The sequence below is a fragment of the Streptococcus macedonicus ACA-DC 198 genome, from assembly GCA_000283635.1.
Taxonomy (GTDB): domain Bacteria; phylum Bacillota; class Bacilli; order Lactobacillales; family Streptococcaceae; genus Streptococcus; species Streptococcus macedonicus.
The window spans coordinates 375,858-491,200 of record HE613569.1; the positions used below are offsets into that span (position 1 = coordinate 375,858).

Here is a 115,343-nt window from a genome sequence, read left to right on the forward strand (position 1 = left end):
ATTGAGGATATTGAACTGCTTTCATATATAAAGTATTATTTGTTTAAATTTAAGCTGGTGCAGGGGAGTAAGCCGCTTTAGTATTACGCTATTAGTAAAGAATCTTAAAAAAAAGAAGAATATAGCAGGTTATGCTCATCGTCAAAAATAAAACTCTGAGGCCTTATTGCCTCAGAGTTTCGTGTGTAGAATTAATTTTGTTCTTCTGTGAAGAAAGCATTATATAAAGCGCGTACAGCTTGTTTTTCTTGTTCTGTTTGGGTTACAAACATGACTGAAACTTCACTTGAACCTTGAGAAATCATTTCAAGGTTGATGTGTTTATCTGAAAGAGCTTTGGTTGCTGTAGCAGTTACCCCGATATGGTTTTTCATGTCTTCACCAACAATCATGATGATTGAAAGATTGTGCTCGATATCAACTTCATCAACACCTAACTCTCGTGTGAGGTAAGAGATAATCTCTTGTTCTTTGATTGGTGTTAATTCGCGTTCGCGGACGATAACTGACATATCGTCGATACCTGTTGGCATATGTTCCCAACGGATATTGAGGTCCTCTAAAATTTGGAGGACTTTTCGACCAAATCCGACTTCGCGGTTCATGAGGTATTTAGACATGTTGATACTTGCGAAGTTATCATCCGCAGCGATACCAATGACAGGAATTGTAGGTCCGCTGTGTTTTAAAGTAATACGTGTTCCTGGATGATCAGGATTATTTGTATTTTTAATGACAAGTGGAATTTTACCACGGTAGGCAGGAATCAATGCTTCGTCATGTAGGATAGAGAACCCTGCATAGGCAAGCTCACGCATTTCTCTATATGTTAATTCTTTAATAGTGTGGGGGTTATGGACAACGCCTGGGTGGGCTGCAAAAATACCATTAACATCAGTAAAGTTTTCATATAAATTAGCTTTGACACCAGCGGCAACGATAGAACCTGAAATATCTGACCCACCACGTGAGAAGGTACAAATTTGCCCATCAGTTGTTACACCAAAGAAGCCAGGGATAACAAGGACTTCTTCAGAATCACGTAATTCTTCAAGCTTGTCATAACTTGACGGAAGAATACGAGCGTTTCCTGGTTCACTAGATACGATGATTCCAGCCTCTTTAGGGTGAACATAACGAGCAGCAATACCGTTTTTACGGAAGTATTCCGCAACGAGTTTTGCGTTATTGTCCTCACCAGCTGCTAGGAAGGTATCATAAAGAAAATCATTTCCGTCGATAGGAAGAGTTGCAAGATTTGTAATGGCACCAGCAATTTTGCTCACGATAGAAGAGTTTAAACCGAGTTCTTCTGCCATGGCTTGATAACGATTGATGATCCATTTTTGCGCAGCAGTAACGTCATCGCCAGCTGTATATGTTTTATAGTATTTAATAAGGGCGTCTGTTACCTTGGTATCTTCAGCGTTACGCTTACCTGGGGCAGATACAACGACAAAGCGTCGTTCTGAGTCTGATTTAATAATGTTCAATACTTTTTTGAGTTGCTCAGCAGAAGCGAGCGAGCTACCACCAAATTTGATTACTTTCATGACTTCTCCAAAATTTAAATTTATAAACAATTATAGCAAAATTCTGAAAATTTGTCAGTAGTTTTTAAAAGAAAAAGATAGTATAATAAAGGAATGGAAAATTTTAATGCTATTATTTTTGATATGGACGGTGTATTATTTGATACAGAGACTTTTTATTATCATAGACGTGAAAAATTTTTAGCTAAAAAAGGAATTAGTATCAAGCATTTACCACCTAGTTTTTTTATCGGTGGAAATATGAAACAAATTTGGCGAGATATTTTACGTGATGATTATGAGAATTGGGATATTCACAAATTGCAAGAAGAATATACAATCTATAAGCATAATCGCCCACTTCCTTATAAGGATTTAATTTTTCCAGATACTTTTGAAGTGATTAAGAAGTTTTATGATAATGGTTATCGTTTGGGCTTAACATCAAGTTCAACAAAACATGATATTTTAAAGGCTTTAGACGATACAAAGATGAGAGAGTATTTCTCAGTTATTTTATCGGGGGAAGAATTCCCAAAAGGAAAACCTCATCCAGCTATTTATCAGGAAGCTACTCGGCAATTAGGAACGAATCATGATAATATTTTGGTTGTTGAGGACAGTGAAAAAGGTATTCAAGCAGGTGTTTCTGCTGACTTACAAGTTTGGGCAATTGAGGATAAGTTATTTGGAATGAACCAAAGTAAGGCAAATCGCTTGGTTGACAATTTGACGCAGATTTTTGAAGAACTTGTTGGTTAAAGTAAGAAAAGGTGTGGAAAGGTAGCAATTATCGCTAGTTTTCCATTTTTTAATAGAATTATTTGATTATTAAATTATTTATACACCAAATAATTTTTGTGAAATAAGCAGTTTTTACTTGATAAAAAAAGAAATAATATGCTAAAATAGCACTTGCTAAATAGTTAGATTATCAAACTATTTTTGTCCCATTTATTGGAGGTAAATAGATGTCTTTTAATAATGTTATTTATGAAAAGGGCGAAGTGGCAACTTTAACCTTGAATCGTCCTGATATTTCAAACGGTTTTAATATCCCGACATGTCAAGAGATTCTTGAGGTTTTAGATAACGTTAAATCAGATGATTCTGTCAAGATTTTGGTTATTAAGGCAGTTGGAAAAGTTTTTTCAATTGGCGGTGATTTGGCAGAAATGCAACGTGCCGTAGAATCTGACAATGTTGAATCATTGGTTGAAATTGCTAGTTTGGTTAATAAAATTTCATTTGCAATGAAAAAATTGCCAAAGCCAGTTATTATGAGTGTAGATGGTGCGGTTGCGGGAGCAGCTGCAAATATGGCTGCCGCTGCAGATTTTGTTGTTGCTAGTGAAAAAGCTAAATTTATTCAAGCTTTTGTTGGTGTAGCTCTTGCGCCAGATGCTGGAGGCCTTTTCTTAATGAGCCGTGCAATTGGTACAACTCGTGCCATTCAATTGGCAATGACTGGGGAAAGTTTAAATGCCCAAAAAGCGCTTGAATATGGCATTGTTTACCGACTATGCGAGTCTGAAAAGCTTGAACGAACAACCAATCAACTCACAAAGCGTTTGCTACGAGGCTCAGCAAATTCTTACCGTGCGATTAAAGAAATGTCATGGAAGGCATCTTTTGAAGGTTGGGAAGATTATACGTCACTTGAATTGCAACTTCAAGAAGAACTAGCATTTAAGGAAGATTTTAAAGAGGGCGTCCGTGCTTTTGCTGAAAAACGTCGTCCAAAATTTTCAGGAAAATAATGTAAGAAGATGATTCGATTTTCAAATTATTGAATGGAAGAATCTTAAATATCTTGCAAAATGTTTTGATGTTTGATATACTTTGACTGTCAAAGTTTATTTAGGGGGTGAAATCTTGGATTATAATAGAATCAATGAATACCTTGTTAATATTTTTAACCGTGTTCAAGTCATTGAAGAGACAAGTCTAAGAACAAGTCAGTTCAATGATGTTTCATTAAAAGAAATGCATACCATTGAGATTATTGGTAAAAATTCTAATGTTACTCCAAGTGATATTGCTCGTGAGTTGATGTTAACGCTCGGAACAATAACCACTAGCCTGAATAAACTTGAGGCAAAAGGTTATATTGAAAGACGACGTTCAAAATTGGACCGCCGTGTTGTTCACTTAACTTTGACAAAAAAAGGAAGATTACTAGACAGACTTCATCATAAATTCCACAAAAATATGGTTATCCATATTGCGGAAGATATGAATGAAGAGGAATTTGAAGCCTTGGCTCAAGGGTTGAAGAATCTTCATAAGTTTCTTGAGGAGTTAATGTAATAATGGTATTTGCAAGAATTGCTCAGGCAGCAGCCTATGCCCCTGAACAAGTGATTACAAACGATGATTTGTCGAAAATTATGGATACTAGTGATGAGTGGATTTCATCACGTACTGGTATCAAAAGACGACACATCACTCGAATTGAAACAACTAGTGATTTAGGGACACAAGTTGCCAAGCAACTGATTTCTAAAGCTGGTTTATCGGCTGAAGATATTGACTTCATCATTGTTGCAACGATAACCCCTGATAGTTTAATGCCTTCTACGGCAGCACGTATTCAAGCGAATGTTGGTGCGGTTAATGCCTTTGCAATGGATTTGACGGCAGCATGTAGTGGTTTTGTATTTGCTTTAGCAACTGCGGATAAATTCATCCAGTCAGGTATGTACAAAAAAGGAATTGTGATTGGCGCTGAGACTTTGTCAAAAACGTTAGACTGGTCTGAACGTAGCAGTTCGGTTTTGTTTGGCGATGGTGCTGGTGGTGTCTTGATTGAGGCTTCTGAAACAAAACATTTCTTAGCTGAATCACTCCATACAGACGGCAGTCGTGGGCTTAGTTTGACTTCAGGGAAAGTTGGCTTATCTTCGCCATTTTCAGAAGAAGAAACTGATGATAAATTCTTAAAAATGGAGGGTAGAGCAATTTTTGATTTTGCAATCCGTGACGTTTCTAAGAGTATCAATGCTTTAATTGAAGCTTCTGATGTGGCAGCTGAAGATTTGGATTATTTGTTTTTACACCAAGCTAATATCCGTATTTTAGATAAAATTGCTAAAAAAATTGGTGTTGATGTAGATAAACTTCCAGCTAACATGATGGAATATGGAAATACCAGTGCAGCAAGTATTCCAATTCTTTTATCTGAGTATGTTGATAAAGGATACATTAAATTAGACGGTTCACAAACGGTTCTTTTCTCAGCTTTTGGCGGAGGTTTGACATGGGGCAGTCTAATTGTTAAAATCTAGTTACAAACTTGTGTATAAGCACAAGATAAAATTTTTATTTATATTTATAAGGAGAAATAATCATGGCAGTATTTGAAAAAGTACAAGAAATTATCGTTGAAGAACTTGGTAAAGAGACAGATGAAGTGAAATTGGAAACTACTTTCGATGAACTTGATGCTGATTCGCTTGATGTTTTCCAAGTTATTTCAGAAATCGAAGATGAATTCGACATCCAAATTGAAACTGAAGAAGGTCTTAATACTGTAGGTGACTTAGTTGCTTACGTTGAAGAAAAAACAAAATAATAGCATGGCTGGAGTTGGTGCTAAAAACTAACTCCACTATATTTAGTAGGAAGGGTTGTGGGATATGTAACTAAGACATTAGTACTTATCCTACTCCCTCTCTTCTTATTATGATAGTTTGACTATCAAATTATTGTTTTATAAAGACTAAGAAGGTTTAATGTGAAAACACGTATAACAGAATTATTAAATATAAAATATCCAATTTTTCAAGGAGGAATGGCATGGGTTGCTGATGGTGATCTAGCTGGTGCTGTTTCTAATGCTGGTGGTTTAGGTATTATCGGTGGTGGTAATGCCCCCAAAGAAGTTGTTAAAGCTAATATCGATAAAGTTAAAGAAATTACAGACAAACCTTTTGGTGTCAATATTATGCTTTTATCACCATTTGTTGATGATATTGTAGATTTAGTCATTGAAGAAGGTGTAAAAGTGGTCACAACAGGTGCTGGTAACCCTGGTAAATACATGGAACGTTTCCACGAAGCAGGTATTACAGTTATCCCAGTTGTTCCAAGTGTTGCTCTTGCAAAACGTATGGAAAAATTGGGTGCTGATGCGGTTATCGCAGAAGGTATGGAAGCTGGTGGACACATCGGTAAATTGACAACAATGACACTTGTTCGTCAAGTTGTGGATGCGGTAAATATTCCTGTTATCGGTGCTGGTGGTGTTGGTGATGGGCGTGGTGCTGCAGCGATCTTTATGCTTGGTGCGGAAGCTATTCAAGTTGGAACACGCTTTGCAGTTTCTAAAGAATCTAATGCACATCAAAACTTTAAAGATAAAATCTTGAAAGCAAAAGATATTGATACCGTTATTTCAGCGTCAGTTGTTGGACACCCAGTTCGTGCTGTCAAAAATAAATTAACAACATCATATGCACATGCTGAAAAAGATTTTTTGGCTGGACGTAAAACAGCAGAAGATATTGAAGAGCTTGGTGCAGGTGCTTTACGTAATGCAGTTGTTGATGGTGATGTTGTTACCGGTTCAGTTATGGCTGGTCAAATTGCAGGGCTTATTCGTAAAGAAGAAACTTGTGAAGAAATCTTGAAAGACCTTTACTATAGCGCTCAAGAAGTCATCTTGGAAGAAGCTAGACGTTGGTCTGATATTGATAAGGACTAAAAACTTTAATATAAAATAAACCAATTTTCCCGCTTAGGAGGATTTAATGACAAAAACAGCCTTTTTATTTGCCGGTCAAGGAGCTCAAAAACTTGGAATGGCAAGTGACTTATATGAGAAATATCCTATTGTTAGAGAAACTTTTGAACAAGCTAGCAGCATTCTCGAATATGATATTCGTGAATTAATTGACAATGAGGAAGATAAACTCAACCAAACTCGTTATACTCAACCAGCGATTTTGACAACTTCGGTTGCGATTTTCCGCTTGTTGCAAGAAAAAGGATATAGTCCTGATATGGTGGCTGGTCTTTCTCTTGGTGAATATTCTGCTTTGGTAGCTTCAGGTGCTTTAAGTTTTGAAGATGCTGTTGCTCTTGTTGCTAAGCGTGGTGAATTTATGGAAACAGCATCGCCAGCTGGTACTGGGAAAATGGTTGCTGTCATGAATACAGAGGCTTCATTGATTGAAGAAATTTGTCAAAAGGCTTCTAGCAAGGGAATTGTGACACCTGCTAACTACAATACGCCTGCACAAATCGTTATCGGTGGAGAAACAGAAGCCGTTAATTATGCCGTTGAGTTGCTAAAAGAAGCAGGCGTAAAACGTTTAATTCCTTTGAAAGTTTCAGGACCTTTCCATACTGCTTTACTACAATCTGCTAGTGAACGTTTGGCAGAGGTTCTTGATAAGGTGACATTTTCTGAGTTTCAAGTTCCTTTAATTGGCAATACAGAAGCAAAAGTTATGGATCATGCTGATATTAAAGCTTTACTTGCTAGACAAGTTAAGGAGCCTGTTCGTTTTTATGATTCTATCGAAACAATGCGTGAACTTGGAATGACAGAAGTTATCGAAATTGGTCCTGGTAAAGTTTTGAGCGGATTTCTTCGTAAAATCGATAAGGCTATTTCAGTCTCAACGGTTGAAGATGAAGCTAGCTTAAAATCTTTGCTAGAAAAATAGGAGAAAATCATGGAAATCAAAGATAAAAATGTTTTCGTAACAGGTTCAACTCGTGGAATTGGTTTAGCTATCGCACGTCAATTTGCTAGTCTTGGCGCTAATATTGTCCTTAATGGGCGTTCTGAAATTTCGCAAGATTTGATTGATAGTTTTAAAGACTATCACGTTAAAGTGATTGCTATTTCGGGTGATGTGTCAAATTTTGACGATGCTAAGCGTATGGTTGATGAAGCTATCAACGAGCTTGGTTCTGTTGATATTTTAGTTAATAACGCAGGTATTACCAACGATAAATTAATGCTAAAAATGTCAGAAGCTGATTTTGAGTCTGTGCTTAAAGTTAATTTGACTGGTGCGTTTAACATGACACAATCAGTCTTAAAACCGATGACACGTGCTCGTCAAGGTGCTATCATTAACCTATCAAGCGTTGTTGGTTTGACTGGTAATGTTGGACAAGCTAACTACGCTGCTTCAAAAGCTGGTTTGATTGGTTTTACGAAATCAGTTGCTCGTGAAATAGCTGCGCGCGGTGTTCGTGTCAATGCTATTGCCCCTGGTTTTATTGAATCAGATATGACTGATGCGATTCCTGAAAAAATGCAAGAAGCGATTTTGGCAGGAATTCCAATGAAACGCATTGGTAAAGCTGAAGAAGTGGCTTCTGTTGCTAGTTTCTTAGCACAGCAAGATTACTTGACAGGACAAGTGATTGCTATTGACGGTGGTATGACAATGCAATAATCGTTGCTTTGTCTTGATGATTTTAATTAGAGTTGAGAATTTCTCTTAAAAGGAGACAAAAATGACATTAAATAGAGTTGTAGTTACAGGCTACGGTTTAACATCCCCTATTGGAAATACACCAGAAGAATTTTGGAATAATCTTCACGACGGTAAAATTGGTATTGGACCAATCACTAAATTTGATAATTCTGAAATTCCTGTTCACAATGCTGGTGAAATTCACGATTTTCCATTTGATAAATACTTTGTTCGCAAAGATAAAAATCGTATGGACCAATATTCACTCTATGCGATTTATGCGACTTTAGAAGCTCTTGAAAATGCAAAACTGGATATGAACACTGTTGACCGTGACCGTACAGGTGTTATCGTGTCATCTGGAACTGGTGGTTTGCAAGAAATGCAAGAGCAAATTATTCGTATGCACGAAAAAGGAATCAAACGTATTCAACCAATGTTCATTCCGAAAGCTTTGTCAAATATGGCTGCAGGAAACATTGCTTTACGTATTGGTGCTCGTGGTGTATGTAAATCAATCACAACAGCTTGTGCCTCATCTAATGATGCAATCGGTGAAGCTTTCCGTGAAATTAAATTCGGTTATCATGATGTGATCTTAGCTGGTGGTGCTGAATCAACAATTAATGAAATCGGTATTGGAGGTTTCAACGCCTTGACTGCCCTTTCAACTACAGAAGACCCAGCTCGCTCCGCTATTCCATTTGATAAAGACCGTAACGGTTTTGTGATGGGTGAAGGTTCAGGTGTCCTTGTTCTTGAAAGCCTTGAACACGCTCAAAAACGTGGTGCAACAATCCTTGCTGAAGTTGTTGGTTATGGTAGCAACTGTGACGCTTATCACCAAACAACACCAACACCAGACGGTTCTGGTGCGGCTAAAGCGATTAAATTGGCTATTAAAGAAGCAGGTATTTCTCCAGAAGATGTGGACTATGTCAATGCACATGGTACTTCCACTCAAGCCAATGAAAAAGGCGAAAGTAAAGCTATCGTAACAGTTCTTGGTAAAGATGTTCCAGTTTCTTCTACAAAATCATTTACTGGTCACCTTCTTGGTGCTGCTGGTGCTGTTGAAGCTGTTGCTACTATCGAAGCACTTCGTCACAACTACATTCCAATGACAGCTGGTACACGTGAGTTGTCAGAAGATATTGAAGCCAATGTCGTTTATGGACAAGGTCAAGAAGCAGAGCTAGAATATGCTATTTCAAATACATTTGGCTTTGGTGGACACAATGCTGTTTTAGCATTTAAACGTTGGGAGGCGTAATGGTGAATATTTCAGAAGTAAAAGATTTGATGGCACAATTTGACCAATCAAGTTTACGTGAATTTTCATTTAAAACAGGTGAAGCTGAATTGATATTTAGCAAAAATGAATATACTTCGCCAGTAGTACCACAACAAGCTAGTCAAGATCCTGCTACGGCACCAGTTGGAGTAGCAGCAACTGCTCCTGTAGCCCCTGCGCAAGCAGCAAGCGATTCTGAAGAAACAGTTGTTGATACTGATATTTTTGCTGAAGGTGATGAAGTAACAAGTCCGCTTGTTGGGGTGGCTTATCTTGCTCCAACTCCTGATAAACCAGCCTTTGTTTCAGTTGGAGATTCTGTTAAAAAAGGTCAAACATTGTTGATTATTGAGGCAATGAAAGTGATGAATGAAATTCCAGCTCCAAACGATGGTATTGTCACAGAAATTATGGTAAACAACGAAGATGTTGTTGAATTTGGACAAGGATTGGTACGTATTAAATGATTGATATTAAACAAATTCGTGAAGCTTTGCCACACCGTTACCCAATGCTTTTGGTTGACCGTGTGCTTGAAGTGAGTGACGATGAAATTGTTGCAATTAAAAATGTGACAATCAATGAGCCGTTTTTCAATGGTCATTTTCCAGAATATCCAGTAATGCCAGGCGTTCTTATTATGGAGGCTCTTGCGCAAACTGCTGGTGTTTTGGAACTTTCAAAAGAAGAAAATAAAGGGAAACTAGTTTTCTACGCTGGAATGGATAAAGTTCGCTTCAAGAAACAAGTTGTTCCAGGTGACCAATTGGTGATGACAGCAAAATTTGTCAAACGTCGTGGTACAATTGCTGTTGTTGAAGCAAAAGCAGAAGTTGATGGGAAATTAGCAGCTTCTGGCACATTGACATTTGCTATTGGCAGTTAAAGAAGAATAGTAGTTTAACGTAAACTGTGACAACATAAAGAATTTTGACAAGGGTTGCAAAGATGCAATTCCTGATAGGAGGATAAAAGCAGACGTATGTTTAAAAAATTATTAATTGCCAATCGTGGTGAGATTGCGGTGCGTATTATTCGTGCAGCGCGTGAATTGGGAATCAATACGGTAGCTGTCTATTCTGAAGCGGATAAAAATTCTTTGCATACAATTTTGGCTGATGAAGCAATCTGTATCGGTCCAGCTCGTTCAACCGATTCTTATCTTAATATGAATGCTGTCTTGTCAGCTGCTATCGTGACAGGAGCGCAAGCCATTCACCCAGGTTTTGGTTTTTTAAGTGAAAATTCAAAATTTGCTACCATGTGTGAAGAAATGCACATCAAATTTATCGGTCCTAGTGCTGAAATCATGGATAAAATGGGTGATAAAATCAATGCTCGTGCTGAAATGATTGCTGCGAACGTACCTGTTATTCCTGGTTCTGACGGTGAGGTATTTACTGCAGAGGAAGCACTTGAAGTGGCTGATAGACTTGGTTATCCTGTTATGCTAAAAGCTTCTGCTGGTGGCGGTGGTAAAGGAATTCGAAAAGTCGAATCTGCAGAAGAACTTGTACCTGCCTTTGAATCAGCTTCACAAGAAGCTTTGGCGGCTTTTGGTAACGGTGCTATGTACATCGAAAAAGTCATCTATCCAGCTCGACACATCGAAGTTCAAATTTTAGGTGATTCTCATGGCAATGTCGTTCATCTTGGTGAACGTGACTGTTCTCTTCAGCGTAATAACCAAAAAGTTTTAGAAGAAAGTCCATCAGTTGCCATTGGTAAAACCTTGCGTGGTAAAATTGGTGATGCCGCTATTCGTGCTGCAAAGGCAGTTCACTATGAAAATGCAGGTACGATTGAATTCTTGCTTGACGAGAAAACATCCGAATTTTACTTTATGGAAATGAACACACGTGTTCAGGTAGAACATCCTGTCACTGAGTTTGTTACTGGTATTGATATTGTTAAGGAACAAATTCGTATTGCAGCAGGTCAACCATTGTCTGTGACACAGGATGATATTACAATCACAGGTCATGCGATTGAATGTCGTATTAACGCTGAAAATCCGAAATTCAATTTTGCACCAAGCCCTGGTAAAATTACAGATTTGTATTTGCCAAGTGGTGGTGTTGGATTGCGTGTTGATTCAGCTGTTTACAATGGTTATAGTATTCCGCCTTATTATGACAGTATGATTGCTAAAATTATTGTTCATGGTGAAAATCGATTTGATGCTCTGATGAAAATGCAGCGTGCCCTTTATGAGTTAGAAATTGAAGGTGTTACCACAAATGCAGAATTCCAAATGGATTTAATTTCAGATGAGCATGTTATCGCTGGAGACTATGATACGTCATTCTTGATGGAGACATTCTTGCCAAATTATAATAAAGAAAATGATTAGGAGATTTCATGGCTTTATTTAGTAAAAAAGATAAATACATTCGAATTACTCCCAATAACTCCCTGAAGCAATCAGCACCTCGCGAGGTACCAGAGGTACCTGATGAATTGTTTGCAAAATGTCCAGCTTGTAAGCATATGATTTATCAAAAGGATTTAGGAGTGGCAAAAATTTGCCCAGCTTGTTCTTACAATTTCCGAATTTGTGCCAAAGAGCGCTTAGCTATTACCGTAGATGAAGGAAGTTTTGAGGAACTCTTTACTGGGCTACAAACGCAAGACCCTCTTAAATTCCCAGGTTACCAAGAAAAATTAGCTAAAATGCGTGAAAAAACTGGACTTGATGAAGCTGTTTTGACTGGTAAGGCTTTGATAAAGGGTCAAAAAGTAGCGCTTGCCATTATGGATTCAAACTTTATCATGGCATCAATGGGGACAGTTGTTGGTGAAAAAATAACACGCTTATTCGAATTAGCAATCGAAGAGGAATTACCTGTTGTCATTTTTACAGCTTCAGGTGGTGCTCGTATGCAAGAAGGTATTATGAGCTTGATGCAAATGGCAAAAATTTCAGCTGCTGTTAAGCGTCATTCTGAAGCTGGTCTGTTTTATTTAACGATTTTGACCGACCCTACAACGGGTGGTGTGACAGCAAGTTTTGCTATGGAAGGTGATATTATTATTGCTGAACCACAAGCTTTAGTCGGCTTTGCTGGACGACGTGTTATTGAAACGACTGTTCGAGAAAAATTGCCTGAAGATTTTCAAAAGGCAGAATTTCTTTTGGAACATGGTTTTGTTGATGCGATTGTTAAACGCACGGAAATGCCAGATGTTATTGCCAAATTAGTTGCGTTTCATGGAGGTGCTAAATGAGTAGCGATGTATCAATAATATTGAAAGAAGCGCGTGAACAAGGACGTTTGACAACCTTGGAATACGCTGAACTCATTTTTGATGATTTCATGGAACTTCATGGCGATCGCCATTTTGCCGATGATGGTGCCGTTGTTGGCGGTATCGCACGCCTAGATGGTCGTCCTGTGACGGTTATTGGTATTCAAAAAGGAAAAAATTTACAAGAAAATCTTAAACGAAACTTTGGTCAACCAAATCCAGAAGGATACCGTAAAGCACTGCGTTTGATGAAACAAGCTGAAAAATTCGGTCGTCCTGTCGTTACGTTTATCAATACAGCGGGAGCCTATCCTGGTGTTGGTGCTGAAGAACGTGGGCAAGGGGAAGCCATTGCACGTAATCTGCTTGAAATGAGCGACCTAAAAGTGCCGATTATTGCCATTATTATTGGTGAAGGTGGTTCAGGAGGTGCTCTTGCACTCGCTGTAGCTGATAAGGTCTGGATGCTCGAACACAGCATGTATGCGATTTTGAGTCCAGAAGGTTTTGCCTCTATTCTTTGGAAAGATGGCTCACGTGCAACCGAAGCAGCTGAGTTAATGAAAATTACAGCTGGCGAACTCTTTAACATGGGAGTAGTGGATAAGGTTATTCCCGAACACGGTTATTTTTCAAGTGAAATTGTTGAAATGATTAAATCTAATCTGATTTCAGAATTAGATGAACTTAGTCAACTACCATTAGAACAACTCCTTGAAAACCGTTATCAACGTTTTAGAAAATATTAAAAAATCCTGCTTGTGCTAGCCTCAAACCCTGAAAAAATTTTTTGGTTTGAGAATGGTTCAAGGGGATTTTTATTGTATTCTGGTTTCTTTAGTAAAAAACACCTGCTAGTCAGTTGGCTAGCAGGATATTTTATTATTTAGGTGAGATGACTTCAGCTCCACCCATGTATGGACGAAGAACTTCTGGAATTGTTACAGAACCGTCTTCGTTTTGGTAGTTTTCAAGGATTGCAGCGACTGTACGTCCAACGGCAAGACCTGAACCGTTAAGTGTGTGAAGAAGTTTAACTTTGCCGTCTGCTTCGTCACGGTAACGGATTTGGGCACGACGGGCTTGGAAATCTTCAGTATTTGAACAGCTTGAGATTTCACGGTAAGTATTTTGTGCTGGAATCCAAACTTCTAAATCATAAGTTTTAGCAGCTGAGAATCCCATATCGCCAGTACAAAGTGTGATAACACGGTATGGCAAACCAAGTTTTTGAAGAATGTTTTCAGCGTTAGCCACCATTTTTTCCAATTCGTCGTATGATGTTTCAGGTTTAGAGAATTTCACCATTTCAACTTTGTGGAATTGGTGAAGACGAATCAAACCACGTGTGTCACGACCAGCTGAACCAGCCTCTGAACGGAATGATGGGCTCATTGCTGTGAAGTAAACTGGAAGTTCTTTACCGTCAAGGATTTCACCACGGTAGTAGTTTGTAAGTGGCACTTCCGCAGTTGGGATAAGAACGTAGTCAGAGTCAGCTAATTCAAATGTGTCCTCTTTAAATTTTGGATATTGACCAGTACCGAACATTGAGTCATGGTTGACCATGTAAGGTGGGATAACTTCTGTGTAACCTTCTTTAGCGTGTTCATCCAACATAAAGTTGTAGATAGCACGTTCTAGGCGAGCACCAAGTCCTTTGTAGAAAAGGAAGCGAGAGCCAGTAACTTTGGCACCACGTTCCCAGTCAAGAATACCAAGGTCTTCACCAAGATCCCAGTGAGCTTTGATCTCAAAGTCAAAGTCACGAGGTGTTCCCCAACGGCGAACTTCTACGTTTTCATCTTCGTCAGCACCGACAGGAACATCAGCGGCTGGGATATTTGGAAGTGTAGTTGTGAATTCAGCTAATTTGTTATCGATTTCAGCTAATTGAGCGTCAGTAGCTTTGATATCTGCTGACAATTTTTGCATTGCTGCAATTTGTTCAGAAGCGTCTTCTTTGTTGCGTTTTGCTTGAGCGATAGCGGCAGATGCTGTGTTGCGTTCAGCCTTAGCTGATTCAGATTTGACAAGCAATTCACGGCGTTTGTCGTCAAGTTCTTTTAATTCAGCTAATTTTTCAGCAGCAACGCCACGTGTTGCTAATTTTTTAGCGACTTCGTCAAAATCGTTACGAATACGTTTGATGTCTAACATAGTTTTCCTCCAGTGGTTTCAGCGTTCATATGGCTAAATAAAGCTCAGATGAACAAAAAGCACAACATGTAAACTTGCTGGAGCGCAATCGCGCGGTTCCATCCAGCTTCACATCCTGTGCACTTAATTTTCTATTTTTAAATGATATAACGGTAGAATTTCGGAATTATCACTCTATCTGCTCACAGCAACCGCAGACTTTCTGAAAGAGCTCCACTCTTACTTATCCGTACACTTTATTATACTAGATTTATTTCCTTTTGACAAATCTTGATAGTCTTTTAATAATGATTTGAACCAAGGTTAGCATACGGACAACTTTGTCGTTTCCGATATGTTGGCGAGCTACTTTTAGAATCTTTCCTGAATCTTTTGAGGCAAAAAGAAATTTACCTTTGTCAGTAAAGACTTCAAAGTGACGGCTGACTTTATTGCGAGAAACATTTGCTCCGATTTTTTCAATATTTTCCCAAGGAATTTGAATGTAATCTTCAACATTAGCATCGCTGTAAAATTCTAAGCCTTTATTTCCTAAGAGAAATTTGCCAACTTTTCCCCCCATACTGAGGTAAGAAACACCAGTAGTCGTTAATTCTACCGTAGAATTAATTGATTGTGCCATGTCATCTCCTCTGATAAGCTTTTAGTCTATTATAACATAATAAAAAAGAAGGATCGAAATCCTTCCTTTCTTTTATTACATGATTCCGAAGAAGCGAGCGATGATACCAACGATGAACAATCCAATGATGATTGTGATTGGTGAAACTTTTTTCTTAAGTAACCACATACAGAAGAATGTGAGAAGAAGTCCCATCAAACCAGGAATCAATGAGTCTAATTGACCTTGAAGGGTATTAGTTTGTGTAGAAGTCAAGCTAAGTCCGTTAGCAACATCAACAAGAATACCTTGAAGTTCAGTACCAGTTACGCTTCCTTTAGGGAATACGATGTAAGCTCCTTCTGACAATTGAGTTGAAGGAAGATTTACAGTAAATGTAATTGATACCCAACGTTCAACCAAGACAGCAAGGATGAACATACCAAGGATTGAAGCACCTTTAGTGATTTTTTGGATAATACCACTTGAAAGGTCTTTAGTAATTTCAGAACCAGCTCTGTAACCAAGCTCTTGAGTGTGCCATAAGAATGCCATACGAATGATGTTCCATCCAAAGAAGAATAGGAGTGGACCAACAATGTTACCTGCCATAGCAAGTGAAGCACCAAGGGCACCAAGGATAGGACGAATAGTAAACCAGAAGACTGGGTCACCAACACCAGCAAGAGGTCCCATCATACCGATTTTAACCCCTTGAATAGCTGTATCATCAATTTCAGCACCATTTGCGCGTTCTTCTTCAAGGGCGAGTGTTACACCGATGATTGGAGCGGCAACGTATGGGTGAGTATTGAAGAATTCCAAGTGGCGTTGAAGAGCAGCAGCTTGGTCTTCTTTAGATGTATAAAGTTTTTTGATGGCAGGGATTAAAGCATATGCCCAACCTAAGTTTTGCATACGTTCGTAGTTCCAAGAACCTTGAAGGAAAGTTGAACGCCACCAAACTTTTTTACGGTCAGATTTTGATAATTGAAGTTTTTCAGTCATGTTTGTGCCCCTTTCTAATAGTCTTCTAGGATATCACCAATTGGGTCACCAGAACCTGAAGCAGTTCCGCCACCGTTTCCACCTTTTTCTGAAAGGTTAAGGTAGATGAAAGCAAGGGCAACACCGATTGTACCAAGTGCGATAAGAGTAAGATCAGAGACAGCTGCTAATGCAAAACCGATAGCAAAGAACGGCCATACTTCACTTGTAGCCATCATGTTGATAACCATAGCGTAACCTACGGCAACAACCATACCACCACCAACAGCCATACCACCTGACAACCAGTCTGGCATAGCGTTAAGAACAGATTGTACTGCTGATGTTGGTACTGCAAGAAGAAGTGCAGCAGGAACAGCAATACGAAGTCCTTGAAGGAAAAGAGCAACTAAGTGAGTGCGTTCAACAGCAGCGATGTTTCCTTCTTTAGCGGCAGCGTCAGCACCATGAACAAGGGCAACAGAAGCTGTACGAACAAGCATTGTAAGGAAAAGACCAGCAACAGCAAGAGGGATAGCAGTCGCAGTTGCAACAGCGACACCTTTAGTTGTGAAATCTCCACCTTTGACCATGATAATGGCAGCAGCTACTGAGGCAAGGGCAGCATCAGGCGCAACAGCGGCACCAATGTTAGCCCAACCAAGAGCGATCATTTGAAGTGAACCACCAAGGATGATACCTGCTTCAAGGTTACCAGTAACAAGACCGATAAGCGTGCAGGCAACTAGTGGTTGGTGGAATTGGAATTCGTCAAGGACACCTTCAAGACCAGCGAAGAAGGCAACCACAACGACTAAAATCATAGAAATAACTGACATTATTCTAGTTCCTTTCGTTTATAAAAGTTTTCAATGTGCAATAGGTAAGCCAGAAACCACGGCTTACTTAACTTGGATAAAAACAGGATGTTGAGGTTGTGTTTATGATAATCGGTAATGTATAGAAACGCTTACTTTTTATGTTAAACACAGCTCATATTATTGAATGTTTGCTTTTTTGATAAGATCAAACAAGTCTTTCTTAGAATCATTAGGAACCTTACGTACATCAAATGTTACGCCAAGATCACGTAATTTTTCAAATGTGGCAACATCATCTTTATCCATAGATAAAACGTTGTTAACCATTGTTTTACCTGTTGAGTGAGCCATTGAACCAACGTTAAGTTCTTTAATTGGCACACCGCCTTCGATAGCTTTAAGAGCATCTTGAGGTGTTTCAAACAAGATAAGTGCATGTGTGTTACCAAAACGAGGGTCTTTAGAAGCTTCAATCAATTTCTTAATTGGAACAACGTTTGCTTTAACACCGTTTGGAGCAGCTTGTTTAATCAAACTTTTACGCAATTCATCTTTAGAGACTGTATCAGAAGCAACGATGATACGATCTGCTTTAGACGCTGGTACCCAGTTTGTTGCAACTTGTCCATGAAGAAGACGTGTGTCGATACGAGCGAGGTTAATTTTAAGTTTACCATCACCGATGACAGTTCCTTCTGGGATAGCACCTTGAGGTGCAGCTTGTGCAGCAGGCGCAGCAGTAGCTTCTTCAGCTGGGTTGAGTTTTTCAGGAAGTGCTTTAACACCGTCTTTAGACTCTTTAATGATATTTGCAACAACTTGTTCAACACCTGCATTAGCGTCCATCATACGCTCTGTGTAGGCTTGGATAAGCATTGGCAAATTGAGACCTGTAATGATAGCCATCTTGCGGTCTGGATTTTCACCCATCACGCGACTAGCTTGGTTAAATGGAGAACCACTCCAAAGGTCAGCTAGTACGAGGATTTCATCATCAGCATCAAATTGTGCGATAGCATCGTTGAAGTGTGCATACAAATCATCTGGTCCTTCGCTTGGCATGAAAGTTACGACTTGAACTTTCTCTTGTTCGCCAAAAATCATAGAACCTGATTGATGAATACCTTCAGCAAATTTACCATGGCTGGCAATAATAATACCGATACCCATTCTTGTTCTTCCTCCTTTTAAATATTTTTCGTTGAAACAAAAAAGAATAATCTCCTTCCAAGCGAATTTGGCAATTCTTTTCTGTTTCAAGGAAATTTAAGAACAATGTTATTCTAAAACGTTTTCAATAAAAAAGCAATAGCTTTTGAGAAAAAATAGCACAAATCATGAAAAATTTTTAGAAACGCGCAGGCTAAGACAACTGAATTTGACAGAAAAATAGCATTTGTTCGAATACTGCCGATCAAAAAAATGAAAATGCCGTGAAAACGTTTTGAAAAGAATGAAAAAAGAAAAAACTTCCAAAAAGAAGTTTTTTCATAAATTTATAGAAAAATTTTTTCAAGTTCTTTGGCAACACCGTCTTCTTCATTAGAAAATTCAGTTTGTTTATCGGCAAATGGCAGAAGAATGTCACTTGCATTTTTCATAGCGTAGCCTGTTCCAGCAAATGATAACATCTCGGTGTCGTTATGTTCGTCGCCAAAAGCAATCAAATTATCTTGAGAGATATTGAGTGCTTTTAGGAGATATTTCAAAGCGTAAGCTTTGTTGATGCCTTTTGGTGAAAATTCGAGAATATTAAGCGGACCACCCCAAGAATCAATTTCGATTTCGTAGTTGAAGTGTTTACGCATTTCGTCAGCAAGAGCGTATTTATCTTGGTGACGTGTTTGCATGAGAATGCCGTTTGGATTTTCAGTGATTTTTTTGATGTCCATTGACATTTTTTCAGTAATTTCTGGGACACCGAAAAGTTGAGGATTTACGTAATTGTGGTCTTGGGCGCTAATATAGAATTTTTTTCGGTATTCGCTGGCAATAAAATCCGCTTCAATGCTTTGTTGCATATCAAGAACATCAAGCAGGTATTGCTTGTCAATCGTAACGCTATGTTCCCATTCCCATTTTTTCTCGGGTAAATGTGTGAGCGAGCCATTGAAAGAAATCATCGGAGTTGATAATTCAAGGCGGCGATAGTGTTCAAGTGCCATACGATAAGGACGTCCAGTTGCAATAACGACCTTATGCCTTTTGTTTTGAATTTTTTTAATCGTTTCAACGGTATAATCTGAAATGGTATTGTCGCTGCGCAACAATGTACCATCTAAATCAAGTGCAATCATTTTCTTTGTCATAGCTGTTATTATAACAAAAAAGACTATTAAATTAAAAGAAAATATTTCTATGCTATAATAGTAGTAATAAAAAATGAGGTTTTGGATTCATGTATAAAATTGTTTGGAGTCATTTATTTGCCTTAGGCATTATTTTGGGAGTTGTTTATTATCAGTCTAACATTGATGGCTTGATGAATGACGTCTTGTTTTCGTTGCTAACTTTGGAGATGGGATTTTTATTCTATTATTTTAAACACGTTTTGTTACGTGGCTTGGTTTTAATATTTTGGTGCTTTTTCTATCCTTATAATTTGAACGTTTTGTTTAGTGTGGCTGACACGTCTTGGGATACTGCCGCTTTATGGACATCAAATGGGATGAAATCTTTCATGCTTTATTTGGCAGTTCTTGTATTTGCCTTGATTGCTGGGACATTGAGCATACGGTTGATTTTAAATGCATTTAAATTAAATCATTACATTCAAGTATTCTTTGTAATGGGAATTGCATTTTTTGCTAGTCTGATGTTTCAGATTTTACGAACATTGGGAATTACTTGGAAAGTGATTTTATCACAACACCTCAGTATTTTTGAGCAGGTCTCAAAAGCTCTGACAACAATTAATATGCCATTTATTCTAGGGTTAATGGTTGTGCAGGTGATGATGTTTGTTTTGTTGGATAATGATTAATTAAGCTAAGGAATTGTCCTTGACTTTTATTTTTCAGTATTTTATCGCTTTGTTCTTGTGGTTATACTTACTTTGTTTGTTAGTTTTAAAGGGCTTTTTAAGCTCTTTTTTGCTATAATGTCTGTTTAAAGAAAGGAGAAAAATATGGCTAAGAAAATTGTTTTTATTCATCTTTTTTTCGGAGTTATTGCTTTTGGCATTTACCATTATCATCTTGAAGGACCAGACCTTGTTTGGAATATGTTTTTAGCTTTGGTGGCTCTTGATTTTTCACTTGTTTCCTATTATATAAGTAAAAAAGTTGTAAGGGGATTAGGAGCTATTCTGTGGTTATTTTTTTATCCTAATACCTTCTACATGTTAACGGATATTGTTCATATGCAATTTACAAGTACAGTATTGTGGAACAAAACGAGTTTGATTTTGTATATGCTATATGTGTCTAGTATTTTGTTTGGTGTTCTTTGTGGGATTGAAAGTGTTAAAAATATTGTTCTTACTTTTAAACTAAAAAATTATTATTTACGGTTGCTTTTTATTGGTGTTTTGTCATTTATTTCAAGTTTTGCTATCCATATCGGACGTTATGCCCGCTTGAATTCTTGGGATATTTTCACACGTCCAAAAACCGTTATTAGTGAAATTCTAGACGTTGTTAGCTGGGATGCTGTTCATTTTGTGTTAGGGTTTACACTTATTCAGATTTTATGTCTGGTATTTCTTGACCGAGAAAATTTCAAATAAAGTTATTGAAAAGTGAACAATCTTTTGGTAAAATATGTAAGTCGTTCGGAAATAGAACAAAAAACGACTATTATTAACCTTATCAAAGGAGAAACCATTTTAAAATGGAAAAGTTTTTTAAACTTAAAGAACATGGTACAGATGTTCGTACAGAAGTAACTGCTGGTTTGACAACTTTCTTTGCAATGTCTTATATTTTGTTTGTCAATCCGTCAATCCTCTCACAAACAGGAATGCCTACACAAGGTGTGTTCCTTGCTACTATTATTGGTGCTGTTGTTGGTACATTGATGATGGCTTTCTATGCTAATCTTCCATATGCACAAGCACCAGGTATGGGACTTAACGCATTCTTTACTTATACAGTTGTCTTTTCATTAGGATACACTTGGCAAGAAGCGTTAGCAATGGTATTCATTTGTGGACTTATTTCACTTGTTATTACAGTAACGAAAGTTCGTAAATTGATTATTGAGTCAATTCCTACAACATTGAAATCAGCAATTTCAGCAGGTATTGGTATTTTCCTTGCTTACGTTGGTATTAAAAATGCTGGTTTCTTGAAATTCTCTGTTGATGCAGGAACATACACAGTGTCTGGAACAGGTGCTGACAAAGGTCTTGCTTCAATCACAGCTAATGCTTCAGCTACACCAGGTTTGGTTGCTTTCAACACACCAACCGTTATCCTTGCATTGATTGGTCTTGTTATCACTATCTTCTTTATCGTTAAAGGTATCCGTGGTGGTGTTATTCTTTCAATCGCTGTAACAACTATTGTTGGTATTTTCATGGGTGTTGTTGACCTTGGTTCAATCAACTGGTCAGCAACTAACTTATCTGCTTCAATCAATGATTTGAAACAAGTCTTTGGTGTTGCTCTTGGAAGTCAAGGTTTGGGGTCATTGTTCTCAGATGCTTCACGTATCCCAGGTGTTTTAATGGCAATTCTTGCTTTCTCATTGACAGATATCTTTGATACAATTGGTACACTTGTTGGTACTGGTGAAAAAGTTGGTATTGTTGCCACAACTGGTGAAAATAAAGAATCTAAATCATTTGACCGTGCCCTTTATTCTGATTTGGTTGGTACAACATTAGGTGCGATTGCAGGTACTTCAAACGTAACAACTTACGTTGAATCAGCAGCAGGTATCGGGGCTGGTGGTCGTACTGGTTTGACTGCTCTTGTTGTAGCTGTTCTCTTTGCTATTTCAAGTTTCTTTAGTTCACTTGTTTCAATCGTTCCTACACAAGCAACAGCACCTATCCTTATCATCGTTGGTGTAATGATGCTTTCAAATCTTAAAAATGTTAAGTGGGATGATTTGAGCGAAGCTCTTCCAGCCTTCTTTACATCAATCTTTATGGGATTCAGCTATAGCATCACTTACGGTATCGCAGCTGGATTTATCACTTACACACTAGTTAAAATTGTGAAAGGTCAAGCTAAAGATGTTCACTTTGTTATGTGGATTTTGGATTTCTTGTTCATTCTTAACTTTGTTTGCTTGGCAATTTTGTAAGAGATATAGTTTTAGACGAAAGTTGGAGGAGAAATTCCTCCAGCTTTTTTAAATCCTTTTTAGGCGGTATTGAGTAGCTGTTTTAAGGTGTTTGGAGGATTAGAATTTTGAAATTTTATAATAAAAATAGGAGAAAAGTCGGACGAGACTTGGAAGAGTTTCAGTTTTTTGATATAATAGTTCCATGTTTTATAGTCACAATGAAGATGAGTTGATTGCTTATGGAAATCGGATCGGTCAAGAATTACAGGCAGGAGATATTCTTGTTTTAACAGGAAATCTTGGTGCTGGTAAGACGACCTTAACCAAGGGAATCGCTAAGGGACTTGATATTCACCAGATGATTAAGAGTCCAACATACACAATTGTTCGGGAATACGAAGGACGTTTACCACTTTATCATTTAGATGTTTATCGTATCGGAAATGACCCTGATTCTATCGATTTAGATGATTTTTTGTATGGTGATGGCGTAACTGTGATTGAGTGGGGTGAGCTTCTTGAGGCTGACTTGCTTGGTGATTATCTAGAGCTTGTTATTACGCCGTCAGGAGATGGGCGTGAAATAGCACTACATGCTAACGGTTCACGGAGTCAAACGCTTTTGGAGGCGATTGAACGTGGCTGAGCAGGAAGTTATCATTGAGGAAGCGCAGCCTTCAGATGCCAAAGCTTTGATTGATTTACTCAATCAAGTAAATGCAGAAACAGATTTTATCATTTTAGAGAAGAACTTATCTCTTGATGATATGCAGACTTTTTTACGAACACGTGCAGAAGTCTTAAATGAAATTTGTTTGGTTGTTAGAGTTGGTTCTGAGCTTGCGGGAGTGCTTAATATTGTTAGTACGAACTCACCACAAACTAATCATATCGGCGATATTTTCATTGCATTGCAAGAAAAATATTGGGGATACGGGCTTGGTTCGCTTTTAATGGAAGTTGCTCTTGATTGGGCAGAGCAAATGCCAATGATTCGCCGTTTGGAGTTAACAGTTCAAGCTAGAAATAGCAGAGCTGTTCACCTTTATGAAAAGTTCGGTTTTAAGATTGAAGCTATGAAAGAACGTGGCGCAAAAACTAAAGATGGAGAATTTCTTGACGTCTACTTGATGAGTAGGTTGATAGACTAAAAGTAAACAAATGAAACTCGGAAAAAAAATTCTGCTAATGATAGCAGCAATCTTTGTAACAACAATTGTTGCCTTAGGTGTTTATATTACAACAGCTTACAATTTCTCAACAAGTGAGCTTTCAAAAACGTTTAAAGACTACAAGACGTCTGGTTCTAGTAGTAATGCTATTGAGCAAACAAAGCCTATCTCAATCCTTTTAATGGGGGTTGATACGGGAGATTCAGAACGTACGTCAACGTGGGAAGGTAACAGTGACTCTATGATTTTGGTGACTGTTAATCCTGAAACGAAAAAAACAACGATGACTAGTTTGGAACGTGACATTTTGGTGACACTTACTGGACCAGAAGATAATGATATGAATGGCGTTGAAGCTAAATTGAATGCCGCATATGCTTCTGGTGGTGCGCAAATGGCTATCATGACAGTACAAAGTTTGTTGGATATTACTATTGATTACTATGTCCAAATCAACATGCAAGGTTTGGTAGATTTGGTTGATGCTGTTGGTGGTATTACCGTAACCAATAATTTCGATTTTGCCATTTCGATTGCTGAAAATGAACCTGAATATACAGCAACCGTTGAACCTGGTACACACAAGATTAATGGTGAACAAGCTTTGGTTTACGCACGTATGCGTTATGATGACCCAGAAGGTGACTATGGACGTCAAAAACGCCAACGTGAAGTCATTCAAAAAGTCTTGAAGAAAATTTTAGCGCTTGATAGTGTAAGTTCATATAAAAAAATCCTTTCTGCTGTAAGTAGCAATATGCAAACAAATATTGAAATTTCATCTAGCACGATTCCAAGTCTACTTGGTTATACAGATGCTCTGAGTGATATTGAAACCTACCAACTACAAGGTGAGGATGCGACGATTAATGGTACATCATATCAGATTATCACATCAGATCATCTGCTTGAAATTCAAAATAATATCAAGAAACAACTTGGTTTGGATGAAAGTACAACCTTACAAACAACAGCTGTTCTCTATGAAAATCTCTACGGTAGTGGGACATCAAGTTCTTATGATAGTGGCTATGACAGTGGCTATGACAGTGGTTACAGTGATTACAATAGTGGTGGTTATAGCGACTATAGCACAGATACTTATTCTGATTACAGTGCTTATTCATATTAAGATAATAGAAGCTGAGATGAAATCTCAGCTTCTTTAATTTGAAAAATTTGGTCTGATTAATTGCCTTATCAGTGGTTATTGCTTAGTTTTCTTCTTGATATTTTGCTAGCGTTGCTTTGATTTGCTCTAAGCGGCTATTAGTTTCTTGTTCAAAAAGGCGACGTTTGTAATCCAAATCTTGTCTGATTGTTTGAAGTGTTGGAAGCTGGTTGTTAATGTCGTCAATGCTGCGACGAATTTTTGCGATATCAGTTGAAATTCTTTCGCTAATGTCATCAGCTTCTGCGATTTCTGCTTTAAATTGGTCGCGGTTTTTATAGACGTGATAAGCTGCATATCCTGTGCAACCAGCCACGCCGAGTGCGATAAGATGTCTTAATTTCATGCTTTTACCTCTTGAGAGATTTGCTCTGCTAATTTACCAAGCGCTTCAAAGTCAGGTTCGTGTTCTGTGAAGGCAAATGTGACTTCGTCGTTAGTATCATAACGTGGAATGAGGTGGACGTGTGCATGGAAAACAGTTTGTCCAGCGACTTCTTCGTTGTTATTAAGAATGTTCATGCCGACAGCACTAGTAGCTTTTTGGACGGCACGTGCGACTTTTGGTAAACGACCAAAGAGTATTTCTGATGCTTCTTGAGACATGGCAAGAACATTGCGGACGTGCTCTTTTGGAATTAATAGAGTATGTCCTTTAGTTGTTTGTGAAATGTCTAAAAAAGCAAGTACTTGGTCATCTTCATAGACTTTTGATGACGGAATGTCACCAGCGATAATTTTACAAAAGATACAATTTTCCATTTGAATCACCTATAATCCTTTGATTTTGTTATAATTATTATATCAAAAATTTGTGGGTATCTTATGTTAAAAATTGAAAATGTAACTGGGGGATATATTAACATCCCTGTCTTAAAAAATATTTCTTTTGAAGTTGGTGACGGTGAGCTTATTGGCTTAATTGGTTTGAATGGGGCTGGTAAGTCAACGACAATCAATGAAATTATCGGACTTTTAACGCCATATCAAGGGCAAATTTCGATTGATGGTTTGACTTTGGCGCAGGATCAGGCGGAATATCGTAAGAAAATCGGATTTATCCCAGAAATGCCAAGTTTATATGAAGAACTGACTTTACGTGAACATTTAGAAACGGTTGCAATGGCTTATGACCTTAATTATGATGAGGCGATGGCGCGTGCGACAGAATTGTTGGAACTTTTCCGTTTATCTGATAAATTAGAGTGGTTTCCGATTAATTTCTCTAAAGGGATGAAGCAGAAGGTCATGATTATTTGTGCCTTTATGGTTAATCCAAGTTTGTTTATCGTTGATGAACCCTTTTTGGGATTGGACCCATTAGCGATTTCTGATTTGACAGAATTATTGGCGCAAGAAAAGGCAAAAGGAAAAGCGATTTTGATGTCAACACACGTTTTGGATGCTGCTGAAAAGATGTGTGACCGTTTTGTGATTTTGCATCAAGGGCAAATTCGTGCGACTGGTACATTGGCAGAGCTACGTGAAGCTTTTGGTGATGAGACAGCAACGCTTAATGCTATTTATATGTCATTGACTAAAGAGGTGTGATATGAAAGAAGTTTTTCAAAAGCGCCGTAGTGCTTTTTTAGGGCAAAGCTTAAAGTATCTTCGTTATGTCTTTAATGACCATTTTGTGCTAGTCTTGGTTTTCTTAACAGGTTTTCTGATGGTTCAATACAGCCAGCTGTTACGTCAGTTTCCAAGCCAGACAGTCGTTGTTGACGTGATTTTGGTCTTGGTTATCCTTGTTTTGCTTAGCCTTGGGAAGATTGCGACTTATTTGGAAGCACCTGATAAATTGTTCTATTTGCCAAAAGAAGTTGAGATTTTGCAATGGCTATCACAGGCAAGACGTCGTGCTTTTGTGATTTGGACGATTGTGCAAACAGTAATTCTTGTCTTATTAGCTCCTATCTTCTTTAAACTAGGTTTTTCAATGGTTACCTTTGGCATTTTATTGCTTGCTTTAGCGGCTGTGAAATGGCTTGTAATGAAAGAAAAAAGCAAGGTCTTCTTTTCTCAAGGAAAATTTTCATGGGATGCTGCCATTTCTTATGAAGCAAAACGTCGTCAAGGAGTGCTTAAATTCTTTTCACTTTTCACAACGGTTAAGGGAATTTCAGCTAGTGTGAAACGTCGTTCGTATTTGGATGGTCTGCTTGGTTTGGTCAAAAAAACACATGCCAAAACATGGTCAAATTTATACCTACGTGCGTTTTTACGGAGTTCAGATTATTTTGCTTTAACCTTGCGATTACTCGCATTGAGTTTGCTTGCGCTTATCTTTATTTCCAATCGCTTGGTAGCAGTTAGCTTGGCTTTGGTCTTTAATTATTTATTGCTTTTTCAATTATTAACCCTATCTCAACATTTTGATTATCAATATTTGACCAATCTTTATCCAATTTCTGAAAAGCAAAAGGCGGCTAATTTAAAGACATTTTTGAAAAAATTATCGTATTTACTGGGCTTTTTGGAGTTATTATTAACGTTTTCTTGGCAAGCAGCGAGCTTGTTGGTTTTGGTAACGGTTATTATTACAGAATGGTATCTTCCTTACAAAATCAATAAGATGATTGACTAGGCGCTGTAAAACAAGTAAAATAGGAGTAAACAAACGATTTACGAAAGAAAAGGAGGGCGGACAGGTGACAGTATCGGATCAAGAATTGACAATGATTCCCTTGCGAGGTAAGAGTGGCAAAGCCTTTATTGGTCAATATCCAAACGGTGAAAAAATCTTTATTAAATTGAATACGACACCGATTTTGCCTGCACTTGCTAAAGAACAGATTGCACCACAATTATTGTGGGTACGTCGAACTGGCAATGGTGATACAATGAGTGCTCAAGAGTGGCTTGATGGTAGAATTTTGACAAAAGAGGATATGGGGAGTAAACAAATTGTCCATATTCTTTTACGTTTACATAAATCACGCCCTCTAGTTAATCAGCTGTTACAGTTGAACTATAAGATTGAAAATCCTTATGATTTGTTAGTGGATTGGGAAAAAAATGCCCCACTTCAAATCCAAGAAAATACTTATCTGCAAAGCATCGTTAAAGAATTAAAACGTAGTTTGCCAGAATTTCGTTCAGAAGTCGCAACAATTGTGCATGGTGACATTAAGCATAGCAACTGGGTCATTACGACTAGTGGTATGATTTACCTTGTTGATTGGGATTCTGTGCGATTGACAGATAGAATGTATGATGTAGCCTTTCTTTTGAGCCATTACATTCCATATTCTCGTTGGCAAGAGTGGTTACATTATTATGGTTATAAAGATAGCGAAAAGGTTCGTCAGAAGATTATTTGGTATGGACAATTTTCATATCTTTCACAAATTTTAAATTGTTTTGATAAACGTGACATGGAACACGTTAATCAAGAAATTTATGGTTTACGAAAATTTAGGGAGTTAGTTAGTAAAAAGAAATAATGCGAGTTAGAAAACGTAAGGGTGCTGAGGAGCACTTGAAAAATAACCCACACTATGTTATTTTAAATCCAGAAGTGGTCAAAGGACATTGGCACGAAGTATTTGGTAATGATAATCCGATTCACATTGAAGTAGGTTCAGGAAAAGGTGCCTTTATTACTGGAATGGCTTTGCAAAATCCAGATATTAACTATATCGGAATTGACATTCAAGTATCTGTGCTTAGCTATGCTTTAGATAAAGTGTTAGATAGTCAAGCACCGAATGTTCGTTTGTTGTTAGTTGATGGCTCTGATTTGACAAATTATTTTGCAGATCGTGAGATTGATTTAATGTATTTAAATTTCTCTGACCCATGGCCTAAGAAACGTCATGAAAAACGACGTTTAACGCATAAGACGTTCTTGGATACTTACCGTCAAATTTTGCCAGAACAAGGTGAAATTCATTTCAAAACAGATAACCGTGGCTTGTTTGAATATAGTTTAGCAAGTTTCTCACAATATGGCATGATTTTAAAACAAGTTTGGTTAGATTTACATGCTAGTGATTTTGAGGGAAATGTTATGACTGAATATGAGGAAAAATTCTCTCAAAAAGGACAGGTCATCTACCGTGTCGAAGCACAATTTCAGTAATTAATGGATTGGTAAAAGAGGTTGTTACCTAAACTTCTTTTGGAGAGGTCGCATAGTGGTCGAGTGCGCACGCTTGGAAAGCGTGTAGTCCAATTGGGCTCGGGGGTTCGAATCCCCTCCTCTCCTTACAAAATTGAATGATAAAAGATGCCCTTTATTTTATAGATAATGATGTAAAAAATCAGGGCATTTTTTTGTACTCAATTATCGTAATGTTATTGAGGTTTATGAATGGGAAAGACTCTCACCGGAGTTAAAAAATAACAACTATAGTTTGTATGTTTGGGAGCAAGCTGCTGGTAGTAAAACTACTTAGAATGGTGAGATTTTAATGGTATTAGGAAAAGTAAGTGATTTTTTAATCAAGCATCAAAGATTGTTAACGTACTTAAGTATTTTTGCTGTGTTAATGTTATTAATGCGCGTAGTGTATTATTATGTTTTGATTGGCCATGATAAACCCATCATTTTAGCAATCTTGATAGGAATACTAGTCCTTTGGACCTTAGCATCTTACCCTAATCGAAGACAGCATGTGCTATCCCACTTTATCTTACAGAGTTCGAAACTTATTAACGTCTATGATGTAAGACTTAGATTATCGTTTTATTGCGGTTAATAAGAATGGTATTCGGCTCATGGAAGAAATTTTTTATTTCACTCCCAAAATTGGTGACTTTCCAATGAATTATCTTGATAGTGAAGATGCTGCGCGTTTAAAAGCAAATGTTGATCGTGCGAAAAAGGGTGAAATATTTACATTTATGGATACTATTAAGACAGGCGACAAAATGCTTTACTGGCAAAATATGTATTCTCCCATTTATAACAATCATCAAAAAGTGATTGGTGTTTTTTGTTTTGTTCTTGATATTACAGAGCAGAGACTTCATAAACTTGAAATACAGAGGATGGCATACGAAGATGTTTTAACACGGGTTCATAATCGACAATATATTGAGCTTGCTTTTGAGGAATGTCTGACACATAAAGAAGAACAAATTACGGTTATTATATCTGATTTGGATAAATTCAAGGAAGCAAACGATACCTTTGGACATGCTACGGGAGATAAGATTCTAATTAAATTTGGTGATATTTTAACGAAGATAATGCCTGAAACTGCTGTAATAACAAGGTTAGGTGGAGATGAATTTGCGGTTTTATTACCGGAAGTTTCTGAAAATCAAGCTGAATTTTTAATAAAACTTGTTCAAGCAGAAATGACTGTCACAGATATTGGTGTCACAGCATCTCTAGGTGCCTATACAGATTCTTATCAATCACATAAAACCTTCGTTGATTTTTGTGCAATGGCGGATAAGAAAATGTACGAAAATAAAAGTCAGAAGGATAAAGCGGATGATGTATCAAGATGTTGTTATTGTTATTCCTGCCTATGAACCTGATGAACGTTTGTTGGAACTTTTGAAAAATATTCGTGACAAGGAAAATCACGCATTTGACATTGTTCTTGTTGATGACGGTAGTGGGTTGAAGTTTGCGTCGTTATTTGCAACAGCACAGAGTAACTATGCTTGTCATTTGCAAAGACACGCTGAAAATAAAGGAAAGGGTCGTACTTTAAAAACGGCTATTTCATATATTTTGGACAATTTTCCTAATTCCAAAGGAATTGTGACGATTGATTCTGATGGTCAACATACCTACGAAGACATGATGAAATGTTTGGCTTAATTTTTGCAACATCCTGATAGTTTGGTGCTGGGTGTTAGAACATTTGAAAAATCTGTTCCTTTACGTAGTAAATTTGGAAATTTATTGACAAGAGACGTCTTGGGGGCTATGACAGGTATGAACGTTTCTGATACGCAAACAGGGCTTCGTGTGATTCCTATGTCATGGCTACCAAAACTCTTAACCGTGGAGGGTGAACGGTATTAATTTGAGATGAATATGGTACTTGAGGTAAAAGAGGACAATATTTCGATTTGTGAAGTTGGCATTGCAACGATTTATTTGGATGAAAATCAGTCGTCGCATTTTGATGTGATTCGTGACTCGATTAGAATTTACAAGGTTTTCTTCAAGTACATTTTTTCATCATTGTTTTCCTTCTTGGTTGATATTGTTGCTTTTACGATTTTAATTTCTTTGTTTAATGGATTGAGTTTTAGTGCGGTAACGCTAGCCTCGGTTTTAGCGCGTGCGATATCATCTGTTGTTAATTTCACCTTGAATCATAAATTGGTTTTTAAAAAAGGTAAATCTAATAGTGTTATTAGATATTTTTTGTTGGTTGTAGTACAAATTATTTTGTCTAGTTCTTTAGTAACGATTCTAAAAAATGCCTTGACGACGCTGCCAATTTCATTGGTAAAGATTTTAGTTGACGGTACACTTTTCTTTGTCAGTTATTTTGTGCAAAAACATTTGATTTTTAGTGGAGGCGAGAATGAAAACCAGTAAGAGGATACTCTACTTTGTTGCTTTTGTAACAACTGCCTTTTATTTAACTTGGCGATTGGTGGCGACTATTCCGTGGCATGATTCATGACTTGCGCTGATTTTTGGAATTTTATTGTGGGGAAGTGAGGTAGTTTTAGCCATCACAGGCTACATTCTCATTTGGAATAAGCAAAAGGACTTTGAGCTTGAAAAGCCTGAGATTGCTAAGGAGCGTTACCCAGATGTGGATGTTTTGATTGCAACGCATAATGAGGATCCAGAGCTGCTTTATAAGACGATTAATGCCTGTATTTGTATGGAGTATCCTGATAAGTCTAAGGTACATATCTACGTCTGTGATGATACCAATCGTCTAGAAGTTGCCAAATTGGCTGATGAGCTCAGTGTTGGTTATTTCGGTCTAGCAGATAATAAAGATGCTAAATCAGGAAACTACAATAATGCTTTACGTCAGACGTCATCACCTTTGGTGGCGACATTTGATGCGGATATGATTCCTTATCGTGAATTCCTGTTGGAGACTGTGCCTTATTTTGTTGCACAAGTTGAGGCTTATGAAAATGGTGACGATTATGATAAGTCAAAAGTTGGTTTGATTCAAACGCCACAAAGTTTTTACAATGCTGATATTTTCCAATTTAACTTGTTCTCAGAATCAACCTTACCAAACGAACAAGATTTCTTTTCCAAAGAAATTAATGTTTTCAATAATTCGCACAGTGCAGCGGTTTATACGGGTTCTAATACAGTTATTTTCCGCAAGGCGATTGAAGATGTTGGTGGTTTTCCGACAGATACCATTACGGAGGATTTCGAACTAGGTGTTCGGATGAATGCGGCTGGTTATGTCAATTATTCGACGAAAAGTCCAATGGCTAGCGGGTTAATGCCAACAGATTTGAAGAGTGTCATCAAGCAGCGCGTGCGTTGGGGGCGTGGCGTTATTCGCAGTAGCTACAATATGAATATCTTCTTTAATCCCAAATTGACAAAGAGGCAAAGAATTGTTTATGTTAATGGCATCACACAGCGACAGCGTAACAAGTTATTACCTCTGGAATAAAAATATCGATACTAGAGATGATTTCAATTTAACAGACGATGACTTTATTGCACTCTTAAAAACATATGACGAAGTCTTGATTTTAGATGACCATTATACGTTTAATGCCTTGACGAAAAAACTATTTGGTCGGACATATTCCCCAGGATTGTATAAAGTATCAGATATTCTTGCTGTAAAAGGGTAAGTTTTCTAGCTTTATCAAGCATAAGTCTTGATATTTCAAATAAAATGTGCTATTATAATAAAAAATATGTAGAAGGAGGCGGAGTTTGTGACTTCGCCTCTTGTGGTGCTTAAATCTCATTTTAGCCCAAAAGGCTAGTGATTACACGAGATTAAGAGCAAAGTTCTACGATGAGACGCTACAAGTCCACTTCGTAGAAGTGAATGAGCGTAGTGAACTTTCTATTTTTGATTTTGAAGATAAAGGAGGGGATTCTTATCGCAAACGCAAATACAATCATTGATGTTGTTACAGAAGTGGTTGCACCAGCTATTAAAGAGCCGTTTGAATTGGTTGATGTCGAGTATGAGAAAATGGGTAGCGATTATGTGCTTAGCATTTTAATTGACAAGCCAGAAGGGATTACGGTAGATGATACAGCAGAGTTGACTGAAATTATCAGCCCTTTGCTTGATGCGATTAAACCAGACCCATTTCCAGAGCAGTATATGTTGGAAGTGTCTAGCCCTGGTTTAGAGCGTCCGTTAAAAACGAAAGAAGCTCTTGAAAAAGCTGTAGGTTCTTATGTCAATGTTAGTCTCTACAAAGCGATTGATAAAGTTAAGGTATTCCAAGGGGACCTTGTTGCTTTTGACGGTGACACATTGACCATTGATTATTTGGATAAAACGCGGAAAAAAACAGTTGAAATTCCGCATTCGACAGTTGCAAAAGCACGTTTGGCAGTGAAATTGTAGTTAAGATTTATAAACTACAATCTGATTTTATTTAGATATAGACGAAAGGATACGCTCTACTGACCATGTAGAGCAATGAAAACAATGAGCAAAGAAATGCTAGAAGCCTTCCGTATTTTGGAAGAAGAAAAACACATTAACAAAGAAGACATCATTGACGCTGTGAAAGAGTCTTTGAAATCAGCTTACAAACGTCGTTATGGTCAATCTGAATCATGTGTTATTGAATTCGATGATAAAAAAGGTGATTTTAAAGTTTACACTGTTCGTGAAGTTGTTGAAGAAGTTTTTGATAGCCGTTTAGAAATCAGTTTGTCAGATGCGTTGAAAATCAGTTCAGCTTATGAACTCGGTGATAAAATTCGTTTTGAAGAATCTGTTGCTGAATTTGGTCGAGTTGCTGCTCAATCAGCTAAACAAACAATCATGGAAAAAATGCGCCGTCAAATTCGTGAAGTAACTTACAATGAGTACAAACAACACGAAGGCGAAATCATGACTGGTACTGTTGAACGTTTTGACCAACGTTTCATCTATGTTAATCTTGGGTCGCTTGAAGCACAATTATCACACCAAGATCAAATTCCTGGTGAAACCTTCAAATCACATGACCGTATTGAAGTTTATATTTACAAAGTTGAAAACAATCCAAAAGGTGTCAACGTTTTTGTAAGCCGTAGCCACCCACAATTCATCAAACGCATTATGGAACAAGAAATTCCTGAAGTATTTGACGGAACAGTTGAAATCATGAGCGTTTCACGTGAGGCCGGCGACCGTACAAAAGTTGCTGTTCGTAGCCACAATCCAAACGTTGATGCTATCGGTACTATCGTCGGTCGTGGTGGAAGCAACATCAAGAAAGTGATTAGCAAATTCCATCCAAAACGTTATGATGCCAAAGCTGGTGTTGAAGTGCCAATCGAAGAAAATATCGATGTTATCCAATGGGTTGAAGATCCAGCGGAATTCATCTACAACGCCATTGCGCCAGCAGAAGTTGATATGGTTCTTTTTGACGAAGAAGACAGCAAACGTGCGACTGTTGTTGTTCCTGACAACAAATTGTCACTTGCTATCGGTCGCCGTGGACAAAACGTTCGTTTGGCAGCTCATTTAACTGGCTACCGTATCGACATCAAATCTACATCAGAATACGAAGCACTTGAAGCTGAACGTGAAGCAAACGCAGCTGTAGCACAAGAAGAAGTTGCACCTGTTGAAGAAGCAGCTGAATCTGTTGAAACTGAAGTTGTAGCAAACGACGCAGAATAAAGAAAGATAGAGGTGTTTGATGGCTAAAACACGTAAAATACCTTTAAGAAAATCAGTTGTTTCAGGCGAAGTAATTGATAAGCGCGATTTGCTTCGCATTGTTAAGAACAAAGAAGGCGAGATTTTTATCGATCCGACTGGTAAGAAAAACGGTCGCGGTGCCTACATTAAGCTTGACAATGAAGAAGCAATCCAAGCTAAAAATAAAAAAGTGTTTAATCGTAGTTTTTCAATGGAAGTTCCTGACGAATTTTATGACGAATTAATTGCTTACGTCGATCACAAAGTTAAAAGAAGAGAGTTGGGTCTTGAATAACCGTGAAAGATTGTCAAATTTGATTGGTCTAGCACAGCGAGCAGGAAAAGTTATCTCTGGTGAAGAATTAGTTATCAAAGCGATTCAATCTGGAAAAGCACAGCTTATTTTCCTAGCCAATGATGCTGGCGCTAATTTGACAAAGAAAACAACTGATAAATGTCAATATTATAAAGTAGAAGTCTCTACAGTGTTTAACACACTGGAATTAAGTTCTGCTCTTGGAAAACCGCGTAAAGTGGTAGCCATAGCAGATACTGGATTTTCAAAGAAAATGAGGACTCTTATGAACTAAAAGAATAGGAGGACATCAATTGTCAAAGAAAAGATTATATGAAATCGCTAAAGAATTGGGTAAATCAAGCAAGGAAGTTGTTGAATGTGCTCAAGAATTAGGACTTGCTGTTAAGAGCCATTCTTCTAGCGTTGAAGAATCTGATGTCAAACGCATTGTGGCACAATTTTCAGATAAGCCTCAATCTACTCCAGCTAAACCTAAAGTAGAAAAATCATCTGAAGAAACAGTTGTACAAGCTTCAAAAGCTACTCCTGCAACACCAGCAAAACCACAAAGCCGTAATTTTAAGGCTGAGCGTGAAGCGCGTGCCAAAGCCGAAGCTGAAAGACGCGCTAATGGTGGCGATAAAAAACCTCGTAACGACCAACGTCGCGATGACCGTTCAAATCGTAATGATCGACAAGGGAACTCCCAAAATAATCGTAAACAAAATAAACGCGATCGTAATTCTCAAAATCATAATCGAAGAGATCAACGTGATAATCGCCACGATAACCGTCAGCAACCAGTAAAACCACGTGTTGACTTTAAAGCACGTGCCGCTGCCATAAAAGCTGAACAAAATGCTGAGTATTTACGTCAAAGTGAAAACCGAATTTACGAGCAAGAAAATGCTAAGCGTAAAGCAACCGCTGCGAAAGAGCAAGAACAAAAGGCTCGTGTTGAGGCAAAAGCTAAGGCTGAAGAAAAGAAAGCAGTAGTTAAAAAGACTGCGCCTGCTCCACAAACTGTGGTGGCAGAACGTCCTGCACCAACTGCTGATAAACGTCGTAAGAAAGAAGTTCGTTCTGAAAAATCACATGATTACAATCATGAGCATAAAGACGGACCGCGCAAGAATAAAAATAGAAAAAACTGGAATAATCAAAACCAAGTGAGAAATCAAAGAAATAGTAACTGGAATAATAATAAGAAAAACAAAAAAGGTAAAAATAATCGTAATAATGCTCCAAAACCTGTAACAGAGCGTAAGTTCCGTGAATTGCCTAAAGAATTTGAATATACTGAAGGTATGACAGTCGCTGAAATCGCAAAACGTATTAAACGCGAGCCAGCTGAAATTGTTAAGAAATTGTTCATGATGGGTGTTATGGCAACACAAAACCAATCCCTCGACAGCGATACAATCGAATTGTTGATGGCTGATTATGGTATTGAAGCTCATAAAAAAGTTGAGGTTGACGAAGCTGATATCGAACGCTTCTTCGTAGATGAAGATTACCTCAATCCTGAAAATATGGTTGAACGTGCACCTGTTGTTACAATCATGGGTCACGTTGACCATGGTAAAACAACCCTTCTTGATACCCTTCGTAATTCACGTGTCGCTACAGGCGAAGCTGGTGGTATCACTCAACATATCGGCGCTTACCAAATTGTTGAAAATGGTAAGAAAATTACTTTCCTTGATACACCAGGACACGCGGCATTTACATCAATGCGTGCGCGTGGTGCATCAATCACAGATATTACAATCTTGATTGTTGCTGCTGATGACGGTGTTATGCCTCAAACAGTCGAAGCCATTAACCACTCTAAAGCTGCTGGCGTCCCAATCATCGTTGCGATCAACAAAATTGATAAACCAGGTGCCAACCCAGAACGTGTTATCGGTGAATTGGCAGAACACGGTGTTATTTCAACTGCCTGGGGCGGCGAGTCTGAGTTCGTTGAAATCTCAGCTAAGTTCGGCCAAAATATCGAAGAATTACTGGAAACAGTTCTCTTGGTTGCTGAAATGGAAGAACTTAAAGCTGACCCAACAGTTCGTGCTATCGGTACCGTTATCGAAGCTCGTCTTGATAAAGGTAAAGGTGCGGTTGCCACTCTTCTTGTTCAACAAGGGACTTTGAACGTTCAAGACCCAATCGTTGTTGGTAATACATTTGGACGTGTCCGTGCTATGACAAACGACCTTGGTCGCCGTGTCAAAACTGCTGGACCATCTACACCGGTTTCAATCACTGGTTTGAACGAAGTGCCTATGGCGGGGGACCACTTCGCGGTTTATGAAGATGAAAAAGCTGCGCGTGCAGCTGGTGAAGAACGTGCTAAACGCGCTTTGATGAAACAACGTCAAAATACACAACGCGTCTCACTTGAAAACCTCTTTGATACTCTTAAAGCTGGTGAAGTTAAATCTGTTAACGTTATCATCAAGGCAGACGTCCAAGGTTCTGTCGAAGCCCTTGCTGCATCACTCCTTAAGATTGATGTTGAAGGCGTTAAAATCAACGTTGTTCACTCAGCTGTTGGTGCTATCAACGAATCTGACGTGACTCTTGCGGAAGCGTCAAACGCTGTTATCATCGGTTTCAACGTTCGCCCTACACCGCAAGCTCGTCAACAAGCGGAAGCTGATGATGTTGAAATTCGTTTGCACTCAATCATCTACAAAGTGATTGAAGAAGTTGAGGACGCCATGAAAGGTATGCTTGACCCAGAATTCGAAGAAAAAATCATTGGTGAAGCTGTTATCCGTGAAACATTCAAAGTTTCTAAAGTGGGAACTATCGGTGGATTCATGGTGCTTAGCGGTAAAGTCACTCGCGATTCAAGCGTTCGTGTTATCCGTGACGGTGTCGTTGTCTTCGACGGCAAACTTGCCAGCCTTAAACATTACAAAGATGATGTCAAAGAAGTTGGTAATGCCCAAGAAGGTGGTTTGATGATTGAAAACTACAACGACCTTAAAGTGGACGATACCATCGAAGCTTATGTTATGGAAGAAATTAAACGTTAATAAGTATTGTTGCTGAAGCAACTAATACTTGTACGGCAATCTCTATGGAGCATTGCCTAAACGTTATACTAGTCTAAAACTTCCAGTATTATCGACTGAAATTTTTAGCTGTCGAAACGCTTGGGAGTAAGACAGAACCCCAAAAAGTAGGTTCGTCGTCTTACACCCGTACAGTTGACTAGGTTGGTCGCAATTTTTGCGAAGCAAAATAAGCTCTGCCAGTCAACCACTGCGCAACCATTGAGAATAAAGTCTCTAATGGTGTATGATAAGCTCTAGCAGACTTTCAGTTGATGACTAGCTTTCAAGAATTCTCTAGTAAAAACAGAGCTATATACTGCAGTCTTGTTTTACCACGGTGGTAGCTATCTTTAGAGTATCAACAAATTTAGTTTTTATGAAATAATTTCTAAAATTTGCCAGTCTTGTCTATTGATTGATTATTTGCAAGCGAAGCGAGCAACAAGACGATACTTACCGCTGTGGTAAAAGTGGCTGAATTTACTACAATTCGGCCACTCGAAAGTTTTGAGACTTTAGGCTCAAAACTTAGGTATGGAATTTCTTGGATTCCTTCAATAGTCCACTGGACTATTGAACCTGCCGTCCGCACAACTTAAGGAAAGTATCAAAAAGACTTCTTTAGAAAAATAAAAAATATCAAAATAACTAGAAAGGATATTTTATGGCTAATCATCGTGTTGACCGTGTTGGTATGGAAATCAAACGTGAAGTAAACGAAATTTTGCAAAAAAAAGTTCGCGACCCACGTGTTCAAGATGTGACAATTACTGATGTTCAAATGCTTGGAGATCTTTCAATGGCTAAAGTGTATTACACTATTCACTCTGAACTTGCGTCAGATAATCAAAAAGCCCAAACTGGTCTTGAAAAAGCAAAAGGAACTATCAAACGTGAACTTGGTCGCAACTTGACTATGTACAAAATTCCAGATTTGACATTCATCAAAGATGAATCAATCGAATACGGCAATAAAATTGACCAAATGCTTCGTGATTTGGAAGCTAAAAAATAACATAGCTTTCCATTTCAGTTTAAAATAGAAAAACAATTAAGAACTCGCTAATTGGCGGGTTCTTTTGTGTTATAATAAAAGTGTTTTTTTTGAAATGGGGAAATAAAAAAGATGAATATTACGGTTTATTTGGCTTCAAGTATGGGAAATACGCCAGATTATCACGAACAAGTTGTCGCATTTGCGAATTGGTTAGCTCAACATGACCATTGTTTGGTTTATGGTGGAAGCAAAACTGGACTTATGGGAGTTTTGGCGGACAAGGCATTGGCACAGGGTGGTAAAGTCTATGGTATCATGCCTGATTTTATGCAAAAACGTGAAAAGGCACATCAAGGCTTAACACACTTGCAAATTGTTGCTGATATGGATGAGCGTAAGCGTCTCTTAATGGAAGAGGGCGACATTTTAGTCGCATTTCCAGGCGGTCCAGGGACACTTGAAGAGATTATTCAGGCTATTTCATGGGCGCGTGTTGGGCAACTCGACAAGCCCTGCTTGCTTTTTAACATGAACGGTTACTATGATAGCCTCAAAGAACAATTTAATCAGATGGTGCAGGCAGGATTTTTAACGACAGCTGACCGCAAAAAGGTTATCTTTGTCGATAGTCTGCAAGTGTTAGAAGAGGTTATCAGTAGTTATCAGAAATGAGGGATGGGATTCATGGATTTACAAGCGTTATTTGTGCAAGATGAAGAGTTAATGGGGATTCTTAGAGTAATAGCAGAGCTGGATTTGCAAGATTCTTGGCTAGCATCTGGGACATTACGCAACTATGTTTGGAATGTCTTGTCAGGAAAAGCTGGCTTGGCACAAGCAAGTGATTTAGATGTCGTTTTTTATGATGCCAATGTGTCTTATGATGAAACGCTGGCGCTTCAGCAAGGCCTTCAACAGCGCTACCCAGCCTATCAATGGGAAATCAAGAATCAGGTTTATATGCACAGCCATAGTCCAAATACGCTCCCTTACCAAAATGCGAGAGATGCTGTTAGCAAATATCCAGAGCGTTGCACAGCCATTGCAGCAAGATTGAACAATGATGAGTTGGAACTTTTTTTGCCTTATGGTGATGACGATATTGTTAATTTTGTCGTGCAACCGACACCGCATTTTTCAGAAGATAAGAAACGGATGCAGGTCTATCGTGAACGCCTTGCTAAGAAAGATTGGCAGGAAAAATGGCCAAACTTACAACTGCTTGATAAATAAGAATAATACGCTAGGTGAAACAGATTGCTTTGAGTTTTGCAATGTGTTTCATTTTTTTATCTTTTATTGTTGACAAGTGTAAACTATAATCGTATAATAAACCTACAAACGTAAACCAAAACTGTTTTAAAGGAGGTAACAATGTCAATTTCAAATGCAGAATGGGAAATCATGCGTGTTGTTTGGACGAAAGAGGAAACAACTAGCAGCCAGATTTTGGAAATTCTCGAGCAAAAGACAGACTGGACAGCCTCAACCGTTAAAACATTGTTGAAACGACTAGTGGATAAAGGCTATTTAGCAACACAGAAATCGGGCAAATCATTTCTTTATTCAGCACTTGTTTCTGAAGAAGAAGCTATTAATCGACAAGCCGATGAGCTTTTTGATAAATTTTGTCAGCGCAAGCATACTGCAATTATCAAACATCTCGTGGAAACAACGCTGATGACAATGGCAGATATTAACGACTTGCAAGCTCTGCTATTGTCCAAAAAAGAAGAGGCACTTGAAGAAGTGCCGTGCAATTGCATCCCTGGGCAATGTCGCTGTAAAGATCATTTGAGTGCTTAGGGTTAGATTGGAAAGGAAAATAAATGGCAAAAGAAGAAGTTTTTGTCATTGATGGAATGACCTGCGCAACTTGTGCTTTAACGATTGAAAATGCTGTTAAAAAATTAGACCATGTTGACTCCGCTGTTGTCAATCTAACAACGGAGAAATTGACGGTGAATTATAATCCTGACTTAGTCAGTGAAAAAGAAATTGAAAAAGAAATTGAAAAAGCAGTAGCAGATGCAGGTTATAGCGCCAGCATTTTTGACCCGACAATGGCAAAGAGTCAATCAAAGCGTCAAAGTGAAGCCACACAGAATATGTGGCATAAGTTTCTTTTATCAGCTTTGTTTGCGATACCGCTCCTCTATATTTCTATGGGAAGTATGGTGGGGCTTTGGGTGCCAGAAATCATCAGCATGTCAGCTCACCCATTGAACTTTGCTTTGATTCAGCTGATTTTGACGCTTCCTGTCATGTATTTTGGACGTGGTTTTTATGTCAATGGCTTCCGCTCATTGTTTAAAGGGCATCCTAATATGGACTCGTTGGTTGCTTTGGCAACAACGGCTGCCTTCGTTTACAGCCTTTACGGTGTTTATCATATTATACTGGGGCATAGCCACCACGCGCATATGCTGTATTTTGAATCAGTTGCGGTAATTTTGACCTTAATCATTCTCGGGAAATACTTTGAAACGCTGTCAAAAGGTCGCACGTCAGATGCCATTCAAAAATTGGTGAAATTATCAGCAAAAGAAGCAACGGTTATCCGTGACGGTGTGGAACAAGCTGTTGCGATTGAGGATGTGCGCGTTGGAGACCTTATTTTAGTAAAACCTGGGGGAAAAATCCCTGTTGACGGTAGTGTGGTTTCAGGGCACTCGGCGATTGATGAGTCAATGTTGACAGGGGAAAGTATCCCAGTTGAGAAAGCCACAGAGGATAAGGTTTATGGTGCTTCAATCAATGGACAAGGGGCGCTAACCATTCGTGCTGAAAAAGTCGGTGATGAAACCTTGCTCGCCCAAATTATTAAATTGGTTGAGGATGCGCAGCAGACCAAAGCACCGATTGCGAAAATTGCGGATAAGGTAGCAGGTGTTTTTGTTCCAACTGTTATCGTGATTGCGCTTGTCACCTTCATTTTCTGGTACTTGATTATGGGACAAACCTTTGTCTTTGCTCTCCAAGTTACCATTGCGGTTCTTGTCATTGCTTGTCCTTGTGCGCTTGGTCTTGCCACACCGACAGCGATTATGGTCGGAACTGGTCGCGGTGCTGAAAATGGTATCCTCTATAAACGCGGTGATACCCTTGAAAATGCTCACCACCTCGATACCATTGTCTTTGATAAAACAGGGACTATCACCCAAGGCAAACCACAAGTTGTTAATATTTTTGCTTACCAAGGCGATAAAGATAAGCTTCTTGCACAAGTTGCCTCAATCGAGAAATTGTCAGAACACCCTCTTAGTCAAGCCATTGTGGAAAAAGCATCCGCAGATAAGTTAGCTTTGACAGAGGTCACAAACTTTAAGTCCTTAACAGGATTTGGCTTGCAGGCTGATATTGACGGACAAACAGTTTACGTCGGAAACCGCAAGTTAATGGAAAAATATCAGGTTGACTTGACCGCTAGTCAAGAAGCGGTGCTGGCTGTGACTCAAAAAGGACAAACACCGATTTACATCTCGGCAAATGCACAACTACTAGGACTTATCACCGTAGCTGATTTGCTAAAAGCAGACAGTAAAGAAACCGTCGCTAAATTGCAAGAAAAAGGCATTGAGGTTGTCATGCTGACAGGCGACAATAGCAAGACAGCACAAGCTATTGCTAAACAAGCTGGTATCAAAAATGTTATTAGCGAGGTCCTACCAGACCAGAAATCGCAAGCCATTCAGGATTTGCAAAGTCAAGGAAAAATGGTTGCCATGGTTGGTGACGGGATAAATGACGCACCCGCTTTAGCGGTAGCGGATATTGGTATCGCTGTCGGTTCTGGGACAGACATTGCTATTGAATCAGCAGATATTATTCTCATGAAAGCAGAAATCTCAGATGTTCTGAAAGCCTTGAGCATTAGTCGTTTAACGATTAAAATTATCAAGGAAAATCTTTTCTGGGCATTTATCTACAATATCTTAGCAATTCCTGTCGCTATGGGTGTATTATACCTATTTGGTGGACCTCTGTTAAATCCAATGATTGCAGGACTTGCCATGGGATTTAGCTCAGTTTCAGTCGTCCTCAATGCCCTTCGCCTAAAATATATTAAACTGAATTAATGATAAACAAAGGAGTTTCACATGGAAAAAACGTATGAAGTTACTGGCATGAAATGCCAAGGTTGTGTCAAAACAGTGACAGAAAAATTGTCAGCTGTTCGTGGCGTTGAAAAAGTGGTTGTTGATTTGGATAAAAAACAAGCAACCGTCACAGGAAATCCTTTCAAGCTCTCCCTAAAACGAGCACTCAAGGGAACAAAATTCACACTTGGAAAAGAAATTTAAAAGAATTTCAAAAATCAAAAAAACAGACTCAGTGCTGTTTTTTTTTGCGTTAAAAATGATAAACTAGTCTAGTAAGAAAAAAATGAATTTGGAACGAAAATGACAATAGATGTTTGGGATATTTTAAGTATTATCGGAACGATTGCTTTTGCACTTTCAGGAGCTATTGTTGCCATGGAAGAAGATTTTGACATTCTAGGATTGTTTATCTTAGGATTTGTAACAGCTTTTGGTGGTGGTGCCATTCGTAATCTTTTGATAGGATTGCCCATTAGTGCGCTTTGGTCACAAGGTCAAGCATTTTATTTTGCCTTGGTTGCTATGCTATTTATCATGGTATTTCCAAATCTCATTACTCATAAAGGTTGGAGAAAGGCAGAAGTGTTGACGGATGCTATCGGGTTAGCGGCGTTTAGCGTGCAAGGAGCTATGTATGCGGTGAAATTGCATCAACCCTTGAGTGCAGTCATTGTTGCGGCAGTTTTGACTGGTGCAGGTGGCGGTATTGTTCGTGATGTTTTAGCAGGGCGAAAACCTGGGGTGTTACGAAGCGAAGTTTATGCAGGTTGGTCAATTTTAGCAGCGCTAGCGATTTACTTTAAAATCGTCCATAACGATTCGGGTTATTATTTGCTTGTTTTGATTCTGACCATCTTACGTATGATAGATTACTGGCGTCAATGGCATTTGCCAAAAATTAAACGGAAGGTCACTTAGAAATGATTAAATTAATTGCAATTGATTTAGACGGAACTTTACTGAATTCAGATAAAAAAATTCCTGATGAAAATGTCAAAGCTATTCAAGAAGCTGCTAAAGCAGGTGTGAAAATTGTTCTTTGTACAGGACGACCAAAATCAGGAATTCTGCCTTATTTTGAACGACTTGGCTTGACTGATGAAGAATACATTATTATGAATAATGGCTGCAGCATTTACAATACTAAGAATTGGGAGCTTGTCAGTTATGCCCAAGTTAATAATGATGAATTGGACAAATTAGACCAAGTGTTAGCAGACTATCCAGAGGTTTGCTTGACATTGACAGGCGAAAAACATTATTATGCCGTTGGAAGCGAAGTGCCAGAATTGGTTCAATACGATGCAGGGCTTGTTTTCGATACAGCTAAAGCTGTTAGCATTGATGAACTGAAAGCTAGTTCAGAAATTATCTTCCAAGCCATGTATATGGCAAGAGCGCCTTATTTGGACCCATTCCAAGAAGCCAAAGAAAGTGCCTTGGCAGCTGAATTTAGCGTGGTGCGCAGTCAAGAATACATCTTTGAAGCTATGCCGAAAGGTTATACAAAAGCTACGGCTCTTAAAGCTTTGTCAGAAAAACTTGGCTTTACTCCAGCAGAAGTAATGGCAATCGGTGACGCTGCTAATGACATTGAAATGCTAGAATTTGCTGATAACAGTGTTGCCATGGGAAATGCGACTGACGAAGTCAAAGCGCTTTGCCGCTACGAAACAACAACCAACGACCAAGCAGGCGTAGCCCAAGCCATTTACGATTATGTGTTGAAATAATTATCAGATAACAAACAAAACTCCGACCAAATTTGATCGGATTTTTTTCTTCTTATAAGAAAAGTGGTAAACCAATAGCGGCTACTTCTTCGGCAGGAATTCGCATATCGTCGGCTACCCAGTTTGAGAGTACCGAGATAATGGCATTGCTCCAGAAAGAATTAGTGTAGCGAGAATCATGCTTTTTCTTGAAACGTTGATAAGCTTTTAAGCGTTTAGAAACGATACTTGTCAATAGCTTTTCAAGGTGTTGTTCAAAAATCATTCGTAAAACGTTGGCTTCCTTTTTCGCCTCCGTCAATATGAAAAGCCACGCTTGGGAGAGTTGTGTCTTTAAATTAAAATTTTTGATGCCTCGAAAAATACGGCGAACAATTTGCGTTAAAATAGATTCAAGAATGGCTTCTTTAGATTTGTAATTTCGATAGAAAGCATTACGTGAAACGCCAGCTTTAGCGACAAGTTCAGAAATCGTAATTTGATTTAGTGGTTTCTTTTCAAGAAGAAGAAGTAAAAGCGCAGTTTCAAGTGATTCACGCGTTAATTTTCGTGACTCCTTGTTGGACACCTGCAAATTTTGCAAGGATTTTTGTGAAATTGTTTTTTCCGTCATGACAAAATCCTCTCACTTGTGACGTCTGATTGTTTTTGATAGCTAAGATAAAGGCTCTAATGATATAATTTTAGGAGAAAATAGTTTGTTTGTCAAATAATATCAAAATCAAAAGAAATGGAGGAAAAGAGATTTGACTTGGAAAATTGTGACAGATTCTGGCTGTGATATTAAACATATCGAAGTTATCGCAGACCACACAGAATTTCAAAATGTCCCTCTAACAATACAGATTGGCTCAGAAATCTTTGTGGATGATGAAGGGTTAGATGTCGATAATATGGTGGCAAGTATGTATGCAAGTCCTACATCATCAAAATCAAGTTGCCCAAGCCCAGATGCCTTCTTACAAGCCTACCAAGGCGCTGAAAATGTCATTGCTATTACGATTACAGGAAATTTATCAGGAAGTCAAAACAGCGCTCAAGTGGCTAAAAATATGCTTCTTGAAGAACACCCAAATGTTAATATTCATGTGATTGACTCACTATCTGCAGGCGGTGAAATTGACTTGATTGTTTTAGAGTTAAACCGTCTAATTGCTAAAGGTCTCAGCTTTGATGAGGTGGTCGAAGCGATTACTGCTTACCAAGCTAAGAGTAAATTACTCTTTATTCTTGCTCGTGTGGATAACTTGGTGAAAAATGGTCGCTTGAGCAAATTGATTGGTAAAGTTATCGGACTTCTTAACATTCGTATGGTCGGAAAAGCTAGTGACGAAGGGACTTTAGAGCTTCTTCACAAGGCAAGAGGTCAGAAAAAAGCTGTTCAAGCAACAATCGATGAAATGTTCAAAGAAGGTTATCAAGGTGGCAAAGTCATGATTACTCACGCCAACAATGAAAAAGCTTGCCAACAGCTAAGTGATAAAATCAAAGAGAAGTACCCTCAAGCCGATATCACATTTATCAAAGCTTCAGGACTTTGTAGCTTCTATGGTGAAGATGGTGGTATCTTATTAGGATACGAAACAAAATAAACGTCAAAACACCCAAGATGAATATCAGTCTTGGGTGTTTTGTGTATGATGATTTAAGCCACTGTATTTTTTAATAGCAATAAGTGTTGTAATTGTGATGACCACGTCCATAACTAAAGCAGGATAGGATTTAATGGTGAAGTCGTATAAAGACCAAAGTAGCATATTCTCAACCGTTACCCAGCGAAGCCATTGTACCCTATCAGTCAAAAAAGAAACGATAGTATAAGATACTGATGAAATCAAAGGTAAACAGCCGATTAATCCTAAATTATTGACATGAATGCCTAATGTTACTTGAATGATAACGAGGAGAACAGTTGTATAAATTGAATCCCATTTCTTAATCATGAGCGTATTTCGAATGATAGAAATACTGATAGAAACAGCTCCCGTATAGCCACCCAACAAAAAATTGGCAACCATGGTAAAGAAATAATCAGACAGTTGCCAACTCAACATGCTTTTCTTAGTTTTGGCAAAAGATGAGATTGCTAAACAAGTTGCGCCAATGGCTGAAAAGACAAGGCCGATTGACATAATGATTAATATCCGTAAGAATCGCTATTAGTGACAGTCGAATCAGAATAAGTATTATCGTAAGTGCTGTATATTGAATCACCTGAAGTAGTATTGCTTTGTGTAGTTGCTACTGCGATAGCATTAGAAACAGCATCCAGACGAGCCTGAAGTTGGTCTTTAACGGTTTCATTTGTTAGAACATCAATTGCTGCTTGTGCCGCAGTGACATTTGCGCTTGTTTGTTCAGATTCTGCCGTTGCAACAGCTGTTTCCGCATTGCTTTCATTGGTTACTTCAGCAGAGACAGCATCCAATTGTGATTGTAATTCTGTTTTTTTACTTTCATTAGAAAGTTTATTAATGGCTGCTTGGGCATTGGTAATAGCTTCTGCCGTAGGATTGGCTTGTGCTTTTGCGAGCAATGCTTCTGCGTTAGCTTCTAGATCTTCTTCGCTAGTAGATGATGAAGATGAGACAGCAGTAGTTGTTTGTGAACTTGATGTGCTGGCATAATTGTTACCAAAGATTAGGTAAATACCCGCTCCAAAAGCAATTAAAATAATGATAAGTATGAGATAAGTAACTTCACTTCTTGAGGTTTTCATGAAAGCTCCTTTTCCTTTTTATAAAATTAGATACTACTTCAATAACGTAGCGTTATTCGATAAGTCAAATAATGTTAAACTTCTGTGATTAACAGAGCATCTCTCTATATTATAACATAGAAATGACAGCACATTAATTTTTTTCGACATTCTCCTAAAAATTTACGCTAATTTAACCTAAAACGATTATACTGACAAAAAGGAAATTTCAAAAAATAATCGATTATTAAGAAATCAGTTTTTATCATTTTATAAAAAGAACAAAAAATACTGTTTGCTTACTTTTAATACATTAAAATGGAATTATCGACTTTTTACGATAAAAATTATAATATTTGAGGATAAAACCGTGTCAGTAAGTTGGCAAGAAAGTGTTTTTAATTTTTTGGAGATCTAGGGCTCTTTCTCTTCAGTATTAAATACATGGGAGACGGTTTACAACAGGCTGCTGGAGATAGACTTCGTTATTATATTGATAAATATACGAGTAATCCTTTTCTAGGAATACTTGTTGGTTTAGCCATGTCAGCTTTAATCCAATCAAGTTCAGGAGTGACGGTTATTACTGTTGGGCTTGTGTCAGCGGGACTTTTGAACCTTCGACAAGCAATTGGAATCGTCATGGGTGCCAATATTGGAACAACGGTAACATCATTTTTAATTGGGTTTAATCTAGGAGATTATGCATTGCCGATGATTTTTGTTGGTGCTACCTTGTTGTTCTTTACATCACGTCGAAGCTTGGAAGCTTGAATAACATTGGACGTATTATTTTTAGTGTTGGGGGAATTTTCTTTGCACTCAATATAATGAGTGATGCAATGGAGCCTTTAAAATCTGTTTCAGCTTTTCAAGATTACCTAGCAACCTTGGGGGATAAGCCAATTATGGGAGTTCTGACAGAGACAGGATGAACCATGCTTATTCAATCATCAGCTGCCATTATTGGGATTTTACAGGGCTTGTATGCTGGTAATTTGCTTGACCTTCAAGGAGCGATTCCGATTCTTCTAGGAAGTAACATTGGGACGTGTATCATAGCTGTTTTGGCATCAATTGGTTCGAATATAGCAGCTAAATGTGTGGCAGCTGCCCATGTCCTTTTGAATGTGATTGAAACTGTGCTGTTTATGGTTCTTCTTTTACCATTTACAAGCTTAATGGAATGGATGCAATCAAGCCTTGATTTAACACCAGCGATGACTTTAGCCTTTGCCCACGGCACATTTAATATCGCTAAGACCATTCTCTTGTTCCCATTCATTGGAACACTGGCTTATAGAACACTGGCTTATAATTGTGACTAAACTAATTCCTGGACAAGACGAAGCAGCGAAATACGAAGCAATCTATCTCGACAAAATTTTGTTGAAACAAGCACCAGCTATCGCACTCGGAAATGCTAAAAAAGAACTTATTCATTTGGGGGCTTATGCAACACAAGCCTTTGAAGCGGCATTTTTATTTGTAGAAACGAGTAATGAAAAATACGCTGATAAGACGCAAAAATTTGAAGATACGTTTAATAATCTCGATGAAGAATTGACCAAATACCTCATTGAGTTATCAAGTGACGACCAATTGAATCAGCATGAAAGTGAGATTCTCTCAAGTCTTTTAGATCCATCACGTGATTTGGAACGTATTGGTGACCATAGTATTGGTTTTGTTCGTTTGATGGAACACAATATTTCAAAAGACATTACGTTTTCACCAGCGGCAGTTAAGGAAATCGACCAACTTTACCATGAAACGCATCGTATGATTTTGGATGCTTTAAAGGTTGTTATTGATAATGATCGTGAATTGGCTGACGAATTGGTGGAACGTCATAAAGATATTGTGCATTTGGAACGTCGTATTCGTAAGAATCACATCAAACGCATGAATAATGGTGAATGTACACCGTTGGCAGGTATTAACTTTATTGACCTCATCACACCATGCACACGCATTACTGACCACGCTTTAAACTTAGTTAAAAAAGTCATTGAAGACTAAATTTAGATTATATAGTAAATAGAAACTGGAATTCTTCCAAGTTTCTATTTTTTGCCAAAAAAGTCAAATAAATTTGGTATATACCATTTACAAAAATAATCATTTGGCATATAATATAAATGAATGGAGGCGGTTAAAAATGACAAAGTATATTAAAGCAGACGAATTTTATTATCCTTACCAAGTAAAAAAAACTGGTTATCTTGCTGTCGAGGGAGATACTTTTGGAGACTGGCAAGCAGAAGTACCAAGCGATGCTGACATCATTGATTATACGGGTTACAGCATTGCTCCTGGTTTAGTTGACACTCATATTCACGGTTTTGCTGGTGCTGATGTTATGGATAACAGCAAAGAAGCTCTGGAAACCATGAGTCATGCCCTTTTAGGAGCAGGAGTGACTAGCTTTTTACCAACTGGTTTGACAGCGTCATTTGAAACTTTAGATGATATTTGTCGTACGGCAGCTGATTTTGCAGGTCAAGAAAGCGGTGCACGTATTCAAGGGCTTTTCTTTGAAGGACCATATTTTACGGAAAAATACAAAGGGGCTCAAAATCCTTCGTATATGCGTAATCCGTCAATTGTTGAACTAGACCAATGGTTGGAAAGTTCAAAAGGTTTGTTAAGAAAAATTGCTTTGGCACCAGAACGTGATGATGTGGCTGATTTTATTAATCATGCTAAGGAAAAAAATGTGATTGTTGCTTTAGGGCATTCTGATGCGACTTATGAACAAGCAGCAAATGCTGTGGAAGCTGGTGCTTCAGTTTGGGTTCATGCCTATAATGGTATGCGTGGACTTAACCACCGTGAACCGGGTATGGTTGGTGCGGTTTATGAACTCCCAAATACCTATGCTGAATTAATCTGTGACGGACATCACGTTCATCCGTCAGCGTGTGATATTTTAATGCACCAAAAAAATTATGACCACGTTGCCTTGATTACGGACTGCATGAGCGCAGGCGGTCTCAAAGATGGTGATTATATGCTTGGCGAATACCCTGTTACTGTCGAAAAAGGAACAGCACGTTTGAAATCAAATGGTGCTCTTGCGGGTTCAATTCTCCAACTAAAAGATGCCGTGAAAAATGTTGTTAATTGGGGAATCGCTTCAAAAGCACAAGCTATTAGTATGGCAAGCCTTATTCCTGCTATCTCTGTTGGTATTGATAATAAATGCGGACAAATCAAAAAAGGACATCAAGCTGATTTTATCGTCCTTGATAAAGAACTTGATTTACAAGCAACTTACTTAGGTGGCGAAAAAGTTTGGAACGCCTAAACGTGAAAGTTTGAGATGAACAATATTGGGATTTTAGTTTTGGGTAAATGAAAAAATTTTTGAGCTTATCTCGCTTTTAAATTTTGAATGATGAAATGAGTGAAAACAAGATTTCAGTTATTAGTTTTTTGTTTGAACCTAGACACTCCAAGTCATTTGTGCTAAAATACTCTTTAAAGAGAGAAAGTCTCATGGTGTTTCTTAGCGAGTCCGAGGTGGTGGAAGTCGGATGAAACTGAAGTGAGTCGCTGGCGCTTTCGCTTAGCAAGGCTAAGTTAAAATCAGATAAACGAAGTAATAAAATAGGGTGGAACCGCGTTTTAACGCCCCTTATGAGATATCATATGGGTGTGTTGGTGGTTTTTTATTATGAAAAAACGTTAGCCTCCAAGATACGTCGCAAAAATTAGTTATTAAAATAAGGAGTAGATACATGTCTAAAAAATTGACGTTTTACCTAGGCAATGTCAGTAATCTCCTCATTTTAATTGGCAGTCGTCGAACTGACAAATGGCCATCGCTATGGCGACTTGCCTAGCCTATGTGCTAGTCAGATTGTTCAAAAATAATCGTTTTGCCCAATCTGACGTCGCAAATCAAGTTACTAAAATAAGGAGTAAATACATGTCTAAAAAATTGACGTTTCAAGAAATTATTTTGATTTTGCAACAATTTTGGAATGACCAAGGTTGTATGTTGATGCAAGCTTATGACAATGAAAAAGGTGCTGGTACAATGAGTCCTTACACTTTCCTTCGTGCCATTGGTCCAGAACCATGGAATGCGGCTTATGTTGAACCATCACGTCGTCCAGCTGACGGTCGTTACGGTGAAAATCCTAACCGTCTTTACCAACATCACCAATTCCAAGTGGTTATGAAACCATCACCATCAAACATTCAAGAACTTTACCTTGAATCATTGGAAAAATTAGGAATTAATCCCCTAAAACACGACATTCGTTTCGTTGAAGATAACTGGGAGAACCCATCAACTGGTTCAGCTGGTCTTGGTTGGGAAGTTTGGCTTGATGGTATGGAAATCACTCAATTTACTTACTTCCAACAAGTTGGTGGTTTGCAAACAGGTCCTGTAACATCAGAAGTTACTTACGGTCTTGAACGTTTGGCATCTTACATTCAAGAAGTGGATTCTGTCTATGATATTGAATGGGCACCAGGTGTTAAATATGGTGAAATCTTCCTTCAACCAGAATTTGAACACTCAAAATATTCATTTGAAATTTCTAATCAAGATATGCTTCTTGAAAACTTTGAAAAATTTGAAGCAGAAGCAAAACGTTGCTTGGATGAACACCTCGTACACCCAGCTTATGACTACGTTTTGAAATGTTCACACACTTTCAACTTGCTTGATGCGTGTGGTGCGGTTTCTGTAACAGAACGTGCTGGTTACATCGCTCGTATTCGTAACTTGGCTCGTGTCGTTGCCAAAACATTTGTGGCAGAACGTAAACGCCTTGGTTACCCATTGCTTGATGAAGCAACACGTGAAAAATTATTGAAGGAGGATGCTGAATAATGGCTAAAAATTTACTTGTAGAACTTGGTTTAGAAGAATTACCAGCTTACGTGGTTACTCCAAGTGAAAAACAACTTGGCGATCGTATGGCAGCATTTTTGAACGAAAAACGTTTGGCATTTGAAGGCATTCAAACTTTCTCTACACCACGTCGTTTGGCTGTTCGTGTGACTGGTCTTGCTGATGCGCAAACTGATTTAACAGAAGATTTTAAAGGTCCTTCTAAGAAAATCGCATTGGACGCTGACGGGAACTTCACAAAAGCGGCTCAAGGATTTGTCCGTGGTAAAGGGTTGACAACTGACGATATTGAATTTCGCGAAGTTAAAGGCGAAGAGTATGTTTACGTTACAAAACACGAAGCAGGAAAAGCTGCCAAAGAAGTGCTTGTTGACATTCCAGAAATCTTATCAGCAATGACTTTCCCAGTAAACATGCACTGGGCAAATAACACATTTGAATACATCCGTCCTGTTCATACATTGACTGTTCTTCTTGATGATGAAGCTCTTGACCTTGATTTTTTGGATATTCATTCAGGTCGTGTTAGCCGTGGACACCGTTTCCTTGGTCATGAAACAGAAATTGCTAGCGCTGATTCATACGAAGAAGATTTGCGTAGAGTCTTTGTTATCGCCAACGCTAAAGAACGTCAAGACATGATTGTTAACCAAATCAGAGACATTGAAAAAGCACAAAACGTCCAAGTTGAAATCGATGACGAATTGCTTAACGAAGTCCTTAACTTAGTTGAATACCCAACTGCTTTCATGGGAAGCTTTGATACGAAATATCTTGAAGTACCAGAAGAAGTGCTTGTCACATCAATGAAAAACCACCAACGTTACTTTGTTGTCCGTGACCAAGCTGGTAAATTAATGCCAAACTTCATCTCGGTTCGTAATGGTAATGCTGAGTACCTTGAAAATGTCATTAAAGGTAATGAAAAAGTGCTCGTGGCTCGTTTGGAAGACGGTGAATTCTTCTGGCGTGAAGACCAAAAACTTAAAATTGCTGACCTTGTGGCAAAACTTGACAACGTTACATTCCACGAAAAAATCGGTTCACTTTCTGAACATATGAAACGCAGCAAAGTAATTGCAGCTTACCTTGCCGAAAAAGCTGGCGCTTCTGCCGCAGAAAGCAAAGCTCTTGCTCGTGCTGCTGAAATTTATAAATTCGACTTATTGACTGGTATGGTTGGTGAATTTGATGAATTGCAAGGTATCATGGGTGAAAAATATGCTCTTCTTGCAGGCGAAGATGCCGCAGTAGCCACAGCTATTCGTGAACACTACCTTCCAAATTCAGCTGACGGTGACCTTCCAGAAACTAAAGTTGGTGCTCTTTTGGCACTTGCTGATAAATTGGATACTATCTTGTCATTCTTCTCAGTTGGCTTGATTCCATCAGGTTCAAATGACCCATATGCTCTTCGTCGTGCAACAGCTGGTGTTGTTCGTATTATGGATGCCTTTGGTTTGAAAATTCCAATGGATAAATTGATTGACAACCTTTACGCCTTGTCATTTGATAGCTTGACTTATGAACACAAAGCAGAAGTTATGGATTTCATCCGTGCGCGTGTTGAAAAAATGATGAGCAAATCAGTTTCTAAAGATATTAAAGAAGCTGTTCTTGCTGGTTCAAACTTTGTTGTAGCTGAAATGCTTGAAGCTGCTGATGCTCTTATTGAAGTAAGCAAAGCTGCTGATTATAAAGCCGCCGTTGAAAGTCTTTCACGTGTATTCAATCTTGCTGAAAAAGCACCAGCTGACGTGACTGTGGATGCAAGCTTGTTGGAAAATGATGAAGAAAAAGCTTTGGCACAAGCTGCAGCAGAATTGAACTTGTCAGGTAGCGCTAGTGATAAATTGGCACAATTGTTCGCTTTAAGCCCAGTTATCGACAAATTCTTTGACAATACCATGGTAATGGTGGATAATGAAGCTGTTAAAAACAATCGCTTGGCTATCCTTGCTGAATTGACTGCAAAAGCTAGCAGCGTAGCAGCATTTAACAAATTGAATACCAAATAAGAAGTGGCATTTCGCTTGCCGCTCCTGACACAGTTGGTTAAAATTTTGCTAATGACTGCTAAGTTAGCATTGTCATTTTAGAGGCGTAGTAGCTAATTGATTTTCTGATTTGGTAAATTATAAGAAAGGAAAAAGCGTGTAGAATCTATGGATTTTATATGTTTGGTGAGTCTTACTCATGAATGAAAAAAAGATTCAACGCATTAATGAACTTGCGCGTAAGAAAAAAACAGTTGGTTTGACAGGTGCTGAAAAAGTTGAACAAGCAGAGCTTCGCAAAGAGTACATTGAAGGGTACCGTCGCTCACTTCTTCACCATATCGCAGGGATTAAACTTGTTGATGACGAAGGAAATGATGTGACACCAGAAAAACTAAAACAACTTCAACGCGAACGTGGTTTGCATGGCAGAAGCCTTGACGACCCAAATTCGTAAGATAGGAATCCCAGTCAGTAATGACTGGGATTTTTGTGTACAATGAAAAGGAAAAATGTCCATTTTAAAGTGGACACTAAAAGGAGTTTGTTATAATTAGAAAACGCATACAATAATAAGTATGAAAGGAAAATGAAGATGAATAAAAAACAATTACAATTTGATAGATTGCTAGCAGTATTGCATCAGAATTCAGATTATATCACGGCAAAATCTTTATCCAAACAATTGAATTTATCTGAAAAAATGGTTTATCGTCTTGTAAAGGAAATAAATTAAAACTATTTTCCTGATGAACTTATCATAAAAAAGAGAGGACGTGGTTTTAAACTTAATAGACTTAAAAATTATGCTACTTTAGTAAATTCTAAGCAAAATGATTTTACACCAGCTAGTAGGCAACTTCAAATTTTTGAGAGATTGTTAACGATATCACCTAAAAAATTACTTATATATGACTTAGCACAAGAGTATTATGTCAGTGATTCCGTTATTATGAAGGATAAAATCGAGATTCAAAAGCGACTCAATCCCTTTCATTTAAAAATCTCAACTCGGACAGGCTATATTTTTATAACAGGTTCAGAATTGGATATTCGTAGAGCATTAGCGGATTTGGTACCAACGTTTAGCATGATTGATATTGACAATTTGTCTAATACTACTAACCAAAGTCATTTTGATTTAGAGCTTGCTAAAATTATTTTGGAAGAATTTGACCAAATTGAGACGGATTTCAGGCAAGGTTACCATACCCATACAATGTTAATATTTTTTCTCATCTTTACATTATGCTTGAACGGTTAAAAATTTCTAGTCGTAAAATCCCTAACGCAGAAGTAGTGGATATCAAGATGACAGATTATGATGACTTAATTCTCAAAGAAAGTAAAAAGATTATAAATGATATTGGGAATCGTTTAGGGAGGAGCATTGATGATTTAGAAATTAATTATCTCTATCAATACTTGTATTCGTCAAGATTTCAACTTAGTACACATCAGCAAAAAATTGAATTTTCAACGCGTGTTGTTTCTGTAACAAAATTTTATTTTAAAAAGATGGAAATGACAAAGTCAGAGTCAATAAATGAACAATCTCCTATGTTTATTGATTTGGCAAACCATATCAGTCCGTTTGTCGGACGTTTGGAAGACATCGGCACAGATGCTTACCAATTGATTTCAGATTTGCGAGAAATCATTGCAACTAGCATTCGTAATACAGTTCATGTTGAGAACGTTGCGAAATGAGGTACTCATATTGCTACCATTCCAGATGCTTTTTTGATAAAATGACCAAACATCCTTTGACGACAAGCGGTATTAAAAACTTTACTAAAGACTGGGAAACGTTTAAAAATAAAGTCGAATAATAATTTATTTTAAAAACTCCAATTATTTATGATATAATAGAATCCGAACAATAATACTATAAGTCCTTAAAAACAGAAAGGTTTCACTCATGACATTTGATGCTATTGATCAGTTGGCAGTCAATACTGTCCGTACGCTCTCAATTGATGCCATTCAGGCAGCTAATTCAGGTCACCCTGGTCTTCCAATGGGAGCTGCACCTATGGCTTATGTTCTTTGGAATCATGTAATGAATGTTAATCCGAAGACCAGCCGCTCTTGGTCTAACCGAGATCGTTTTGTACTATCTGCAGGACATGGTTCTGCCCTTTTATACAGCCTTCTTCATCTATCAGGTTACAATGTTAGCATTGATGATTTGAAGAATTTCCGTCAATGGGGTTCAAAAACACCAGGTCACCCAGAAGTCAATCATACAGACGGTGTTGAAGCTACAACTGGACCTCTTGGCCAAGGGATTGCCAATGCTGTTGGTATGGCAATGGCAGAAGCTCACTTAGCAGCTAAATTTAACAAACCAGGATTTAATATCGTTGACCACTACACTTATGTTTTGCATGGTGACGGTTGCTTGATGGAAGGTGTCAGTCAAGAAGCTGCCAGCCTTGCTGGACATCTTAAACTTGGCAAATTAGTCCTTCTTTACGATTCAAACGACATTTCACTTGACGGTTCAACATCAAAAGCTTTCACAGAAGATATCAAAGGTAAATTTGAAGCTTACGGTTGGCAACACATTTTGGTTGAAGATGGTAATGACCTCGAAGCGATTGCTAAAGCTATCGAAGAAGCAAAAGCTGAAACTGAAAAACCATCTATTATCGAAGTGAAAACAATCATTGGTTTCGGTGCTGAAAAACAAGGAACATCAGCTGTTCACGGTGCCCCTCTTGGCGTTGATGGCATTGCTTACGCTAAAAAATCTTACGGTTGGGAATATCCAGAATTCACAGTACCAGAAGAGGTGGCTAAACGCTTTGAAGTTGGTATCAAATTCCGTGGTGAAGCTGCTGAAAATGCATGGGATGCTAAATTCCGTGAATACGAAGCTGCTTATCCAGAATTAGCCGCTGAATACAAAGCAGCATTCGCTAACAAACCAGTTGACGTGACACTTGAAGATTTCGAAATCGGTACAAGCCTTGCTAGCCGTTCATCAAGTCAACAAGCTATCCAACAAATCTCAGCACAAGTGCCATCATTCTGGGGTGGTTCAGCTGACCTTTCTGCATCAAACAATACAATGGTCAAAGTAGAATCTGATTTCCAACCAGACAACTACTCTGGTCGTAATATTTGGTTTGGTGTGCGTGAATTTGCCATGGCAGCTGCCATGAACGGTATTGCTCTTCATGGTGGTACTCGTGTTTACGGTGGTACATTCTTCGTATTCTCAAACTACCTTCTTCCAGCTGTTCGTATGGCTGCTCTTCAACAATTACCCACGGTTTATGTCATGACGCATGATTCAATCGCTGTCGGTGAAGACGGACCAACTCACGAACCAGTTGAACAATTGGCTAGCGTTCGTTCTATGCCTAACCTTAACGTTATCCGTCCTGCTGACGGTAACGAAACAAATGCTGCATGGAAACGTGCTCTTGCTGAAACTGATCGTCCAACAATGCTCATCTTGACACGTCAAAATCTTCCTGTCCTTGAAGGGACAAAAGAATTGGCAGCAGAAGGTGTTAATAAAGGTGCTTATATCCTTTCAGAAGCAAAAGGTGACCTTGACGGTATCCTTATTGCAACAGGTTCTGAAGTGAAGTTGGCGCTTGATACGCAAGCTGCTTTGGAAGCAAAAGGTGTTCATGTTCGTGTGGTTTCAATGCCAGCACAAAACATCTTTGACGAACAAGACGCTGCTTATAAAGAAAGCATTCTTCCAGCTAACGTCACAAAACGTTTGGCTATCGAAGCTGGTTCAAGCTTTGGTTGGGGGAAATACGTTGGTCTCGAAGGTAAAACTCTTACAATCGATACTTGGGGCGCATCTGCACCAGGCAATAAAATCTTTGAAGAATACGGCTTCACAGTTGATAACGCTGTAAATCTTTACGAATCATTATAATTAATAACTAACTGAACTCTCCTTGTTTTCAAGGAGGGTTTTTATAATTATTTGACAAATGATAGCTGAAAAGGTAAGATATAATAAAAATATTTTTGTGTTACTTTAATGGTACAAATAAAATTTTAGGGGATTTTATGGAAGAGAAGTACAGTGAATTATACAAAGCAATTAGGAATGCTTATGAAGATATGACCATTCGTCAAGATAATGATTTGTCAAAAATCTTACTTTCTGCGTCAAATGAGGTGATTAGGTCTGGAGATGCTGGGTTAAGCGCTCTTCACCTTGACCGTCAGTTAAATCTGTATAGTACAAGGCATGATTTTTCGCTACTAAAGGGGGCAAAATCATTGAAACAGTTGACACAGGAATTTGCTGCGGATTACCGAAAGAGCAAAGAAGTTTCAAAATGGATAAAACCATTGTTAGGAGAGTAGGGAAAGGAGATACAGATGATTCGATTTGATCATGTTTCAAAGTTGTATGGTGATAAGGAAGCACTAAGTGATGTCAATATGACCATTGCTAATGGCGAAATTTTTGGCTTGATTGGGCATAATGGTGCAGGAAAAACAACGATGATTAGCATTTTAACGTCAATCATTGAAGCGAGCTATGGTGAGGTATATGTTGATGAGTTAGCTCTTTCTGAGCATCGTGATGACATCAAAAAACGCATTGGTTACGTGCCTGATTCGCCTGATATTTTTCTGAATTTAACGGCGATAGAATACTGGCATTTTTTAGCTAAAATTTATGACGTTGATGATAAGCTCACTGATGAACGGATTGAACGATTGTCACATTTGTTTGATATTGCGGAGAATATCAATGATTTGATTGATAGTTTTTCACACGGTATGCGTCAAAAAGTAATTCTTATTGGTGCTCTGATATCAAATCCAGATATTTGGATTTTAGATGAACCTTTGACAGGGCTTGACCCACAAGCATCTTTTGATTTGAAAGAAATGATGAAAGAGCACGCGCGTGGTGGTAATACGGTTCTTTTCTCAACACATGTTCTTGCTGTTGCAGAGCAACTTTGTGACCGTATTGGAATTTTAAAAAATGGCAAGTTGATTTTTATCGGAACCTTAGATGACTTAAAAGCTAATCACCCTGATAAAGATTTGGAAACAATCTATCTTGAATTAGCAGGGCGTAAAGCGCAAGAGGAGGGATAGGCGTATGAATTGGTCAACAGTTTGGGAGTTAACCAAGATTAATATCCTCTATTCTAGCCCACAGTCTGTCACGGCGGCAAAGCGAAAACAAGAACGTAAACCAAGCAAAGGTTTTTCGGCTTATAAGAGTGTGATGCGCCAGCAAATTCTCCTCAGCCTTTTGTTTGCGGTCATTTACATTTCTATGTATGCTAACATTGATTTTCGTTATTTCCCAGGGTATTTCTCTTTTTACATAGCGATTTTCTTTATCATGGCAACTCTAAATGCTTTTTCAGCCATGTATAGCATTTTTTATGAGAGCGATGATGTTCGTCTTTATGCACATTTGCCGATTAAATCGAGTGAACTTTATATGGCAAAAGTTATTTCCAGTTTTGGTATGGGCATTACATTTTTAATGCCACTTTTGTCCTTGTTTTTTATCGCTTACTGGCAAATAGCAGGGATTGTACTAGCGATTCCGTTGACAATTATCCTCTTTTTTGTTCTGTTTGCGGCTATGATTTTGTTGGCACTTTATCTTAATAGTTTTGTGGGAAAAATCATTCTTCGAAGTCAGCACCGAAAAATCGTCTCGACTGTTCTCATGTCTATTTCAACGATTGGGGCAGTCGGTGCCATTCTTTACATGAATGTTATCAACAGTCAGAACATGACTTATGATGATAATGTTGCCTTTGCAGACCATACTGTTTTACCATATTTTCGTGGTTTTTATGACGTGGTAAAAGCACCATTTCAATCAGCGACTGTTCTTAATTTTTGGCTACCTTTGTTAGTGTTGATGATTTTAACAGTTGGGGTTGTCAAATGGTTGATGCCAACGTATTACAAAGAAGTTCTTTATGCTAAGCCTAAATCTAAGCCAAAACAAAAAGCATCGTCAGCATCTCAAAAAGCGTTGAAAGGTAAATTGTTGAAAACGATGATGATTCGTCACCATATGTCAACGTTACAAAATGCAACCTTGCTGACACAAACTTATCTATTGCCTTTGATTTATGTGGTGATTTTTATCACACCGAGTGTGACAAATGGGGTTAGTTTGGCTGAAGTACCGAATGATTATTTTGGTGTGGCAATGCTTATCGGAATTGTTTTGGGAAGTTTTTGTAGCACGCCAAACTCATTTGTTGGGGTTGGGATTTCATTAGAAAAAGAAAATCTGACGTTCTTTAAAGCTCTACCAATCAATTTTAAGGATTTTCTTGTTCAAAAATTTTTAACGCTGGTAGGACTTCAAGCACTTGTTCCAGCTATCGTTTATTTATTAGTGGGCTTGTTTGTCTTAAAAGCACCGCTAGTGTTGATCATTTTCTTTATCCTAGGACTTCTTGCGAGTATCTTGCTTCAGGGACAACTTATGTATCACCGTGATTTTAAATTTCTTGATTTAAAATGGCAAGATGTGACCCAACTTTTTAACCGTCACGCAGGACAATGGCTGACTCTCGCTATTATCCTAATCGCCTTAGTAGTAGGTGGAAGTCTGGGGGCAGGCACATTTTTACTCGGAGTACTACTCAAAGATGTTCTGTTGGCAAATGTTTTGTTTGCAATATTGGCTGTTTTGATAGGAATCGCTTTTCAAATAGTGATTTACCACACATTTTGGAAAAAGTTATAAAAAACTCTCCTAAAGGGTATTGTGTTAAAAATCCCATTGATTTCGTAATAAAGCTAATAAAAACAGTTCCTCGGACTGTTTTTTAGTGTATAATAGGCATATGAAACGAAATTTTGAAACTGTTAATCGAATTGTTATAAAAATTGGGACAAGCTCACTTGTCATGCCAAATGGCAAAATTAATCTTGAAAAAATTGACCAACTAGCTTTTGTTATCTCTAGCTTGATGAATAAAGGAAAAGATGTTATTTTGGTGTCATCTGGTGCCATGGGTTTTGGGCTCAATGTGTTAAATATGGACAAACGTCCGACAGAAATTGCACGTCAACAGGCGGTGTCAAGTGTTGGGCAGGTTGCTATGATGAGCCTTTATTCTCAAATCTTTTCGCATTATCAGACAGAAGTTAGTCAGCTGTTGATTACACGTGATGTTATTGAATATCCTGAAAGCTTAGAAAATTTCACTAATGCCTTTGAAATGTTATTAACAATGAGAATTGTGCCAATCGTTAACGAAAACGATGCTATTAGCGTTGATGAAATGGATCACACAACAAAATTTGGTGATAATGACCGACTTTCAGCGATTGTAGCTAAGGTAACCAAAGCAGATTTGTTAATCATGTTATCAGATATTGACGGACTTTACGATAAAAATCCAAATATCTATGATGATGCCAAACTTCACGAACACGTTACTGAAATTACGGACGAAATCATTAAATCAGCGGGCGGTGCTGGAAGTAAATTTGGCACGGGAGGCATGCTCAGCAAGATTAAGAGTGCTCAAATGATTTTTGACAATAACAGTCAGATGATTTTGATGAACGGTGCAAATCCGCGTGATATTTTAAAAGCTTTAGAAGGTGCTAATATTGGAACGTGGTTTTCACAAGTGAATTAAAAGGAGGATCAAAGATGGGCTATATTGATGAATTAGGCAAAAATGCTAAAGTAGCTAGCCAAAGTTTGGTAAAGCTTGGAACTGCTGAAAAAAATCAGATTTTAGGACAAGTTGCTGATGCTTTACTTGCAGAGACAGACTATATTTTGGCTGAAAATGCACGTGATGTTGACCAAGCACAGGAAAATGGTATTTCGCCTGTTATGGTTGACCGTTTGCGTCTAGATGCTAAGCGTATTGAGGGGATTGTTGAGGGCGTCCGTCAAGTTGCGGATTTGCAAGACCCGATTGGTCAGGTTGTCCGTGGTTATACCAATCTTGATGGCTTGAAAATCGTTCAAAAACGTGTACCACTTGGCGTGATTGCTATGATTTTTGAAAGCCGTCCAAATGTATCTGTTGATGCTTTCAGCCTTGCTTTTAAAACAAGTAATGCTATTATTTTGCGTGGTGGTCGCGATGCCATTCATTCTAATACAGCCCTTGTGACGGTTATCCGAAAAGCTCTTACTAAAGCAGGTGTAAATGAAAACGTCGTTCAGCTTGTTGAGGATACTAGCCATTCCGTTGCTGAAGAATTAATGCAAGCTGTTGATTATGTTGATGTTCTTATTCCACGTGGTGGAGCTCGTTTAATTCAAACGGTCAAAGAAAAATCAAAAGTTCCTGTTATTGAAACAGGTGTCGGAAATGTTCATATTTACGTTGATGATTCGGCTGACCTTGATATGGCAACGAAGATTGTGATTAATGCTAAAACGCAACGTCCAAGTGTTTGTAATGCTGCAGAAAGCTTGCTTGTTCACAAAGCGGTAGCAAAAATATTCTTACCACAGTTAGAAGAAGCAATCGCAAAAGTTCATGCTGTTGAATTTCGTGCAGATGATAAAGCGCTAGCTATTTTCAAAAATGCAGTAGCAGCCACAGATGAGGATTACGGTACAGAATTTTCAGATTATGTCATGTCTGTCAAAGTGGTTGACTCTGTTGATGACGCTATTGATTGGGTGAATCGTTACACGACTCATCATTCAGAAGCTATTATCACCAAAGACCTTGAACACGCTGAACGTTTCCAAGATGAAGTGGATGCGGCTGCGGTTTATGTCAATGCCTCAACACGCTTCACAGACGGTTTTGTCTTTGGATTGGGTGCAGAAATTGGCATTTCAACACAAAAAATGCATGCGCGTGGTCCAATGGGCTTGGAAGCTTTGACAAGTACAAAATTTTACATTAATGGTAAAGGACAAATTCGAGAATAATTGATTTTTGCTTACTGCTTGTCCTTATACAGATGGTAGCCTTTACAATAAAAAATATTACCAAAAGCTTGATATTATCAGCTTTTGGTTTTTGTATTTCTGGTGGAGGTTTTAAGGAAGAATCTTATGATTTATGATATAATGAAAAGTATGACAACAGATTTTCATCATATTACAGTGCTTCTACATGAAACCGTTGATATGCTTGATATCAAGCCTGATGGTGTCTATGTAGATGCAACGCTTGGTGGGGCAGGGCACAGTGAGTACCTGCTTTCTAAGCTTGGACCGACTGGTCATCTTTACGCGTTTGACCAAGACCAGACGGCTATTGATAATGCACAAATTCGTTTAAAAGACTATATTGAAAAAGGACAAGTCACTTTTATCAAGGATAATTTCAGAAACCTAGCTTCCAATTTGGCGTCTCATGGTGTGACTGAAATTGATGGTATTTTGTATGACCTTGGGGTGTCAAGCCCACAATTGGATGAGCGTGAGCGTGGCTTTTCGTATAAAAAAGACGCGCCTTTAGACATGCGTATGAACCGTGACCAAGACTTGTCAGCTTATGATGTGGTTAACACTTATGATTATCATGACTTGGTTCGTATTTTTTTCAAGTATGGCGAGGACAAGTTCTCAAAACAAATTGCACGTAAAATTGAGCAGGCGCGAAAAGTTAAGTCGATTGAGACAACGACAGAATTAGCAGAAATCATTAAATCTGCTAAGCCTGCTAAGGAACTCAAGAAAAAAGGACATCCTGCGAAGCAGATTTTCCAAGCCATTCGTATTGAAGTCAATGATGAACTCGGTGCGGCAGATGAGTCTATCCAACAAGCTATTGAGTTATTGGCAGTTGATGGGCGCATTTCAGTGATTACTTTCCATTCTTTGGAAGACCGTTTGACAAAACAGTTATTCAAAGAAGCTTCTACCGTAGATGTGCCGAAAGGGTTGCCTTTTATTCCTGAGGATATGCAACCTAAGCTTGCTTTGGTTAATCGAAAACCTATTTTGCCAAGCGAAGAAGAGTTAGAAGTCAATAATCGTTCTCACTCAGCCAAGCTCCGTGTGGCTAGAAAGGTTTGTAAATAATTATGACAGATAAACATCGTAACGAAGCTATTTCTAATGCGCTTAAAAGACGGATTAGAAAATTTTCGAGAATTGAAAAAGTTTTTTATGGTTCTATCATTTTGACGGCTATTATCATGGCTGTTAGTATTATTTACCTACAGAGCCGTAATCTACAAGTGCAACAAGAAATCACAAATCTTAATAGTCAGATAAGTGATATGCAGACAGATTATGATAATGCTAAACAAGAGGTTAACGAATTAACAAGTCGTGACCGTATTGAACAAATAGCAGGAAATGCAGGCTTGACTAGCCAACAGGATAATATTAAACAGGTGGAGTAAAAATAGTCTATGAAGAAATTAATGAACCGTTTTTTAGACTATGTGGTAAAGGATAGACGAACGCCCAACAAAAACCGTGAGCGCGTTGGTCAGAATTTGATGATTCTGGCGGTCTTCCTTTTCTTTGTGTTTGTTATCAATTTTGCCATTATTATTGGGACAGATACAAAGTTCGGACACAATTTGTCAACAGAAGCGTCAGAAGTTTATCAACAGACAGTAACCGTTCAGGCTAAACGTGGTACGATTTATGACCGTAATGGTGTTGCTCTTGCGGAGGATTCAACAACTTACAGTATCTATGCCATTATTTCAACATCTTATGTTTCATCAACAGGTGAAAAGCTTTATGTCAAAAAATCTCAGTATGAGAAAGTGGCAGAGATTTTAAATGAACAGCTTGGAATTGACAAGGATGAAGTGCTGAGTCAGCTAAAACAAGATGGGCTTTTCCAAGTTTCTTTCGGAAGTTCAGGTTCTGGGCTGTCATACAGTACAAAATCAGCTATTGAAACGGCTATGGACAAAGCTGGCATTAAAGGAATTGGTTTCACTTCAACGCCTGGGCGTATGTATCCAAATAGTATTTTTGCTTCACAATTCCTTGGTTTGACACAATTAAAAGAAAATAAAGATGGCACATCAAGTATTGTAGGAACATCAGGTCTTGAAGCATCTTTAGATGATATTTTGTCAGGTACAGATGGTAAAGTGACTTATCAAAAAGATAAAAATGGTAATCTGTTACTTGGTACTGAAACAACGGTTAAACAAGCTGTCGATGGGAAAGACGTTTACACAACACTTTCTGAACCATTGCAATCTTACTTGGAGTCTCAAATGGATATCTTCCAAAATGAAACCCAAGGAACGTATGCTAGTGCCACAGTTGTTAATGCAAAAACCGGTGAAATTTTAGCAACGACACAACGTCCAACTTACAATGCGCAAACCTTGGATGGATATAGTGAGGATAATCTAAAAACTTGGAACACCTTACTCTATCAAAACTATTATGAACCAGGGTCAACCATGAAAGTCATGACCCTTGCTTCAGCAATTGATGACGGTGTTTTCAATCCTAATGAGGTTATTTCAACAATCAATGGAATTACGGTTGCTGATACAACAATCAATGACTGGAACGTCAACGAAGGAATGACTTCGGTTCAGCACCTGACTTACGCGCAAGGTTTTGCTTGGTCAAGTAACGTTGCTATGACTAGCCTTGAACAAAAAATGGGGAAAGACAAGTGGCTCACTTATCTTTCGCGTTTCAAATTTGGTTATCCAACACGTTTTGGTATGCTAAATGAGGACAGTGGTTTGTTACCTTCTGATAATGAAGTAACAGTAGCCATGAGCTCATTTGGTCAAGGGATTGGTGTTACACAAGTGCAAATGTTGCGTGCTTTTACAGCTATCTCTAATGGTGGTGTTATGCTAGCGCCGCAATTCATTAGTCAGATTTACGATCCAAATACGAATTCGGCACGTGTAGCGACATCAGAAGTTGTTGGTAATCCTGTTTCAGAAGATGCTGCTGACCAAACACTTGATTACATGGTAACTGTTGGTACTGATTCACAATATGGTACCTTGTATAACAGCACAACAGGCCAACCATATATCCAAGTTGGTGACTATTCCGTCGCTGTGAAATCTGGTACTGCCCAAATTGCTGCTTCGGCCGAAGACGGTGGTGGGTACTTAACTGGAGATAATGATTACATTTACTCAGTTGTTGCGATTGTGCCATCAGATGACCCAGAATTTATCATGTATGTAACGCTTCAACAACCATCTGAACAATTCAGAGCTATGTATTGGCAAGATATTGTCAATCCAGTGCTTGAAAGGGCGATGATGATTAAAGATACCTTGACTAGTACAGCGGTAACGGGAACTGATACAGAAACCGAATATACACTAAAAGATTATATCGGTGAAAGCCCAGGAGATACAGCTCAAGAACTTCGTGATAACCTTGTACAACCAGTTGTTGTTGGTTCAGGTAGCAAGATTAAGAAAATGTCTAAAAAAGTCGGAAGCAACCTTTCTGCTAATGAGCAAATCTTGCTTTGGACAGGTGATCTTGAAACAGTGCCAGATATGTATGGTTGGACGAAAGAAAATGTTGAAAAATTTGCTAAATGGACTGGAATTAAGATAACCTTTAAGGGTTCCGATTCGGGAACAGTCACGAAACAAAGTGTCGAATCTGAAACAGATATCGACGGTGTAAAAAAAATTACAATTACTCTAGGAGAATAAACTAAGATGTTTTTAAGTTTAATCGCAGGTATTGTCGCTTTTGTGTTGACAGTATTTGCCATGCCCCACTTTATCCGTATTTACCAAATCAAGAAAATCGGTGGGCAACAAATGCACGAGGATGTCAAACAACATTTGGCTAAAGCTGGTACTCCAACCATGGGAGGAGCAGTTTTTCTAACAGTTGGAATCCTTGTTAGCCTCATTTTTAGCTTGTTTGTCGAAAAGCAAAACGGTGCTTCAATGGGAGCAACGGCAGGCATTCTTTTGGTGGTTCTCATTTATGGGATTATTGGTTTTCTTGATGATTTTTTGAAAATCTTTAAACAAATTAATGAAGGCTTGACACCTTGGCAAAAAATGAGCTTGCAAATTATTGGTGGCTTGATTTTCTACTTCATTCATGTCCGTCCAAGCGGAACAAATGATTTAAATGTCTTTGGTTTTGACCTTCATCTTGGTATTCTTTACGTTTTCTTTGTTCTTTTCTGGGTTGTTGGTTTTTCAAACGCCGTTAATTTGACAGACGGTATTGATGGTTTGGCTTCTATTTCAGTTGCTATCAGCTTGGTTGCCTATGGAATCATCGCCTTTGCTCAACGACAATTTGATGTCTTGTTGATTATCGTGACAATGATTGGTGCTTTGTTTGGCTTCTTTGTCTTTAACCATAAACCTGCCAAAGTCTTTATGGGTGATGTGGGAAGTCTGGCTTTAGGAGCAATGCTTGCAGCAATTTCTATTGCACTTCGCCAAGAATGGACTTTGTTAATCATTGGTATCGTTTATGTCTTTGAAACAAGTTCAGTCATGCTTCAAGTGTCATATTTCAAATACACGAAGAAAAAATATGGTGAAGGGCGTCGTATTTTTCGCATGACACCATTCCATCATCATTTGGAACTTGGTGGTTTGACAGGGAAATCAGAAAAATGGTCAGAACGGAAAGTTGATGCTTTCTTGTGGAGTGTTGGCGCTATTGCCAGTATTTTGACCTTGATTGCACTTTACGTATTTTAATAAGACTCATTGTCAACTGTAGTGGGTGACTTATAGCTAAGCACGAGAGGAGACGAAATGCGTCTTCTCTTTTTGCATGTTTAAAGCGATAAAGATACGTTTTTTAAAGTTGTCAAAGTTCCTGAATCCAAAGGCATTACGCTTGATGTCTTTGATGAGTTTGTTGGTTGCCTCCAGTTTGGCGTTAGAATAAGGAAGCTCAATAGCGTTTATGACGTGTTGCTTGTGGTGAAGGATAGTTCTCAGAGCTGTTTTAAAGGTTTGATTGAGATGTGGTAAGGCTTCTTCAATCAAGTCAAAGAAGTAGTCAGCGTTTTTCTCTTGCAGGTGGAACAGTAGGAGCTGGTAGAGGTCATAATACCCTTTCAACTCAGGGACAAGGTGGAATATCTCGGTCAAACATTCTTTTGGTGTGAGCGTTTCTCCAAAAGTCCTTGAACGAAAGCTGTTTAGAGAGAGTTTACGACTGTCTTTCAGCACGGATTTCCAGTAGTATTTGAGGGCACGATATTCTAAAGATTTCTTGTCGAACTGTTTCATAAGTTGAATACGTGTGTGATTAAGAGCACGGCTCATGTGTTGAACAATGTGGAAACGGTCAATAACAATCTTAGCTTTGGGAAAGAGCTTAGGAATCATCGGGATGTAGCTGCCAGACATATCAACGGTAACGACTTTCACGCTGTTCCTAGCCTCTTTAGAATACCTGAAGAAATGATTGCGAATGGTTGTTTGTGTCCGATTCTCAAGGATGGTGATGATTTTCTTGGTCTCAAAATCCTGTGCAATGAAGGCAAGCTTTCCTTTTTGATACGAAAACTCATCGATGGAGAGGATTTCAGGCAGACGAGAGAAGTCCTCTTTGAAAGTGAATTCCCTGAGTTTTCGGTGTACGGTAGAGGTTGAAATCGCTAAATCCTGAGCAATGTGTGTTAAGGCTTGACGATTGACCAAGGCTTGCGCGACCTTCTGTCTGAGAGGTTCAGAGATTTGACAGTTTTTCTGTACCAAGCTGGTTTCAGAGACGGTTACCTTACGACAATTCTTGCATTGAAAACGCCGTTTCTTGAGCCTAATAAGACTGGGGAAGCCAGCCACCTCAAGAAATGGTATTTTCGATGGCTTTTGGAAGTCATATTTTATCTGTTTTCCCTGACAGTGATTACAGTTTCCAGGAGCGTAGTCCAGTGTAGCTATCATCTCAATGTGTGTCTTGTGTTTCAAAACTTTGTTCAACGTGATATTTTTGTCTTTAATTCCAATCAATTGTGTAGTATGATAGAGTTGTTCCATATGATGCTTTCTAATGTGAGTTTGGTCGCTTTTCATTATAAGTCATATGGGACTTTTTGTGTATATTCAAAAAGCCCTATAATTCCACAGTGGAGTTACCCACTACAGAAATTATAGAGCTTTTAATAAATGAACGAGTTGGTTTTTCCAGCTCGTTTTTGATTCTAAATCGCAGTGTACTTTGCTTTAATCACCCTTTTAATGATATAATAAAAAGGAATGAAAAAATTCGCCTAGTCGATTTTAGCTAGGGATTAAATGATAAGTAAATAATATAGAGAAATTCTCAAGTGAAACTTGATGAGATAAGAAATTGAGGTAAAACATGTCTTTTAACGATTTTAATTTTAAGCCCTACATTCGTGAGGCGCTTGCAGAGCTTAAATTCACAAATCCGACAGAAGTGCAACAAAAGTTAATTCCCGTTGTGCGTTCTGGTCGTGATTTGGTTGGAGAATCTAAAACTGGTTCAGGAAAAACGCACACTTTCTTGTTACCGATTTTTGAAAAATTAGATGAAAACAGCAATAATGTTCAAGTGGTTATCACAGCACCAAGCCGTGAGTTGGCAACGCAAATTTATCAAGCAACCAAACAAATTGCTGAAAAGTCTGAAACAGAAATTCGTGTGGTAAACTACGTTGGTGGTACAGATAAATTACGTCAAATTGAAAAATTGAAATCATCTCAGCCACACATCGTCATTGGTACACCTGGTCGTATCTATGATTTGGTCAAATCAGGTGATTTGGAAATTTATAAAGCTCATACCTTTGTTGTTGATGAAGCTGATATGACGCTTGATATGGGATTCCTTGATACGGTGGATAAGATTGCAGGGACATTGCCAAAAGATGTTCAAATTTTGGTTTTCTCAGCGACTATTCCGCAAAAGTTGCAACCCTTCTTGAAAAAATATTTGACAAATCCAGTCATGGAAAAAATCAAGACAACTACTGTTATCGCAGACACAATTGATAATTGGTTGGTTTCAACTAAGGGACGTGATAAAAATGCGCAAATCTTGGAAATCACTAAAGCCTTAAATCCATATCTTGCCATGATTTTTGTAAACACAAAAGAACGTGCAGATGAGTTGCATAGCTATCTTGTGTCAAATGGATTGAAAGTGGCAAAAATTCACGGCGATATTCCTCCACGTGAACGTAAACGCACCATGAACCAAATCAAAAAACTGTCATACGAATACATTGTGGCGACAGATTTGGCAGCGCGTGGGATTGATATTGAAGGAGTTAGTCATGTTATCAATGATGCTATTCCGCAAGATTTATCATTCTTTGTGCACCGTGTTGGACGTACAGGACGTAATGGTTTAAATGGTATTGCGATTACGCTTTACAAACCAAGTGATGATTCTGATATTCGTGAACTTGAAAGAATGGGGATTAAATTTGTCCCTAAAATGCTTAAAAATGGTGAATTTCAAGATACTTACGACCGTGACCGTCGAGCTAACCGCGAAAAATCTTACCAAAAATTAGATACTGAAATGATTGGTTTGGTTAAAAAGAAAAAGAAAAAAATCAAACCAGGCTACAAGAAAAAAATTAAATGGAAAGTTGATGAAAAACGCAAACGTGAACGCCGTGCCGCTAATCGTGCCAAAGGACGTGCTGAACGTAAAGTAAGAAAACAAACTTTCTAGAAAACAGAATCCCGAAATAACTTCGGGATTTTTATTTTAATCAAGTAGCGCTTGGTTAGCTTTGTCAAGAAATTTGATTTATTTCCTGATAGTTTTTTCTTATCAAGTCCATAGAAAAAATATATTGGGAAAGTGTGGCTAAGTTTGATAGACTGGAAAGGAATTATTAGAAAAGAGGCAGACAAATGAAAAAGAGGAGATTACTATCGTTTGGTTCCTTATTTCTGTTGATACTAGCTCTGGCGGCTTGTTCCAATCAATCACAATCAAGTGGTAAAACAGTCATCAAAGTGGCAACAGACTCAGATACAGCACCATTTACTTACAAAGAAAATGACACCTTTAAAGGTTACGATATTGATGTGGTGAAAGCCATTTTTAAGGATTCCAAGAAATATAAAGTTGAATTTGTGACAACGGCGTTTGATTCTATTTTAACAGGAGTAGATGCAGACCGTTACCAAATTGCGGCAAATGACTTTAACTATAATGAAGAACGTGCTGAAAAGTACCTTTTCTCAGACCCAATTTCTAAATCAAACTATGCCATAACAAGTGCCGAAGGGACAAGTTATGATAGTCTTGATGATTTATCTGGAAAATCAACTGAAGTGATTTCAGGTTCTAACTATGCTCAAGTTTTAGAAAAATGGAACGATGAAAATCCTGATAAAGAGCCGATTAAGATTAATTACGCTTCTAGCTCAACAGGGTTGACAACACGTGTGCAACATATTGAAAATGGAACAATCGACTTTATTTTGTATGATGCGATTTCATCGAATTATCTCGTTGAGGACCAAGGTTTCAATTTGACAGTGACCAATGTAACAGATGATATTGGTGGCGAAACAGATGGTTTAGAATACTTACTGTTTGCAGATACAGATGAGGGAGCTAAACTACAAAAATTTGTCAATAAACGTATCAAAGAGTTAAAAGACGATGGCACATTGGCTGAATTGAGCGAGCAATATTTTGGTGGCGACTTCGTTTCAACAATCAATTAAAAATGAAAAAGGAAAAGAAAAGGATTGGTGATAGGCCTATCGTTATAGCATAGGATAATAGAAAAGGAGCTTATATGACTTTAACAACATTAGCAGCTGGTTTGTCTTGGTATGATAAATTGGTTGAAAAAATTCCAGAGGGTCAATTATTCAGTTGGCGAGCGGTTTTTGATGCCATTCCGTCTTTAATAGAACGTTTACCAACAACACTTGGCTTAACAATAGCAGGTGCGATATTTGGCTTATTGTTAGCTTTGCTATTTGCTCTCGTGAAAATCAATCGCACAAAGGTTTTGTATCCGATTCAAGCTGTTTTTGTTAGCTTTTTACGTGGAACACCTATCCTTGTTCAACTCATGTTGACTTACTACGGTATCCCACTTTTCTTGAAATTTCTCAAAATAAGATACGGTTTTGATTGGAATATCAATGCTATTCCAGCATCTGTTTTTGCGGTAACTGCATTTGCCTTCAATGAAGCGGCATACACTAGCGAAACCATTCGAGCTGCGATTCAAGCTGTGGATGTTGGAGAAATTGAAGCTGCGCGTAGCTTGGGAATGACCTCCTTTCAAGTTTACCGTCGCGTAATTATTCCAAATGCAGCTGTCATTGCAACGCCGACGTTGATTAACAGCTTAATTGGCTTGACGAAGGGAACATCATTGGCATTTAATGCAGGTATTGTTGAAATGTTTGCCCAAGCGCAGATTTTAGGTGGTTCGGATTATCGCTATTTTGAACGTTACATTTCAGTTGCGCTTGTTTACTGGGTAATCAGTATTATTATTGAACAAATCGGTCGTCTCATTGAAAAACGAATGGAAATCGATACGCCTCAATCAAGTCAAAAAGAAGTGGCAGGAGGTATTCGCTGATGATTAAGATTAGAAATTTAACCAAAGAATTTTCAGGGCAAAAAGTTTTAGACGGTTTGGATGTTGATATTCAAAAGGGAGAAGTTCTAGCTCTTGTCGGTGCTTCAGGTGCAGGAAAATCAACGTTCTTGCGTAGTCTAAATTATTTAGAAAAACCTGATTTTGGCAGCATTGCCATTGATGATTTCAAGGTTGATTTTCAGACGATTTCTAAGGAAGATGTCCTTGTTTTACGTCGTAAATTAGCCATGGTTTTCCAACAATTTAATCTCTTTGAACGTCGAACAGCCCTCGAAAATGTCAAAGAAGGTTTAAAAATTGTTAAGAAGCTTCCAGATAGTGAAGCAACAAAAATTGCGAAAGAAGAATTAGCTAAGGTTGGTTTGTCTGACCGTGAAAATCATTACCCACGTCATTTGTCAGGTGGGCAAAAACAACGGGTGGCTTTAGCACGTGCTTTGGCAATGAAACCAGACGTCCTCTTACTTGATGAACCCACTTCGGCGCTTGACCCAGAGCTTGTCGGCGAAGTTGAAAAATCGATTGCCGATGCCGCTAAAGCAGGGCAAACCATGGTTTTGGTTAGCCATGACATGAACTTTGTTTATCAAGTGGCAGACAAGGTCTTATTCCTTGATAAGGGGCATATCCTTGAATCTGGTAAACCAGATGACGTTTTCAATCATCCAAAAGAAGCCAGAACCAAAGAATTCTTCGCAAACTATACAAAAACGTATATTTAACCACTGACTTTTGTTATAATAAGAGCTGAGAGACTTTTTCAGTTCTTTTTAGAGTGATAAAGCAAAAAACTGATTTAAGTATAGGTGATGTATGTTTTTAGAAATTTTTAGTCTTTATATCAAAGGACTTCTATTAGCCATTATTTTTGTATTCTTAGTTGGTATCATTTGGAATTTTTGGCGTGCTACCCGTAAATTAGACAAAACAGCCAAAGAACGCCAAGCCTTTTTATATGATGTGTTAATGATGTCAATCATGACTATCCCAGTTTTGTCCTTTACATTTATGGCGATTTTATTAATGTTCAAAGCGTAATAATTGCAATTTTAATACCTGATTGCTACAATGAAAAAATAATCGAGATATTGAGGTGACTAAATGTACGATACATTAATTATCGGCTCAGGTCCTGCGGGTATGACTGCGGGGCTTTATGCCGCTAGATCTAATTTGAAAGTTGGTATTATTGAACAAGGAGCCCCTGGTGGACAAATGAATAATACTTCAGAAATCGAAAATTACCCAGGGTATGACCATATTTCAGGACCAGAATTGTCAATGAATATGCATGCGCCGCTTGAAAAATTTGGTGTTGAAAATATTTACGGTATTGTGAAATCTATTGAGGATGCTGGCGATGTGAAACGTGTCATTACTGAAGACGCTAGCTACGAAGCGAAAACAATTATTTTAGCGACTGGTGCTAAATACCGCACTCTTGACGTACCTGGTGAAGAAGAATACACAAGCCGCGGCGTTTCTTACTGTGCTGTCTGTGACGGTGCTTTCTTCCGTAATCAAGATTTATTAGTTGTTGGTGGTGGGGATTCGGCAGTCGAAGAAGCTGTTTACCTCACACAATTTGCCAAATCTGTAACGATTATTCATCGCCGTGATGAATTGCGTGCTCAAAAGATTTTGCAAGATCGTGCTTTTGCTAACGACAAAATCAACTTTATCTGGGATTCTGTTGTCAAAGAAATCAAAGGAACTGACATCAAAGTCTCTGGTGTAACTGTTGAAAATGTTAAAACTGGTGAGCTTAGCGAACACGAATTTGGTGGTATTTTTATCTACGTTGGGGTTAATCCAGTAACAAGCATGGTAGCTGACCTTGGCATCACAGATGAAGCTGGTTGGGTGATAACAGACGAACGCATGATGACACCAAAAGCAGGCATTTTTGCCATTGGAGATGTTCGTCAAAAAGAACTTCGCCAAATCGCAACAGCTGTTGGCGACGGTGCTATTGCTGGACAAGGTGTTTACCAATATATTGAAAATATGAAATAATCACATCACTAAAGTCTGAGATGAAAATCTTAGGCTTTTTTAGCAGTTGCTAGATTTGTGAGAAAACATGAAAACATTTTTCAGAAAATCAGTGTTTTTTCAAATCTTTGCGCAAAACCTCACAAAGTTTTAGCCAGTCTGTGGTATTTGTGCTATAATATTGGGGATAAATTAACTTTGAGCTGGAGATAACAGAAAATCTTGTGAGGCTGCTAGGGTCTTAACAAGACTTATCAAGGCTCATATTTCTAAAAAAGGGGATACCACATGTATCAAGATGATAGTTTAACTCTCCACACGGATTTGTATCAAATCAATATGATGCAAGTTTACTTTGATAAGGGCATTCACAATAAGAATGCAGTTTTTGAAATCTTTTTCCGTAAAGAACCATTCGCCAATGGCTATGCCGTTTTTGCTGGTTTGCAACGTATGGTTGAATACCTTGAAAATCTTCGTTTTACAGAAACAGACATTGCTTATCTAGAAGATTTAGGTTATCCAGCTGATTTTATCGCTTATTTGAAAAATTTAAAATTAGAATTAACCATTCGTTCAGCTAAAGAAGGAGATTTGGTTTTTGCTAATGAACCAATCGTTCAAGTTGAAGGACCACTTGCCCAATGTCAATTGGTTGAAACAGCCTTGCTTAACATTGTCAATTTTCAAACATTGATTGCGACAAAGGCTGCTCGTATTCGCTCTGTCATTGAGGATGAGCCTTTGCTAGAATTTGGTAGCCGTCGTGCACAGGAATTAGATGCAGCCATTTGGGGAACACGTGCTGCCGTTATTGGTGGTGCTAATGCAACTTCAAATGTTCGCGCTGGTAAAATGTTTGATATTCCAGTTTCTGGTACACATGCACACTCATTGGTACAAGCATATGGCGATGATTATGAAGCATTCATGGCATATGCTGGAACACACAAAGATTGTGTCTTCTTAGTTGATACCTATGACACTCTTCGTCTAGGAGTTCCTGCAGCTATTCGCGTTGCCAATGAATTAGGTAACAAGATTAATTTTCTCGGTGTTCGTATTGACTCAGGGGATATGGCTTACTTGTCTAAAAAAATTCGCAAACAATTGGACGACGCAGGCTACCCAGATGCTAAAATTTATGCTTCAAATGATTTGGATGAAAATACCATTCTCAATCTTAAAATGCAAAAAGCCAAAATTGATGTCTGGGGCGTCGGAACAAAATTAATCACAGCTTACGACCAACCAGCACTTGGTGCAGTTTATAAGATTGTATCTATGGAAGATGAAAATGGTGTCATGCAAGATACGATTAAGTTGTCAAATAATGCTGAAAAAGTCTCTACACCAGGTAAAAAACAAGTGTGGCGCATTACTAGTCGTGAAAGAAATAAAACAGAGGGTGACTACATCACTTTCACAGATACTGATGTTAATAAACTTGACGAAGTTTACATGTTCCACCCAACATACACTTATATCAATAAAACGGTGAAAGATTTTGAAGCTGTGCCACTTCTTGTTGATATTTTTGATAAAGGGAAATTAGTTTATAACTTGCCATCTCTTTCTGAGATTCAAGAATATGCTCGTAAAGAATTTGACAAACTTTGGGACGAATACAAACGCCTGCTTAATCCACAAGATTATCCAGTTGACTTGTCACAAGAAGTTTGGCAAAATAAAATGGAGCTTATTGCCCGTATCCGCAAAGAAGCACAACAAAAAGGAGAAGTTAAATGACATTACAAGAAAAAATCATTGCCGAATTAGGGGTTAAACCAAGTATTGACCCTAAAGAAGAAATTCGCGTATCAGTTGATTTTCTTAAAGACTATTTGAAAAAACATTCTTTCCTTAAAAGTTATGTTTTAGGGATTTCTGGTGGACAAGATTCAAGCTTGGCAGGACGTTTGGCGCAAATCGCCGTAGAAGAACTCCGTGCAGAAACTGGTGATGATAGCTATAAATTTATTGCTGTGCGTCTGCCATACGGCGTTCAAGCTGACGAAGAAGATGCTCAACGTGCTCTTAAATTTATCCAGCCAGATGTTAGCATTACCGTTAATATCAAAGAAGGTGTTGACGGACAAGTTCGTGAACTTGAAAAAGCTGGCATTGACGTTTCAGATTTCAATAAAGGAAATATCAAAGCACGCCAACGTATGATCACACAATATGCCGTTGCTGGAGCAAATAACGGAGCTGTTATTGGTACTGACCACGCAGCTGAAAACATCACAGGCTTCTTCACTAAATTTGGTGACGGTGGTGCGGACGTTCTCCCTCTTTATCGTTTAAACAAACGTCAAGGAAAACAATTGTTAGCAGAACTCTGTGCAGATCCTGCAATCTATGAAAAAATTCCAACAGCTGACTTGGAAGAAAATCGCCCAGGAATTGCAGACGAAGTTGCTTTAGGTGTCACATATAATGATATTGATGACTATCTTGAAGGTAAAACAGTTTCATCAGAAGCCAAAGAAAAAATTGAAAATTGGTGGCGTAAAACAGAACACAAACGTCACTTACCAATCACAGTATTTGACGATTTCTGGAAATAAAACAAAAGACCCGCTGGGTGTTTTTTCTTTAAAAAACAGTAGTGTGAAATTGTAGTTGTTACAAAAGGTTACATACTCTTGTAATTCCTTTAAAAATGTCAGAATTTTTCATCAGAAATTCTTGCAATCTCCTTAATAAACGATATAATAGACATTAGTTTAGTATGGTTAAGTCAGAAAACATTACATGGCTATCAACCGACAATATAGGAGGAATTATGTCAGAATTATCATCAACATTTACCGATAAATTATTTGCTGATTTTCAAGCTGATAGCAAATTACGTGCTGTTGAAAATGCTGTAACTCACAATGGATTGTTAAAATCACTTGAAACACGTCAAAGTGAAATGGAAAACGATCACGCTTTTTCAATTGATTTGACAAAAGATAAGGTTGCCAACCAAAAAGCGTCAGGTCGTTGCTGGATGTTTGCAGCTCTCAATACTTTCCGTCATAAAATGATTTCAGATTTGAACTTGGAAAATTTTGAGCTTTCACAAGCTCACACATTTTTCTGGGATAAATACGAAAAATCAAACTGGTTCTTAGAACAAGTTATCGCAACGGCAGATCAAGAACTTGGTAGCCGTAAAGTAAAATTCTTGCTCGATGTGCCACAACAAGACGGTGGACAATGGGATATGGTTGTTGCCCTTTTTGAAAAATACGGTGTCGTACCAAAAGCAGCATACCCAGAATCAATTTCATCAAGTAACAGCCGTGAATTGAACCAATACCTTAACAAATTATTGCGTCAAGATGCTCAAATCTTACGTGAAGCTATTGCAGCTGGTGCTGATGACAAAGCTGTTCAAGCGAAAAAAGAAGTCCTTCTCCAAGAAGTCTTTAATTTCTTAGCAATCAATCTTGGTTTGCCACCACGTACTATTGACTTTGCTTACCGTGACAAAGATAACAATTACCATTCAGATAAAAACATCACACCACAAGAATTTTTCAAAAAATATGTTGGTTTAGACCTTTCAGAATACGTATCAGTTATCAATGCGCCAACAGCCGATAAACCTTACGGCAAATCTTACACTGTTGAAATGCTTGGTAATGTGGTTGGTAGCCGTGATGTTCGTTACCTTAATCTTGATATGGAACGTTTCAAAGAATTGGCCATCGCTCAAATGCAAGCTGGTGAAACTGTTTGGTTTGGTTCTGATGTTGGTCAAATCTCAGACCGTCAAAAAGGTATCATGGCGACAAATGTTTATGATTTTGAAACAGCTATGGACATTAATTTCACTCAAGACAAAGCAGGACGTCTTGATTACAGTGAAAGTTTGATGACGCACGCTATGGTGCTTACAGGTGTTGATTTGGACGAAAATGGCAAATCTCTTAAATGGAAAGTTGAAAATTCATGGGGAGATAAAGTTGGTAACAAAGGTTACTTTGTTGCTTCAGACGCTTGGATGGATGAATTTACTTACCAAATCGTTGTACGTAAAGAATTCCTGACAGCAGAAGAACGCGCAGCTTATGAAGCAGAACCAATTGTCCTTGCACCATGGGATCCAATGGGAGCTCTTGCAAATAAATAAAAAGAATGACGTCAGCTGTTTGGTTGATGTCGTTTTGCATATAAGAAAAGCACTCTCTGAAATATTCAGAAAGTGCTTTTTGTGTTATTCATCACTAGATTCTGTGTTACTGTTATCTGAATTGTTGTCAGCTTCGTTTGATGATTCGGTTGAAGAACTATCTTCGCTAGAAGATTCAGCTGTTGACGACTCTTTTTCAGAAGAACTTGAGCTTGAACCATAAATATTGCTGTAAACAGAGCTTGATGTTGAAGAATAAGTGTAGTTGTTATTTGAACCGCCTAGGTAGACATAGCCACCGCTAGTGTAAACACCACTTGGGACAGTGAAGTCTTCGCTACCACTGCCATATTTTTCATTTAGATAGCTTTGCATTGTTTTATAAACATCAGCTGCGACATTCAATCCAACACCATAAATTGGCGTCATCCTGTCTTTATAACCTGTCCAAACTGCCATTGAGTATTGTGTGGTGTAACCAACAAAAAGTTCATCTGGAGCCATTGTACCAACAACGCTGTTGTAAATACCAGTTGATTCTTCAATTTCTTCTAATTCATCATCAGAATAGTTAGAAGTACCAGTCTTACCAGCTTGGTAAACACCAGAAATAGCAGCTTTAGTACCTGTACCGTAAGTCAAAACAGTTTTCAGCATAGATGTCATCATATAGGCTGTTGTTTCTTTCATGGCGCGTGTACCAGAAGAACTGTAAGTTTGAGTAGTACCATCATTAAACTCGATTTTATTAATATATTGAGGTTCGTAATAGATACCACCGTTGGAAAATGCCGCATAGGCGGCAGCCATTTTTTCACTGCTTGCGCCATACTTTTCATCGGAATCACTAGTAGAACTTGAAATGGCGTTTGAGTAGTAAAGTTGTGGGTAATAGATACCAAGCCCCTCAAGGAATTCTTTAGCAGCATCTAATCCGACTGCTTCAAGAGCCTTAACGGCAGGAACGTTACGCGATTGTTGAATCGCCGTTTGAATGGTCATTGTACCATAGTATTGACGGTCCCAGTTGTAAATCTGAGTAGAAGTGCCTGGCCAGTAATATTTACTATCGCTTGTCGTAGCTGCGGTACTTGTGTAAATACCATTTTCAATAGCTGGAGCGTAATCAGTGATAGGCTTCATTGTAGAACCCCAGTCCCTATCTGTCAGAACAGATTGGTTGGTACCAAGTGAGACAGTAGTGTCTTGGTTACGTGAGCCAAGTTGAGCAATAACGTTACCGTTTGTTACATCAATGATAGTCGAGGCAACTTGAAGATCAGGATCTGGATAAGAGACATAGTAATCAGTATTGTAAACATTCCAGAGATATTGTTGGACATCAGTATCAACGTTTGTATAAACTTTGAGTCCTGCTGAATAAATATCTTGACCTGTCTTATCGCTGACCTCTTCGATAACTTCCTTAATATAATTATCAAGGTAAGCATCGTAACTTGATGTCTCCGTGAGGGTTTGTAAACCGTCTGTGACAGGAGTTGCTACCGCAGTATCGTATTCGTCTTTTGTAATGTTACCGTTCTCGTACATTTCCGCCAAAACGGTATCACGACGACTTTGTGCTGCGTCTGGATTAGTATAAGGGTCATATTGACTAGGAGCTTGAGGAATTCCTGCAAGTAAGGCAAGCTGGGCAATGGATAAGTCTTTCAAATCTTTACCATAGTAAGATTTAGCAGCGGTAAGCATACCATAGTTACCATTTCCCATATAGACTTTGTTAACATAGAACGTTAAAATTTCTTCCTTAGTATATTTGCGTTCCATTTGGAGAGCAAGCCAAGCTTCTTGCGCCTTACGTTTTAAGGTCTGATCGGATTCACTCGTTGAGAAGTATGCCAATTTAATCAGCTGTTGGTCAAGTGTGGATCCACCTTGGGTGCTCGAGCTAGTGAAGTTGTTAAAAGCAGCTCCAAGAATACGGTAGACATCAATACCACGGTGTTTGAAGAAACGTTTATCTTCAATAGAAGTAATGGCATTTACCAAATTCAAAGGGATGTTATCAGATGTAACACTTTCACGTTTTTCAGAACCAAGGTCCGCAATCAAATTGCCACTTGAATCGTAAATCAAACTAGAGTTAGTAGATGATAACTTGCTTTCAGATAATTTTGGGGCACTACTTACATAGTAAGCAAAGAGAGAGCCACCAGCCAAAACAGCTGCAATGACAAGTGTTAGTCCTGCAATCAAGCCGTATTTTAAGAATTTAAGAGCAGTTGCTTTTCTTGAAGAAGTAGTAGAATTAGTTTTTTTTTGTTTTCTTGTTATTTTCTTTTTAATTGTGATCACCGCCTAAAATTTTTTGATCAATAATATCTAAATAAGGAATTTGAGGTAGTGAACTTGTTGTCACCACATAACCATTTTTTCTGATATAATCAAGTGGCATGGATTTGGTGCCGAGATTGATTTGGTAAAAATCTACTAGAGCACTAGCAGGTAGAAAATAAGTTTCCTTAAGTGTTGAAAAATGAAGTAGAACAAAGCAGATGCCGTCTTGTTTTAAAACATTTGCCATGTGCTCAATCTGGTGAGCGTGGAAATTTTTCAATGGCATAGATGTCTTTTGCCGCGTTTCTTTGGCTTCAAAGTCGATATAGCGTCCTTTATAGACGCCAGAATAATCGGTCGTGGAAGCTTGTCGAAAGTAGGCTTCTACAATTTTGGCACGGCTTCTTTTCGGATAATCAACTTTAACAATTTGAATCGGTGTTGGTTTTTTATGAATGACAGCAATATTACGAGATAGGTAATAATTATTGGTTTCATTAATTGCTGCCTCAAAACTCATCCCACGATTAGCAAAGTTAACGGATGATTTTTTTACCTTTTTATAAGCAGGAACTGCTTGTTTTTGAATAAGATGATGAGGGTAATTAACCATAGAACTCCTAACATTCATGCTTTAAGTCAATATAAGCAATTTTATTATAACATATTTTTAGAAAGGAAACAGAATATGACTGCAATTCTTGTGACGGGCTATAAGAGTTTTGAATTAGGAATCTTTCAAGATAAGGATGAGCGCATTAGTGTTATCAAAAAAGCTATCCGCCATGATTTGATTCGTTATTTTGAAGAAGGTATAGATTGGCTGATTTTTATGGGAAATCTTGGTTTTGAATATTGGGCTTTGCAAGTTGCCAAAGAATTGCAAGAAGAATATGAGTTTAGTATAGCAACAATTTTTACTTTTAAAAATCATGGTCAAAATTGGAACGAAGCTAACCAAGTAAAATTAGGTGAATTTAAGCAGGTTGATTTTGTCAAATATACCTATAAAAATTATGAAAATCCAAGTCAATTTAAAAACTATAATCAATTTTTAGTAGATAACACAGAAGGAGCTTATCTTTTTTACGACACCGAAAATGAAACAACTTTAAAATATTTGTTGCAAGTGATGCAAGAAAAAGAGAACTATCCGATTAATTTTCTAACCTTTGACCGTCTTAATGAATTCTTAGAAGAATGGTAATAAAATTTTAATAATGAAATAAAGGTAAATGCTTGATTTTTCATTAATTTTTCTGTAACATATATCCTGATATGACGATTTCATATTCTTACTTTTAACTAGAATAGTTTTGTTTGGAGAGATAGAATGACAAGTATTATTTACAGTCCTAAGGACATTTTTGAACAAGAATTTAAAACCAGTATGCGTGGTTATGACAGGAAAGAAGTAGATGAATTTCTTGATAACATCATCAAGGACTATGAAAGTTATATTTCACAGGTTCAAGAACTACGCGCTGAAAATGAAAAATTACAACAACAACTCTCTGCAAAACCAAAAGCAGCGCCAACACCATCTTATGTTGGTTCACATACGGTTAATGCAGGGCAACAAACACGCGTTGCTAAATCAGCAACAAATATTGATATTTTGAAACGTATTAGCCGATTGGAAAAAGAAGTATTTGGAAAACAAATCACTGAATAAACAGCCTAATTAACGACAGTTAGTAAGCTGTTTTGATTTTGTGTTTAACTTATTTTGGAAATTTGTCAAAGTGAGTTTATAAATTGCAATTTTCGGATAATCGCGTGGTATTTTAATACCATGAGGAAAGTCCATGCTAGCACTGGCTGTGATGCCGGTAGTGTTTGTGCTAGGTGAATCAATAAGCCTAGGGACATCTTTTTGATGTTACGGCGGGCAAAAAGGCTAAGTCTTTACGGATATGTCTGAATAGCCCTGAAAGTGCCACAGTGACGTAGTTCTTGGGGAAACCTAAGAAGTGGAACGCGGTAAACCCCTCAAGCTAGCAACCCAAACTTTGGTAGGGGCATGGGATAGTTGGAATCCGAACAATCTATCCTGACTGGAAACAGTAGACAGATGATTATCGAAGGAGATAAGACCTAGTTATCTCTGGAACAAAACATGGCTTATAGAAAATTGCATATAGGTATATAGCTAGCTTAGGCTAGCTTTTATTTTTGGTTGTATTTTAATACTAGGTATTGGCTAATAATGGTGTTTGAAAATTAATTGATTTTTACTAGCTTAAAGCCAGTAAAACGTGTTAAACTTATAGATAAGTATTTGATGAAATAGGAATTAATGAATGAAAAAAACGTTTAATTTAGTAGCGACAGCGGCAGCAGGACTTGAAGCGGTTGTAGGGCGTGAAATCCGTGATTTAGGCATTGACTGCCAAGTCGAAAATGGAAAAGTCCGTTTTCAAGGAGATGTTAGAACGATTGCGACAACCAACCTTTGGTTACGTGCGGCTGACCGTATTAAAATTGTAGTCGGTGAATTTCCGGCTTGTACCTTTGAAGAGTTATTTCAAGGTGTTTACAAATTAGATTGGGAAAATTATTTACCACTTGGTGCTAAGTTCCCAATTTCAAAGGCAAAATGTGTGAAATCTAAACTACATAATGAGCCAAGTGTTCAAGCTATTAGTAAAAAAGCTGTTGTTAAAAAACTGCAAAAAGTTTATCATCGTCCAGAAGGTGTTCCGTTGCAAGAAAGTGGGGCAGAATTTAGAATAGAAGTTTCCATTTTAAAAGATAAAGCAACAGTTATGATTGATACAACAGGAGCAAGTCTTTTCAAACGCGGTTACCGTGTGGAGAAAGGTGGGGCCCCGATTAAGGAAAATATGGCAGCAGCAATTATTGAGTTGTCAAACTGGTATCCAGATAAACCTTTTATCGACCCAACATGTGGTTCGGGAACCTTCTGTATCGAGGCAGCTATGATTGGCATGAACATTGCGCCAGGCTTTAATCGTGACTTTGCTTTTGAGGAATGGGATTGGGTTGACGATGATTTGGTTCAACAAGTTCGTGATGAAGCTGAAAAAAAAGCTAATTATGACATTGAACTTGATATTTCTGGATTTGATATTGACGGACGCATGATTGACATTGCGAAAAAGAATGCTGAGGAAGCAGGACTTGCAGATGTCATCAAATTGAAACAAATGCGACTTCAAGATTTAAAAACTGATAAAATCAACGGTGTTATCGTGTCTAACCCCCCATATGGTGAACGATTGCTGGATGACAAAGCTGTGGACATTTTGTATAATGAAATGGGACAGACTTTTGCTCCGCTAAAAACATGGAGTAAATTTATCCTAACAAGTGATGAACAATTTGAACGAAAATATGGTTCACAGGCTGATAAAAAACGTAAATTGTACAACGGTACACTAAGAGTTGATTTGTACCAATTCTATGGCGAACGTGTTAAACGTTCAGTTACTGCACCAGCGCAAGAAAAGTAAAATACGGTGTTAAACAGCCTAATAAAAATGACAATCTGATTTAGAGAGGTGAACAAGCGTGTCAGACAAGAAAGAATTGCCATCTTCTGAAGAACAAGAAGGGCTTAATTTAGAAGATGTAAAAAATATGACCATTGGGGAAGCTGTTCGGAAGGATTCTGAATTAAAAGCTGGGGTGACTGAGTCTGACGGTGTTTTGGATAAATACATTAAACAGCACCGAGACGAAGTGACATCGCAAAAGTTTGAGGCTAAATTATCTGACTTTGACGATTTAGATACCAAAGCTTTGGATAATTTCATTAAAAAGCAGCGCGAGGAATTGGTTAACAACGGGATTGTTGGTGAGTCTGCTTTGAAAGAAAACGAAGCTACGCCTAAAGCTGTTGATTTTGAAGCAGAAAAGCTTGAGGACACTCAAGAGACTTCGCAAGAAGTACCGTTATCAGAAGATGTAGCATCTGAAAACGACTCAACGATTCAGCAAGAAAGTGTTAGTATTGAAATACCAAATGCTGATTCAGCAGTTCCAGAGCCAACTCCAGAAGCTGCGTCAGCTGTGGTTGCTGATGACAAAAACAGCGAAGCTATTACTCTTGAAACGGCAGATGAGCAGCCAACTCATAAAAATAAACGTGTGATTATTGGTGGCTTGGCAGCTCTTGTTGTCGCTATTTTTGGTGTGGCTTACGGTTTAAATTATACCAGAGAATCAAGCACGAGTGTTGCTAGCTCATCAACATCTATAACTAAGAAATCAACATCATCTAGTTCGTCTGCAGCAGCGGCTAAAAAGGCAAAAACAGCATTTGACGATGCCTATGCAGCTTTCTTTACAGACGATACTAAAACAAAATTGAAAAATAGTGAATTTGATAATATTTCATCATTAAAAGAAAAACTAGATGACTTAAAAGACACAGATTACTATGACGATGCTAAGAAAGAATACGATACTTTGGCAGCTCAAATTACAGCTATCCAGACAATCAATACTTTATTTGAATCAAATGTTATTGTAAATGGTGAAAAAGCTTCAGCAACTGTGAAATCTGATGCAAACTTTGATAATTTATCAAGTGCCCTTTTGAATACAGGCAATGCTAATCTAGATACATTGTTGCAATCAGCGATTACCGATGGTAAGAATCAGTTAGCTGCTTTGGCTTCATCAAGCAGTCAAGAAGTAAGCGCAAGCTCATCAAGCCAAACAGAAAGTGCATCATCATCTGATACGTCAACAACACAAACTGTCTCTGGAGCTAGTGGATATGGTATCACATCTTATGATGCTTCTACACTTCAACGTAGCTTGAGTCGTGTTCCTTATAGTGATTCAGCGATTGCGGATTCAAGCAATTCTGCTTGGACATTTGCAGATGGTGTACTTGATAAAATTGTGGCAATATCTCAATCACGTGGTTACTTCTCAGGAAATGATTACATTCTTGAAAAAGTTAACATCATTAATGGAAATGGTTACTATAATATGTTCAAGGCTGACGGAACATACCTTTTCTCAATTAACTGTAAAACAGGTTACTTTGTTGGGAATGCTTCTGGTAATTCGGATACACTTGATTATTAAGAACAAAATGCCCTCTCTCCTTGCGGAGGGCATTTTTTATTTGATAAATAAAAGTAATGAAAAATGATTGAAAAAATAGACAAAAAAATTTGTAAGCGCTATAATCAAGTTAACTTAAAGATTAGGGGTGATATTATGGTAAAAGTCGCTATTGTTACAGGTGCAGGTCAAGGGATTGGCTTTGCTATTGCAAAACGTCTGCATGAAGATGGTTTTCAGGTAGGAATCCTTGATTACAATCAAGAAACAGCTGAAAAGGCTGTTCAGGAAATTTCTCCAACAGATGCCTTTGCTGTGGTTGCAGATGTATCAAAACATGACGAAGTAGCAAAAGCTTCAAGCATCTCATCAATCAGCTGATTGTCAAACTCCTTGCCACGATCAGAATGGAACAACTTGACCTTGGTTAGTGCATAAGGGATGCTTTGAATGGCTTGTTTAACGAGCTTCGCAGTCTTGTGCCAGCCAACGGACAATCCTATGATTTTACGATTAAAGAGGTCAATGATGAGACGAACGTAAGCCCAGCGCCTATCCATACGGACGTAAGTCAAGTCGGTCACCAGGGCTTCCAGTGGTCTTTCTTGGTCAAATTGCCTGTCTAGGCGGTTTGGAATAAAAGCTTTGTTCTTCCCTTTAGAATGCGATTTGAAGGCTGCTTGCTGATAAACGGATACCAAGTGGAGTCTCTCCATGATGCGACGAATCCGACGGCGTGAGAGTATGATGCCGTCCTTTTGGTAGTAGTAACTTGAGCGCGGGATGTTCAGCCAACGACACATAGCTGAAATGCTGTATTTATCCTTGTTGGCAGTGATTACTTATCTTTTCGTGCCATAATCACTGCCACTTGCTTTAGGATGTCTAATTGCATTTTGAGTTCTTTATTGCGTTTTTTGAGTTGAATTAGTTCCCGTTGTTCATCTGTCATATTATAAACAGATCTGAAGGAACCCGTTAGTTTGGCTTGTCTGACCCACTTATCGAAGGTTGAGGGCGTTAACTCATATTCTTTGATAAGATCACTTCGTTTCATTCCAGCATTGTGGAGGTCAACAATTTGTTGCTTAAAGTCATCGGTGAAGTGGCGACGTATTTTTCTGGACATATCTGTTCTCCTGTTTTCTTTAGTGTAGGACACTTTATAAATTCTGTCTAGTTTAGTGTAACCGATTTATATCATACTTTTGACAAATATCAGTAAGGAAACCTTTCCCATAAAGATGAATTGCTTGTTCCTTGACTTCTTTGAAATAGCTATTCCAAGTTCGACTTTCCTTTAGAGCAACCGCACCATCTTTTTCACACTTCATTTTCCAAGAATTGATAGCTGACTCACTTACTCCGTACAGCTTGCTGAGTTGGGAGACTGATTTCTCATGATTAAGTAATCGTTGAACAATCTCTAATTTCTCTTCTACGGATTTTGGACTTCTTTTGGACATATAAAAACTCCCCTTATAGGTTCTAGTGAATTTTTGTTTTTTCACTGTCTACTATATGGGGAGTATATCAATGCTTCTCTTTGCTTTTTTTATTAAAAAGGCCAGCTAAGCTGACTTTAATATTTAGATGACATGACGTTCAAATGGGTCGTCTGAAATACCGTCTTTTAAGATTAATTTTGCCCATTCTTTAGCGGTAAAAAGGCTATGGTCTTTATAGTTGCCGCAAGATTCAATGGTTGTTCCTGGAACATCTTCCCATGATGTTACGTTGGCAATTTCTTCTAAACTTGATTTGATAACTTTGGCGATTTCAGTTGTATTGTGTTTCTCCCACATAATCAAATGAAAACCAGTACGGCAACCAAATGGAGAGCAGTCAATCATTCCGTCAATTCGTTCACGAATAAGTTTAGCAAGCAAGTGTTCGATAGTATGTAAACCAGCTGTTGGAATAGCATTTTCGTTAGGTTGCACAAGACGAATATCAAAGTTTGAAATAACATCGCCTAGAGGTCCAGCTTCTTCTGAAATAAGGCGGACATAAGGGGCTTTAACAATAGTGTGGTCAAGTTCAAAACTTTCCACAGTAACTTCTTTTTTAGACATAGTACACTCCTTTTTTGTTCCTTGTAAATATCATAACACAAAATTTAGTAAAACGCTTTACAATTTTAAATTGTGAAAAAGCTTATTTTATGATAAACTTGAAAGTAGCTTTCTATAGATGAAATCTAAAATTTTTATTGAGGTAAAAACATGCCAAATATTATTATCTTGATTGTTTTTGCCCTCATTGGTTTGATAGTTGGTTATGTGCTGATTTCAGTTAGACTTAAGTCTGTGAAAGAAGCGGCAGAACTCACTCTTTTAAATGCAGAACAAGACGCTGTTAATCTACGTGGTCAAGCGGAGTTAGAAGCTGAGCATATCAGAAAAACAGCTGAACGAGAAAGTAAATCACATTGTAAAGAATTACTAATCGAGGCAAAAGAAGAGGCTAGAAAATATCGTGAAGAGATTGAAAAAGAATTTAAATCTGAAAGGCAAGAGTTAAAACAAATGGAAACTCGTTTAACAGAACGAGCTTCTTCTCTTGACCGCAAGGATGAAAACCTAACCAACAAGGAAAAAGTGTTGGATAGTAAAGAACAAAGTCTAACCGATAGATCTAGACACATTAATGAGCGTGAAAAACAAATCGGAGAACTAGAAGAACAGAAAAAAGCAGAACTTGAACGCATAGCGCTCATGACGATTGCTGAAGCGCGTGAAATTATTTTAACGGAAACAGAAAATAATTTGACGCACGAAATTGCTACTCGTATCAAAGATGCTGAACGTGAAGTCCGAGATAAATCTAGCAAACTTGCTAAAAATATTCTAGCGCAAGCTATGCAACGTATGGCAGGTGAATATGTTACTGAACAAACTATTACAACAGTTCACTTACCAGACGATAGCATGAAAGGTCGTATCATTGGACGTGAAGGACGTAATATCCGCACACTTGAAAGTTTGACAGGAATTGACGTTATCATTGATGATACCCCTGAAGTTGTTGTTCTTTCAGGATTTGATCCGATTCGTCGTGAAATCGCTCGAATGACTTTGGAAGCTTTGATTCAGGACGGACGTATTCACCCAGCTCGTATCGAGGAATTGGTTGAAAAAAATCGTTTGGAAATGGATAACCGTATTCGTGAATATGGTGAGGCTGCTGCATTTGAAATTGGAGCCCTTAACTTGCACCCTGATTTAATTAAAATCATGGGACGCCTGCAATTTAGAACATCATACGGTCAAAACGTCTTACGTCATTCTGTCGAAGTTGGTAAGATGGCAGGTATTATCGCAGGAGAGCTTGGTGAGAATGTGATGCTTGCTCGTCGTGCAGGTTTCTTGCATGATATAGGGAAAGCCGTTGACCGTGAGGTTGAGGGAAGCCACGTTGAAATCGGAACGGAACTTGCTCGTAAATACAAGGAAAATCCGATTGTCGTTAATGCCATTGCTAGTCACCACGGTGATGTAGAACCAGAAAGTGTTATCGCTGTGATTGTTGCAGCTGCGGATGCGCTTAGCTCAGCTCGTCCAGGTGCTCGTAACGAATCAATGGAAAATTACATCAAACGCCTTCGTGATTTGGAAGAAATTGCCACAAGCTTTGATGGTGTTCAAAATAGCTATGCTTTGCAAGCAGGACGTGAAATCCGCATCATGGTGCAACCAACTAAAATTTCTGATGATGAGGTAACGATCTTAGCTCACAAAGTTCGTAAAAAAATTGAAGGTAATCTTGATTACCCAGGTAACATTAAAGTTACCGTTATCCGTGAACTTCGTGCAGTTGACTATGCAAAATAAAACAATCTTTGAAAGAAGTGCTAATCTTAGCGCTTTTTTTTAATCGACATTTATTTACTAAAAACAGTCACTGAAATTACTAGAATTTAAGTAGAATGTCTAACTAAGATTTAAACAGCATTTTTTATGTGGAAAGAGCCACGGAAGCTTTTAAAATTCCTTGAAAAATGGCTATATTTTTGATACACTAGTTTGTAGTCTAATTGATAAAAAGCAAGTCTTAACTTGTAGTCTATAATAAGGAGAGTGGCATGACCGAACGTGGTTTGTTAATTGTTTTCTCAGGACCTTCTGGGGTTGGTAAGGGAACAGTTCGCCAAGAAATTTTTTCAACACCAGATCATAAATTTGAATATTCCATTTCTATGACAACACGCCAAAAACGGCCAGAAGAAGTCGATGGCGTTGATTATTTCTTCCGAACTCGTGAAGAATTTGAGGAGCTTATTAAAAATGGTCAAATGTTGGAATATGCTGAATACGTAGGAAACTACTATGGCACACCACTGACTTATGTTAATGAAACTCTTGATAAGGGGATTGACGTATTCCTTGAAATCGAAGTGCAAGGAGCGCTTCAAGTTAAGAAGAAAGTTCCAGATGGGGTGTTTATTTTCTTAACGCCACCTGATTTGGACGAATTAAAAGATCGTTTGGTAGGACGTGGTACAGATAGCGAGGAAGTTATCCGCCAACGTATCGAACGTGCTAAAGAAGAAATCACTTTGATGCGTGAGTATGATTATGTTGTTGTTAACGATGAAGTATCTTTGGCAGCTGAACGCGTTAAACGCATTATCGAAGTAGAACATCTCCGTGTTGATCGTGTTATCGGACAATATAACGACATGATTAAAGATATTGATTAAAAAAGAGAAAAGAGAAAAAAGCTATGATGTTAAAACCTTCTATCGACACTTTGCTTGATAAAGTGCCTTCAAAATATTCACTTTGTATTCTTCAAGCCAAACGTGCTCGCGAACTTGAAGCAGGTGCTAAACCAACTCAAAAATTCAAATCTGTAAAAGCAACTTTGCAAGCACTTGAAGAAATTGAATCTGGTAATGTTGTGATTCATCCAGACCCAGAAGCTAAACGCGCAGCTGTTCTTGCTCGTATCGAAGCAGAACGTCTAGCTAAAGAAGAAGAAGAACGTAAAATCAAAGAACAAATCGCTAAAGAAAAAGAAGAAGGAGAAAAAATCTAAGGTGTTTTATCTTAGATTTTTCTTGTAATAAATCATTGTGATAAGCTAGACAAACATTGGTCGCTATCATGATGATTATTCTTTTTCATGAATAGCTAAGGACTAGATAGAAAGGAAATTTATGGTAAAAATTGCTCAGGTCATCGTTGATGTCCCGCTTATGCAAACAGATAAACCTTTCTCTTACATCATTCCGAAAGATGTTGAAGACCAAGTGACCATCGGCTCACGAGTTCATGTGCCTTTTGGACGTGGTAATCGGCTTTTGCAAGGTTTTGTTGTCGGTTTTTCTGATACTTTTGATAATGCTGTGACTGACTTAAAAGCTATTAGCGAAGTTTTGGATTTTGAGCCTGTGTTGAATGCAGAACAGCTAGAATTGGCAGAGCAGATGCGTCATACGGTGTTTTCTTACAAAATTTCCATTCTGAAATCGATGATTCCTAATCTGCTGAATTCGCAGTATGATAAACGTCTAACGCCCACAGAAAGCTTATCTAGCGAAGAACGTTTGGCATTGTTTGGCGAAAAAGAGGACCGACTTCATTCGTCATTGAGCGAGGAAGAAGCGAAAAAAGTCGCTCGCTTGGTTCAAGCAGGAAAAATTACCGTTGATTATTTAGCTAAAGATAAGAAAAATATCAAGACGGAAAAATATTATCACGTTCAAGCTAAAAAAATACCTGCCGCAGACATCTCCAATCGTGCCAAAAAACGATTGGAATTACGTGATTATTTGTTAAAGCATCCTGAAGAAGGAAAATTATCAGATTTGCATCACCTTTTTTCACGTGATGTTGTCAAATTTTTTGTGGATAACCAGTTGATAACTGTTCTTGAAAGAGAGAAAAAACGTTCAGACGCTTATTTTGATGTAGCAACAACGGATTTTCTTGATTTAAATGCTGAACAAGCGGCTGTCGTTGAACAAGTAACTAGCCAAATTGGCCAGGAAAGTAATCCGTTTTTACTGGAAGGTGTGACAGGCTCAGGAAAAACTGAAGTTTATCTGCATATCATTGATAAGGTTTTGAAACTCGGTAAAACAGCCATTGTCTTGGTGCCTGAAATTTCTTTGACACCACAAATGACCAATCGTTTTATTTCACGTTTCGGCAAGAAAGTGGCTATCATGCACTCTGCTTTGTCAGACGGTGAAAAGTTTGACGAATGGCGAAAAATCAAATCTGGACAAGCGCGTGTCGTTGTTGGGGCACGCTCTGCTATTTTTGTTCCTATTGAAAATATTGGTGCCATTATCATTGACGAGGAACATGAGGCGACTTACAAGCAAGAATCCAATCCGCGCTACCATGCGCGTGATGTGGCTTTGCTTCGTGCTAAATACCATAAAGCTGTGTTGTTAATGGGCTCTGCAACACCAAGTATTGAAAGTCGTGCTCGGGCTAGTCGTGGTGTTTACCAATTCCTACAATTGACACATCGTGCTAATCCTATGGCAAAGATTCCCAAAGTTGAAATTGTCGATTTTCGTGATTATGTTGGGCAGCAAGAAGTTAGCAACTTTACCCCTTATCTCTTAGAAAAAATTGCTGATCGTCTAGAAAAAAATGAGCAAGTGGTTCTCATGCTTAATCGTCGTGGTTACTCTAGTTTTATCATGTGCCGTGATTGTGGCTATGTTGATGAATGTCCAAATTGCGATATTTCCTTGACGCTGCATATGGATACCAAAACTATGAATTGTCATTACTGTGGTTTTGAAAAATCCATTCCACACACTTGTCCGAATTGTCATAGCCGTAGTATTCGGTATTATGGAACAGGGACACAGAAGGCTTATGATGAACTCGTGGAAGTTTTTCCACAAGCTCGTATTTTACGAATGGACGTTGATACCACACGTCAAAAAGGGGCTCATCAACGCATTTTGGATAAATTTGGTAACCATGAAGCCAATATTTTACTTGGCACACAAATGATTGCTAAGGGACTTGATTTTCCAAATGTTACTTTGGTAGGGGTTTTAAATGCGGATACGTCTTTAAATTTACCTGATTTTCGTTCTTCTGAACGCACATTCCAATTGTTGACACAAGTTGCAGGGCGTGCAGGACGTGCAGAAAAAGAAGGGGAGGTTCTTATCCAGACCTACAATCCACAGCACTATGCTATTCAACTAGCGCAAAAGCAAGACTACGAGGCATTTTACGCTTATGAAATGGGAATCCGTAGGCAATTATCTTATCCGCCTTATTATTTCACGGTCGGATTGACCTTATCACATAAAGATGAGCAGATCGTTGTCTGTAAATCATCTGAACTCTTGCAATTATTGCGTCAACAATTATCGGATAAAATCAAAATTCTCGGTCCGACACCAAAACCAATTGCCAGAACGCATAATCTTTATCATTATCAAATTATCGTTAAATATCGCTTTGAGGACAATTTAGAGAATGTCCTGAACCAGATTTTAGATTTGACACAATTACCAGAAAATAAAGATTTACGCTTAGTCATTGACTATGAGCCACAAAATTTCATGTAGCGGATGACTATGCTATAATAGAGAAAATTTAAGTAGGAAAATCCTTTGAAAGGAACTGAAATGACAAAATTAATTTTTATGGGAACACCTGATTTTTCAGCGGCTGTTCTAAAAGGTTTGCTAGATGATAGCAACTACGATGTCCTAGCGGTGGTAACGCAACCTGACCGTGCTGTTGGACGCAAAAAAGAAATCAAAATGACACCTGTTAAGGAAGTTGCTTTGGCGCATAATTTGCCAGTTTATCAACCTGAAAAAATGTCTGGTTCAGAAGAAATGGCAGAGCTGATGACTTTGGGTGCTGATGGCATTGTGACAGCTGCGTTTGGATGCAGGGCAACAAACACGCGTTGCTAAATCATTGATTTTGCGGTTAATGTTCATGCTTCGCTTCTTCCCAAATACCGTGGCGGTGCACCAATTCACTATGCAATCATTAACGGAGAAGAAGAAGCTGGCGTGACAATCATGGAAATGGTTAAGAAAATGGACGCTGGTGATATGATTGCCAAGGCTTCAACACCGATTACTGACGATGATAATGTTGGAACAATGTTTGAAAAATTGGCTGTTATTGGACGTGATTTGTTGTTAAAAACATTACCAGATTACATTGCAGGTAATATTGAACCAGAACCGCAAGACGAAAGTAAAGCCACTTTCTCACCAAATATTACACCAGAAGAAGAACGCATTGACTGGAATAAATCAGCACGTGATGTCTTTAATCACATTCGTGGCTTGTACCCATGGCCAGTAGCTCATACCCTTCTTGACGGCAAACGTTTCAAGATTTATGAAGCTACTTTAGCTGAAGGTCACGGAAAACCAGGTGAAATTATCGAAAAAGGTAGGAAGTCACTTGTCGTAGCAACAGGTGACGGGGCGATTTCGCTTAAAACAGTGCAACCAGCTGGGAAGCCACGCATGAGCATTGTTGATTTCCTTAATGGTGTAGGACGTAAGCTCGAAGTAGGTGACCTTATTGGCGAATGATTGGAAAAATCAGGCACGTGGTTTAGCGCTTCTTGTCCTTGAAAATGTCTTTGAAGACGGGGCTTATTCTAATATTGCTCTCAATCAAGAATTAAGCCATACGACATTATCGCCAAAAGATAAGTCATTAGTGACAGAAATCGTTTATGGAACAGTTGCACGAAAAATTACCTTAGAATGGTATCTTGCTCATTACATTAAAGATCGAGATAAGTTAGATTCTTGGGTTTATTACCTATTAATGTTGAGTCTTTATCAACTCTTGTATCTGGATAAAATTCCTGCCCACGCTGTGGTAAATGACGCGGTTAACATTGCTAAAAATCGCGGTAACAAAAAAGGTGCAGAAAAATTTGTCAACGCTGTTCTACGACGTTTTACCAAGGAAGAATTACCAAATCCTGAAACGATTAAACGTAAGAATAAACGCTACTCTGTTCTTTATTCATTGCCAGTTTGGCTAGTCAAAAAATTAATTGATCAATTCGGCGAAGAACGCGCGGTAGCTATTATGCAAAGCCTTTTTGTCCGCAATAAGGCAAGTATTCGTGTGACAAAACTTGATAAATTATCCGAGATTAAAGCAACGACGGGGGCAGAGCAATCTATCTTATCACCAGTAGGTTTGGTGAAAACATCAGGACATTTTGCTGGAACAGATTATTTCGCTAATGGGGACATCACGATTCAAGATGAATCTAGTCAACTAGTTGCTCCAACGCTTAATATTCAAGGAAATGAAGACATCTTAGATGCTTGTGCTGCCCCAGGTGGTAAGGCAACTCATATGGCCTCGTATTTAAAAGAGGGGCATATTACAGCACTTGATTTATATGACCATAAATTAACACTTGTCATGAATAATGCCAAGCGTCTGCATGTCGCTAATAAAATCAGCACACAAAAGATGGATGCCACAACCGTCCATGAGCATTTTGCATCAGATTCTTTTGATAAGATTTTGGTAGATGCCCCTTGCTCAGGAATCGGCTTAATCCGCCGTAAACCGGACATTAAGTACAATAAGGAAAATCAAGATTTCTCGGCTCTGCAAGAAATTCAACTGCAAATACTTGATAGCGTTTGTCAAACGTTGCGTAAAGGTGGTATAATAACTTATAGCACTTGTACAATTTTTGATGAGGAAAATTTCCAAGTTATTCACAAATTTTTAGAAACTCATCCAAATTTTGAACAAGTAAAACTGAGTCATACGCAAGAAGATATTGTTAGAGATGGATGTATTGCAATTACCCCAGAACAATATCAGACAGACGGGTTCTTTATAGGACAAGTCAAACGTATCTTGTAATCTCAAGGAGGAAACTGACACAGTCAGAAGAAAAACTATGAAAATTTCACTTGTAACTGATATCGGACAAAAACGTTCAAACAATCAGGATTTTATTAACAAATTTGATAATAAAAAAGGCATTACTTTGGTTATTTTAGCAGATGGCATGGGTGGTCATCGAGCAGGAAATATCGCTAGCGAAATGACTGTTACAGATCTTGGACGTGAATGGATTAATACCGATTACACTGAATTAAGTCAGATTCGTGATTGGCTTTTAGTAACATTAGAAGCTGAAAATCGCAAAGTCTATGAACTCGGTCAAACTGATGAGTATAAAGGCATGGGAACAACAGTAGAAGCATTGGCAATTGTTGATAACAATGTCATCTATGCTCATGTTGGGGATTCACGCATTGGTTTGCTCCACCAAGGAGAATACCGATTGTTGACAAGTGATCATTCTTTAGTTAATGAACTGGTAAAAGCTGGTCAATTGACTGAAGAGGAAGCTGCAAATCATCCTCAAAAAAATATCATTACACAGTCTATTGGACAAGCAAATCCTGTCGAACCAGATTTAGGTGTTCAGGTACTTGAAGAAAATGACTATCTCATTATTAACAGTGATGGTTTAACTAATATGATTACCAATGACGAAATTGTTAGCATTTTAAGTCAAGATAAAAATCTTGATGACAAGAACAATGAGTTGGTTACTCTTGCTAACGAACGTGGAGGTCTTGATAACATTACCATTGCTTTGATCCACGCCGAAAGTGAGGAAGTTTAATGATTCAGATTGGCAAATTATTTGCTGGTCGTTATCGGATCCTCAAATCTATCGGACGGGGTGGAATGGCAGATGTTTATCTGGCAAAAGATCTCATTCTTGATAATGAAGAAGTTGCCATTAAGGTGCTTCGGACGAATTATCAGACTGATCAAATTGCCGTAGCGCGTTTCCAACGGGAAGCGCGTGCCATGGCAGAACTGAACCATCCAAATATTGTCTCGATTCGTGATATTGGAGAAGAAGATGGACAGCAATTCTTAGTAATGGAATATGTTGATGGCTCGGACTTAAAAAAATACATTCAAGATCATGCTCCGCTTTCTAATAATGAAGTTGTTAGAATCATGGAAGAAGTCCTATCTGCGATGACTTTGGCGCATCAACAAGGAATTGTTCACCGTGATTTAAAACCACAAAATATATTATTAACCAAAGACGGAACTGTTAAAGTTACTGATTTTGGTATCGCCGTAGCCTTTGCCGAAACAAGTTTAACGCAAACCAATTCAATGCTAGGTAGTGTGCATTATTTATCGCCTGAACAAGCACGTGGTTCAAAAGCGACTGTTCAAAGTGATATTTACGCTATGGGGATTATGTTGTTTGAAATGTTAACAGGTCACATCCCATATGATGGCGATTCAGCTGTTACCATTGCGCTTCAACATTTCCAAAAACCACTTCCTTCCATCATTGATGAGAATAAAAATGTGCCACAAGCACTAGAAAATGTTGTTATCAAGGCGACTGCAAAACGTTTAAGTGACCGTTATGCGTCAACTTTTGAAATGAGTCGTGATTTGATGACGGCACTTTTTTACAACCGTAGCCGTGAACCTAAACTTGTTTTTGAAGATACTGAAAATACAAAGACACTTCCAAAGGTAACAACATCAACATCTGTTCCTTCAACGACAGAACAACTTTTGAAGAAACAAAAAGCAGCTAAAGAAGATAAAGCAGCAACAGAAAACAAAGCGACTAAAGCTAAAACAAAGAAGAAAAAATCACATCGTATGTTCGGCACGTTAATGAAAATCTTTTTTGCAGTTGTGATTGTAGCTATTGCTATCTTTACATACTTGACGTTGACCTCACCATCAACCGTGAGTGTTCCAGATGTTGCTGGCTCTAGTTTATCAGAAGCAAAAACAACGATAAAATCATCAGGTCTTAAAGTTGGAACCGTTCATGAAGTATCAAGCGATACCGTCGAGAGTGGTTACGTTATTAAGACAAGTCCAACTGCTGGTTCATCGAAAAAAGAAGGGTCATCAATTGATATTTACGTATCAAAAGGCTTATCAGGATTCAAGATAAAAGACTATACAGGTCAAGATTATCAAACAGCCGTTAAAGATTTGGTTAATAATTATGGTGTTTCAGAGTCGCAAATTGAGATTGAAGAAGTCTCAACGTCAGATTATGACGAAGGTGTTATCATCAGTCAAACACCTAGCGAAGGTGGAACCTTTAAGGTAAGTGGTGATGATAAGATTACCTTTAAAGTAGCTACTGAGAGTACAGTAACAATGCCGAATTTGACAGGATATACTTATTCAGAAGCTATTGCTGCCCTGACGGCTCTAGGTGTATCAAGTTCACATATTACGGCTTATCAAGCCAATCCCAATTCATCTACGGGTTATGTGCAAGTAAGCTCACCATCTTCAACAGCAACTGTCACTGCTCAGACACCATATTATGGTGATACACTAAGTGATAACGTGGTACTTTACCTAGCAGCTGATGAAGAAGAAAGCTCACAGGCACCATCGTCATCAAGCTCAGAATCCTCTGAATCAAAAGAATCAAGTTCATCAAGCTCAGAATCCTCTGAATCAAAAGAATCAAGTTCATCAAGCAGTAGTACAGATGACAGTAGCTCATCGACAGAAACAAGTGATGAATAATAACTTAAAAGTCTAGGATAACTTCCTAGGCTTTTAATGTTGCTTTTTTAGTTAGAAACCTGCAATTTTGGTAGCTTTTTGGTAAAATACAGAAAAAGAAAGGGTATGATATGAGGAAGATTCAATTTTTTATCATCGTAGAGGTGATTTTGATTGTGATGGGCTTGATGACTATCATGGCAAATAATCTATCTAGTTTTATTCTTATTCTTGTTTTGATTTTATTGGCACTGCGGTTTTATAATCAAGATAAACGGAACAACTTTTTATTAACTATCGGTCTTGTTCTTTTATTTATGATTTTTATGCTTAATCCTTATATTATCATGGCAGTGGTATTAGGTGTTGTTTACATTGTTATCAATCATTTTTCACAAGTTAAGAAAAAAAATCGTTATGCTTTGGTGCGTTTTCGTGAGGAAGAATTAAAAGCAAAGCCAGTTCGTAATCAATGGTTTGGAATGGATACGCATGATAGTGATTTTTATGCGTTTGATGATATCAATATTATTCGTTTGACAGGAAGTGATACGATTGATTTAAGTAATATCATTGTAACTGGAAAGGATAATGTTGTTGTTATTCGAAAAATTTTAGGACCAACAAAAATTTTAGTACCTATTGATGTTGCTGTGAAATTAGATGTTAGTGCGATTTATGGTAGCGTTCGATACTTTGATTTTGAAGAATATGATTTACGTAATGAATCGTTAAAAATATGGCATAGTGAGGATGAAGAATATTTAAAAGCAGTGAAAATTATCGTTAGTACGCTTGCTGGAGATGTTGAGGTGGTGCGCAAATGAAAAAACATTATTTTATATTATTTATCCTTTATGCGAGCATTATTATCATATCAACCGTTGTCGTTATTTTGGATAGTTTAAATCTGCATTTGAAAAATTTTATCACAGATTTCTGGATGGGAGAACAATTTGTCTTTTCAATTGTCTTTTTAATCCTAGCAGTAACGATTTTGTTGCTTTTGCTTTGGGTTATTTTAGATGATAACAGCAAACGTGGTATCAACCAAAACTTACGCCGTATTTTGAATAATCAGCCTATCAGTCTAAACGAAGATACAGAAATCAATACGAATTTATCGCGTTTGTCTAAAAAAATGACGCATTTGACAAATAGTTTGCAAAATACAGAAAATAGTCGTATTCTAAACAGTCAAGAAATTGTTGAGCAAGAACGAAAACGAATTGCGCGTGACTTGCATGACACGGTTAGTCAAGAATTATTCGCCTCTTCGATGATCCTTTCAGGCGTGTCTGCTAATCTTGACAAAATTGAAAAAGAGCAATTAGAATTTCAATTGACGGCTGTTGAAAGCATGCTACAAAATGCTCAAAAAGATTTGCGAATTTTGCTATTGCATTTACGACCAATAGAATTAGAAAATAAAACTCTTTCAGAAGGTTTTGATATCCTCTTGAAAGAATTGACAGATAAGAGTAGTATAGAGGTTGTTTATAAGAAAAGTATCGGTCAACTACCTAAGAAAATAGAGGATAACGTTTTTCGAATTGCACAAGAATTCATTAGTAATACCCTTAGACACGCTAAAGCCAGTCGTTTAGAGGTTTATCTAAATCAAACAGAAACCGAGCTTCAGCTTAAAATGATCGATAACGGTGTCGGTTTTGATATGGATGAAAGCCATGATTTAAGTTATGGTATTAGTAATATTGAAGAACGTGTTGATGATATGGCTGGAACAGTTACATTACTGAGTCAAAAAGGTAAAGGAGTATCAATGGATATTCGTTTGCCACTGGTAAAGAGAGGAAACGAGGAGAAAGAAGATGACCCAGAAAATTAAAGTTATCCTAGTTGATGACCATGAAATGGTACGTTTAGGGTTAAAAAGTTTTTTGAATTTGCAACCAGATGTTGAGGTGGTTGGCGAAGCTGGAAATGGTTTAGATGGTATCAATTTGGCTTTAGAATTAAAACCAGATGTGGTTGTTATGGATTTGGTAATGCCAGAAATGAGCGGTGTCGAAGCAACATTGAAGCTTCTGGAAGAATGGAAGGAAGCTAAAATTCTTGTTTTAACATCTTACCTTGATAACGAAAAAATTTATCCTGTCATTGAAGCAGGGGCCAAAGGTTATATGTTAAAAACATCTAGCGCAGCAGAAATTTTAAATGCCATTCAGAAAGTTGCACGTGGTGAGTTAGCTATTGAAACAGAAGTCGATAAAAAAATCAAAGCCCATGATATGCAACCAGAATTGCATGAAGATTTGACAGCGCGTGAACGTGATATTTTGAGATTACTTGCTAAAGGGTATGATAATCAAACTATTGCTGATGAGCTATTTATCTCACTAAAAACCGTCAAAACACACGTTTCAAATATTCTAGCTAAGTTAGAAGTTGATGACCGTACACAAGCAGTCGTTTATGCCTTTAAACATCATTTAGTACCGCAAGATGACGAATAATGATATAATATAATCATGGCTTTTCTTTGATTTTTAATTAGAAAGGAAAATGGGAAAGTGATGTCACTTTTATGGAAAATGAGATTCTGATGACTTTTTCCTTTCCCATAATTTTCAGATGAATGTAAAAACTAAATACAAGGCTAAAAAAACTAAAATTGTCTTTTTTGACATTGATGACACCTTGCGCGTAAAAGCAACAGCCTATATGCCAGAATCAATTAAGTATGTTTTTAAAAGCTTAAAAGAAAAAGGTATCCTGACTGGGATTGCAACCGGGCGTGCCTTTTATGGCATTGTGCCAGAAATTCGCGCTCTAGAGCCTGATTATTTCGTGACGATTAATGGCACATATGTCATCGATAAAAAAGCAACAGAAATTGTTAATGACCCGTTGCCACGAGACATTGTCGAAAAATACGTTGCCTGGGCTAAATCAGAAGGAATTGAATACGGTTTTGCTGGAAAAGATAAACCAGTTGTTTCAGCTCGTTGTGACCTAATCGATGACGCAATGATACCAATATACGGTGTCTGCGACGTTGAGCCTGATTTCTATTTGACAAATGATGTTTATCATATGTGGACCTTTACGGAAAATAATGCTCAGTTGCGATTACCTGATGAATTAGCTGTAGAAATTCGTTTAGTCCCTTGGCATGAACATTCATCTGATGTCGTCAAAAATGGTATTTCTAAAGCTTCAGGTGTTGCGCACGTTCTAGAAAGTCAAAACTTAAAACCAATCAATGCCATGATGTTTGGTGATGGTCCAAATGACATGGAAATCTTTGATTATGTTGGCTTGAAGATTGCTATGGGCAATGCAGTCCCTGAACTCAAAGAAAAAGCAGATTTTGTAACAAAAACAGTAGAAGAAGATGGCATTTTATATGCTTTGGAGGAACTCGGTTTGGTAGAAAAACAATTAAATTTCCCACAAGTTGACTTAACAACAGTTGAAGGTCCAGTTGCGATAATCAAAACTAATCACGGTGATATGAAGATTAAACTCTTCCCAGAACACGCACCAAAAACAGTTGCAAACTTTATTGCCTTGTCAAAAGATGGCTACTATGACGGTATTATTTTCCACCGTATTATTCCTGAATTTATGATTCAAGGTGGTGACCCAACTGGTACTGGTATGGGGGGACAATCTATCTATGGCGATAGTTTCGAAGATGAATTCTCGGAAGAACTTTATAACGTTCGTGGGGCTCTTTCAATGGCTAATGCTGGACCAAATACAAACGGCAGTCAGTTCTTTATCGTTCAAAACAGCAAAATTCCTTATGCTCAAAAAGAATTAGAACGTGGTGGTTGGCCAAAAACAATTGCAGAATTTTATGCGACAAATGGTGGAACGCCACACTTGGACCGTCGCCATACCGTATTTGGCCAAATCATGGACGATGATTCATACAAAGTTTTAGATGAAATTGCTAACGTCGAAACTGGTGCTCAAGACCGCCCAGTTGAAGATGTCGTTATCGAAACAATTGAGGTAGTGGACTAATGAGAATTGGCGACAAAATCACTGGAACAATAACAGGTATAAAACCTTATGGTGCCTTTGTCGCATTAGATAATGGGACAACAGGTCTTATTCATATTTCAGAAATTAAAACAGGTTATATTGAAAACATTTACCAATTACTCAGTGTTGGGGAAAAAGTTTTAGTCCAAGTTATTGATTTTGATGAATTTACGCAAAAAGCAAGTTTATCTCTTCGCACACTGGAGGAAGAAAAACATCACTTACACCGTCGTCACCGCTTTTCAAATAGCCATCTAAACATTGGCTTTCAACCATTGGCGGACAATTTGCCAAAATGGACAAAAGAAAGCCTAGAATTATTGAAGAAAGAATAACAAAAAGCCTATCACAGTCACTGTGATAGGCTTTTTGCTTTTATACATAGATATAGATAATTATTTTAATGATAGAGGAGAGAAATGTAACCTAAGGAAAGTTAACATAATTGGTGACATTAGTCGTTAAAATCATAAAGAGATGTTGAAAGGTAACGTTCACCGTTATCTGGGAGAAGTGCAAGAACTTTTTTACCTTTACCAAGTTCTTTTGCTTTTTTAATAGCTGCATAAATAGCTGCACCAGAAGAAATACCAGCAAGGAATCCTTCTTTTCCACCGAGATTACGGCTAGTAATGATAGCATCGTCAGAAGCTACACGAATAACACCGTCATAAGCTTTAGTGTCAAGAGTGTCAGGGATGAAACCAGCTGAAATACCTTGGATTTTGTGTGGACCAGGCTTTTCACCAGAAAGCACGGCAGATTCATCAGCTTCAACAGCATAAACTTGAACGTTAGGATTAGCTTTTTTAAGAGCATGAGAAACACCTGAAACTGTTCCACCAGTACCAACACCAGAAACAAAGGCATCAAGACCCGTTGGACCAAAAGCTTCGATAATTTCAGCACCTGTTGTATCTTCGTGCATAGCAGGGTTAGAAGGGTTAGCAAATTGAAGAGGCACCCAACCATTTTTTTCTTCAGCAATTTCTTTTGCTTTGGCAATAGCCCCTTTCATTCCTTCACTTCCAGGAGTTAAAACGAGTTCAGCACCATAAGCTTGAATAATTTTGCGACGTTCAACACTCATTGTTTCAGGCATAACGATAATCACTTTGTAGCCTTTAGCTGCGCCAACCCATGCAAGACCAATTCCTGTATTTCCAGAAGTTGGTTCAACAATAATATCGCCTGGTTTGATTGTGCCTGCTTTTTCAGCATCTTCAATCATACGAAGGGCAATACGGTCTTTGACAGAAGAACCAGGGTTGAAAGCTTCGATTTTAACATAAACATCAGCAGCATCTTCAGGGACAATGTTGTTAAGTTTTACGATTGGTGTATTTCCAATTAATTCAGTAATTGAATTGTAAATTTTTGACATATGTTCACCTCTTATTGATTTAAAAATTTATAGATAAAAGTATATGTCTAATTAATTCCTTTGTAAAATACATATTTCCTATCAAGGTGATAAAAAAATACTATCACAAGGGAACTTCGACAATTTTTGAACCTGATTTAGTAAAGTCAACTTTGCCTTGGTAAAATTCAATCAAACGCCCACTAACTTCTTTGAGGTTTTCAGGGTCAAGGTAAATATAGGCTGTGACATTTTCAAGAAATTCTGTATCAAATTCTTGCAGGTTTTCAGCCTGTAAAAAGTTAGCAAAGGTTTGATATTGAGGATAAGAAAGAGTGATTTTGAGCCCCTCTTGTTCTTTTACCTTAACTAGACCAATTTCCTTGAGAGCATTAGCAACACTGCCTGAATAAGCCCGAATAAGCCCACCAGCACCTAATTTAATACCACCAAAATAACGTGTCACAACGGCAACAACGTTGGTCAAGCCTTGTTTTTCTAGAACAGTTAGCATTGGAACACCAGCAGTTCCACTTGGCTCACCATCATCGCTAGAACGCTTGATTTCAGCATGTTCACCAATAATCATAGCCGAGCAAGAATGTGTTGCTTTATAATGTTCTTTTTTGATTTGTGCAATGAATTGACGCCCCTCTTCCTCTGTGTCAACTCGTTTTAACTGACAGATAAAGCGTGACTTTTTAATTTCTTCTTCAAAAATACCATCATTTTTAATCGTTTTATAGTTCATACCAAAATTTTACAAGATTTTAAGCTATTTAGCAAAATTTTTCGAATAAATAAAGTATGGATAAACTGGATAATTATTATGGAAGACTATTTACACAAGCTCAACTTTCGGATGCCTTAAAAAAACAGACTAAACAGTTACCAGCAATGACAAAATTAAATCATCATTATGTTTGCAATCGTTGTGGTAGTCAAGTATCTTTACAAAACAAACTTCAAACAAACGTTTTTTATTGTCGAATTTGCCTTGTTTTTGGAAGAAATACGAGTAATGGACATCTCTATTATTTTCCACAAAAATGTTTTTCTAAAAAAAATTCTCTTATTTGGAAAGGAAAATTGACTCCTTACCAAGATGACGTTTCAAAAGGGATGTTAGAAGGTATTGATGCTAAGAAAGATCTACTTATTCATGCTGTTACAGGTGCTGGAAAAACAGAAATGATTTACCAATCTGTATCCAAAATAATTGATGACGGTGGTTGTGTTTGCCTAGCAAGTCCGCGAATTGATGTTTGTCTGGAACTTTATAAACGCTTGTCACGTGATTTTTCGTGTCCGATTACATTGCTTCATGGAGATTCTGAGTCCTACAAACGTGCCCCTTTAATCATTGCCACAACACATCAACTTTTAAAATTTTACCAAGCTTTTGATTTGTTAATTATTGATGAAGTTGATGCCTTTCCATTTGTGGATAATGCCGTGCTTTACCATGCTGTTGATAAAGCTACCAAACCTAATGGAACCAAGATTTTTTTAACAGCGACATCAACAGATGAATTAGATAAAAAAGTAAAAACAGGAACTCTGACCAAATTGCACCTTGCTCGACGCTTTCATGCCAATCCATTAGTTGTGCCACAAAAAATCTGGTTGTCTGGCATTTTATCCAATATGCAAAAGAAGAAAATTCCCCAGAAATTAATAAATCTTCTGAAAAAACAACGTCAAACCCGCTATCCTTTGCTAATCTTCTTCCCAAACATCGAACAAGGAGAAGCCTTTACTCAAATTTTACAAACTTACTTTCCAGAAGAACAAATCGCTTTTGTGTCTAGTAAAACAGAAAATCGCTTAGAAATTGTAGAAAAATTTAGGAAACAAGAACTTTCTATTTTGGTTACAACAACCATTTTAGAACGTGGTGTCACTTTCCCATGCGTAGATGTTTTTGTAGTGCTTGCCAATCATAGATTATATACCAAAAGCGCGCTAGTTCAGATTTCAGGGCGAGTTGGGAGAGCAGCAGAGCGTCCAACAGGAGAACTGTTATTCTTGCATGACGGTAGCACTAAAGAAATGAGAAAAGCTATTACTGAAATTAAAGCGATGAATAAAAAAGGAGGTTTTGCATGATTTGCCTGCTCTGCGAACAAGAATTTTCCAAAAAAGAACAATTTTTAAACCTTATCTTAATGAAAAAAGATGACAACGGCGTGTGTCTGGAGTGTCAAAAAACATTTGAAAGAATAGGAGACATTCATTGCCCAAACTGTTACCGCAACGGCTTTGCTCAGCAATGCTTAGATTGTCAATCATGGGAAAAAAAGCATCACCATGTGTTTCATGAAGCACTTTTTACTTACAACTCTTCAATGAAAGACTATTTTTCAAAATATAAATTTCAAGGAGATATTCTTTTAAGTCACGTTTTTTCAAAGGAAATCAAACAAGCATTAAAAAAATATAAAAACTACACCGTTGTTCCAGTTCCCATAAGTCCAAAACGGCTAAAAGAAAGACAATTTAACCAAGTAACAGCACTTTTACAAGCAGCTAAAATCTCCTATGAAGACTTACTAATCAAGATAGAAATCAGAAAACAGTCCGATAAAACACGAAAGGAGCGCCTAGAAACTCTCAATCCTTTTTCTTTTAAAAATATTTCAAAAGTGCCAGAAAATATTTTGATTATTGATGATATTTACACAACTGGCGCTACTTTAAAGGGAATATACCAGCTTTTCTATGAAAATGGCGCAAAAAATGTAAAAAGTTTTACGATTGTGCGGTAAAGGCTTGCAAATTTTCATGAAAGCAGTATAATAAAAGAGTAGAGAAAGCGCTTTATAGCGAGAAAGAGGTGTTTTATGATTAAATATAGTATTCGTGGAGAAAACATCGAAGTAACTGATGCTATTCGTAACTATGTCGAATCAAAACTCGGAAAGATTGAAAAATACTTCCGTCCTGAACAAGTTTTAGACACTCGCGTTAACCTTAAAGTTTATCGTGGAAAAACTGCCAAAGTTGAAGTAACCATTTTAGTTGATTCTATTACGCTAAGAGCAGAAGATGTCTCACAAGATATGTACGGTTCAATTGATTTGGTAACTGATAAAATTGAGCGTCAAATCCGTAAAAACAAAACAAAAATTGCTAAAAAGCATCGTGAAAAATTACCAGATAGTCAAATTTTTACAAGTGAATTTGAAGCAGAGCCTGTAGAAGAAGGACCAGCGGTAAAAGTTGTTCGTACGAAACACGTTAGTCTAAAACCTATGGACATCGATGAAGCGCTTCTTCAAATGGATCTTTTAGGACATGACTTCTTTATCTACACAGATGCAGAAGATGGTGTTACAAATGTTCTTTATCGTCGTGAAGATGGTGAACTTGGCTTAATTGAAACAAAATAATTTACTAACAAATCAGAAATCTGCAATTTGCAGATTTTTTATTAAGACCAAAATATCAATGATAATCTGCATCTTCAAGTGTTAATTTAAGACATTGAGATAGGTTTTTATTTCTAAGTGTCTGAAAAATACCAAAAAAGATATTGACAAAATAGATCATGAAATGATAAGCTATTATGGCTGTCAATTGAGCAGCAAGTTTATCAGCAATCAGAAATTGCAACTTTGAAATTTTTTTGAAAAAGATATTGACAAAAAAATTCCTGGATGATAAACTAATATAGTTGTTGTCCGAGAGGGCAGCAGAAATCGGTTTGAAACAGAATTGAAAAAACTTTAAAAAAGTGGTTGACAAGCTATTTCAGATTTGATAGAATATAGAAGTTGTCTCACGAGAGACAAAGACCTTTGAAAACTGAACAAGACGAACCAAACGTGCGGGTTGAGAAATCGACCTGTTAAGAAAATAAATCTGTCAGTGACAGAATGAGAACAAGATTAAATGAGAGTTTGATCCTGGCTCAGGACGAACGCTGGCGGCGTGCCTAATACATGCAAGTAGAACGCTGAAGACTTTAGCTTGCTAGAGTTGGAAGAGTTGCGAACGGGTGAGTAACGCGTAGGTAACCTGCCTATTAGTGGGGGATAACTATTGGAAACGATAGCTAATACCGCATAATAGTGTTTAACACATGTTAGAGACTTAAAAGATGCAATTGCATCACTAGTAGATGGACCTGCGTTGTATTAGCTAGTTGGTGGGGTAACGGCCTACCAAGGCGACGATACATAGCCGACCTGAGAGGGTGATCGGCCACACTGGGACTGAGACACGGCCCAGACTCCTACGGGAGGCAGCAGTAGGGAATCTTCGGCAATGGGGGCAACCCTGACCGAGCAACGCCGCGTGAGTGAAGAAGGTTTTCGGATCGTAAAGCTCTGTTGTAAGAGAAGAACGTGTGTGAGAGTGGAAAGTTCACACAGTGACGGTAACTTACCAGAAAGGGACGGCTAACTACGTGCCAGCAGCCGCGGTAATACGTAGGTCCCGAGCGTTGTCCGGATTTATTGGGCGTAAAGCGAGCGCAGGCGGTTTAATAAGTCTGAAGTTAAAGGCAGTGGCTTAACCATTGTTCGCTTTGGAAACTGTTAAACTTGAGTGCAGAAGGGGAGAGTGGAATTCCATGTGTAGCGGTGAAATGCGTAGATATATGGAGGAACACCGGTGGCGAAAGCGGCTCTCTGGTCTGTAACTGACGCTGAGGCTCGAAAGCGTGGGGAGCAAACAGGATTAGATACCCTGGTAGTCCACGCCGTAAACGATGAGTGCTAGGTGTTAGGCCCTTTCCGGGGCTTAGTGCCGCAGCTAACGCATTAAGCACTCCGCCTGGGGAGTACGACCGCAAGGTTGAAACTCAAAGGAATTGACGGGGGCCCGCACAAGCGGTGGAGCATGTGGTTTAATTCGAAGCAACGCGAAGAACCTTACCAGGTCTTGACATCCCGATGCTATTTCTAGAGATAGAAAGTTTCTTCGGAACATCGGTGACAGGTGGTGCATGGTTGTCGTCAGCTCGTGTCGTGAGATGTTGGGTTAAGTCCCGCAACGAGCGCAACCCCTATTGTTAGTTGCCATCATTCAGTTGGGCACTCTAGCGAGACTGCCGGTGATAAACCGGAGGAAGGTGGGGATGACGTCAAATCATCATGCCCCTTATGACCTGGGCTACACACGTGCTACAATGGTTGGTACAACGAGTCGCAAGCCGGTGACGGCAAGCAAATCTCTTAAAGCCAATCTCAGTTCGGATTGTAGGCTGCAACTCGCCTACATGAAGTCGGAATCGCTAGTAATCGCGGATCAGCACGCCGCGGTGAATACGTTCCCGGGCCTTGTACACACCGCCCGTCACACCACGAGAGTTTGTAACACCCGAAGTCGGTGAGGTAACCTTTTAGGAGCCAGCCGCCTAAGGTGGGACAGATGATTGGGGTGAAGTCGTAACAAGGTAGCCGTATCGGAAGGTGCGGCTGGATCACCTCCTTTCTAAGGAAAAAACGGAAGCACGTTTGGGAAGTCTTGTTTAGTTTTGAGAGGTCTTGTGGGGCCTTAGCTCAGCTGGGAGAGCGCCTGCTTTGCACGCAGGAGGTCAGCGGTTCGATCCCGCTAGGCTCCATTGAATCGAAAGATTCAAGTTGATTGTCCATTGAAAATTGAATATCTATATCAAATTCCACAATTAGAAATAATTGTAGAAAGTAACAAGAAATAAACCGAAACGCTGTGATTTAATGAGTTTAAGGTCAGAAGACCAAAATAAGGTTAAGTTAATAAGGGCGCACGGTGGATGCCTTGGCACTAGAAGCCGATGAAGGACGTGACTAACGACGAAATGCTTTGGGGAGTTGTAAGTAAACATTGATCCAGAGATGTCCGAATGGGGGAACCCGGCATGTGATGCATGTCACTCATTACTGTTAAGGTAATGAAGAGGAAGACGCAGTGAACTGAAACATCTAAGTAGCTGCAGGAAGAGAAAGCAAATGCGATTGCCTTAGTAGCGGCGAGCGAAGCGGCAAGAGGGCAAACCGATGTGTTTACACATCGGGGTTGTAGGACTGCGCTGTGGGAAGTCAAGATTATAGAAGAATTACCTGGGAAGGTAAGCCAAAGAGAGTAACAGCCTCGTATTCGAAATAGTCTTAAACCCTAGCAGTATCCTGAGTACGGCGAGACACGAGAAATCTCGTTGGAATCTGGGAGGACCATCTCCCAACCCTAAATACTCTCTAGTGACCGATAGTGAACCAGTACCGTGAGGGAAAGGTGAAAAGCACCCCGGGAGGGGAGTGAAATAGAACCTGAAACCGTGTGCCTACAACAAGTTCGAGCCCGTTAATGGGTGAGAGCGTGCCTTTTGTAGAATGAACCGGCGAGTTACGATATGATGCGAGGTTAAGTTGAAGAGACGGAGCCGTAGGGAAACCGAGTCTTAATAGGGCGAATTAGTATCATGTCGTAGACCCGAAACCATGTGACCTACCCATGAGCAGGGTGAAGGTGAGGTAAAACTCACTGGAGGCCCGAACCAGGGCACGTTGAAAAGTGCTTGGATGACTTGTGGGTAGCGGAGAAATTCCAAACGAACTTGGAGATAGCTGGTTCTCTCCGAAATAGCTTTAGGGCTAGCGTCGATGTTAAGTCTCTTGGAGGTAGAGCACTGTTTGATTGAGGGGTCCATCCCGGATTACCAATATCAGATAAACTCCGAATGCCAACGAGATATAATCGGCAGTCAGACTGCGAGTGCTAAGATCCGTAGTCGAAAGGGAAACAGCCCAGACCACCAGCTAAGGTCCCAAAATATATGTTAAGTGGAAAAGGATGTGGGGTTGCACAGACAACTAGGATGTTAGCTTAGAAGCAGCTATTCATTCAAAGAGTGCGTAATAGCTCACTAGTCGAGTGACCCTGCGCCGAAAATGTACCGGGGCTAAAACATATTACCGAAGCTGTGGATACCTTTTAGGTATGGTAGGAGAGCGTTCTATGTGTGATGAAGGTGTACCGTGAGGAGCGCTGGAACGCATAGAAGTGAGAATGCCGGTATGAGTAGCGAAAGACAGGTGAGAATCCTGTCCACCGTATGACTAAGGTTTCCAGGGGAAGGCTCGTCCTCCCTGGGTTAGTCGGGACCTAAGGAGAGACCGAAAGGTGTATCCGATGGACAACAGGTTGATATTCCTGTACTAGAGTATATAGTGATGGAGGGACGCAGTAGGCTAACTAAAGCGTGCGATTGGAAGTGCACGTCTAAGCAGTGAGGTGTGATGTGAGTCAAATGCTTACGTCTATAACATTGAGCTGTGATGGGGAGTGAATTTAAGTAGCGAAGTTAGTGATGTCACACTGCCAAGAAAAGCTTCTAGCGTTAATTATACTCTACCCGTACCGCAAACCGACACAGGTAGTCGAGGCGAGTAGCCTCAGGTGAGCGAGAGAACTCTCGTTAAGGAACTCGGCAAAATGGCCCCGTAACTTCGGGAGAAGGGGCGCTGGCTTTAAGTCAGCCGCAGTGAATAGGCCCAAGCAACTGTTTATCAAAAACACAGCTCTCTGCTAAATCGTAAGATGATGTATAGGGGGTGACGCCTGCCCGGTGCTGGAAGGTTAAGAGGAGCGCTTAGCATTAGCGAAGGTGTGAATTGAAGCCCCAGTAAACGGCGGCCGTAACTATAACGGTCCTAAGGTAGCGAAATTCCTTGTCGGGTAAGTTCCGACCCGCACGAAAGGCGTAATGATTTGGGCACTGTCTCAACGAGAGACTCGGTGAAATTTTAGTACCTGTGAAGATGCAGGTTACCCGCGACAGGACGGAAAGACCCCATGGAGCTTTACTGCAGTTTGATATTGAGTATCTGTACCACATGTACAGGATAGGTAGGAGCCTAAGAAGCCGGGACGCTAGTTTCGGTGGAGGCGTTGTTGGGATACTACCCTTGTGTTATGGCTACTCTAACCCAGATAGGTGATCCCTATCGGAGACAGTGTCTGACGGGCAGTTTGACTGGGGCGGTCGCCTCCTAAAAGGTAACGGAGGCGCCCAAAGGTTCCCTCAGAATGGTTGGAAATCATTCGCAGAGTGTAAAGGTATAAGGGAGCTTGACTGCGAGAGCTACAACTCGAGCAGGGACGAAAGTCGGGCTTAGTGATCCGGTGGTTCCACATGGAAGGGCCATCGCTCAACGGATAAAAGCTACCCTGGGGATAACAGGCTTATCTCCCCCAAGAGTTCACATCGACGGGGAGGTTTGGCACCTCGATGTCGGCTCGTCGCATCCTGGGGCTGTAGTCGGTCCCAAGGGTTGGGCTGTTCGCCCATTAAAGCGGCACGCGAGCTGGGTTCAGAACGTCGTGAGACAGTTCGGTCCCTATCCGTCGCGGGCGTAGGAAATTTGAGAGGATCTGCTCCTAGTACGAGAGGACCAGAGTGGACTTACCGCTGGTGTACCAGTTGTCTTGCCAAAGGCATCGCTGGGTAGCTATGTAGGGAAGGGATAAACGCTGAAAGCATCTAAGTGTGAAGCCCACCTCAAGATGAGATTTCCCATGATTTTATATCAGTAAGAGCCCTGAGAGATGATCAGGTAGATAGGTTAGAAGTGGAAGTGTGGTGACACATGTAGCGGACTAATACTAATAGCTCGAGGACTTATCCAAAGTAACTGAGAATATTGACAGCGCGTCGGAAACTTGTTAAAATATATAGGTATTCAATTTTGATTGGATAATCAATCAGAGTTAAGTGATGATAGCCTAGGAGATACACCTGTTCCCATGCCGAACACAGAAGTTAAGCCCTAGAACGCCTGAAGTAGTTGGGGGTTTCCCCCTGTTAGATATGGTAGTCGCTTAGCAAAAGGGAGTTTAGCTCAGCTGGGAGAGCATCTGCCTTACAAGCAGAGGGTCAGCGGTTCGATCCCGTTAACTCCCATTAAGAAGGTAAATATACCAAAGGTCCCGTAGTGTAGCGGTTATCACGTCGCCCTGTCACGGCGAAGATCGCGGGTTCGATTCCCGTCGGGACCGTTTGACTCGTTAGCTCAGTTGGTAGAGCATCTGACTTTTAATCAGAGGGTCACTGGTTCGAGCCCAGTACGGGTCATAATATTATGCGGGTTTGGCGGAATTGGCAGACGCACCAGATTTAGGATCTGGCGCTTAACGGCGTGGGGGTTAAAGTCCCTTAACCCGCATTAGAAAAAGTAGCCGGCTTAGCTCAGTTGGTAGAGCATCTGATTTGTAATCAGAGGGTCGCGTGTTCAAGTCATGTAGCCGGCATAACCTTTTATAATTTTAGCTTCGGGCGCATAGCTCAGCTGGTTAGAGCGCACGCCTGATAAGCGTGAGGTCGGTGGTTCGAGTCCACTTGTGCCCATTAGAAATATGGTCCGTTGGTCAAGGGGTTAAGACACCGCCTTTTCACGGCGGTAACACGGGTTCGAATCCCGTACGGACTATTTTATTTATTTTTTAAAAAGGTTGAGGAAGACTACTTGGTCTTCTTTTTTTGTTTTGTTTTGTTTCGATTTTTAGTAGTTGGGATTCTACTCAAAAGTTACAGAGCTTTTTTGAGCTGTGCTGTTTCGAATAGTTCCAAAATAATGCTAACGCAGGCGGACAAAAACTATTTTGTTTTAGATATATAAAAACTCTCTACACAATTTGTACTGAATACAAAAGTTAGGCATAAAATCTAACGATTGGGGTGTAATTCAATTAGTATAGTAGAGAGTTTTATTATTAATCAAGTTCGTGTGGGAGTAGGAGTGTTTCTACGCCTGCTTGGTCAATGATGTGTACGATTTCTGGGAAAAAGGGATCGAACGGGAAGTTGTAATCAAAACCAATGAAGATTTTTCGTTTGCTGTCGTGATATTCAAACATTACATTGTTATGATTATTAGCTAGTCTAAATGTTAAAATTGGGTCAAGTGGGACAACATTTTTTAGGTAGTGGTCTAATAAATCCCAAAATGTATCTATAATTTCATGTGGTAAGCTAGTAGCGACGCCAAAGCTTGCGTAACGTTCTTTGTTTTTTTCAAATGCCATTGTGAGTTACTCCTTTCAAGTAGTGTAAAAGCACTCCAAAAAGGAGTGCTTGCAACTTTTAACGATTCTTCAGTTCAAGATAACGTTTGTACCAAATATTAATATAGGCTTGTGAAAACGGTCCTTTGCCATTATTAATCCAGTCAACGAGAATTTTGACATTCTCTTTTAAAATAAAATCAATGTCTGGAGAGTAGCCCATTTCTTGCTTATGTAATTCGTACTCATCGACGTCAAGTAGTCTTTTTTCTCCATCTGCAAAAACTTTGACGTCTAAATCATAGTCAATATACTTAAGAGCCTCCTCATCCATAACGTATGGACTGGCAAGATTGCAGTAGTATGAAACACCGTTATCTCTTATCATAGCAATAATATTAAACCAGTATTTTTTATGAAAATAAACAATAGCTGGTTCTCGCGTAACCCAACGTCGCCCATCACTTTCTGTGACGAGTGTGTGATCGTTAACTCCTATAACAGCATTATCTGTTGTTTTTAGTACCATAGTGTCGCGCCATGTACGGTGCAAACTACCATCATGCTTATAACTTTGAATTGTAATAAAGTCGCCTTCCTTAGGTAATTTCATGCCTTACCAACTTTCTACAATTAAACTTATCTGTTATAGTTTATCATAATTTTCTGAAAAAAGACACTTAGAAATGTTATTTATTTCTATAAATAGTCTCTGAGGGCACTAGCTATATCGTCAAAATTGAATCCCTTTCGGGCAAGTGACTGGGTTAGTCGTTGTTTTAATTCGTAGCCATCATATTTTTTACTATATTTTCGATATTGTTTATCGAGTTCTTTATAAAGTAATTCAAATTCTTGTTCGCTATCTTTTTCAACTTCAAGGTTTTCAAAAGCTATTTTGGCTTCTGAGTAGGAAAAACCTTTATTCATCATATTTTGAATGATTTTATCTTTAAGTGTTTTTGTTGAGAGTTTATGTTGATATATTCGGAGAAGTTTTTGAGCTACTTTTTCGGAGAGAGGTGAGAAGTCTAAATTAGCTAATTTTTGGTCAATGAGTTGGGAATTAATTTCTTTTTGAATGAGTTTTTGTTTTAAAACGTAGGCACCTTTGTCCCCTGTATTGAGATTTTGTGATAAATACGTCTCAACGTATTGTTCATCGTTAATCCAGTTTTCTTTTTTGAGATTTTCAAGAATTTCAGGGATATAAAGGCTGTCAATATCATGCTGTTCAAGGTATTTTTTAACTTCGGCAGCTGTGCGTTGTTTAAAAGAAATG

At 38.4% G+C, this 115,343-nt stretch carries 104 protein-coding genes, 9 tRNA genes, 3 rRNA genes, 1 other RNA gene and 10 pseudogenes (1 of these 127 only partly in view); 104 read left to right on the forward strand and 23 right to left on the reverse strand.

Annotated features, from left to right (window positions below; translation table 11 throughout):
* Positions 1-191 precede the first annotated feature (191 nt).
* The gene (locus SMA_RS02015; RefSeq protein ID WP_014293981.1) at positions 192-1,553 is read right to left on the reverse strand and encodes an aspartate kinase; all 1,362 of its coding nucleotides are present in this window, start codon (positions 1,551-1,553) and stop codon (positions 192-194) included.
* Positions 1,554-1,646: 93 nt separating this feature from the next.
* Between SMA_RS02015 and SMA_RS02020 the strand changes: the two genes are divergently transcribed.
* From SMA_RS02020 to SMA_RS02085, 14 genes are all read left to right on the forward strand, one after another.
* Positions 1,647-2,294, forward strand: coding sequence for an HAD family hydrolase (locus tag SMA_RS02020; protein WP_014293982.1), 648 nt, complete (start codon positions 1,647-1,649; stop codon positions 2,292-2,294).
* Between the two features lie 209 nt (positions 2,295-2,503).
* Positions 2,504-3,292: an enoyl-CoA hydratase gene (locus SMA_RS02025; RefSeq protein WP_014293983.1), complete on the forward strand. Its 789-nt coding sequence runs from the start codon at positions 2,504-2,506 to the stop codon at positions 3,290-3,292.
* A gap of 115 nt (positions 3,293-3,407) precedes the next feature.
* Complete coding sequence (gene fabT / locus SMA_RS02030) at positions 3,408-3,842, forward strand: fatty acid biosynthesis transcriptional regulator FabT (RefSeq protein WP_044562989.1); 435 nt, start codon at positions 3,408-3,410, stop codon at positions 3,840-3,842.
* Between the two features lie 2 nt (positions 3,843-3,844).
* Positions 3,845-4,819, forward strand: coding sequence for a beta-ketoacyl-ACP synthase III (locus SMA_RS02035; RefSeq protein WP_014293985.1), 975 nt, complete (start codon positions 3,845-3,847; stop codon positions 4,817-4,819).
* 62 nt (positions 4,820-4,881) lie between these two features.
* Positions 4,882-5,106: an acyl carrier protein gene (locus SMA_RS02040; protein WP_003063346.1), complete on the forward strand. Its 225-nt coding sequence runs from the start codon at positions 4,882-4,884 to the stop codon at positions 5,104-5,106.
* Between the two features lie 162 nt (positions 5,107-5,268).
* The gene (gene fabK / locus SMA_RS02045) at positions 5,269-6,237 is read left to right on the forward strand and encodes an enoyl-[acyl-carrier-protein] reductase FabK (protein ID WP_014293986.1); all 969 of its coding nucleotides are present in this window, start codon (positions 5,269-5,271) and stop codon (positions 6,235-6,237) included.
* A 46-nt stretch (positions 6,238-6,283) separates the two neighbouring features.
* Positions 6,284-7,204, forward strand: coding sequence for an ACP S-malonyltransferase (gene fabD / locus SMA_RS02050; protein WP_014293987.1), 921 nt, complete (start codon positions 6,284-6,286; stop codon positions 7,202-7,204).
* Positions 7,205-7,213: 9 nt separating this feature from the next.
* On the forward strand, positions 7,214-7,948 hold the full coding sequence (gene fabG / locus SMA_RS02055) for a 3-oxoacyl-[acyl-carrier-protein] reductase (protein ID WP_014293988.1): 735 nt from the start codon (positions 7,214-7,216) through the stop codon (positions 7,946-7,948).
* Between the two features lie 61 nt (positions 7,949-8,009).
* Positions 8,010-9,242 carry a beta-ketoacyl-ACP synthase II gene (fabF, locus tag SMA_RS02060; protein ID WP_014293989.1) on the forward strand — a complete coding sequence of 411 codons (1,233 nt, stop codon included), beginning with the start codon at positions 8,010-8,012 and terminating at the stop codon, positions 9,240-9,242.
* Positions 9,243-9,244: 2 nt separating this feature from the next.
* On the forward strand, positions 9,245-9,730 hold the full coding sequence (accB, locus tag SMA_RS02065; protein ID WP_180267063.1) for an acetyl-CoA carboxylase biotin carboxyl carrier protein: 486 nt from the start codon (positions 9,245-9,247) through the stop codon (positions 9,728-9,730).
* The gene (gene fabZ, locus SMA_RS02070) at positions 9,727-10,149 is read left to right on the forward strand and encodes a 3-hydroxyacyl-ACP dehydratase FabZ (RefSeq protein WP_009853419.1); all 423 of its coding nucleotides are present in this window, start codon (positions 9,727-9,729) and stop codon (positions 10,147-10,149) included. The genes accB and fabZ overlap by 4 nt, the downstream gene beginning before the upstream one ends.
* Before the next feature lie 96 nt (positions 10,150-10,245).
* Positions 10,246-11,616, forward strand: a complete 1,371-nt coding sequence (locus tag SMA_RS02075) for an acetyl-CoA carboxylase biotin carboxylase subunit (RefSeq protein ID WP_014293991.1) — start codon at positions 10,246-10,248, stop codon at positions 11,614-11,616.
* An 8-nt stretch (positions 11,617-11,624) separates the two neighbouring features.
* On the forward strand, positions 11,625-12,491 hold the full coding sequence (gene accD, locus SMA_RS02080) for an acetyl-CoA carboxylase, carboxyltransferase subunit beta (protein WP_014293992.1): 867 nt from the start codon (positions 11,625-11,627) through the stop codon (positions 12,489-12,491).
* Positions 12,488-13,261, forward strand: coding sequence for an acetyl-CoA carboxylase carboxyl transferase subunit alpha (locus SMA_RS02085; protein ID WP_014293993.1), 774 nt, complete (start codon positions 12,488-12,490; stop codon positions 13,259-13,261). The genes accD and SMA_RS02085 overlap by 4 nt, the downstream gene beginning before the upstream one ends.
* Before the next feature lie 133 nt (positions 13,262-13,394).
* Here SMA_RS02085 and serS read toward each other — a convergent pair whose 3' ends face one another.
* The 6 genes from serS to SMA_RS02115 all read right to left on the reverse strand — a co-directional run bounded on the left by serS (position 13,395) and on the right by SMA_RS02115 (position 19,390).
* Entirely contained in the window at positions 13,395-14,672 is a 1,278-nt protein-coding gene (gene serS, locus SMA_RS02090; protein ID WP_014293994.1) for a serine--tRNA ligase, read from the reverse strand.
* 250 nt (positions 14,673-14,922) lie between these two features.
* Complete coding sequence (locus SMA_RS02095; RefSeq protein ID WP_014293995.1) at positions 14,923-15,294, reverse strand: DUF956 family protein; 372 nt, start codon at positions 15,292-15,294, stop codon at positions 14,923-14,925.
* Between the two features lie 75 nt (positions 15,295-15,369).
* Positions 15,370-16,281 carry a PTS system mannose/fructose/sorbose family transporter subunit IID gene (locus SMA_RS02100; protein ID WP_014293996.1) on the reverse strand — a complete coding sequence of 304 codons (912 nt, stop codon included), beginning with the start codon at positions 16,279-16,281 and terminating at the stop codon, positions 15,370-15,372.
* Positions 16,282-16,295: 14 nt separating this feature from the next.
* Entirely contained in the window at positions 16,296-17,099 is an 804-nt protein-coding gene (locus tag SMA_RS02105; protein ID WP_014293997.1) for a PTS mannose/fructose/sorbose transporter subunit IIC, read from the reverse strand.
* A 159-nt stretch (positions 17,100-17,258) separates the two neighbouring features.
* On the reverse strand, positions 17,259-18,251 hold the full coding sequence (locus tag SMA_RS02110) for a PTS sugar transporter subunit IIB (RefSeq protein ID WP_014293998.1): 993 nt from the start codon (positions 18,249-18,251) through the stop codon (positions 17,259-17,261).
* 326 nt (positions 18,252-18,577) lie between these two features.
* Positions 18,578-19,390 carry an HAD family hydrolase gene (locus tag SMA_RS02115; RefSeq protein ID WP_014293999.1) on the reverse strand — a complete coding sequence of 271 codons (813 nt, stop codon included), beginning with the start codon at positions 19,388-19,390 and terminating at the stop codon, positions 18,578-18,580.
* Between the two features lie 89 nt (positions 19,391-19,479).
* Here SMA_RS02115 and SMA_RS02120 point away from each other — a divergent pair, with 89 nt between their 5' ends.
* The 6 genes from SMA_RS02120 to lytR all read left to right on the forward strand — a co-directional run bounded on the left by SMA_RS02120 (position 19,480) and on the right by lytR (position 24,620).
* Positions 19,480-20,064: a hypothetical protein gene (locus SMA_RS02120; RefSeq protein WP_014294000.1), complete on the forward strand. Its 585-nt coding sequence runs from the start codon at positions 19,480-19,482 to the stop codon at positions 20,062-20,064.
* A 144-nt stretch (positions 20,065-20,208) separates the two neighbouring features.
* A complete protein-coding gene (locus tag SMA_RS02125; RefSeq protein WP_014294001.1) occupies positions 20,209-20,808 on the forward strand; it encodes a DUF1361 domain-containing protein in 600 nt (199 codons plus the stop codon).
* Positions 20,809-20,912: 104 nt separating this feature from the next.
* Positions 20,913-22,334, forward strand: coding sequence for an NCS2 family permease (locus SMA_RS02130; protein ID WP_014294002.1), 1,422 nt, complete (start codon positions 20,913-20,915; stop codon positions 22,332-22,334).
* 184 nt (positions 22,335-22,518) lie between these two features.
* Complete coding sequence (gene tsaE, locus SMA_RS02135; protein WP_014294003.1) at positions 22,519-22,962, forward strand: tRNA (adenosine(37)-N6)-threonylcarbamoyltransferase complex ATPase subunit type 1 TsaE; 444 nt, start codon at positions 22,519-22,521, stop codon at positions 22,960-22,962.
* The gene (locus SMA_RS02140) at positions 22,955-23,467 is read left to right on the forward strand and encodes a GNAT family N-acetyltransferase (protein ID WP_014294004.1); all 513 of its coding nucleotides are present in this window, start codon (positions 22,955-22,957) and stop codon (positions 23,465-23,467) included. The genes tsaE and SMA_RS02140 overlap by 8 nt, the downstream gene beginning before the upstream one ends.
* Before the next feature lie 10 nt (positions 23,468-23,477).
* Complete coding sequence (gene lytR, locus SMA_RS02145; protein WP_014294005.1) at positions 23,478-24,620, forward strand: glycopolymer--peptidoglycan transferase LytR; 1,143 nt, start codon at positions 23,478-23,480, stop codon at positions 24,618-24,620.
* An 82-nt stretch (positions 24,621-24,702) separates the two neighbouring features.
* On the opposite strand, the gene SMA_RS02150 is transcribed toward lytR, so the two are convergent.
* Both SMA_RS02150 and SMA_RS02155 read right to left on the reverse strand, forming a co-directional pair.
* Positions 24,703-25,005: a hypothetical protein gene (locus tag SMA_RS02150; RefSeq protein WP_014294006.1), complete on the reverse strand. Its 303-nt coding sequence runs from the start codon at positions 25,003-25,005 to the stop codon at positions 24,703-24,705.
* Complete coding sequence (locus SMA_RS02155) at positions 25,002-25,421, reverse strand: HIT family protein (protein ID WP_014294007.1); 420 nt, start codon at positions 25,419-25,421, stop codon at positions 25,002-25,004. Before SMA_RS02155 ends, SMA_RS02150 begins: the two co-directional genes overlap by 4 nt.
* A gap of 63 nt (positions 25,422-25,484) precedes the next feature.
* On the opposite strand from SMA_RS02155, the gene SMA_RS02160 reads away from it, so the two are divergent.
* The 22 genes and pseudogenes from SMA_RS02160 (at position 25,485) to SMA_RS02260 (ending at position 44,646) form a co-directional block, all read left to right on the forward strand.
* Positions 25,485-26,210, forward strand: a complete 726-nt coding sequence (locus SMA_RS02160; RefSeq protein ID WP_014294008.1) for an ABC transporter ATP-binding protein — start codon at positions 25,485-25,487, stop codon at positions 26,208-26,210.
* 1 nt (position 26,211) lies between these two features.
* Positions 26,212-27,246 (forward strand): ABC transporter permease, encoded by a 1,035-nt coding sequence (locus SMA_RS02165; RefSeq protein ID WP_014294009.1) that lies wholly within the window; start codon positions 26,212-26,214, stop codon positions 27,244-27,246.
* Positions 27,247-27,310: 64 nt separating this feature from the next.
* Entirely contained in the window at positions 27,311-28,105 is a 795-nt protein-coding gene (ccrZ, locus tag SMA_RS02170; RefSeq protein WP_014294010.1) for a cell cycle regulator CcrZ, read from the forward strand.
* Complete coding sequence (trmB, locus tag SMA_RS02175) at positions 28,105-28,743, forward strand: tRNA (guanosine(46)-N7)-methyltransferase TrmB (protein WP_014294011.1); 639 nt, start codon at positions 28,105-28,107, stop codon at positions 28,741-28,743. Before ccrZ ends, trmB begins: the two co-directional genes overlap by 1 nt.
* A gap of 41 nt (positions 28,744-28,784) precedes the next feature.
* Positions 28,785-28,869 (forward strand) — tRNA-Ser (locus SMA_RS02180).
* A gap of 205 nt (positions 28,870-29,074) precedes the next feature.
* A pseudogene (locus tag SMA_RS02185) lies at positions 29,075-30,146 on the forward strand (sensor domain-containing diguanylate cyclase).
* Positions 30,106-31,173, forward strand: a pseudogene (locus SMA_RS02190) (glycosyltransferase). Before SMA_RS02185 ends, SMA_RS02190 begins: the two co-directional pseudogenes overlap by 41 nt.
* Positions 31,160-32,194, forward strand: a pseudogene (locus SMA_RS02195) (glycosyltransferase family 2 protein); the annotation flags it as partial. The pseudogenes SMA_RS02190 and SMA_RS02195, both read left to right, overlap by 14 nt.
* Positions 32,172-32,423: pseudogene (locus SMA_RS10775) on the forward strand (hypothetical protein); the annotation flags it as partial. The pseudogenes SMA_RS02195 and SMA_RS10775, both read left to right, overlap by 23 nt.
* 203 nt (positions 32,424-32,626) lie before the next feature.
* A complete protein-coding gene (gene rimP, locus SMA_RS02200) occupies positions 32,627-33,160 on the forward strand; it encodes a ribosome maturation factor RimP (RefSeq protein WP_014294013.1) in 534 nt (177 codons plus the stop codon).
* Between the two features lie 84 nt (positions 33,161-33,244).
* Positions 33,245-34,435 carry a transcription termination factor NusA gene (gene nusA, locus SMA_RS02205; RefSeq protein ID WP_039670487.1) on the forward strand — a complete coding sequence of 397 codons (1,191 nt, stop codon included), beginning with the start codon at positions 33,245-33,247 and terminating at the stop codon, positions 34,433-34,435.
* A gap of 19 nt (positions 34,436-34,454) precedes the next feature.
* Positions 34,455-34,751 (forward strand): RNase P modulator RnpM, encoded by a 297-nt coding sequence (rnpM, locus tag SMA_RS02210; RefSeq protein WP_003063410.1) that lies wholly within the window; start codon positions 34,455-34,457, stop codon positions 34,749-34,751.
* On the forward strand, positions 34,744-35,046 hold the full coding sequence (locus SMA_RS02215; RefSeq protein ID WP_014294015.1) for a YlxQ-related RNA-binding protein: 303 nt from the start codon (positions 34,744-34,746) through the stop codon (positions 35,044-35,046). The genes rnpM and SMA_RS02215 overlap by 8 nt, the downstream gene beginning before the upstream one ends.
* Before the next feature lie 19 nt (positions 35,047-35,065).
* A complete protein-coding gene (gene infB / locus SMA_RS02220) occupies positions 35,066-37,792 on the forward strand; it encodes a translation initiation factor IF-2 (protein ID WP_014294016.1) in 2,727 nt (908 codons plus the stop codon).
* Positions 37,793-38,477: 685 nt separating this feature from the next.
* A complete protein-coding gene (gene rbfA, locus SMA_RS02225; protein ID WP_009853447.1) occupies positions 38,478-38,828 on the forward strand; it encodes a 30S ribosome-binding factor RbfA in 351 nt (116 codons plus the stop codon).
* A gap of 111 nt (positions 38,829-38,939) precedes the next feature.
* Complete coding sequence (locus SMA_RS02230) at positions 38,940-39,482, forward strand: LOG family protein (protein ID WP_014294017.1); 543 nt, start codon at positions 38,940-38,942, stop codon at positions 39,480-39,482.
* Between the two features lie 12 nt (positions 39,483-39,494).
* Positions 39,495-40,043 carry a nucleotidyltransferase family protein gene (locus SMA_RS02235; RefSeq protein WP_014294018.1) on the forward strand — a complete coding sequence of 183 codons (549 nt, stop codon included), beginning with the start codon at positions 39,495-39,497 and terminating at the stop codon, positions 40,041-40,043.
* A gap of 141 nt (positions 40,044-40,184) precedes the next feature.
* Entirely contained in the window at positions 40,185-40,616 is a 432-nt protein-coding gene (locus tag SMA_RS02240) for a CopY/TcrY family copper transport repressor (protein ID WP_014294019.1), read from the forward strand.
* 23 nt (positions 40,617-40,639) lie between these two features.
* On the forward strand, positions 40,640-42,889 hold the full coding sequence (locus SMA_RS02245) for a heavy metal translocating P-type ATPase (RefSeq protein WP_014294020.1): 2,250 nt from the start codon (positions 40,640-40,642) through the stop codon (positions 42,887-42,889).
* 21 nt (positions 42,890-42,910) lie between these two features.
* Positions 42,911-43,114, forward strand: coding sequence for a heavy-metal-associated domain-containing protein (locus tag SMA_RS02250; RefSeq protein WP_003063427.1), 204 nt, complete (start codon positions 42,911-42,913; stop codon positions 43,112-43,114).
* A gap of 99 nt (positions 43,115-43,213) precedes the next feature.
* On the forward strand, positions 43,214-43,831 hold the full coding sequence (locus tag SMA_RS02255; protein ID WP_014294021.1) for a trimeric intracellular cation channel family protein: 618 nt from the start codon (positions 43,214-43,216) through the stop codon (positions 43,829-43,831).
* A gap of 2 nt (positions 43,832-43,833) precedes the next feature.
* Complete coding sequence (locus SMA_RS02260; RefSeq protein WP_012961437.1) at positions 43,834-44,646, forward strand: Cof-type HAD-IIB family hydrolase; 813 nt, start codon at positions 43,834-43,836, stop codon at positions 44,644-44,646.
* Positions 44,647-44,698: 52 nt separating this feature from the next.
* Here SMA_RS02260 and SMA_RS02265 read toward each other — a convergent pair whose 3' ends face one another.
* A complete protein-coding gene (locus SMA_RS02265) occupies positions 44,699-45,259 on the reverse strand; it encodes a TetR/AcrR family transcriptional regulator (RefSeq protein WP_014294022.1) in 561 nt (186 codons plus the stop codon).
* 133 nt (positions 45,260-45,392) lie between these two features.
* Between SMA_RS02265 and SMA_RS02270 the strand changes: the two genes are divergently transcribed.
* Positions 45,393-46,238: a DegV family protein gene (locus SMA_RS02270; RefSeq protein ID WP_014294023.1), complete on the forward strand. Its 846-nt coding sequence runs from the start codon at positions 45,393-45,395 to the stop codon at positions 46,236-46,238.
* Positions 46,239-46,262: 24 nt separating this feature from the next.
* On the opposite strand, the gene SMA_RS02275 is transcribed toward SMA_RS02270, so the two are convergent.
* Together SMA_RS02275 and SMA_RS02280 are read right to left on the reverse strand one after the other, a co-directional pair.
* Complete coding sequence (locus SMA_RS02275) at positions 46,263-46,778, reverse strand: YgjV family protein (RefSeq protein ID WP_014294024.1); 516 nt, start codon at positions 46,776-46,778, stop codon at positions 46,263-46,265.
* A gap of 5 nt (positions 46,779-46,783) precedes the next feature.
* Positions 46,784-47,365, reverse strand: coding sequence for a GA-like domain-containing protein (locus tag SMA_RS02280; RefSeq protein WP_014294025.1), 582 nt, complete (start codon positions 47,363-47,365; stop codon positions 46,784-46,786).
* A 349-nt stretch (positions 47,366-47,714) separates the two neighbouring features.
* On the opposite strand from SMA_RS02280, the pseudogene SMA_RS02285 reads away from it, so the two are divergent.
* The 19 genes and pseudogenes from SMA_RS02285 (at position 47,715) to mraY (ending at position 67,831) form a co-directional block, all read left to right on the forward strand.
* Positions 47,715-49,366 (forward strand): annotated as a pseudogene (locus tag SMA_RS02285) (Na/Pi cotransporter family protein).
* A gap of 139 nt (positions 49,367-49,505) precedes the next feature.
* Positions 49,506-50,654 carry an N-acetylglucosamine-6-phosphate deacetylase gene (gene nagA, locus SMA_RS02290; RefSeq protein WP_014294026.1) on the forward strand — a complete coding sequence of 383 codons (1,149 nt, stop codon included), beginning with the start codon at positions 49,506-49,508 and terminating at the stop codon, positions 50,652-50,654.
* Between the two features lie 624 nt (positions 50,655-51,278).
* Positions 51,279-52,196 (forward strand): glycine--tRNA ligase subunit alpha, encoded by a 918-nt coding sequence (gene glyQ, locus SMA_RS02295; protein WP_014294027.1) that lies wholly within the window; start codon positions 51,279-51,281, stop codon positions 52,194-52,196.
* Complete coding sequence (gene glyS, locus SMA_RS02300; protein WP_014294028.1) at positions 52,196-54,235, forward strand: glycine--tRNA ligase subunit beta; 2,040 nt, start codon at positions 52,196-52,198, stop codon at positions 54,233-54,235. Before glyQ ends, glyS begins: the two co-directional genes overlap by 1 nt.
* Before the next feature lie 178 nt (positions 54,236-54,413).
* Positions 54,414-54,671, forward strand: coding sequence for a DUF896 family protein (locus SMA_RS02305; RefSeq protein ID WP_014294029.1), 258 nt, complete (start codon positions 54,414-54,416; stop codon positions 54,669-54,671).
* A gap of 138 nt (positions 54,672-54,809) precedes the next feature.
* The gene (locus tag SMA_RS11790) at positions 54,810-54,950 is read left to right on the forward strand and encodes an HTH domain-containing protein (RefSeq protein WP_014294030.1); all 141 of its coding nucleotides are present in this window, start codon (positions 54,810-54,812) and stop codon (positions 54,948-54,950) included.
* A 141-nt stretch (positions 54,951-55,091) separates the two neighbouring features.
* Entirely contained in the window at positions 55,092-55,478 is a 387-nt protein-coding gene (locus SMA_RS11795; protein WP_230937538.1) for a helix-turn-helix domain-containing protein, read from the forward strand.
* Positions 55,463-55,588 (forward strand): annotated as a pseudogene (locus SMA_RS11800) (hypothetical protein); the annotation flags it as partial. The gene SMA_RS11795 and the pseudogene SMA_RS11800, both read left to right, overlap by 16 nt.
* Before the next feature lie 201 nt (positions 55,589-55,789).
* Positions 55,790-56,046 (forward strand): annotated as a pseudogene (locus SMA_RS11805) (transaldolase family protein); the annotation flags it as partial.
* 89 nt (positions 56,047-56,135) lie between these two features.
* On the forward strand, positions 56,136-58,121 hold the full coding sequence (gene tkt / locus SMA_RS02320; RefSeq protein ID WP_014294033.1) for a transketolase: 1,986 nt from the start codon (positions 56,136-56,138) through the stop codon (positions 58,119-58,121).
* A gap of 137 nt (positions 58,122-58,258) precedes the next feature.
* A complete protein-coding gene (locus tag SMA_RS02325) occupies positions 58,259-58,561 on the forward strand; it encodes a bacteriocin immunity protein (protein WP_014294034.1) in 303 nt (100 codons plus the stop codon).
* 15 nt (positions 58,562-58,576) lie between these two features.
* Positions 58,577-59,311, forward strand: coding sequence for an ABC transporter ATP-binding protein (locus tag SMA_RS02330; RefSeq protein ID WP_014294035.1), 735 nt, complete (start codon positions 58,577-58,579; stop codon positions 59,309-59,311).
* Positions 59,312-59,315: 4 nt separating this feature from the next.
* Positions 59,316-60,941, forward strand: a complete 1,626-nt coding sequence (locus SMA_RS02335) for a hypothetical protein (RefSeq protein WP_014294036.1) — start codon at positions 59,316-59,318, stop codon at positions 60,939-60,941.
* Between the two features lie 100 nt (positions 60,942-61,041).
* Positions 61,042-61,845, forward strand: a complete 804-nt coding sequence (gene proB, locus SMA_RS02340; RefSeq protein ID WP_014294037.1) for a glutamate 5-kinase — start codon at positions 61,042-61,044, stop codon at positions 61,843-61,845.
* 14 nt (positions 61,846-61,859) lie between these two features.
* The gene (locus SMA_RS02345; protein WP_014294038.1) at positions 61,860-63,110 is read left to right on the forward strand and encodes a glutamate-5-semialdehyde dehydrogenase; all 1,251 of its coding nucleotides are present in this window, start codon (positions 61,860-61,862) and stop codon (positions 63,108-63,110) included.
* Positions 63,111-63,260: 150 nt separating this feature from the next.
* On the forward strand, positions 63,261-64,211 hold the full coding sequence (gene rsmH, locus SMA_RS02350) for a 16S rRNA (cytosine(1402)-N(4))-methyltransferase RsmH (RefSeq protein WP_306473135.1): 951 nt from the start codon (positions 63,261-63,263) through the stop codon (positions 64,209-64,211).
* A 2-nt stretch (positions 64,212-64,213) separates the two neighbouring features.
* Complete coding sequence (gene ftsL, locus SMA_RS02355) at positions 64,214-64,537, forward strand: cell division protein FtsL (RefSeq protein WP_014294041.1); 324 nt, start codon at positions 64,214-64,216, stop codon at positions 64,535-64,537.
* Between the two features lie 9 nt (positions 64,538-64,546).
* A complete protein-coding gene (gene pbp2x / locus SMA_RS02360; RefSeq protein ID WP_014294042.1) occupies positions 64,547-66,811 on the forward strand; it encodes a penicillin-binding protein PBP2X in 2,265 nt (754 codons plus the stop codon).
* Between the two features lie 6 nt (positions 66,812-66,817).
* Positions 66,818-67,831, forward strand: coding sequence for a phospho-N-acetylmuramoyl-pentapeptide-transferase (gene mraY / locus SMA_RS02365; protein ID WP_014294043.1), 1,014 nt, complete (start codon positions 66,818-66,820; stop codon positions 67,829-67,831).
* A gap of 36 nt (positions 67,832-67,867) precedes the next feature.
* Here the strand turns inward: mraY and SMA_RS02370 are convergent, their stop codons facing one another.
* The gene (locus tag SMA_RS02370; RefSeq protein WP_014293928.1) at positions 67,868-69,124 is read right to left on the reverse strand and encodes an ISL3 family transposase; all 1,257 of its coding nucleotides are present in this window, start codon (positions 69,122-69,124) and stop codon (positions 67,868-67,870) included.
* A 325-nt stretch (positions 69,125-69,449) separates the two neighbouring features.
* On the opposite strand from SMA_RS02370, the gene SMA_RS02375 reads away from it, so the two are divergent.
* The 9 genes from SMA_RS02375 (at position 69,450) to pepC (ending at position 78,823) form a co-directional block, all read left to right on the forward strand.
* Positions 69,450-70,793, forward strand: a complete 1,344-nt coding sequence (locus SMA_RS02375) for a DEAD/DEAH box helicase (protein WP_014294044.1) — start codon at positions 69,450-69,452, stop codon at positions 70,791-70,793.
* A gap of 185 nt (positions 70,794-70,978) precedes the next feature.
* Positions 70,979-71,803 (forward strand): transporter substrate-binding domain-containing protein, encoded by an 825-nt coding sequence (locus tag SMA_RS02380; protein ID WP_014294045.1) that lies wholly within the window; start codon positions 70,979-70,981, stop codon positions 71,801-71,803.
* Positions 71,804-71,877: 74 nt separating this feature from the next.
* Positions 71,878-72,681, forward strand: coding sequence for an amino acid ABC transporter permease (locus SMA_RS02385; protein ID WP_014294046.1), 804 nt, complete (start codon positions 71,878-71,880; stop codon positions 72,679-72,681).
* On the forward strand, positions 72,681-73,424 hold the full coding sequence (locus SMA_RS02390) for an amino acid ABC transporter ATP-binding protein (protein ID WP_014294047.1): 744 nt from the start codon (positions 72,681-72,683) through the stop codon (positions 73,422-73,424). Before SMA_RS02385 ends, SMA_RS02390 begins: the two co-directional genes overlap by 1 nt.
* 91 nt (positions 73,425-73,515) lie before the next feature.
* Positions 73,516-73,740, forward strand: a complete 225-nt coding sequence (locus SMA_RS02395; RefSeq protein ID WP_014294048.1) for a DUF4059 family protein — start codon at positions 73,516-73,518, stop codon at positions 73,738-73,740.
* Positions 73,741-73,803: 63 nt separating this feature from the next.
* Positions 73,804-74,718 (forward strand): thioredoxin-disulfide reductase, encoded by a 915-nt coding sequence (gene trxB, locus SMA_RS02400; RefSeq protein WP_014294049.1) that lies wholly within the window; start codon positions 73,804-73,806, stop codon positions 74,716-74,718.
* 267 nt (positions 74,719-74,985) lie between these two features.
* Positions 74,986-76,446 carry a nicotinate phosphoribosyltransferase gene (locus tag SMA_RS02405; RefSeq protein WP_014294050.1) on the forward strand — a complete coding sequence of 487 codons (1,461 nt, stop codon included), beginning with the start codon at positions 74,986-74,988 and terminating at the stop codon, positions 76,444-76,446.
* Positions 76,443-77,267, forward strand: coding sequence for an NAD(+) synthase (gene nadE / locus SMA_RS02410; protein WP_014294051.1), 825 nt, complete (start codon positions 76,443-76,445; stop codon positions 77,265-77,267). Before SMA_RS02405 ends, nadE begins: the two co-directional genes overlap by 4 nt.
* A 218-nt stretch (positions 77,268-77,485) precedes the next feature.
* On the forward strand, positions 77,486-78,823 hold the full coding sequence (gene pepC, locus SMA_RS02415) for an aminopeptidase C (protein WP_014294052.1): 1,338 nt from the start codon (positions 77,486-77,488) through the stop codon (positions 78,821-78,823).
* A gap of 84 nt (positions 78,824-78,907) precedes the next feature.
* On the opposite strand, the gene pbp1a is transcribed toward pepC, so the two are convergent.
* Both pbp1a and recU read right to left on the reverse strand, forming a co-directional pair.
* A complete protein-coding gene (gene pbp1a / locus SMA_RS02420) occupies positions 78,908-81,139 on the reverse strand; it encodes a penicillin-binding protein PBP1A (RefSeq protein ID WP_014294053.1) in 2,232 nt (743 codons plus the stop codon).
* Positions 81,126-81,734 (reverse strand): Holliday junction resolvase RecU, encoded by a 609-nt coding sequence (gene recU, locus SMA_RS02425; RefSeq protein WP_014294054.1) that lies wholly within the window; start codon positions 81,732-81,734, stop codon positions 81,126-81,128. The genes pbp1a and recU overlap by 14 nt, the downstream gene beginning before the upstream one ends.
* 75 nt (positions 81,735-81,809) lie before the next feature.
* Here recU and SMA_RS02430 point away from each other — a divergent pair, with 75 nt between their 5' ends.
* From SMA_RS02430 to SMA_RS02450, 6 genes and pseudogenes are all read left to right on the forward strand, one after another.
* Positions 81,810-82,328, forward strand: coding sequence for an SLOG family protein (locus tag SMA_RS02430; RefSeq protein WP_014294055.1), 519 nt, complete (start codon positions 81,810-81,812; stop codon positions 82,326-82,328).
* 126 nt (positions 82,329-82,454) lie between these two features.
* Positions 82,455-82,796 (forward strand): cell division regulator GpsB, encoded by a 342-nt coding sequence (gpsB, locus tag SMA_RS02435; protein ID WP_014294056.1) that lies wholly within the window; start codon positions 82,455-82,457, stop codon positions 82,794-82,796.
* Between the two features lie 88 nt (positions 82,797-82,884).
* An RNA gene (gene rnpB / locus SMA_RS10785) (RNase P RNA component class B) lies at positions 82,885-83,253 on the forward strand.
* A gap of 171 nt (positions 83,254-83,424) precedes the next feature.
* Positions 83,425-84,597 (forward strand): THUMP domain-containing class I SAM-dependent RNA methyltransferase, encoded by a 1,173-nt coding sequence (locus tag SMA_RS02440; protein WP_014294057.1) that lies wholly within the window; start codon positions 83,425-83,427, stop codon positions 84,595-84,597.
* Between the two features lie 58 nt (positions 84,598-84,655).
* The gene (locus tag SMA_RS02445) at positions 84,656-86,185 is read left to right on the forward strand and encodes a cell division site-positioning protein MapZ family protein (RefSeq protein WP_014294058.1); all 1,530 of its coding nucleotides are present in this window, start codon (positions 84,656-84,658) and stop codon (positions 86,183-86,185) included.
* A 135-nt stretch (positions 86,186-86,320) separates the two neighbouring features.
* Positions 86,321-86,521 (forward strand): annotated as a pseudogene (locus SMA_RS02450) (SDR family NAD(P)-dependent oxidoreductase); the annotation flags it as partial.
* On the opposite strand, the pseudogene SMA_RS10790 reads toward SMA_RS02450, so the two are convergent.
* The 3 genes and pseudogenes from SMA_RS10790 to SMA_RS02465 form a co-directional block, all read right to left on the reverse strand.
* Positions 86,515-87,293: pseudogene (locus SMA_RS10790) on the reverse strand (DDE-type integrase/transposase/recombinase); the annotation flags it as partial. The pseudogenes SMA_RS02450 and SMA_RS10790 overlap by 7 nt on opposite strands.
* A gap of 52 nt (positions 87,294-87,345) precedes the next feature.
* The gene (locus tag SMA_RS02460) at positions 87,346-87,630 is read right to left on the reverse strand and encodes a helix-turn-helix domain-containing protein (RefSeq protein WP_014294062.1); all 285 of its coding nucleotides are present in this window, start codon (positions 87,628-87,630) and stop codon (positions 87,346-87,348) included.
* 123 nt (positions 87,631-87,753) lie between these two features.
* Positions 87,754-88,239 carry an S-ribosylhomocysteine lyase gene (locus SMA_RS02465; protein ID WP_014294063.1) on the reverse strand — a complete coding sequence of 162 codons (486 nt, stop codon included), beginning with the start codon at positions 88,237-88,239 and terminating at the stop codon, positions 87,754-87,756.
* 150 nt (positions 88,240-88,389) lie between these two features.
* Between SMA_RS02465 and SMA_RS02470 the strand changes: the two genes are divergently transcribed.
* The 13 genes and pseudogenes from SMA_RS02470 (at position 88,390) to SMA_RS02530 (ending at position 103,046) form a co-directional block, all read left to right on the forward strand.
* Entirely contained in the window at positions 88,390-89,997 is a 1,608-nt protein-coding gene (locus tag SMA_RS02470) for a ribonuclease Y (protein WP_014294064.1), read from the forward strand.
* A 251-nt stretch (positions 89,998-90,248) separates the two neighbouring features.
* Positions 90,249-90,866 carry a guanylate kinase gene (gene gmk / locus SMA_RS02475; RefSeq protein ID WP_014294065.1) on the forward strand — a complete coding sequence of 206 codons (618 nt, stop codon included), beginning with the start codon at positions 90,249-90,251 and terminating at the stop codon, positions 90,864-90,866.
* 23 nt (positions 90,867-90,889) lie between these two features.
* Positions 90,890-91,204: a DNA-directed RNA polymerase subunit omega gene (gene rpoZ, locus SMA_RS02480; RefSeq protein ID WP_014294066.1), complete on the forward strand. Its 315-nt coding sequence runs from the start codon at positions 90,890-90,892 to the stop codon at positions 91,202-91,204.
* A gap of 121 nt (positions 91,205-91,325) precedes the next feature.
* Complete coding sequence (locus SMA_RS02485; RefSeq protein WP_014294067.1) at positions 91,326-93,716, forward strand: primosomal protein N'; 2,391 nt, start codon at positions 91,326-91,328, stop codon at positions 93,714-93,716.
* A 60-nt stretch (positions 93,717-93,776) separates the two neighbouring features.
* Positions 93,777-94,712 (forward strand): annotated as a pseudogene (gene fmt / locus SMA_RS02490) (methionyl-tRNA formyltransferase).
* On the forward strand, positions 94,702-96,024 hold the full coding sequence (gene rsmB / locus SMA_RS02495; RefSeq protein WP_014294068.1) for a 16S rRNA (cytosine(967)-C(5))-methyltransferase RsmB: 1,323 nt from the start codon (positions 94,702-94,704) through the stop codon (positions 96,022-96,024). Before fmt ends, rsmB begins: the two are co-directional and overlap by 11 nt.
* Before the next feature lie 37 nt (positions 96,025-96,061).
* A complete protein-coding gene (locus SMA_RS02500) occupies positions 96,062-96,799 on the forward strand; it encodes a Stp1/IreP family PP2C-type Ser/Thr phosphatase (RefSeq protein WP_014294069.1) in 738 nt (245 codons plus the stop codon).
* Complete coding sequence (pknB, locus tag SMA_RS02505) at positions 96,799-98,715, forward strand: Stk1 family PASTA domain-containing Ser/Thr kinase (protein WP_014294070.1); 1,917 nt, start codon at positions 96,799-96,801, stop codon at positions 98,713-98,715. Before SMA_RS02500 ends, pknB begins: the two co-directional genes overlap by 1 nt.
* A gap of 110 nt (positions 98,716-98,825) precedes the next feature.
* Positions 98,826-99,521, forward strand: a complete 696-nt coding sequence (gene liaF / locus SMA_RS02510) for a cell wall-active antibiotics response protein LiaF (protein WP_014294071.1) — start codon at positions 98,826-98,828, stop codon at positions 99,519-99,521.
* Positions 99,518-100,543, forward strand: coding sequence for an envelope stress sensor histidine kinase LiaS (locus SMA_RS02515; RefSeq protein ID WP_014294072.1), 1,026 nt, complete (start codon positions 99,518-99,520; stop codon positions 100,541-100,543). Before liaF ends, SMA_RS02515 begins: the two co-directional genes overlap by 4 nt.
* Positions 100,527-101,171 (forward strand): response regulator transcription factor, encoded by a 645-nt coding sequence (locus tag SMA_RS02520; RefSeq protein WP_009853571.1) that lies wholly within the window; start codon positions 100,527-100,529, stop codon positions 101,169-101,171. The genes SMA_RS02515 and SMA_RS02520 overlap by 17 nt, the downstream gene beginning before the upstream one ends.
* Positions 101,172-101,289: 118 nt before the next feature.
* Positions 101,290-102,690 carry a Cof-type HAD-IIB family hydrolase gene (locus SMA_RS02525; protein ID WP_014294073.1) on the forward strand — a complete coding sequence of 467 codons (1,401 nt, stop codon included), beginning with the start codon at positions 101,290-101,292 and terminating at the stop codon, positions 102,688-102,690.
* Positions 102,690-103,046 carry a S1 RNA-binding domain-containing protein gene (locus SMA_RS02530; protein ID WP_014294074.1) on the forward strand — a complete coding sequence of 119 codons (357 nt, stop codon included), beginning with the start codon at positions 102,690-102,692 and terminating at the stop codon, positions 103,044-103,046. Before SMA_RS02525 ends, SMA_RS02530 begins: the two co-directional genes overlap by 1 nt.
* A 119-nt stretch (positions 103,047-103,165) precedes the next feature.
* On the opposite strand, the gene cysK is transcribed toward SMA_RS02530, so the two are convergent.
* Together cysK and SMA_RS02540 are read right to left on the reverse strand one after the other, a co-directional pair.
* Positions 103,166-104,095 (reverse strand): cysteine synthase A, encoded by a 930-nt coding sequence (gene cysK, locus SMA_RS02535; protein ID WP_014294075.1) that lies wholly within the window; start codon positions 104,093-104,095, stop codon positions 103,166-103,168.
* Between the two features lie 103 nt (positions 104,096-104,198).
* Complete coding sequence (locus tag SMA_RS02540) at positions 104,199-104,825, reverse strand: YigZ family protein (RefSeq protein WP_014294076.1); 627 nt, start codon at positions 104,823-104,825, stop codon at positions 104,199-104,201.
* A gap of 56 nt (positions 104,826-104,881) precedes the next feature.
* Here SMA_RS02540 and SMA_RS02545 point away from each other — a divergent pair, with 56 nt between their 5' ends.
* The 14 genes from SMA_RS02545 (at position 104,882) to SMA_RS02610 (ending at position 113,487) form a co-directional block, all read left to right on the forward strand.
* A complete protein-coding gene (locus SMA_RS02545; RefSeq protein WP_014294077.1) occupies positions 104,882-106,183 on the forward strand; it encodes an ATP-dependent helicase ComFA in 1,302 nt (433 codons plus the stop codon).
* Entirely contained in the window at positions 106,180-106,842 is a 663-nt protein-coding gene (locus tag SMA_RS02550; RefSeq protein WP_014294078.1) for a ComF family protein, read from the forward strand. Before SMA_RS02545 ends, SMA_RS02550 begins: the two co-directional genes overlap by 4 nt.
* Before the next feature lie 75 nt (positions 106,843-106,917).
* The gene (gene hpf / locus SMA_RS02555) at positions 106,918-107,466 is read left to right on the forward strand and encodes a ribosome hibernation-promoting factor, HPF/YfiA family (protein ID WP_014294079.1); all 549 of its coding nucleotides are present in this window, start codon (positions 106,918-106,920) and stop codon (positions 107,464-107,466) included.
* A gap of 498 nt (positions 107,467-107,964) precedes the next feature.
* Positions 107,965-109,513, forward strand: a 16S ribosomal RNA gene (locus tag SMA_RS02560).
* Between the two features lie 57 nt (positions 109,514-109,570).
* A tRNA-Ala gene (locus SMA_RS02565) sits at positions 109,571-109,643 on the forward strand.
* Between the two features lie 144 nt (positions 109,644-109,787).
* A 23S ribosomal RNA gene (locus SMA_RS02570) occupies positions 109,788-112,687 on the forward strand.
* 81 nt (positions 112,688-112,768) lie between these two features.
* Positions 112,769-112,884: ribosomal RNA gene (gene rrf, locus SMA_RS02575) — 5S ribosomal RNA — on the forward strand.
* Together the 16S, 23S and 5S rRNA genes with 8 tRNA genes alongside form the textbook arrangement of a ribosomal RNA operon.
* Positions 112,885-112,888: 4 nt before the next feature.
* A tRNA-Val gene (locus tag SMA_RS02580) sits at positions 112,889-112,961 on the forward strand.
* 22 nt (positions 112,962-112,983) lie between these two features.
* Positions 112,984-113,056: transfer RNA gene (locus tag SMA_RS02585), tRNA-Asp, on the forward strand.
* Between the two features lie 3 nt (positions 113,057-113,059).
* A tRNA-Lys gene (locus SMA_RS02590) sits at positions 113,060-113,132 on the forward strand.
* Positions 113,133-113,141: 9 nt separating this feature from the next.
* Positions 113,142-113,223, forward strand: a tRNA-Leu gene (locus SMA_RS02595).
* Between the two features lie 12 nt (positions 113,224-113,235).
* Positions 113,236-113,308 (forward strand) — tRNA-Thr (locus tag SMA_RS02600).
* A gap of 23 nt (positions 113,309-113,331) precedes the next feature.
* A tRNA-Ile gene (locus SMA_RS02605) sits at positions 113,332-113,405 on the forward strand.
* 10 nt (positions 113,406-113,415) lie between these two features.
* Positions 113,416-113,487, forward strand: a tRNA-Glu gene (locus tag SMA_RS02610).
* A gap of 283 nt (positions 113,488-113,770) precedes the next feature.
* On the opposite strand, the gene SMA_RS02615 is transcribed toward SMA_RS02610, so the two are convergent.
* The 3 genes from SMA_RS02615 to recX form a co-directional block, all read right to left on the reverse strand.
* A complete protein-coding gene (locus SMA_RS02615; protein WP_014294081.1) occupies positions 113,771-114,082 on the reverse strand; it encodes a DUF960 domain-containing protein in 312 nt (103 codons plus the stop codon).
* A 58-nt stretch (positions 114,083-114,140) separates the two neighbouring features.
* Entirely contained in the window at positions 114,141-114,674 is a 534-nt protein-coding gene (ntdP, locus tag SMA_RS02620) for a nucleoside tri-diphosphate phosphatase (protein ID WP_014294082.1), read from the reverse strand.
* Between the two features lie 86 nt (positions 114,675-114,760).
* Positions 114,761-115,343: the 3' portion of a recombination regulator RecX gene (gene recX, locus SMA_RS02625; RefSeq protein WP_014294083.1), read on the reverse strand. The gene runs 194 nt beyond the window's last position; only the last 583 of its 777 coding nucleotides appear in the window; the start codon falls outside the window, past its right edge; the stop codon is at positions 114,761-114,763.

What these genes read in the sequence shown, in the direction of transcription:
- SMA_RS02015 (WP_014293981.1), bottom strand. Translation starts at nt 1,553, where the DNA reads ATGAAAGTAATCAAATTTGGTGGTAGCTCGCTCGCTTCTGCTGAGCAA.
- SMA_RS02020 (WP_014293982.1), top strand. Translation starts at nt 1,647, where the DNA reads ATGGAAAATTTTAATGCTATTATTTTTGATATGGACGGTGTATTATTT.
- SMA_RS02025 (WP_014293983.1), top strand. Translation starts at nt 2,504, where the DNA reads ATGTCTTTTAATAATGTTATTTATGAAAAGGGCGAAGTGGCAACTTTA.
- SMA_RS02035 (WP_014293985.1), top strand. Translation starts at nt 3,845, where the DNA reads ATGGTATTTGCAAGAATTGCTCAGGCAGCAGCCTATGCCCCTGAACAA.
- SMA_RS02040 (WP_003063346.1), top strand. Translation starts at nt 4,882, where the DNA reads ATGGCAGTATTTGAAAAAGTACAAGAAATTATCGTTGAAGAACTTGGT.
- fabD (WP_014293987.1), top strand. Translation starts at nt 6,284, where the DNA reads ATGACAAAAACAGCCTTTTTATTTGCCGGTCAAGGAGCTCAAAAACTT.
- fabG (WP_014293988.1), top strand. Translation starts at nt 7,214, where the DNA reads ATGGAAATCAAAGATAAAAATGTTTTCGTAACAGGTTCAACTCGTGGA.
- fabF (WP_014293989.1), top strand. Translation starts at nt 8,010, where the DNA reads ATGACATTAAATAGAGTTGTAGTTACAGGCTACGGTTTAACATCCCCT.
- fabZ (WP_009853419.1), top strand. Translation starts at nt 9,727, where the DNA reads ATGATTGATATTAAACAAATTCGTGAAGCTTTGCCACACCGTTACCCA.
- SMA_RS02075 (WP_014293991.1), top strand. Translation starts at nt 10,246, where the DNA reads ATGTTTAAAAAATTATTAATTGCCAATCGTGGTGAGATTGCGGTGCGT.
- accD (WP_014293992.1), top strand. Translation starts at nt 11,625, where the DNA reads ATGGCTTTATTTAGTAAAAAAGATAAATACATTCGAATTACTCCCAAT.
- SMA_RS02085 (WP_014293993.1), top strand. Translation starts at nt 12,488, where the DNA reads ATGAGTAGCGATGTATCAATAATATTGAAAGAAGCGCGTGAACAAGGA.
- serS (WP_014293994.1), bottom strand. Translation starts at nt 14,672, where the DNA reads ATGTTAGACATCAAACGTATTCGTAACGATTTTGACGAAGTCGCTAAA.
- SMA_RS02095 (WP_014293995.1), bottom strand. Translation starts at nt 15,294, where the DNA reads ATGGCACAATCAATTAATTCTACGGTAGAATTAACGACTACTGGTGTT.
- SMA_RS02100 (WP_014293996.1), bottom strand. Translation starts at nt 16,281, where the DNA reads ATGACTGAAAAACTTCAATTATCAAAATCTGACCGTAAAAAAGTTTGG.
- SMA_RS02105 (WP_014293997.1), bottom strand. Translation starts at nt 17,099, where the DNA reads ATGTCAGTTATTTCTATGATTTTAGTCGTTGTGGTTGCCTTCTTCGCT.
- SMA_RS02110 (WP_014293998.1), bottom strand. Translation starts at nt 18,251, where the DNA reads ATGGGTATCGGTATTATTATTGCCAGCCATGGTAAATTTGCTGAAGGT.
- SMA_RS02115 (WP_014293999.1), bottom strand. Translation starts at nt 19,390, where the DNA reads ATGACAAAGAAAATGATTGCACTTGATTTAGATGGTACATTGTTGCGC.
- SMA_RS02120 (WP_014294000.1), top strand. Translation starts at nt 19,480, where the DNA reads ATGTATAAAATTGTTTGGAGTCATTTATTTGCCTTAGGCATTATTTTG.
- SMA_RS02125 (WP_014294001.1), top strand. Translation starts at nt 20,209, where the DNA reads ATGGCTAAGAAAATTGTTTTTATTCATCTTTTTTTCGGAGTTATTGCT.
- SMA_RS02130 (WP_014294002.1), top strand. Translation starts at nt 20,913, where the DNA reads ATGGAAAAGTTTTTTAAACTTAAAGAACATGGTACAGATGTTCGTACA.
- tsaE (WP_014294003.1), top strand. Translation starts at nt 22,519, where the DNA reads ATGTTTTATAGTCACAATGAAGATGAGTTGATTGCTTATGGAAATCGG.
- lytR (WP_014294005.1), top strand. Translation starts at nt 23,478, where the DNA reads ATGAAACTCGGAAAAAAAATTCTGCTAATGATAGCAGCAATCTTTGTA.
- SMA_RS02150 (WP_014294006.1), bottom strand. Translation starts at nt 25,005, where the DNA reads ATGAAATTAAGACATCTTATCGCACTCGGCGTGGCTGGTTGCACAGGA.
- SMA_RS02155 (WP_014294007.1), bottom strand. Translation starts at nt 25,421, where the DNA reads ATGGAAAATTGTATCTTTTGTAAAATTATCGCTGGTGACATTCCGTCA.
- SMA_RS02160 (WP_014294008.1), top strand. Translation starts at nt 25,485, where the DNA reads ATGTTAAAAATTGAAAATGTAACTGGGGGATATATTAACATCCCTGTC.
- SMA_RS02165 (WP_014294009.1), top strand. Translation starts at nt 26,212, where the DNA reads ATGAAAGAAGTTTTTCAAAAGCGCCGTAGTGCTTTTTTAGGGCAAAGC.
- trmB (WP_014294011.1), top strand. Translation starts at nt 28,105, where the DNA reads ATGCGAGTTAGAAAACGTAAGGGTGCTGAGGAGCACTTGAAAAATAAC.
- rimP (WP_014294013.1), top strand. Translation starts at nt 32,627, where the DNA reads ATGAGCGTAGTGAACTTTCTATTTTTGATTTTGAAGATAAAGGAGGGG.
- nusA (WP_039670487.1), top strand. Translation starts at nt 33,245, where the DNA reads ATGAGCAAAGAAATGCTAGAAGCCTTCCGTATTTTGGAAGAAGAAAAA.
- rnpM (WP_003063410.1), top strand. Translation starts at nt 34,455, where the DNA reads ATGGCTAAAACACGTAAAATACCTTTAAGAAAATCAGTTGTTTCAGGC.
- rbfA (WP_009853447.1), top strand. Translation starts at nt 38,478, where the DNA reads ATGGCTAATCATCGTGTTGACCGTGTTGGTATGGAAATCAAACGTGAA.
- SMA_RS02230 (WP_014294017.1), top strand. Translation starts at nt 38,940, where the DNA reads ATGAATATTACGGTTTATTTGGCTTCAAGTATGGGAAATACGCCAGAT.
- SMA_RS02235 (WP_014294018.1), top strand. Translation starts at nt 39,495, where the DNA reads ATGGATTTACAAGCGTTATTTGTGCAAGATGAAGAGTTAATGGGGATT.
- SMA_RS02240 (WP_014294019.1), top strand. Translation starts at nt 40,185, where the DNA reads ATGTCAATTTCAAATGCAGAATGGGAAATCATGCGTGTTGTTTGGACG.
- SMA_RS02245 (WP_014294020.1), top strand. Translation starts at nt 40,640, where the DNA reads ATGGCAAAAGAAGAAGTTTTTGTCATTGATGGAATGACCTGCGCAACT.
- SMA_RS02250 (WP_003063427.1), top strand. Translation starts at nt 42,911, where the DNA reads ATGGAAAAAACGTATGAAGTTACTGGCATGAAATGCCAAGGTTGTGTC.
- SMA_RS02255 (WP_014294021.1), top strand. Translation starts at nt 43,214, where the DNA reads ATGACAATAGATGTTTGGGATATTTTAAGTATTATCGGAACGATTGCT.
- SMA_RS02260 (WP_012961437.1), top strand. Translation starts at nt 43,834, where the DNA reads ATGATTAAATTAATTGCAATTGATTTAGACGGAACTTTACTGAATTCA.
- SMA_RS02265 (WP_014294022.1), bottom strand. Translation starts at nt 45,259, where the DNA reads ATGACGGAAAAAACAATTTCACAAAAATCCTTGCAAAATTTGCAGGTG.
- SMA_RS02275 (WP_014294024.1), bottom strand. Translation starts at nt 46,778, where the DNA reads ATGTCAATCGGCCTTGTCTTTTCAGCCATTGGCGCAACTTGTTTAGCA.
- SMA_RS02280 (WP_014294025.1), bottom strand. Translation starts at nt 47,365, where the DNA reads ATGAAAACCTCAAGAAGTGAAGTTACTTATCTCATACTTATCATTATT.
- nagA (WP_014294026.1), top strand. Translation starts at nt 49,506, where the DNA reads ATGACAAAGTATATTAAAGCAGACGAATTTTATTATCCTTACCAAGTA.
- glyQ (WP_014294027.1), top strand. Translation starts at nt 51,279, where the DNA reads ATGTCTAAAAAATTGACGTTTCAAGAAATTATTTTGATTTTGCAACAA.
- glyS (WP_014294028.1), top strand. Translation starts at nt 52,196, where the DNA reads ATGGCTAAAAATTTACTTGTAGAACTTGGTTTAGAAGAATTACCAGCT.
- SMA_RS02305 (WP_014294029.1), top strand. Translation starts at nt 54,414, where the DNA reads ATGAATGAAAAAAAGATTCAACGCATTAATGAACTTGCGCGTAAGAAA.
- SMA_RS11790 (WP_014294030.1), top strand. Translation starts at nt 54,810, where the DNA reads ATGAATAAAAAACAATTACAATTTGATAGATTGCTAGCAGTATTGCAT.
- tkt (WP_014294033.1), top strand. Translation starts at nt 56,136, where the DNA reads ATGACATTTGATGCTATTGATCAGTTGGCAGTCAATACTGTCCGTACG.
- SMA_RS02325 (WP_014294034.1), top strand. Translation starts at nt 58,259, where the DNA reads ATGGAAGAGAAGTACAGTGAATTATACAAAGCAATTAGGAATGCTTAT.
- SMA_RS02330 (WP_014294035.1), top strand. Translation starts at nt 58,577, where the DNA reads ATGATTCGATTTGATCATGTTTCAAAGTTGTATGGTGATAAGGAAGCA.
- SMA_RS02335 (WP_014294036.1), top strand. Translation starts at nt 59,316, where the DNA reads ATGAATTGGTCAACAGTTTGGGAGTTAACCAAGATTAATATCCTCTAT.
- proB (WP_014294037.1), top strand. Translation starts at nt 61,042, where the DNA reads ATGAAACGAAATTTTGAAACTGTTAATCGAATTGTTATAAAAATTGGG.
- SMA_RS02345 (WP_014294038.1), top strand. Translation starts at nt 61,860, where the DNA reads ATGGGCTATATTGATGAATTAGGCAAAAATGCTAAAGTAGCTAGCCAA.
- rsmH (WP_306473135.1), top strand. Translation starts at nt 63,261, where the DNA reads ATGACAACAGATTTTCATCATATTACAGTGCTTCTACATGAAACCGTT.
- ftsL (WP_014294041.1), top strand. Translation starts at nt 64,214, where the DNA reads ATGACAGATAAACATCGTAACGAAGCTATTTCTAATGCGCTTAAAAGA.
- pbp2x (WP_014294042.1), top strand. Translation starts at nt 64,547, where the DNA reads ATGAAGAAATTAATGAACCGTTTTTTAGACTATGTGGTAAAGGATAGA.
- mraY (WP_014294043.1), top strand. Translation starts at nt 66,818, where the DNA reads ATGTTTTTAAGTTTAATCGCAGGTATTGTCGCTTTTGTGTTGACAGTA.
- SMA_RS02370 (WP_014293928.1), bottom strand. Translation starts at nt 69,124, where the DNA reads ATGGAACAACTCTATCATACTACACAATTGATTGGAATTAAAGACAAA.
- SMA_RS02375 (WP_014294044.1), top strand. Translation starts at nt 69,450, where the DNA reads ATGTCTTTTAACGATTTTAATTTTAAGCCCTACATTCGTGAGGCGCTT.
- SMA_RS02380 (WP_014294045.1), top strand. Translation starts at nt 70,979, where the DNA reads ATGAAAAAGAGGAGATTACTATCGTTTGGTTCCTTATTTCTGTTGATA.
- SMA_RS02385 (WP_014294046.1), top strand. Translation starts at nt 71,878, where the DNA reads ATGACTTTAACAACATTAGCAGCTGGTTTGTCTTGGTATGATAAATTG.
- SMA_RS02390 (WP_014294047.1), top strand. Translation starts at nt 72,681, where the DNA reads ATGATTAAGATTAGAAATTTAACCAAAGAATTTTCAGGGCAAAAAGTT.
- SMA_RS02395 (WP_014294048.1), top strand. Translation starts at nt 73,516, where the DNA reads ATGTTTTTAGAAATTTTTAGTCTTTATATCAAAGGACTTCTATTAGCC.
- trxB (WP_014294049.1), top strand. Translation starts at nt 73,804, where the DNA reads ATGTACGATACATTAATTATCGGCTCAGGTCCTGCGGGTATGACTGCG.
- SMA_RS02405 (WP_014294050.1), top strand. Translation starts at nt 74,986, where the DNA reads ATGTATCAAGATGATAGTTTAACTCTCCACACGGATTTGTATCAAATC.
- nadE (WP_014294051.1), top strand. Translation starts at nt 76,443, where the DNA reads ATGACATTACAAGAAAAAATCATTGCCGAATTAGGGGTTAAACCAAGT.
- pepC (WP_014294052.1), top strand. Translation starts at nt 77,486, where the DNA reads ATGTCAGAATTATCATCAACATTTACCGATAAATTATTTGCTGATTTT.
- recU (WP_014294054.1), bottom strand. Translation starts at nt 81,734, where the DNA reads ATGGTTAATTACCCTCATCATCTTATTCAAAAACAAGCAGTTCCTGCT.
- SMA_RS02430 (WP_014294055.1), top strand. Translation starts at nt 81,810, where the DNA reads ATGACTGCAATTCTTGTGACGGGCTATAAGAGTTTTGAATTAGGAATC.
- gpsB (WP_014294056.1), top strand. Translation starts at nt 82,455, where the DNA reads ATGACAAGTATTATTTACAGTCCTAAGGACATTTTTGAACAAGAATTT.
- SMA_RS02440 (WP_014294057.1), top strand. Translation starts at nt 83,425, where the DNA reads ATGAAAAAAACGTTTAATTTAGTAGCGACAGCGGCAGCAGGACTTGAA.
- SMA_RS02460 (WP_014294062.1), bottom strand. Translation starts at nt 87,630, where the DNA reads ATGTCCAAAAGAAGTCCAAAATCCGTAGAAGAGAAATTAGAGATTGTT.
- SMA_RS02465 (WP_014294063.1), bottom strand. Translation starts at nt 88,239, where the DNA reads ATGTCTAAAAAAGAAGTTACTGTGGAAAGTTTTGAACTTGACCACACT.
- SMA_RS02470 (WP_014294064.1), top strand. Translation starts at nt 88,390, where the DNA reads ATGCCAAATATTATTATCTTGATTGTTTTTGCCCTCATTGGTTTGATA.
- gmk (WP_014294065.1), top strand. Translation starts at nt 90,249, where the DNA reads ATGACCGAACGTGGTTTGTTAATTGTTTTCTCAGGACCTTCTGGGGTT.
- rpoZ (WP_014294066.1), top strand. Translation starts at nt 90,890, where the DNA reads ATGATGTTAAAACCTTCTATCGACACTTTGCTTGATAAAGTGCCTTCA.
- SMA_RS02485 (WP_014294067.1), top strand. Translation starts at nt 91,326, where the DNA reads ATGGTAAAAATTGCTCAGGTCATCGTTGATGTCCCGCTTATGCAAACA.
- SMA_RS02500 (WP_014294069.1), top strand. Translation starts at nt 96,062, where the DNA reads ATGAAAATTTCACTTGTAACTGATATCGGACAAAAACGTTCAAACAAT.
- pknB (WP_014294070.1), top strand. Translation starts at nt 96,799, where the DNA reads ATGATTCAGATTGGCAAATTATTTGCTGGTCGTTATCGGATCCTCAAA.
- liaF (WP_014294071.1), top strand. Translation starts at nt 98,826, where the DNA reads ATGAGGAAGATTCAATTTTTTATCATCGTAGAGGTGATTTTGATTGTG.
- SMA_RS02515 (WP_014294072.1), top strand. Translation starts at nt 99,518, where the DNA reads ATGAAAAAACATTATTTTATATTATTTATCCTTTATGCGAGCATTATT.
- SMA_RS02520 (WP_009853571.1), top strand. Translation starts at nt 100,527, where the DNA reads ATGACCCAGAAAATTAAAGTTATCCTAGTTGATGACCATGAAATGGTA.
- SMA_RS02525 (WP_014294073.1), top strand. Translation starts at nt 101,290, where the DNA reads ATGAATGTAAAAACTAAATACAAGGCTAAAAAAACTAAAATTGTCTTT.
- SMA_RS02530 (WP_014294074.1), top strand. Translation starts at nt 102,690, where the DNA reads ATGAGAATTGGCGACAAAATCACTGGAACAATAACAGGTATAAAACCT.
- cysK (WP_014294075.1), bottom strand. Translation starts at nt 104,095, where the DNA reads ATGTCAAAAATTTACAATTCAATTACTGAATTAATTGGAAATACACCA.
- SMA_RS02540 (WP_014294076.1), bottom strand. Translation starts at nt 104,825, where the DNA reads ATGAACTATAAAACGATTAAAAATGATGGTATTTTTGAAGAAGAAATT.
- SMA_RS02545 (WP_014294077.1), top strand. Translation starts at nt 104,882, where the DNA reads ATGGATAAACTGGATAATTATTATGGAAGACTATTTACACAAGCTCAA.
- SMA_RS02550 (WP_014294078.1), top strand. Translation starts at nt 106,180, where the DNA reads ATGATTTGCCTGCTCTGCGAACAAGAATTTTCCAAAAAAGAACAATTT.
- hpf (WP_014294079.1), top strand. Translation starts at nt 106,918, where the DNA reads ATGATTAAATATAGTATTCGTGGAGAAAACATCGAAGTAACTGATGCT.
- SMA_RS02615 (WP_014294081.1), bottom strand. Translation starts at nt 114,082, where the DNA reads ATGGCATTTGAAAAAAACAAAGAACGTTACGCAAGCTTTGGCGTCGCT.
- ntdP (WP_014294082.1), bottom strand. Translation starts at nt 114,674, where the DNA reads ATGAAATTACCTAAGGAAGGCGACTTTATTACAATTCAAAGTTATAAG.